This window comes from Sinobacterium norvegicum (assembly GCF_923077115.1).
GTDB lineage: Bacteria > Pseudomonadota > Gammaproteobacteria > Pseudomonadales > Sinobacteriaceae > Sinobacterium > Sinobacterium norvegicum.
In genome coordinates, this window is sequence record NZ_CAKLPX010000001.1 from 806,783 (window position 1) to 922,125 (window position 115,343).

Consider the following 115,343-nt stretch of genomic DNA (forward strand, 5'->3'; position numbering starts at 1 on the left):
CCGTCGGCTTAGTGACGGCAATTATTGGTGCGCCATTCTTTACTTTTTTATTGATCAAACAACGGAAGAACTTTCTCTAACATGCTTAATATTTCTGATTTAACCGTCACCGTTGATGATAAAACCTTACTCTCTGTCGATCAGTTATCGCTGATTGAAGGAGAGATGTTTGGTGTACTGGGTAAAAACGGTGCCGGTAAATCTACCTTTTTTAAGGCTATTAGCAACGACATGCCTAGCCGAGGTCGTCGACTTTTCCATCAGCAGGACATGAGCCAGTGGCCGAAACAGGCACTGGCCAAACACCTGGCGGTACTGCCTCAAAGCAGTCAGCTGAACTTTCCCTTCAGTGCCGAAGAGGTGGTCAGCCTGGGTTTGATACCCCTGTCGATCAGCCAGCGCGGTGGCCGCGCCCTGGTCAAAAAAATGATGGGGGCCACCGATACCGCCGCCTTTGCCGGCCGCCTTTATACCAGTCTCTCCGGCGGCGAACGCCAGCGAATTCATTTGGCGCGGGTGCTGGTACAACTGTCACAGGCCGAACAGGCACCGCTGCTATTACTCGACGAGCCAACCTCAGCGCAAGATTTGGCACAACAACACCATATTCTTCAATTGGCCCAGCAGTTTTGTCGCCAACAAAAATACACCGCCCTGGTCATTCTCCACGATATTAACCTCAGCCTACGCTATTGCGACCGTGTTGCCATGCTGGAACAGGGTAAACTGACCCAATGTGGCCCTCCGAAGCAGATACTCAACTGCGAGGAAATTGAAAAACAATGGGGATACCAAGCCCAACAACTGACTAGCGATTCAGGCCAAATTGTTTTTATATAGTTTATGTCATTGTTTTTTAATGGTTAATTAATCATCGTATCATTATGACAAAAAATACTTATATCACCGAAGGGAGACAGGCTACGATATACATATCGGATGATCGATAGACGGGGATAATAATAATGACTACCGCAAAGATCGTAGAGAATGACAGCTATTTAACCGCTCCGGACAATACCCAGCTCGACCATATCCCCGGAGACTATGGCATGCCCATATTCGGCAAGGCCTTCAATTTCATCAAGGATCCACAGGCCGTTGCCCTTGATCACTACCGCCGTTTTGGCTCTGTTTCCAGTATTCGGCTGGGCAATGAATATTCTGTTTTAGCACTGGGACCCGAGAATACCCAGGCTATTTATCTTGATGCCGATAAAAACTTTTCCTCCAAGAAAGGCTTTAGCCGATTCGACAGTTACTTAGGCAACAGCCTGATTATGCGAGACTTCGGCGACCATAAGATTCAGCGCCGTTTAATGCAGGGCGCCTTTAAAACGCCGGCAATTAAAGGGTATATTAATGGTATCAATCAGGTCTGCGCCAGCAATATACAACGCATGGCCGGCTATGACCGCTTTACCTTTTTCCCTGAAATCAAGGCCACGTTGCTGGAGATTGCCACCAAGGTTTTTACCGGTGTTGATCACCAGGTCGGCGGCGAGAATGACCTATTATCTAAGCGTTTTCTCGATTTCGTCGAAAGCTTTGTCTATCTCTTTCCGGTCAACCTACCCGGCTTTAATTATTACCGGGGACTGAGAGCCAAAGACGATATCGCCGCCTTTATTGGCCCGTTGATCGAGCAACGCCGACAGGGCAATGGCGTCGATATGTTGTCACATTTTTGTCGTGAGAAAGATGATGATGGCAACTATTTTAGCAATGACACAATTATCGATAACTTCATATTACTGCTTTTTGCCGCCCAAGATACCACCACGGCTTCGCTGACCAACACCTTGATGGAACTCGGCAAGCACCCCCAGTGGCAACAGCAACTCCGGGAAGAGTCCGCTGCCATTGGTAAGGATCAATTAGACTACGATGATTTCGAAAAACTGCCCAGTTATACCCTGGTGTTTAACGAGATACAGCGGCTGCACCCATCAGTGCCAATGATTCCCCGGCGGACTATCCGCGACTGCCAACTCTCAGGCATCGACATCCCAGCCAATACCGTGGTCAGCAACTATGCGGTTTTCAATCACCGCATGCCGCAATGGTGGAGCAATCCAAACGACTTTGACCCGCTGCGTTTCGAACGTGGTGAACATAAACAACACCCGTTTATGTTCCACCCTTTCGGTGGTGGAGCCCATAAATGCATCGGTATGCACTTTGCGCAGTATGTCTATAAAACATTCTTACACCAATTGCTCAGCCAATATGAAATAATATTGCCTGACAACTATCAGCCGAGTATGCAATGTGTACCGATGCCCAAACCCCGCGACAACCTACCACTGAGCTTTATTCCACTGGCCAGGTAGAACTATGAGCGGCCCAGACCTGTTCTCGGCCGCGGAACCGATTGTGGTCAATACCGTCGATGGCTTAATTTATTGCTGGCTTGATGTATTGCCCCTGGATCAGGCGGATGCATTATTCCACCAATTATCGCGGCAATCTGCTTGGCAGCAGGAATCCATTCGGCTGTATGGCAAGTCCTTAGCCCAGCCGCGTCTCTCATGCTGGTTTGGTAAGCACGGAGTCAGTGCTGCCAGCGGCTATAACAACTTCAGCCCAGCGCAACCTTACACCCAATCATTGACGGCATTAAAAACAACCATCGAACAGCTCACCGGCTACCACTACAACAGCACCTTGGCCAACCTCTATCGCGATGGTCAAGACAGTGTTGGCTACCATGCCGATGACGAGCCGGTTTTGGGAAAGCAACCCGTCATCGCCTCGTTCAGCCTAGGCAGTACGCGCCGTTTTTTGGTCAAACACAATGCCAAACAACAAAACACCATCAAAATGGATCTACCGCACAATTCACTGGTGTTAATGGCCGGTGACTTACAACAACACTGGCAGCATGCAATCGGGAAAACGACCAAGCCCGTCGGCCCCCGTATCAATCTCACCTTTCGCTATCTCAACAAAACTTAATTCACAGCGAGGGCATTCCGTAGCTCGGTAAGCATTTTTGCGAATAGTTTTATCATGATAGAAATCTATACTGACACCATATTTCAGTCAGCTAGAACCCCAGCCCATGACCAAGCCTATCAGCGAACAAGCGATACAAGCCCTCTTCAGCGACTTGACCACGATTGAAAAATACCTCTATTCTGGTGACTTAGAAGGTGCTTTAATTCATCTCAGCCACGCTAAAAAAGTGGCCGAGCAAAACATCAACCGCCTAGCGGTGGAAGAACGTTTTAACGCACTATTTGACAGTCACTCAACCTAGAGCTTGCCTATGGCCAATTTCGAGCAAATCACCCACATTATTCAGTTGGCCGTCGCCCCCGTTTTTTTACTCACCGGTGTCGCCGCCCTACTCGGTGTTCTTACCACTCGCTTCGGTCGTATTACCGACAGAGCTCGACTGCTAGAAAAGCACTACAACTTCATCAAAGACACTCCGGATGGCGAGCTGATTAAGGTCTCACTGCGCAGCATGTGGAAACGGGCGCGTTTGATTAACGGTGCCATAGGGCTCTGCGTCGGAGGTGCCTTGATGATTTGCCTGGTCGTCATCTGCCTGTTTCTCGGCGAGTTCCTCAAGGTGAATCTTGGTACCGTGATAGCGTGCCTGTTTATTTTTGCGATGGTACTGCTCAGCCTCGGCCTGATTTACCTGTTCCGTGAGATTCACATTACCACTGACAGCCTAAAACTCGGCCTAACCATTGCCGACGATGGTGTCAAACGTATCGACCGAGTGCTGAAAAACTAAAGTACTCTATGCTAGTCGGTTTCAAACGAATAAATAATGTCCAGCGCGCTGGTTGCCCCCTGCATCGCCTCAAGGAACAGCTTTGGCCTAAGGCGGTAGCGTAGCGTAATCGTGTTGACGTTCTCAAAAACACTGACGCCGTATTTCAAATACAAATCCGGTCGCAGATAACCGCTGATTTGCACCTCTGTTCCCGATTCACCACTGCCTGTGGTTAGCTGGAAGCCCTGAATCCCTAGGCGATCTGCCACGGTACCCACCCTGCCCTGGGTTCTCGACACCGCCATTGCTATTGCCGCATTACTCAAGGCGCCGCCGGAGCCTTCGCTCTCAGGGCCGTAGCCAGTCAATAGGTATTGCATGGCAGTATTCTCGTCCATACCCGGCTCAGAGAATACCGTCACTTCTGGCTCCTCGGCCCGGCCGCGCACACGCAGGCCGACAATAATATTCTCTGCAGTAATGTCCCTGATTGCCTCCAGGCGAATATCGGGGCTGGAAATAGGGCCGTTGAACACAAACCGCCCTTTGCGCACAGAAAGGTCTTGGCCATAGGCTTTATATTCACCCTCGGCAATGCGAATTTCCCCCAACCCCTGTAATATGCCCTCGCCATCGACGCTGGCCCGTAGGCCGCCAGTGAAACGTAAATCAGCACCAAAGCCACGGAATCTAACATCATCGCCAAGTCGTAGATCAACATCTATATCGTACTGCCACTTTGAGTCTGTCTTGCCCTCTTCATCGATATACACGGTATCACCACTTTCACTGATAGCCGACTGGGGTAATTCTTTTATCGCGATCAGCGCCTGTGGGATGTCAACTTCACCACTGAGCGAAATATAACGATCACGGGCCAACAGAGTCAGGTGCGGTGAAACCGTCATATCAACCTCCGGTGGCAGCTGGATACGAATGTTATCGCTGTCGAGCTGAAAGGCAACCTGCCATTGATTATTAGGCCAGGTCAGTTCACCGCTGTAATCGGTATAGCTACCACTGCTGACCTCCTTAAAACGACCACTCAAATTGGCATCATTATCATTGAACTCAGCCCTAAACTGCCAATCGCTGATCGATATTGGTAGATTTTTACCGGCCACTTTGCCATCGGTCAGAGTTAATTCGCCGTTGAGGCTGGGGTCATCAAGCTGCCCGGCCAGAGTAATATTGGCGTTAATATTGGCATCATATGTTTCGATGTCTGGCACCAGCCAAATCAATGGAGACAAATCCAACTGATGGATATTCAGCTGCCCTGTCAAATCCCGCGCAGCCTCTAGATCTAACACCTCCGCTTTTGCTTGCGCACGCCCAAACTCATCACTGACAAAATTGAAATCGAAGTAGGCATTATTTTCTTTCACTAGAAATGCCGCATCCAGCTGATCGGCAACAAAATCAACCACCGTTGAGCCATTGTCCCAGCGAGCGGCGCCACCGAGTACGGCAAGCTGTGCATCCACGGTTAAGCCCCGCTGCGGCAGTGCAATATCGGCAGAAAAATCCACCTTGCCATCAAGTACCACTGCATCATCGATAAATTGATTGAGCAGAGACAACTCAATACCCAGCACCTGTATGGTCATCGGTGCTAACTCCGCCTTGGCATACTGCACCGGGGTCAAGCAGATTTTTGCCTGCTGGTGGCGAAAACAAAAATCGCCAAGGCTGACCGATGGCTGCTTGTCGTCGTTGACAAAATCCACCGACAGTGGCGACTGTAGCGACCAGCGCTGAACCGTAGTCATTAAACCATGGCCAATATCAAGCTGCTGGCACTGCCCGCGCCAGTCAAAGCCCTCACTCAATGCGCCGCGACAGCGTATTTTCGCATCCGCCATCAAATTACCGCTATACCTTCCCTGCTCTTGTTCTACCGCCTGTCTGTCGGTAGATTTTAGCAGCTTACTGTATAACGCAATCTTATGTGCCGCCCAGTTTCCGTCGACGCTAAGCTGCACTGTCTCCAGCACCTGTTGGTCGAGGTTGAGCTGATCTATTGTCAATGAAAACTGACTGTCGCCCACTTTTGCCAATTGCTGAATGTCACTACTGACAATCGCCTTAGCAAACGAAAAATCTCTAAAAGCCACTGCCTCGGCGCTCACCTTCGTCACCAGACTCGGTTCAGTCACAGCACCGGAAAAATGAATATCTCCGCTCAAGCGCCCTGCAATATCGGGATATAACTGCGAGGCGTTAGAGATTAACAGGCCGATATCCAGCGCTGTATCCGTCGCCTCTAGGTCTAACACATTAACTTTACCTACTAGATCAATACGGTTTTCACCTTGCTCTATATAGCCCGGGGCAATGACCAAGGCTCCCTCTCTGCCCTGAGTTACAGCAAGCTGCCATTGGCTTGGCAGGCGATTAAAATAACTGTTGTTACTGCTCGACTCGACGCTGAAACGAAGCCCTTGCTCATATCTTCCGTGACTGTCGATATCAAAATTAAGCTTTCCCTGATAGGGCTGGGTATATCTAACAGGATTGATATCGTGCGCAACGGCCTGCAGCTGCCAACCGACGCCCTTCTGGTAATCGATCTCGCCTAAAATATCGGCAGTGCCATCCGCACTGCCGACACTGAGTTGCTCTATGACTATTTTTTCTTCGGCGAGTCGCCAGGCTGCGGCACCATCGATGTTGGCATCAGCCCAATACGGAGTGATTAAATGCCCGATAGTAGCCTTGGCAGCAACCTGTTGAAGATCCCCCGCAGCACTGATCTTACCCCCTTTTAGCGCAATGGCTGGCAGCGTTAGATTAAAATCCTCAGCCAATGTTGCCAGCTCAAACTCATCAATATCAGCATCGAATGCAAAGGGCACGTCGGTGGTCAGTGGCTGAAGATCGCCGCTGGCCGATAAGGCATATCGCCCTGTGGTATCGAGTACTAACTGTAGGTCATCAACACTGCCATGGGCCTGAAGCTCAGCCGCCGTCTTTATCGGGTTGTTGTCTGTAATTAACAACGTGGCATCGAGGGGGTAACCTGCTCGTAGACTTATATTACCGGCAACGGAAAACGGGTATTGCCAAGCCTCCACATCGAAATGATCGATGTTCACGGTATACCCGAACCACGTGGCTGCGCCGTCGATCCGATTAAACTGCAGGCCGAGATCATTGACGTTCAAGTCGAACTGGCCCACCGATAGCTGTGATAAATTAATTGGAATCGGCGTCAAAATCGCCGGCAGTGTCAGTGTTTCACCTACCAAACGAGCTTGCTCTGGCTCATCACTTGGCTCTGTTACCACCGCCACCAATAGGTAATCAGCGGTGAGTTGCTGCGCATGAAATTGGCCTTTAATCAGCGAGGGTAGGCTCCACTCGAAAAACACATCTTTTACCATCACCTGCACGCCACCGACCTGCAGATTAAAGTAGGCAATACTCAGCTTATTACTCAGCCGACCGCTGACACCGTTAATAGTCAAGCCATCCACGCTCTCTTCCGCCAGCCAAAAAGCAAACCGACTGCCCAGATCCGTCGTCACCAAACCGGTGACAAAAATCAACACGGCCAATAACGCATAAAGCAACCAACGGCCTGCGCTCTGGGTTAATTTTCTCAGCTTTGACAGCATTGTACGAACAGTCACAGGCATCATAATGGCGGCCCCATCGAGATGTGGATCATATAATTTTGATCCACCTCATCAGACAAGGGTATGGCTAAGTCGAACCGAATTTGACCAATTGGCGACAGCCAGCGAATACCACCACCGACGCCGGTACTAAAAGGCTCATCACTATCGTTATAGGCTCGACCGGTATCGGCAAAGGCGGCGACCCGCCAATTTTCAAACAGTAAATAAGATAATTCGATACTGAATGTATTTAAATAGGCGCCGCCGGTAAGAATACCATCACTGTCGGTACTCGATACTGATTCGAAATTATAACCCCGGATGCTGTTATCACCACCGGCGAAAAAGCGGCGCGACACCGGTACCTGTAATATATCGTCGGTCTCGATAGCACCTAGTTCACCGCGCAGCAAAAGCAAGGTCTTGCGACTAAAGATAGGCGTTAGGTAGCGATAGCTGACATAGCTCTTTAAAAAGGCCACATCGGCACCTAAAGACTCGGTACTACCCCTCACATATGTTTCAAAACGATGACCGCGAGAGGGGTCTCGCACCTCAGAAAGATAGCTTTTAGACACACCAAAACCAGGCAAAATATATTGTGCCGTCGTCGCGGGCCCGCCACCCTGGCTATAGGTTTCAATGTCGCCTGTTAACGAGTAATTGAGCACCCAATCACTATCGTAGTGCCGGATGTAGGCCACCGAAGAGGTGAAGAGGTCTGTGGCGCTATCCTCAACATCTTTTAACTGATAACCACTCGAAATGTTGACAAATTTACGCAACGGGTCATCCCATGGAATGCGGTAATTGGCCTCCATTTCCTGTTTCGGTTGCGACAGTTCGGTTGAGAAATCGGCGGAGTGTCCTTTACTATTAAACAGGCTCTTGTTCCAGCCAAAGCGCACTCGTGGGCCATAATCGGTACTGTAGCCAGCACCCACCTCAAAACGGTTTTTATCGGAGTCATCGAGCAGCACCAGTAGATCCAGCGTCTTGGTATCCTTATTTATCTGACGTTGAATGTTGACCTCGTTAAAGTACTCGGTATCGAGTAGGTTTCGGTTGAGGTCGAGGAAGGTGTCACGGTCGACCAACCCACCTTTTTCGAACGGAATCAAAAAACGCAGAATACTTTCTTCGACACTACTGCCCTCAAAGCTCACTTCGCCGAAATGATAACGCTCACCAGAGTGAAGAATCAAAACAGGTTGGCCGGTATTATTCTGTCGATCGATGCGCAATTCATTCTTAGTGAATTTTGCATCGTAAAAGCCATATTCATTGGTTAGGGTGCGCAGTGTTTGTTTAAAATCATCGTAGCGGCCATGATCGAGCGGTTGCCGATCGACGGTGAGCGCTGTTTGTTGTAGCGCTATAAACTCCGGAAGTAGCGCCGCTTCACCATAGACCTCGACTATTGGGTCAATAAACTGAGCGCGAGGCCCAGAATCAATAGTGATACGCAGCTTTTTTTTCATCACCCGATAACTGTAGCTGGCATGATAATAACCAAGGGCAAAAGCGCCTTTTTCTACCGCTTTTTTAAGCTGATTATCCAAGGTTTGTCGTTGATCCAGTGACTCTTGGCTGACACTACCGATATGGATTTCGATATTCTCTGCCAGCGCAGGATCAATCGCCAATACTTCAACTTTCACCCTGGCGCTGGCAGGCGAAGACAACAACAACAATATTATTGTCGTCAGAATCGCTGCATACCGCTGAAGCCGTGTGAATTTGATCAAAAAATCAACAACCTGAATAAAAGTCTCCGATCGACCAATTATACTCAAGTTTGCCCACGAGGTAATCAAAACAGCTGAATAGGGGCAGATTAAACAGACGCCCAAGTACGGCTGACTCGCTAGCGGCTGAGCGCCAGCAAGTAGTGTTCAGGGAACGGTCCGGTGTCAAAATCCGGCTGCTTCAGCGGCTCAATATGCCGCAATAGCAACAGCGGTTTTATCATTTCAACCAGCATAATGTCGGCAATCTTATCGCCCAAACACAGGTGACTGCCGCTACCATAGATAAAATAATGGCCATCGGGGCGATCCAATCGGAATTGATTGGGCTCAGCCACAACATCCTCGTCCTTCATGGCAGAGCCAGTGCACAATAGCACTCGGCTACCGGCAGGTATGGTCACGGTCTTATTATTAACACCGACCATCGCATAATCTTCAGCACACTGACGAATTAATAAGGCATTCATTGGCCTTAGACGCAATAACTCACGGCAGAGTTTATGTAACAATGCATCACGATTAGCAGCAGCCGCCTCTCGCGCCATCAGCATAACATCCGGTCTTGCCAGCAGTTCCTGGAGTATGTTCACCAGTGAAAAAGAAGTGGTCTCAATTGCCCCTACTAACAAACCGGCAAGATCTGTTACCACCGACTCATCATCAAAGCCATTACCCTCCTCATTTTGGCAGCGCAATAATCGTGCGAGAATATCGTCCGACGCCGCAGCCTCCTGCTTTTTTCGTCGAGCAATTTCAGTGCGAATAGAGACTCTTATCGCCTGCCCCGCAGTGACACTGCGCTGATGGATATGCGTTTCACTGTCGCGATTATGAAAAATATCATGCTGCATCGCACGCGACCAAGACAGTAACTCATCATTTGTTGCCTGAGTGAAACCAAAGTAGCGTTTCACCAGTTGCATGGGAATATAACGGCTGTAGTCACTCACCATATCGACAGCAGTACGATTGCCGATGCCCGATAATTTCTCAACCGAGGCGTCGGTGACAATATCACGAATGCGCTGACTGTCATGGCGGCTGAGCAACCTTAGCAGCGCCGCTTTATGCTGTGCGTTTTCTGCATTATCATTGCCCAGCATAAAACAGCCAACCGCGGCATCGATGCGGGGGCCATAGCCCACCTTAAAAACATCACTATTCGCCAGGCAGGCTTCGACATCGTGAAATCGGGTGACCAACACGAGATTCGCCTTGGCCATCACTAACACAGGATTGCGACGACGCAAGACACGAAAGAATGCATCGGTTTTTTTGTCCAACAAATAGACAAAAGCCCGCTTAAATATCCGGCGCCCCAACGGCATTTTTTCACCGTCGGCACCCTGTACCACACCCGCCATAAATACCTCTTATAACATTTTTACATAGGCAAGAAGATCATCACACTGCCGGTCATTTAACAGCGGTCCGATAATGCCTTTGGGCTGCTGATAATAGGGCTTTTGATCATCATATTGCGACGAGAAGTGATGACCGCTATTGCTGTTGCCCTCAATCGAGGTATCAAGCAAAAAATACCCCTTTTCGTCATAATTCGACGCCGCCGTTTGACCAAGACTCTCTGGCTGACTCAAACCTATGTTAGCAATATCGTAGCCAAGATTGCCTAAACGAATTAATTCAGGGCGCTGCCCATTAGTAGGGCAAATCAAATCCCGCAGGCTGGCCACGGAGCCATTATGAAGATACGGTGGTGTCGCCCAAATACCGTTTAATGGCCTAGCCTTGTAGTGCAGGCCTGCCTGCAAACAGTTTGGCCGATTACCCGACAGCTCTGCCTGCATGACAGCGTTCAAGCCCAAACTCTGATAGCCCGCCTCAATTGATGCCTCAACAATTGCGCCCAAAGCCAGTGCAAAACTGATGTTTGCACCATCTTGTAGCCTTAATTCAATATTCTTTGCCTGCGATTGCTGCCACCATGGCTGACTCAATTGCTCTGCCATTAACAGGCTGGGATCAGGCGTACACAGCTGTTGATCCAAGCCAACTCGGCTAATATTATCAGCGCTATCCGCCGCCGTATTAACCGTTCGATTAAGCAATATCGATGCCTGCGCTGCATCGGTACCAACCTGTTCAATCGCAATATGCTTTAACTGCAGCACCTGATCTGTAGTGTGCTTTTTTATACCATCACGCCAGTATTCAATCGGCCCAAAATACCGTGACTGCCAAATCTCTGCGCTATTAAGTGCCGGTAAATGACAGTGAGAACAGTGCTGGCGATAGAGCTCCTCCCCTCTGTTTAGGCTATCTTCCTCCGGTCTAGCAAAAGGCCAGGCCGGCGCTAACAGACCGCCGAAACCCGTCTGTTCTGTTGGCTGTTGACCCGCTAGAAATCGCTCTATTTTGGTCAAATTAGCCAAGGGTATAGACGATTGAAATCGCCCCAACGCCGGCTCAGCAGTGATATTTTGATAGGCGCTAACCCCCAACGCCTCACCGGCATTACGCACCAACGGTTGCATAATAGAGCCGTCATACTGCACCCAATTAAACCAGGAGGCTGTCCATATATGCGGAAAATTTACCGGCGCGTTAATAGGCTGATAATTGTCAGGACGTTGCAAATTTCGGGAAAAAACTTGATTGCCTATACGATTTAATGCGTCGAGACGACCAAAACCTTCCGTTACCTCAATCACATCGGCTTTATCTTTTAGCACAATAATCATTGCCGATAGCTCATCGGCCAAGGCTTGCTTTGTCGCAGCCGAATACTGTTGACCAAGCACCCGACGCGCAAACCGATCAAAGCGACTGTTGAAAATGGGCAATTTACTGGCAATGGCCGTCTGACCTAACGCTGCCCCCAAGGCTTTCGTCAACTGTCCTAGATCAGTAGTCGCTGGGCCGCCCTCAATAATATATTCCGCCAGCCCCTGTTCCGTCTCGGCGACAAAATGGCCTGTATGGCAGGCGGCACAGGTAAAGCCAATCGCATCCGCTCTGACATTGACACCGTTGAGCTTCTGAGCCGGTGTTTTGGCAAAGCCGATGGGAAGACCATCTGGGTTTAACTCATCGTGCTGCGTGCTGCGAATAAAACCAAAGCGCAACAGATAACGATTGTCTTTGAACAGCACTTGTTCATCGAACAACGAAGCGATGGGGGACGCTGCAGGCGCCTCAAGGCTGACCAACCACTGATAAGGAATTGGCAGCGTCCGCGTGCCCTGGCTGAGGTGGTGATACTCTCGCGTTTGATCGCTGGCCTGATACTGACGGTTATCCCAGTTTTGATCAAGCCAGCGCTGCGCCAGCCATTGGCCACTCTGATCCTGGACCATCAGCTCGGGCAAAACCGGTGGCGTCAGAGCCGTATAAATAATTTTTACGGGTTCGCTATTCATCAACCGCCAGGCCACGACAACCATCAATAAAATCGATATCAGCCACCAATAGCTGCGCCATACATTGCGTACAAATTTCATCCAATGAACCCTAAACTGTTAACCATTAAAAATATTATTATATGAATTACAGACTCTTACAGCGCGCTGATTGTGATTGGTCTGGCGTCACATATCAAGTATGTTAGAAACAAGTCACTCCCGCCAGCAACAGGATTAACATCGCACGACAATAGGAAATAAACATCAAATAGACTACTATCTATAAAATTATTAGCATAATACATCAATATATCGGGATATTATGAAACTAGACAGAACCGACAAACGCATTCTTAAATTAATGCAACTGGATGGCCGCATCAGCAACCTAGAGTTGGCGGAAAAAGTAGGCCTCTCCCCCTCCCCCTGCTCAAGACGGGTAAAGCAACTCGAAGATGCCGGCTATATTGACCGCCATGTCACTATCTTAAACAGCAAGAAACTAGCATTAAGACTGACAGCAATGGTCAGCATCAGCATGGACAAACATACACCAGAGCGCTTTGAAAACTTTGAACGCCATATTGAGCAGTATCCCGAGGTCATTGAATGTGCCTTGATTACTGGCCAAACCGCCGATTACTTATTGAAGGTCGTAGTGCCAGACATGGATTATTATCAACAATTCCTACTCGGCAAACTGACCCGTATTGAAGGCGTTACCGGCGTTCAATCGAGCTTTATGCTGCGCAGTATTAAATCAACCACCGCGCTTCCCCTCGACTATGTCGGCCAGTAATACACTACCCCTCGGATAACAGAAAATGTGTCCGTGCCGTCGCGATAGGTTTATCCTGCGTATCCTGCCATGCAGTAATGCTGACATTGACAACCTTTCGGCCTTGGCGAACCAATACACACTGCGCATAACTGGCGACATTTTTTCCAGGGCGCAGATAATCTAGCGATAAGTCGACAACTTTCGGCACAAAAGGCGTCTCTACACGGTGCATCACTGTTAGCTGGGCAGCGACTTCCATAAAGCCACCAATAACACCGCCGTGAATTGCCGGCAGCATAGGGTTGCCAATATTATCGTCATTAGCCGGCAGGTGAAAGAGCATCTCATCGCCCAAAACTATCGCCTCTACACCTAACAGCTTGGCATAGGGCGAGGCCTGGATGAGTTTATTAATATCGCCCTCTTGTATAGCTGTTAGTATGGCTGTGTTTGCCTTGCTTAGCGGCTTCATTGCTGGCTCTCCTCGCTTGGCATCAACGGTTTCATATCTTGATAATTAACTCGCATAAATGTCGCCGTGGTATGCGCTATTGGACGATCCTTTTGCCCTGGGTGGTAGGCAATACCACGACAAAACAATAACTCGGAAGTATCGCGATAGACCTCTGCGTCGCCGATAATATCCAGACCCGGTGTAGCTGGCCCCATATAGTCAATACGCAAGTCGAGCGTCGGGCATACCGCCTCACCTTCAACGCCTAACATTGCAGCAAAGCCGCAAGCGCTATCCATCAGTGTTGTCAATGCACCGCCGTGGATAACACCACCCTGTGGGTCACCTACCATTGTTTCCAGGTAGGGCATGCGTAAAAGCAGACGACCAAAATCTGCATCTTCAACAGTCATACCCAGCACCATACAGTGCCGGATATTCGGGAAAGCGGTTTCTATTAATTGGCGATATTTGTTCATTACAGCCCCGTTTTACGGCAAATTTCTTTACCAAGGATAATGTTACTTCAATCCGATGTATACAGCTACAACATCGATTGAGAATCGATGATTGAAATATTTCAATCATTTAACCTACAATAAGTGCTTAAGCTCTCAACAAAGAATAATAATTTATGCCTTCGATCCAACAGCTCAAACGCCTTGGCCTGACCGTTGTCGTTATCTCCTCAATGATCGGCTGTGCAGATTATAGCTTCAGTGTGAACGAAAATGTCGTTTATACCCCTCCTGCTCTGCTCCAAGACTTTCAGGTCGAGGATAAAATGCTCGAAAACTGTCTTCAGGAAAATATTATCGATCAAAATGTCAGCGCTGCCGAACAACTCACCACGCTACATTGCAGCAATAGTAATATTCAGTCGCTGGCCGGCATCGGCGTATTTAGCAACCTGCAGCAGATAAACTTCAGCCACAACATGATTGAGGACTTAGCGCCTTTGATAGAATTGCCGGAACTTACCACCTTATTATTCAATAGCAATGAGATAACCTCATTAGACGCGGTTGCGGGCTTGGGTTTGGTCGAACGCGCCGAGTTCCTCGACAACCCTGCCCTACAATGCCCCGAGCAAGATATTTTTAACAATCGGGTTTGGCAGCTGCCCAAACACTGTCAACGTTAGAATCAAAACGAGCACCCATGGCAGATCACAGCATAAAGAAAACTCTATACAGCGTCATCTTCGGTACCAATACACCGGCGGGGAAACGGTTTGATGTCTTACTGATAGTCGTTATTATCGCCAGTGTGCTGCTGATCATGCTGGACAGTATTCAGACGATAAGCATCCAATACCATCGGGCATTGTATGTTGGCGAGTGGGTATTCACCCTATTTTTTCTACTCGAGTACCTGACGCGGATTTATTGCAGTCCAAAGAAAACTTCTTACATCTTCAGTTTTTATGGTTTGATCGACCTGATCAGTATTCTTCCAGCCTTTATTGGTTTGATTTTTCCAACAGCAAATCATCTCACCATTTTCAGACTGATTAGAGTACTGAGAATATTCCGTGTTTTAAAGCTGGTTCGCCATGTCGATGAGGCTAACATTTTGCTGGTTGCGCTGCTGCGCTCTCGCCGTAAGGTCTTTGTATTTTTCAGCTCGGTGTTAGTGATTACCGTTATCTTTGGCTCGATATTGTTTGTCGTCGAAGGCGAGGAGAACGGCTTCTCTTCGATACCCCACTCCATTTATTTCGCCATTGTGACCATTACCACCGTTGGCTATGGTGATATTTCACCACAGACACCGCTGGGGCAATTCATCTCGTCGATAATGATGCTGACAGGCTATGCCATTATCGCCGTACCCACGGGCATTTTGACCGCCGAGCTGCACCATGAGATGGGTATCCAACGTAGCAGTAGTATGTGCCCAAACTGTAACCGTTCAGGCCATGAGAACGACGCCAACTTCTGCAAGCACTGTGGGGGCGAACTCAACACTATCAGCAGCAAAGAGCATGGCTAACGGGCTAGTCGTCGCTTTTACGAATATAGTAAAAATATTTGCCGTCTTCAGCCCTGCTCTCTAATAATTCATGGCCGAGGAAGTTACAGAATTTGGGGATATCTCTCTCCGTCGACGGGTCTGTTGCGATGACTTCAAGCACCGTACCAGCGACAATATCTCGCACCTTATTGTGCAACATCATCACGGGTTCGGGGCAATAGAGGCCACAGGCATCCAAGGTTAAATCAACTTTCATAATCACTGTCTACACTCTGATCAAAATCTATTTCTGGCGCGTAAAAACTAGGCTCTTGTACCGCATTATCAGCCTGGGCTTGCTGGCGCTTCATTTCCTCAATCTCCCGCGGCGACAAGATGTTAACCGTCTCCGTTTCAGTATCGAAATAAACAGCCACTTTCTCACTCGTCAATGCCGACAGCAGCTGCTGTTTGCGCTGTTCTATTGAGGTTTCAATCGAACCATAGTCGGTACCATTTCGGCTGACGACCTCCTCAAGCAAGGCGTCTAGCGTGTCCGATGATAATTGCTGATACGGTATTTTCACCACCACCTCTAATTCATGGGTTCATCAGAAACGATTATAAGTGATATCAGTCGCCGATACGAACAGCAACAGCACGACTGTTAGGCCAGCGCCGCTGCATGGAAACGTAAATGTTGCTCGATAAAGGTGGCGACAAAGTTATAGCTATGGTCATAGCCAAATTGGCTTCGGTATTGGACATCAACAGATGACCGCTCACAGGCGGCCAAAAACTCGCTGGGGTCAAGTTCATCAATGAGAAATTGATCAGAGGCTCCCTGATCAATAAGCATAGGGATTTTCATCGAGCAGATCTCAAGCAGCGCCGTGGCATCATAACTCTTCCAGGCCTGCTGGTTGGCACCAAGATAGGCGGTAAATACATTCTGCCCCCAGCGGCTATTACTGGCCGACAATAATGGCGAGAAGGCAGAGACACTCTTAAAGCGTCCGGGGTTACGAAGGGCCACGACGATGGCGCCATGACCACCATCTGAATGCCCGGCTATCGACGCCTTGGCCGGATTAACAGCAAAATGCATATTAATTAACTGCGGCAGCTCAGCGGTAATATAGTCATACATATTAAAATGCCTAGACCAAGGCGCCTGAGTGGCGTTAATAAACATCCCTACCCCCTGGCCAATTTTCTGACTGCCGCAGTCATCTACGCCGCTGCCACGGGGACTGGTATCGCAGGCAACCAAGGCAATGCCCAGCTCACTCGCCACGCGCTGAGCCCCCGCCTGTTGACTGAACTCCAGATCAGAGCAACCAGAGCCTGACAGCCAGTAAAGCACCGGTACTTTTTTCAGTTTCGCCTGCGGTGGTAAATAGATTGAGAATGTCATCGCACAGTCACAAACCAGCGAATTATGTTGATAGCGACGCTGCCAGCCACCGAAGAGCAGGCTCTCTGATTGCATCTGTAAAAATGGGCCTGAACTCGCTGCGACCATGAAAACCACCTTGGCAATAAATGCTTTATTTTTCAGAATGCTATTATAGATTCAAAAACTAAAAAGGTCGACAGATCTGGGCTCTGACCTGCCAATACAGTGGTAAAAAATTCCTTTAAAACAAGCGTTAAGCTCGCCTCAAGCCGTGACCGGCCATCGATATAAGTCTATACTGAACCCTCAATTACATTCAGAGTGTTAGCAGATGATAGAGCAACTTGTATTTACCTTTGTCGGCAATGATAAACCCGGACTAGTCGAGCAACTCTCTACCACCGTTGTTGAGGGTGGCGGCAACTGGGAAGCCAGTCACCTGGCGCATATGGCGGGAAAATTCGCCGGTATTGTGAAGGTAAGCGCCAAAAAAGACACCATCGACGAACTCTGCAGCAAGCTGAAGACTCTCGAGCAACAGGGCTTTAATCTTACTATTGAACGTACCGTGCAAGCCGCCGAAGAGAGCGACAGTTACCGTAAAGACTTAAGCATTCTGGGCAACGACAGACCGGGCATCGTGTTGGAGATCTCGAAGGCCTTGGCTACACGGCACATTAATATCAGCGAATTCTCCAGCCACGTGACCAGTGCCCCTATGGCCGGCATCCCCTTGTTTGAGGCCATGCTCGATATCGAAATACCCAGCACCATTGCCATCGATGACCTCAACGACTGTCTCGATGAGATTGCCAATAATCTTGACTTAGAAATCACGTTAGAAAATCAGTAATATTGCGTGAGGAGGAGCCAAAAAGGCCTCCTCCTCTCCATCACCGATCGAACAATTTGCCCAACAACCGCTTAAGCACGGCCAAAACACCGGCCAGCACCACCACCACGGCGACCAGCGCGACACTCATCAGAAAAAACGACAACATCTCGTCCGCACTGACTTCCCACACACTGATCGATGCCCAGACAAAGGTTATCGCCGCCGTTATGGCCAATATCACTGTGCGCAAATTCCCTCTGCGTCGTTTTTTTCGTTTTTTACTCACCACATTAGCCACATTTTTCTGTGGCGCGGACTCGTTACGCTTCATGACACTTTAACTCAAAAAAATCATAGCAAAACAGCAAAAAGCCAATCAAAAGATTGGCTTTTACAAAGAATGAGAACACGGCCAGTTTACCCCGAACAGTAATAAACGGCACGGTCTAAATAGACTAACAGGCGAGAGTCTCCTGTGACCACTCGCAGCGCACCGCCATGTCGCCAGAGAACGGCTCGTGATACATTCGCTGCGACTCCCAAGTAAAGGTGTGCGTGCCAGAGAGTTCAGTCTCGAGGTGAACGGTTGCAGAGACCCAGTACATCTGACGCAACAGACTCTCAAACTCGGCTAACCATCGCTCCCACTCATACTCGATTGACTTATAACACGCACCGAAGTGCATTACTTCGGTGGAACCTGTGGTCTCGTCATTGTCGGTCACGGCAAACATATCGCGGGATATAATCGGAAAATCATCCTTGGTCGGCAGGGTTTTCATAGCAGAAAAATTAGTCCGCTGACGGGTCTGCCCCTCCTGGCTAACAGGGTCGACATTGATATCTTTAATACAGCCGTAAACAACCGATTCCTGATCCATAACACTCTCTGCTCTTATTTGATTTTTAGCAAAATTATGTATTTAACGACTTGCTGATCAAATCTTACATCAACTATAGGACTGTTGGTAAGAACAAAAAAAATAACCTCTTATTTTGTGACCGTTACGCTACACAGAATAAGAGGTTATTAACAAAACAGCCAGTTTTAACCACAGCTTAATCTGTGACAATCGGTGTGGAACAGTTTACCCCCCCGTTTTGACCACGCTGCCTTAGCATATGATCCATAATCACAATAGCTAGCATTGCCTCAGCTATCGGTGTCGCGCGAATACCGACACAGGGGTCGTGACGACCGGTGGTTATCACCTCTGCCTCATTGCCCTCCACATCGATCGAGCGGCCAGGAATCAAAATACTTGAGGTTGGCTTAAGTGCGATATGGCTGACAATGTCCTGACCAGAGGAGATACCGCCGAGAATGCCACCGGCATTGTTCGACAGAAAGCCAGCCGGAGTGATTTCATCCCGGTGCTCACTACCACGCTGCTCGACAACATCGAAACCACTGCCGATCTCCACCCCCTTAACCGCATTAATACCCATCATCGCATGGGCAATCTCAGCATCGAGGCGATCGAAAACAGGCTCGCCCAAACCCGGTGGTACGTTAGTCGCTACCACCGTTAACTTGGCACCTATCGAATCGCCGGTTTTACGCAGCTTATTCATAAACTCTTCCATTTCCGGCACCTTGCTGGCATCGGGACAGAAAAACGGGTTGTCATTGACAATAGACCAGTCGACAGTCTCTATTTTGATCGGGCCGAGCTGAGATAAGTAGCCTTTAATTTCGATACCGTGCTGCTGTTGCAGATACTTCTTAGCAATGGCACCGGCGGCAACGCGCATGGCGGTTTCACGGGCCGAGGAGCGGCCACCGCCGCGATAGTCACGGGTGCCATATTTTTGCTGGTAAGTGTAATCGGCGTGGGCAGGTCGGAACTGATCCTTTATTTTGCCGTAATCCTTTGATCGTTGATCGGTATTTTCGATCACCAGGCCAATCGAGGTGCCGGTGGTCTTGCCCTCAAAAACGCCGGACAGTATTTTCACCTGATCCGCTTCGCGTCGCTGAGTTGTAAACTTCGACGTCCCAGGCTTGCGTCGATCGAGATCAATCTGTAAATCTTGCTCATTGATTTCCAGACCCGGCGGACAGCCATCGACAATAGCGCCCAGGGCTAAACCGTGGCTTTCGCCAAAGGTGGTGACAGTAAACAGCTTACCTATGGTATTACCCGACATACTCTTTTTCCCAACTACGTATCAGCACAAGCCGACAATAATATATAATTTTATTGACTCTGACGACTATTATACACGTCTTCAAACATCGGTTTATAGGCCTCTAATTCGGCCGAATTCATCACAAACACACCAAAGCCACCACGCTCAAACTCTACCCAGTCAAAACTGATCGCGGGGAATAGCTCTTCTAGTTGCTCACCGCTGTTCCCTACCTCGACAACCAATATGCCATCGGCGGTTAAATAATCACTGGCTTGCGCCAAGATTTGCACCGTGATATCGAGACCATCGTCACCACTGCCTAGGGCCATTGCTGGCTCATGGTGATACTCCGCCGGCATCGAGGCAATGTCGGCCATGTCGACATAGGGCGGATTGGTAACAATGATATCGAAGCGGTCAATATCTGGCTGTAATGCTGAAAAGACATTTGACGAGTGAATAATGACCTGCTGCTGAAGATGGTGATGGGCAATATTTTTCTCAGCAATCTCAATCGCCTCATCGGACAACTCTAATAAATCGACCTGCGCCTCGGGAAAATGTGCGGCGCAAACCATACCGATACAGCCACTACCGGCACATAAATCGAGGATTCGCTCAACCTCAACCTCACCCAACCAGGGCTGGAACTGAGCCTCAATCATCTCGGCTATCGGCGAGCGGGGGACGATCACCCGAGCATCGACCAGAAATTCAATGCCAGCATAAACCGCCTTGCCGACCAAATAAGCGACGGGGATTCGCTCCTCAACTCGACGCTGATAGAGCGACAAAATCTGCTGACGCTCGACCATGGTCAGGGTGCAATCAAGAAACTCGACTGGCGCATGGGCCGGCAGATGCAAGGCATGGTAGGCCAGAATAGTCGCCTCTTCCCAGGGTGTTGGTATGCCTTGACCATAAAAAATACCGGCGGCCTCGAACTGGCTAGTGCCCCAGCGAATATAATCTTTTAACTGGCTTAATTGCTCTGCCACCTGTTGCAATTGCTGCACGAAATTGCCCTGCCTTATTTTACTGTGATTAACAAAAGACGATTGTAACATAGCCCATCGTGTCTCACCGATGAAATCAGTCTGACAAACACCGCAATCAGGCTTAAAACAAGACCGACTGGCACTGTCGTGTTCGCCGTTCATCCCCTATGGTTAGACAACAAAAGCCTAGGAAAGCATGCCATGGAAAAATCATTTGCTGACATTATCACCGCCATCGGTGAAGATTTAAGCCGTCCCGGCCTAAAAGACACACCCAAACGCGCCGCCAAGGCCTTTGAATTCCTCAACAAGGGCTATCATCAAGCGTTGGACGAGGTGATCAACAACGCGCTCTTTCCCTCCGATGCCAGTGAGATGGTCGTGGTCACCGATATTGAGCTGTACTCGATGTGCGAACACCACCTGCTACCCTTTATCGGTAAGGCCCATGTCGCCTATATACCTAATGGCAAGGTGCTGGGCTTATCAAAAATTGCCCGTATCGTCGACATGTTTGGCCGTCGACTACAAATTCAGGAGAATCTCACCACCGAGATCGCACAAACTATTGAGCAGGTTACCGGCGCCTCGGGGGTCGGCGTGGTTATTGAAGCACAACACTTGTGCATGATGATGCGTGGCGTCGAAAAACAAAACTCGTTCATGCGGACCTCATCGATGCAGGGATGCTTCCGTGATAATCAGGCCACCCGCAGCGAATTCTTATCCCTGATCAAAAAATGACGACAACAAAATGCAAGCAAAAAAAAAGCCACAACAACCGTGGCTTTTTTTTTGGCTTGAGCAGAATGCTAAGGCTTCTGCTGCATCTTCTTCTGCTGTTGCTGCTTCAATAACAGCTTATCCTCGCGACGCTTGGCGGTTGCTGCCTTGGCATCGGAACCAATATGTTCCTCACCGCGCTCCTTGGCCAGGCGTACCTGACGCTCACGTTCTTCAAACCGGCTACGCTGCTTGTCAGTCAGTGTATCGAAGCAATTAGGGCAGCTGATACCATGCTGGTATTTCTCGCTCAGCTTGTCCGCCTCGGTAATCGGCAATCGGCAACCACTACAGGCTTCGTACTGCCCCTTTTCTAAGTCATGATTCACCGAGACGCGATTATCGAAGACGAAGCACTCGCCCTGCCATAAGCTCTCTTGTGCCGGTACTTCCTCTAAGTATTTTAAGATGCCGCCCTCGAGGTGATAGACCTCATCAAAGCCCTGCTCCTTCAAATAGGCTGTCGATTTCTCACAGCGAATGCCACCGGTGCAAAACATCGCCACTTTTTTGTTCTTTGCCGGGTCGAGGTTTTTACTGACGTAGTCGGGGAACTGCCTAAATGATTCAGTTTCAGGGTCGAGGGCATGTTTAAAGGTACCGATACCGATTTCGTAGCTGTTGCGGGTGTCGACGACTGTCACCTCTGGATCGGCAATCAACGCATTCCAATCAGCGGGTTTAACATAGCTGCCAACTACCCGCTGCGGGTCGATACCCTCGACGCCCATGGTGACAATCTCTTTCTTCAGCTTTACCTTGGTGCGGTAAAACGGCATGTCGTCATCGAAGGATTCTTTCGATACGATATTTTCCAACCCCGGCGTGGCCTCAAACCAGTTCAGCAGCGCATCGATAGCAGTACGGCTTCCGGCGACAGTACCATTAATGCCCTCGTTAGCCAGCAATAGAGTACCGCGGATCTCATGCTTGGTGAGGACATCTAACAGCGGCTGCTGCAGGGCTTGGTAATTCTCTAAGCGCACAAACTTGTACAGTGCGCAGACGACGATCTGACTCATAATTCCTCGCTGGCCGGAACGTAAATCCGGGGCAATAAATAGTTGAAAAATGTTTAAGCGGCGGCTTTCTCGCCGAAGCGGCTGTCTAGGTAAGCGATAATTTCACTCGACTCATACATCCACTCACTGCCCTGCTCTGTTTGAATACGAAGACAGGGAACCTTGATGGCACCACCCCCTTCCAGCAGCGCTTCCCGGTGCTGCGCATCTGCCTTGGCGTCGCGCAACTCCAGCGGTAAATTCAATCGACGGGTCGCACGACGGGTCTTAACGCAAAATGGGCAGGCCTTGAATTGATACAGGGCCAAGTCTTGCACCTGTTGATCAACCTGACGCTGGGCGTGGGCTTCACGTTTCATCGGGCGTGGGCGACTAACAAAATCTCCGGCCAAAATAACCGTGCCAAGTACTTTTCGGATAATTGTAAAAAACATAGGTAACCTTGCTTCGCTATAGCTTAAGCAGTGCACGACGGGTGCCTGGGCCTGCTTGGGCGGCGATTCTAACCATTTATCACCATTGACGCTAGCTAACGACGTCGATTAACGCCCATTCCATTGAATTTCGTCAGCCTCGACCTGGCCTTCAATAAATTCGCTATGGAGATAAACCTTGCTGTTGCCACGGGTTATGGCATAGAGAACAATAAAGCGGCTGCGCTCCGAATCAACCGATGGCAGCTGGTACACGCCGTAGTGCTGGCCGCGATCAGGACCATAAAGGGTCGAAACACCAAAGACTTTGTTGGCCCAGTTGTTAGAGGCACCACAGCCTCTGGCGTGACACTGAAACAGCGGCGTGGCACCGAGCAACATCACCGCCGCATGCTGAGAGTCAAACCCCTCCTGCGCCGTATGCGTCACTGGCAATTGATAGCTGATACGTTCAACATCACCGATAATCAATCGCGCCTTTCGGGCACGCAAGGCGCCGTTGACTTGCTGTATGGCGCTCTCCAACAGCCAAATTTCGGCATTGGTCGCAGTACTATAATTGACAATCTGCGAACGAGGATAGCGATCCAGCAATGGATTATCACGGCTACCCTCAACATCACCAGCCTGGCCCAGGGCCGGCAGTAACATCAGGCATAGCCCGAGGCTAAACCACATTTTTTTGAATAAGTGCTGCAACTTCACTCGCCTGCTCCTCCATATGGCAGTGGTGGCCGCCATCAATAACAACATGATCAACATGTTCAATATGACTGAATACTGCCAAATAATCATCGACAGAGCCCATGCCCTGCTTGGCAATAATGACAAAAACCGGGCAACGAATCGCCTCCGAGATTGACTCTATATGCTGCGCAGTCAGTTTAAACGCTGAGGCCATCATAAGGCGAGGATCATTTCGCCATCTGTACAGACCGTCATCGTCACGCTTGTGCCCCCGCTTGACGATACGCACCGAGGCCGCGGCACTAAAGCCCGTCGCCTTGCAGCGAGCGGCAATCATATCGGCTAAGTTGTTGTAGCTTGGAATACGCTTTGTCGCAATACCGCGACTATCGTTGAGGTGATTTGCCAACTGCTGGGCGGCATCCTCAGGCTTGGCTGCCAACGGGATCAAACCATCAATGGCAATAAGTTGTTCTATACGCTCCGGCTGCGTGGCCGCCAACAGCCAACTAATCATCGCACCGCGGGAATGACCCAGCAGACTAAAGCCCTGCCATTCGAGGTGATCGGCCAGCGCCAGCACATCGAGCAAATCATCCCAGATATTGTAGGCCGCCGGGGCTGTTCGATGATCCGAATAGCCGTGTCCGATCTGATCCAATACCACTAAATCGATATCGTGTAACATCGGCGCAATGATTTCAAAACTGGCGGCGTTATCCAGCCAGCCGTGCAGAGCAATCACACGTCGACCCGTTCCATCACCCCAGCGCTGATAAACGATATTCTGACCACAGTGCTCAAACTCCCCCTCTTCGACGAGATTGGCAATGGTACTAAAACTGTCTATATCGTTGTTTGGCATGGCTGGTGTCTGCAAATTTACGCGTTGTTAAATGGATGATTAGAACTGACTTTGTGGGTTGGGATAATAGGCATCGAGCTCAAAGCAACCCGCTGCCAACACCTCCCCCGATAATGCCACCAACGTCGAAGGCATCATCACCGGCAACGGGCTGTCACCGGTTCGCGGGCCGCCCATGACTAACAGGCTGATCAATTCACTGATAAAAGGATTGTGGCTGACCAATAGCAGCGTCTTTAATTCGGGCTGCTGCTGGCAGTACTGATAGAGCCAATCGACGACCTGACGCGCATTACCCTCAGGTGTGATTAAATCGCTGCTGATGCGACGACAGCGGCCAACCACCGATTCTACAATATCACTGGTTTGCTGTGTCCGACGATAGGGACTGGCAATCAACTGCTGAGGCTTTTGATCGGTGAGACCAGCCTTGGCGACCTGCTCAGATAACCATTGACCTCGTTCGGTCAGTCGTCGCTCAGCATCGCTGGCGGCATCCCACGATGCCTCGCCATGTCGCATCAGGTAAAGCCTCATAGGCCAGCGTCACTCTCGTTGTTAGCGATAGCAAAGGCGACGTCGCCTTTTTGCTCCGCCGACATCATCGAGTCGATGACCGCCGCCACCGATTGGCCGCCGTGAATAACCGCATACAAGCCCTGAACCAACGGCATGTAAATGTCGAGTTCATCGGCTTTATACTTAACAATCTTCAGCGTATTCACTCCCTCGGCCACCTGGCCAAGTTCATCGACTATTTGCTGCAGGTTTTTACCCTCGCCCAAGGCATGACCAACACGATAGTTACGACTCAGCGGCGACATGCAGGTCACAATTAAATCGCCGACGCCGGCAAGGCCAATAAACGTCATCGGGTTGGCCCCCATGTTGACCGCAAAGCGGCTCATTTCTGCCAGCGCTCTTGTCAGCAATAAGCCAATGGTGTTTTGTCCCAAATTCATCGCCGCCGCCATACCCGACATAATGGCGTAAATATTCTTCAACGCACCGGCTAATTCGACACCGTATAAATCATCACCGCCGTAAACCCGGAAATAACCTGTGTGCAGCGCTTTTTGCACAATCTCCACCAGTTCGTTATCCTCGCTGGCAATCACCGTACCGGCAAGCTGGCGGTCGGCGATCTCCTTGGCCAGGTTGGGGCCACTCATGACACCGAGGCGCACATTGGGGATTTCCTGCTGCAGCACCTGACTCATCAAGACAAAACCATCAGCCTCGATACCTTTGGTGGTTGAAATCAACAGCGCGTTATCTTCGATCACCGGCGCCAACTGCTTGGCAACTTCTCGGCTAGAGCTACTGGGCACGGCCATAAAAATCAAATCGCAGTCCTTGACCGCCTCGGCGAGATCGGTACTGGCTCGGACGCGCTCAGACAGCTGACAATCGGGCAGATAGGCACTGTTAAAATGCTGTTCGTTGATTTCTTGCGCCCGCTCTTCGCTGCGTAGCCAGATAGTGGCTAAATGGCCATTCTCCGCCACCATATTGGCAATGGCAGTGCCGAAGCTACCGCCACCGATGACGGCGATATTATGTTTTTGCGCAAATGTTTTACTCATGGTACGTCTCTTCAATTTACTGCCTGGGCAGCGGTGCAGCATTATCACTGGCTATCGTTACCTATCATCATAGCTCAGGGAAACAACGAATTGATTATGCAGAAAAAAGGGGAGCCAAGCTCCCCTTTTTCCGCTCACCAATATTATCGGTGATTACTTACTTAACTCAAGCAATAGTTTGTTCAGACGACGGACATAAGCGGCCGGATCTTCCAAGCTACCGCCCTCAGCCAGCTGCGCCTGATCAAACAGGATAGCTGTCAGCTCAGCAAAACGGTCCTCATCTTGCTCAACATCCAACTTAGCCACCAGCGGGTGCTCTGGGTTAACCTCGAAGATTGGCTTGCTTTCGGGTACTGCTTGGCCGGCCTGCTCTAACAAGCGACGCATTTGCGCGCCCATATCACCCTGACCAACCACCAAACACGCCGGAGAGTCAGTCAGACGATTGGTGACACGAACTTCCTCAACCTGCTCAGCCATCACAGCCTTAATACGCTCAACCAGGCCTTCGTTGGCGGTGGCTAATTCGTCGGCAGCTTTCTTCTCTTCTTCGGTATCGAGTTCGCCGAGGTCAAGAGAGCCCTTACCCACATCTTCAAATTGCTTGGAGTCAAACTCCATCAGGTGACCCATCAGCCACTCATCGACACGGTCGGTCAGCAGTAGCACTTCGATACCCTTCTTGCGGAAAACTTCTAGGTGCGGGCTGTTCTTGGCTGTGACGAGGTTTTCGGCGGCGACATAATACACCTTGTTCTGGCCTTCTTTCATGCGCTCAACATAGCCTTCTAAGCTTTGATCTTGCGCAGTGCCTTCGCTGGCAGTAGTTGAAAAACGGAACAACTTAGCGATTTTATCGCGATTGTTAAAGTCTTCTGCCGGGCCTTCTTTCAGTACCTGACCAAATTCAAGCCAGAATTTCGCATAAGCTTCCTCGTCATTCTTAGCCATCTTGGCCAGCATATCCAAGACACGCTTGGTCAGTGCTGACTTCATGCTGTCGACAGCCGGGTCTTGCTGCAGGATTTCACGGGAAACGTTCAGCGACAAATCGTTTGAATCGACCACACCCTTAATGAAACGCAGGTACATCGGCAGGAACTGCTCGGCCTCATCCATAATAAAGGTGCGCTGAACATACAGCTTTAAACCGCGATCGGCATCTCTGTTATACATGTCGAATGGCGCCTTCGCTGGCACGTACAGCAGGCTGTTATATTCCAACTTACCTTCGACACGGTTGTGGCTCCACTTCAGTGGCTCCTGGAAGTCATGGCTGATCAGCTTATAGAATTCGTTATATTCCTCATCGCTGATGTCGCTGCGTGAACGAGTCCATAGAGCCGTGGCGTTGTTAACCACCTCATCGACTGGCTCAGCAGTCACTTCCTTGGCGTTACCTTCCTCGTCATACTCCGGCATCGGTTGACTTTTCATCACCACGGGAATGGCGATGTGGTCGGAATACTTTTTGATGATATTACGAATTCGCGCGTCTTCAGAGAACTCTTTGGCATCGTCTTTGAGGTGAAGCACAATCTGGGTACCGCGACCAGCCTTCTCAACAGTTTCGATACTGAAATCCGCCTCGCCAGTTGATTCCCAGTGCACGCCTTCGCTGACATCACTACCGGCACGACGACTATAAACATCGACCTTGTCGGCTACGATAAAGGCTGAGTAGAAGCCAACACCGAACTGGCCGATTAATTGTGAGTCCTTGCTCTCGTCACCACTGAGTTTGCTGATAAAATCGGCGGTGCCTGACTTGGCGATAGTACCGAGGTTGGTAATCACCTCGTCCTTGGTCATACCAATGCCATTATCACTGATAGTAATAGTATTGGCTTCGCTATCGTGATCGATACGAATTTGAATCTCGCCTTCGCCATCGAGTAGAGCGCTATTTTTTAACGACTCAAAACGCAGCTTATCGGCGGCGTCAGAGGCGTTAGAAATAAGCTCACGTAAAAAGATCTCTCGATTTGAATAAAGAGAGTGAATCATTAGCTGAAGCAGTTGTTTTGCCTCGGTTTGAAAGCCTAACGTCTCTTTAGTGGCTTCTGTCATTGGGTGACTCCGTAATCTAAATAAAAAATAATGTTGGCTGTCAGCTTAAGCAAAGCCGCACTACAGCATGGGTTAGAAGTTATATGGGGGAGTGTTGCAACAATTCAACCGCTAGATTGAAAGTATTCACCCAGATTAGGCACAGGTATCTGTGCATACTTTGCTAATATAGCCGTCATAGTTAAGAAGCAGCACCTGTTGCACACCACAACAAGCAGGTTGGTCATAATAATTAAACAGCGGTTATAAGCCTTTGACGTCAATTGAACACAGCAATATCAGCAAGGCCGTTATCGTCTGCCTAGGCACCGTACTGCTCGGCTCTCTCGGTGCTGCAGCCTCTAAATATATTGCCCCCACCACCGGCGCCGCGGCAATTGCCACCGTACAGTATGTTTGCTGCCTGGTGCTCACCCTGCCCTCAATTCTCCGCCATGGTAAAGCCTCGCTTCGCACCCAGCGGCCAGCACTACACCTGTTCCGGGGGCTCAGTGGCGCACTGTGCTTCTACACCTACTTTGTCGCCCTCGAGCACATTCCCTTGGTCGATGCGACATTGCTACGAAATTCCGCCCCCTTGGTCGTGCCGATTCTGATGCTTTTACTGATGGGGCAACCTATTAATAATGGCCGCTGGCTGCCTTTAATCATCGGCTTTATTGGTATTGCCATCGTGCTACGCCCCAGTGAGGGCGAACTCAATATCTATCACTTTCTGGGTTTTTTATCCGCCGTTGGCTTAGCTGTCTCCATGGTAACCACCCAGATGTTATCGTCGACCGAACCCAGCCATCGCATCTTATTTTATTATTTTACCATCTCTCTGGTCACCATCTTGCCTCTCAGCTTGGGGCAGTGGCAGAACATCCCGCTATCCGCCTGGCCCTGGCTGATATTCATCGGGCTCTCAATGTATTTTGCCTTCCGCCTCTACACCTATGCCTATAGCATTGCCGACGCCACTATTATCTCCCCTATCAACTACTTCGCCGTTGTGTTCTCCGGTATTATCGGCTGGCTGGTCTGGGATCATCAACCTGACATCTGGACCTACGTCGGTACCGCGTTGATTTGTGCCGGCGGTATTAGCATTGTCATAATGGGCAAGAAAAAACCAGCCGATCTCAGTGATGCCGAGGCGAATTAAGACGTCCTATGTTTAGCGTTTGAGCACTGTTTTGTAGTAGTCTGGAATAATAAATAGAATAATGCGGCCGGGCGCCTCTGCCCTGTCGCCGACAACATGACGGTCTCGGTATGAAAACACTGCTTCCTTTTTTTGCCCTGCCCTTTATTCTGGCAGCCAGCTATGGCGTCCATACGTTTTACTACCATAGCAATGGCAATAGTTTGGCGCTGGAGAAATCATTGCAACGTGCCGACCTACTGGTGATACAGCAAGATTTTAGCGGCGCAGTACAACAGCTCAGCGTGATCGCCAGCCAACAATCCAGCACCGCTATAACAGCACAGCAACGTATTATTTCGCTCTGCCAAGACGACCGCCTCGCAGCGCTGGAGATACGCTCTTTTCAACAGTTTATTCAAACATTGCTACGTCAAAAAGGCGACATCAGACCGTTGATTCAGCAGCAACTATGGCAGCAAGGCAACAGTGACGAGCTCTCGCTACAACAGCGCTTTATTATCACCCAAAGTATGGCCAACGAGGCCGATGGGTTAACCACAATAGCGCTGGATGAACACGATGTAACCCTGCGTCTGATTTCTTTATACCAGCAATGGCTGGCACTGCACCCTGCTGACCATCAGGCCGCACAAGAACTGGCCGTACTGTATTTTAAACAGCGCCGAATCAACGAAATGGTGGCCTTGTTACAGCCTCATCAACAACATCTCGGCAGCAGCGAGGCCGCCTCTATTCTCGGACAACTGTATTATTCAGCCAAGAACTATAACGCCGCTGAAAAGTTTTTAATCGACTACAGCCTGCCGAGACTGCAAGCTATAGAACAGCTCAAACAGCACATCACCCATACTGAGGACACGGTCACCTCGGTAGGGGCTGCAGGCCAGTCGACAAAAAAGCCTCAGCCGAGAGAGCAAACACAACGAATCGCTACGCTGCAGCAACAATTGACAGCCATCAGCCCAGTAGCCGAACAACTGGCTTCGCTATTAGTTTTTCTTGCCAACAGCAACAAACAACCCCAACATCGACAGCAGCGCCTCGACAGAGCTGATTGGATATTGACGACGCTGCAGCCTCTGGAGATTGCCAACGAATAGCCCGCTGGCCTTTGGCGACAGCAATAAAAAAGCCACATCAACCGAGGTTGATGTGGCTTTTTAAATCGCGCTAACGATTACAGAATGTCGAGTAGCTCAACATCAAAGACCAGTGCCGCACCGGGTGGAATTGACGCACCGGCACCACGCTCACCATAGGCAAGCTCAGTCGGAATGTGCAGACGCCACTTTGAACCCACAGGCATCATCTGTAGCGCTTCAGTCCAGCCTGCGATTACGCCGTTAACAGGAAATTCAGCGGGCTCGCCACGATCAACAGAGCTGTCAAAAACAGTGCCGTCAATCAGCATGCCGTGGTAGTGAGTACGAACTGTAGACTCAGCCTTTGGCTTGTCGCCCTCACCTTCGACTAAGATTTCATATTGAAGACCGCTGGCAGTAACCTTGATTTCGTTACGTTTGGCATTTTTTTCTAGGTACTCGATGCCGGCACCGGCAGCCTGCTCGGCTTTCTCGCGGGCAACAACCTGAAGCTTGGCTTGAATTGCTTCAAATGCGGCATTTAAATCAGTATCAGCAAGAACACTGCCTTCGCCGTGAAAAGCCTGTTCCAGACCCGCAATCGCAGCTTCTAAATCAAGACCTTCAATTTGGGTTTTAATCAAATGGTCGCCAAACTGTCGGCCTAGACCGTAACTTACTTTTTGCTCATCGGTTGCCAATGAAAGCTGGTTCTCTGTCGCCATTACAGGTGATCCCTTCTATTAATCAATTGATGCTTATCGTCGTAAAACCATTAAAGAAACGATAATTTGCGCGAACAATACCAGAATGTGAGTTTCGGCGCTACGGCTAAGCTCTTCAATTTAGCGCCTGAAATGGATATACATATGTTTCATACAGTTAGCGCTGGTTATATGTCGTATTGTTAACAATAATCAGCGACAAACACCGGCATTTACAGAATGGCATACCTAAATCAATGCTCACCGTCACAACGATTGTGGTCGAAAATCCACTCTATCGCTGCACAGGCCTCATCACCTTCTGACGCACACACTGCCGCCATCGCAGTTAATTGCCGCTTTAGATTCTCTAACCGCCGCAGCTTTTGCTCAATATTAGCCAGCTGCTGATCGATGAGATCGCCGGCACAGTGCGGTTCAGAGGGCTCGGCTGCCGCTAAAGCCACCAGAGTGCGTATCGATGCCTGTGAAAAGCCCAGTTCTCGGCAGTGCACAATAAAGCGCAGCTGCTTCAGTTGCTGACGATTATAGCGCCGTTGATTACCCTCGGTGCGCAGCGGTGGCGGCAACAGATCAATCGACTCGTAATAGCGGATGGTTGTCACCTTGCAGTTGGCCAAGCGGCTCAACTGACCAATCGAATAAAATTCACTCATCCCACTTGAACCTATAGTCACTGGAGGTTTTATAGTACTCGCCAGAGCTACCCAATAACAACAGTACGGCGCCAACCAGACGCTACACTTATCGACGAAGGAGGCATCATGTCCAACTGCTGCCAGCAACAACCGGTATTCGACGGCGCTTCCAGCGCCTACAAAAAAGCACTGTGGTGGGTGATTGTCATCAACGCCAGCTTATTTATTATCGAGGTTATTGCCGGCATAGCCGCCAGCAGCCAGGCACTGCAAGCCGACGCACTCGACTTTTTAGCCGATTCAGTGACCTATGCTATCAGCCTGTGGGCCATCGGCAAGGCCATCCATGTTCGCTCCAATGCCGCCTTATTTAAGGGCTACAGCCTGTTGATTCTTGGTCTCTGGGTCTTTGGCTCTACTCTTTATCGCGTCTTCGTCGGTGCCACTCCCGAGCCCGTGACCATGGGCAGTATCGGCTTCCTCGCCCTGGCCGCCAATGTGGTGTCGGTGCTGATTCTGCTGCGCTTTAAAGACGGTGACGCCAATGTCCGCTCGGTGTGGCTGTGCAGCCGCAACGATGCCATCGGTAATATTGCCGTAATCATCGCCGCCATGGCGGTACGGGGCAGCCAATCCCGCTGGCCCGACTTATTGGTCGCCGGCATTATGGCCGGCTTATTTCTCAGTTCTGCCTGGCAGATCATTGGTCAGGCCAATAACGAGAAAAAAGCTGCCCAGGTTCACCAGCACACATAGAGTCACCGGCTGTATTGCGCAAAACAATGGATCTAGCGGCTGATCGGCTCTCGCCACATCAAGTACATGGTGGGTGAGCCCTTCAGCGGTTGAAACTCCCGGATCACCTTAAAGCCATGGCCTTGATAAAAAGCCAAATTCTTGCTTTTTGAATTCTCTAGATAACAGCCTATACCGGCCTCATCCGCCTGCCTTAATGTTTTTTGCATCAACGCCGAGCCAATACCAGAGCCTCGCGCATCAACAGCGGTGGCAATGGCAAATAAATAATAGTGTGGTTTATTCGGATGTTGCTTCGACAACACCGCATCCACTCGTAATAATTTGATTAAGGTACCGAGTCCAAAACGCTTCAAGCCTCGCCATATCGCCTTAAACTCAACCGCCTCTTTGACATGCTGCCCCGGCCCCTGCCATAGGGTTGCACCGCCGCCAGCACGATCAACACAACTGCATTGCAAGTCGATGTAATTTTGCGTCGTCATCTCAAACACGAAGCGGGCAAAATCTGGCTTAGGGCTTAAAAACTGAAACATTGGGTCATCGGCAAAGCCGCGGCCAAAGATATCAACCATGGTTTCAGTGTTCGCTGTCTCCGCCTGAATAATGTCTCTTGTCACCACAAACTCACTTTTAAATTATTGTTAATACCGCCACAATATCACAGCTAATCCGTTTTATTGCATTTCTTTGTGACACAAAAAAACCCGCTAAAGAGCGGGTTTTTTTATCGCTAAAGACTAGAAATTAAATTTCGAAGTTATAGGCGAATGATAGACCGATGGTACGCTCTGGAATCATAACAGCCTTGCGATAGTCTGTCTCGACATTACCAACAGCTCCAGCAGTAAATTCAGGCGCTGATGAACGAGCCAACTGCGCTTCATCGGTCAGATTTTTGGCCCAAACAGACACATCCCACTGGCCGTCGGCGGCACGAATACCTGTATAAAGGTTAAAAATACCGTAGGCACCGATATCGCCATCTTCTAGCAATTCATACTTACGCTCACCCTGGTATTTATACAGACCACGAACATACATATCACCGAAGTCACCGACGGCGAAGCTGTACTCAGAGTTCAAGCTAACAGACCATAACGGTTCCGGCGCCAGTTTATTACCACTGACATCACACTGAGCTACAGAGCCGGTAACAGCCCCTACTGCAAAGCCCGTATCATCAGAACAAGGCCCTTCGGCCCCCTCATCGAATGTTGCTTCGACTATCGACATATTACCACCGATAAACCAGCCCTCAGTGGCGACAAAGTTGAAGTCACCCTCAAAGCCAATCACCGTCGCATCGCCGTTAAAGGTCACGCCGCCCTTCACATTGTCAGGGTCACCGTTTTCATTAATCCAGCGGACACTATCATTATAGGCTTGGAAACCATCGAACATTTGATAGAAGGCTGAACCGTTTAACTGCATACGACCATCCATCAGCGTTGTCTTGGCACCAATTTCGAAGGTATCTGACAGTTCTTCATCAAACAATAAGTCATCGGTATTTAACGCATCGGGGGTTACCGTAATGCCGCCTGGGCGGTATGCACGGTTATAGGCACCGTACAACATCACATCTTCTGTCAGGTGATGAGATAAACGTAATGTTCCTGTAAGCGCATCATAATCCTTGACTTCGAACTCCTCGGGAACCAAGACAATAGTACCACCCTGGGCTTCAGTCGATGCTTTTTGATCACGCGTACCGTCCTGATAACGCAGACCAATCTCTAAATCGGTGCTATCGGTAAAGTGAAGAGTGTTATGGGTAAATATCGCATAGGTCTCGGAGATAATTGGAATCTGAGTATCTGCAACCAAACCATTAACAAATGGCTCGTATTTTAAATATTTCTTGGAAAATGTTTGTGCGTCATTCTTGTCGTAGTATGCGCCAACAATATAATCCCAGAACTCACCGTTGGTATTAGAGAAACGCAATTCCTGCGTCATAGTGTCGTAGTCACTATTTACATTATTATAAAAATAGTTGTTGTCTACGCCGCCGGTACCGGCCGGGTTGTCGTCGCGCCAGTCATTCTGTTTATTGTTTTGCACACCGGTAACTGAGGTTAACAGGTGGTTTTCAAATTCGTAGTTCATCTCTAACGAGGCGATACGGTTCAGCGTGGTAGTGGTCACATCGGTGTTACCAATGGCAAGACGGTCTTCCTTATCGATCGCTGGGAAACCGCCAGAAGTCATACCGTCACCATTCAGACTGCCAAAGACCGCTTCAGGCTGCTGGTGCTTGGTATCGACATAGTCATAGCTTAGTGTCGCATCGAAGTTGTCGGTAGGCTGTAGCTTGATACCGATACGGCCACCGGAACTGCGGTGCATTTCGTCCTGACCGGTATAGATATTCTTAATACCCTGACCTTCGTTTTCGTCGTAAATACCGGCCACACGTATCGCCAATACATCGCTCTCGATCGGTAGATTCATGGCGAACTGGGTATTGCTGCCGCCGTTGTCGCTGAAGGTCTGCTGGAAGCGGCCGTCAGTGACGCCAAATTCTGGTTTCTTAGAATAAATATGGATGGCACCGCCGGGAGATGTACGACCCTGTAGCGTACCCTGTGGGCCGCGTAGGATTTCCATCCGTTCGATATCGTAGACCGACTGGAAGGCGACGTTGGTACGTACCGAGGTATCATTCCAGTAAACGTCGATCGGCGCCGCTGAGGTGGAGTTAGAGTCAACGGTGATACCACGAAGCGCAATAGACTGCTTGCGTGAATCCGCTTTATCGAGTGTTAGGCCCGTGGTGAGTTCTTGAATTTGCGAGAAATCAGTAATGATCTGATCTTCAAGGGCTGATGAAGATATAGCGCTGACGCTACCGGCAGTGTCTTGTATGCTCTGGGCACGCTTTTGGCCCGTTACGATGACCTCCTCCAAAACTAAGTCCTGCGCCATCGCCTGCTGGCTGCCAGCAAAGATGACACAACCCATGCTAACGGACATCGCCAATAGCGTTTTTTGGAACTGCTTCTTATTGCTTTTTATCATTATTATCCCAACTTATAACAGTAGTTATCTACTAACACCCAGAGTTACTGCCTAAATCGATTGTCGTTACTTTTTTAGTGTTTTATTACTGCTAACCACTAAACAATGCTTGAACAAAATCGTTTCATCTCAGCACAGCGGGTAATTCTTATTATGTAAGTTATACGCCTATCTATTTTTTGTTCTAGTTAATACACGCCACTTAAACGTAACAATCCCCCTGATAGATTGCAACGCTTTAATGGAAGTTTTTTCGACTACCCAAACGTACAAAAGGCTCGTACACCAGACGGTGCCGAGCCTTCAGCAAATTCAATTTTTTATGTCAAAGATTATGACAAAACAAGCGCTTATGACGCTAACCCAGCACCTCCTCCATAAAATCCATACTGGCCTGATGCACGATGGTTCGGCGATGATGAGCCCACAACTCGCCAATTTTCTCGACATTCAACCGCTGTCTATCGACAAACACCTGTGTTTGTAATTCACCGGATAAATTTGCCACCGGACACTTGGCAAAGACAAACTGGTTGCTCAGAATATTCATATAAGCACCGGCCTTGCTCGACGGCATAACGAAAATTAACTGCAGCCCTAGCTGTTCTGTCAAATAGTTTATCACCTCACGCGAACGGGTCTCATCCATCCGCGAAAAAGCCTCGTCGACCAGCACCATGCGAAGATGATTGCTGCCTTCGCGGAAGCGAAAGGCTGAGGTCACCGCCGCCGAACGGATAATATAGAATGGCGTCTCAGACTGGCCACCAGAGCCAGTACCATATTGACTCAAGGCAATCGGCTCCTTGCCCTCGGGGTTCTTATAAATCTCGTATTGACGGTAATTACGATAGTCTGAGATGCGAGCCAGCTCATTCATCGCCTTCTGCTCGTCCTCGGCCAACAACATGTCAACCAAGCGCTGCAACACTGTGCGACTCTTGTCGCTGAGCTGCAGCTGATCCAGATCAACACCATCGCCAAGCTGAGGCTGCTCGATAATCTCACGGAAAAAACGATAATACTCTTCAAACTCTGGCAGCCATTTCCAGTCGAATTGATAATACTCTCGGTCGGCACCAAAACGATGCCCCAACAACTCACTATTGAGCCGCTCTAATACCTGCTCACCGTCGCGTACCGCCTGATAGATAGCATGACAGAGATTGGTGACAAAGGTGGTATTAAAGCTGGCCTTTATACCGGTTAACTGATCGAACTTTTCAACCAGCACATTGTTTTTCAAACGGTTTTTTTGTTCATCGAGGGTCTTGCTCATCGCGACCACACGACCAAACAGCTGAATACCATGGCTCTGGCTGTGATCAGTCTCAAACAGTACCGCCTCACTCGGCGGTGCAGCACTGTTCTGCTCACCGATACTGCGTTCAATATTAGCCAGACTTTGATTCAGTGAAATCGTATCCTGCTCAAGCTTTTGTTCAATAATAGCCAGATCGATATCCTTGGCCTGCTGTTCAGCATCATCCAATACGGCATTAAAATCAAAGTCGGGCCAGATCGAAGTGATCGATTCCAACGCCTGCTCGCACTGATCAGCCAACAGCTCAGCACTCTCTTGATTTTTATCGTATTGCAGTAAGGTTTTATCAAGCTTGCTTAGGCGCTCCTCCAAGCCGCCAGCCTGCTGCAACAAGGTATCCGCCTGTCGACGGATTTCCACGCGCTGCTCTTCTACCCTGCTCAGCTGCTCCTCTAAATCATTGCACTGAGACAGGTCAAGATTGGCGAGTTCAACTTCAACGTGATTAAGCTGACGCTGACAATCAAGCAACTCTGCCACCACCTCTCCATAACGATGGGTTTTAATGCTATCTAGCATCACCAACAAGTCCTTGGCTTGGCGATAATCGGCATCGAGACCAGAGAGTTCGGTCAACATTGTGGCCGACTCATTTTTCAACGCTAAAACCGCACGCTCTCGCGCACCGAGACCAAAGACCAGATCAGCATCATTGATATCACAGCGGAACATCGCGTAATTACCACTGGCCATTCCATCCTGAGTAATACCTCGGCGAGTTTTCTTCAGTGCAGATTCGTCACTGACCCGCTCCACCGTAGAATAACTGGCAGTGATGTAATACTCGGCAATTTTATGCTGAAAACGCATATTGTGAACAATTGAATTTTTATTGAGCTTACCCAGGCGCTGGAAATCAGCCTGGACCCGCTCACCTTGAATCACCTTGGCGTTATTGCGACGCCCCGGCAGCGAGCGAATAATACGAATCGCCTCAGCCTCATAGCCAAGTTCGACGATAATGCCAAAACGGTTGCCGCCAATATAGCCTTCAATTGCCGACTGCCAGCGTTCATCCGTCACCTCAATATAATCGCACAATACTCTGGCATCAGCGTCTGGGCAGTATTTCTGAATGGCCGCCAAGGCTTGCACCACATATTCCGGGTAGCTCACCTGCGCCGCCAACAAGCGATCAACCTGCTGCACCTTGCGCTGATACTGCTGGTTTTTTGATTCGACAGCCTGTTGACGACGAATCATTAACTGCTGACCTTGATCGCGAATAGTGTGACCGACCTTGCTGTCGGCACCGTCGCGATGCAAGGCCTTAATCAGGGCAAAATGACTGCCATCGGCCTCTAATGCTAGATCTAAATGCTGTTCAAGACTGTCGAGACCCACCCAATCACGAGCCACCAAACCGTGAATATCTATGTCGAGCAGCGATTTGCTTTGACCCACAGCCAACAAGTTTTCGGTCACTGCACCGCCCGTCATCGCCGGTATCGACAGCGCCAACGATGACTGCTGCATCAACTTGCTGAGTTGATCACAGGCCGTGATATTGGCGCGCAGCTGATGATCTTGCTGGATTAGCTCCGAAGCCAAGCGGCCCAGGTCATCGACTATATCTTTTTGTTTCAGTTCGCACTGATCTTTGTCGCGCAGTACATCGACACCCATTCGTCGGGCATTTAGCTCATCAATCTGTTGCTGAATATCACGCTGGCGGCTGTCAAACACCTGCTGTTGCTTTTGATTGCCAGCAATCTCAGACCGCAGCTTGGACTGATTATCCTTGGCCGCCACATAAACAGATTGCTCTTGGTTATATTTACTTTTTGCCTGAATGTAGCCGTGGGTTTTCTCGTCAACCCAATGGCCAATATAAGCCTTACCAAACTGGTCCGCACGATCTAACAGATCAACACGGTGATTGAGCTTAGCCGCCTCAGCCTCCATCGCATGAATATTTTTCATCAGGCTGGATACCGAGCGCAGTGCCTCACCCTGATCCTTAGGTTCTAATATCTCATTAGCCACAAACTGATGAATACCACGACGCTCAGGCTTGTAAGCCATGAAACCGGAAAAAGCCTTGGCGGCGGCAAAAGCTTCATCTTTGGTGACGGCATCCGCTCTACCACGCAGCGCGCCATAAAGCCGGCAAAGATACGCACGTTTAGAATCATATTTCTCAATAACATCGCCGCCATAGGCATTCGCCAGCTTCTTATTGAGGTTGGTGAGCTGAATAATATGCTCGCCATCAGTGTGGTTTTCATAAAAATCACTAAGCTGTAACTCTGTTTGCGTGGCAATATAAAAATTACTGTCTATCAACCGCGCTTGGCGAGCAACACCGGCACCATCAACAGTGGCACGGACACCGATAATCGCGGTAAATGGCGAGGCCGACTCCCCCTTGGTCGGATGAAAAACAGCAGCAATATAGCCATCGCAGCTCCATGGGCGAGCATAACTGCCATCATCACACCCAAGCACGTACGAGGCCAACGTCCGCATCTGTTTACCACCGCGACCGCGCTGGCTGGTCTCTTCCTGACCGGGGTTGTAGGAATACAGATTGTCATAGGCCGCCGTCATAATGGTTTGCAAGGCATCGGCAGCGGTGGTTTTGCCAGAGCCATTGCCGCCGGTCAGCAAATTGACCGGCCCCATATCAAACTGTTGATTGGGAATACCGCCCCAGTTTACAAAAATAAAACGCTTTAAAAACACGGCTATTCTCCCTCGTTAGGTTCGGCATTAAATAATGAGGATGCCGTTTCAAATTGTTCGAAACCACTGCTTAATGTCGACTTTTCAATGGCGACACCGTCATCTTCTGACTGCTCTTCGCCATCAGCCACATCATCGTTTTTAGCCTTTAAAGCAACACGGTCCTGCTGCTGCAACTGTTCAATCTGCTGATCTCCAACGTGCTGTAAATCATCGACAATGCTATCCAGTACCGCCTCACTGACAAAGCTAACAATCAAAGGCCTTATTTTGATCCAACTATCAGCTTGCTCGCCCTCATCTAACAATTTAATCAAGCGCATATTGCGCAGGCGATTAAATAGCTTCTTTCGCTCGAGGATGTTCTCGGGCAGACTGCGATTAAGCAAATTTTTCATGGTAATGCTGACAGCCTCCATCGGAACAGATACCTGGCCAGTCTCATCGATTTGACCCTCGCGCAACGACTTGTCGTACTCAGCACGTAGCACTAAAACCAATGCGACCTCGGCCTGGTTTAATCGCACTTTCAGCCCCTGTAGCGGCCGGTCACTGTCATCGGCGAGACCCGGCACTTCCGAACCCGGCGGAAAAGCCAGCAAATAATGGAACTGGTCATCGTGCAACAGGCGAACCCCCAATACTGACAAATACTCTTCCAGCAATAGTTTGACTCGAAGGTAGCGGTCATAGAGTTCTCGTTCAACCTGACTATCATCACGGTAGATAACACCTCGGTCCAATATCCGAACGACCAGTTCAGAAAAATCACGTTGACTCAGGTTCACAGTTTCAAGCTGATTATTAATCGCGTCTAACACGGCTTATCCCTTGTTGATTAACTCTAAATAAAAACGTCCCTGACGGCCTATATAGCCTTGTAACGCATTAAAATCTTGTGCTTGGTCATCATCATCTTGATAGCCAATAGAAAACTGAAAATCGCTGCTCAGATCATTCACCCCAGCCACCTCAATGGCCCGCATTGCATTGAGTAAGCTACGGGCATCCTCTGTCACGGGAAGCTCTGATAAATCGACCCGGTTACCACTCGACAAGGCATCGACAACATAACGCCGTATATCCTTATTATCGACGGCAAAAGCCTGATCTAACATCTGTGTTATATACAGTTCACGCATATCATCAACACTGGCCTCGACACTATCACTCACCTCGGTATGTAATGCTTGCCGCTGAGCAACTTGGCGCAATTTTACATCGGCGGGGTCGACCATGGCGCAATCTAATGGCGCAAATTTATCACTCAAGCCGTTAAAAATCTTATATTGGTAATGTTGATCCAATGCACCTAACTCTTGGCATAAGGCGGCACAATCATTACCACTTTGTTGATTCATATAGCTTAGCTGGCGAATGATAATATCCGCTCGACGAGTAAAGCTTTGCAACGCCTGACGCAGCGCAGGTAGCATGACGGCGCAGGCTCGATCCAACCGGCCGCTGATAGTCTCGAGCAGGTAAAATAACCACGAGGTATTTTCATCAGTGGTATCTGGCGGCAGCAATTGGCGTAGCCGTTTTTCAGCCGCAGCCTTAAAACTGTTATCCCGCTGTTTAATCGACTCAATCAGTCCGGCTATTTCCTCTCGGTATTTCTCCACATTATCGGCCGATAAACGTACAGCGATATCAGGCTGAAAGCGACTCTCCATAAAATCAAAGAACTCCCCGGCGGCACTATCAAGCATCGACTGTGCCTCAACGTCACGCACCAGCTGCCGCTTTCTATCGTCGAGTTCGGCAATAATGTCGGTAAAATCACTGATAATACGCTCTGAATACTGCAGAGCATCTAACAGGTCGTGTATGTCTCCAGCGTCGGAAAATGCTTTCAAGGTATTACGGGTGTTTCGCGTATTGCGGTGATGTGTACGTAATCGCTCGCTGTCAGAGTCGACAAAGGGCTGGGTAAACTGTCGCCCCTCACGAGTAAAAGCATAACTTGACTGCATCGTCGCCTCATCGAGCTGCTTTTGTAACCAGCCGCAATCGAGTAGTTGATTCACCACCCAATTAGCTTGCTCTCGTGCAGTCTTGAAACGACCACCCTGATCGTCACCGGTGTCTAACAGCGGTGCCCGTGCGGCGGCCTCCTGAAAAACATCAACCAGTAATTCCCGGTTTATCACCTGTCCGTAGTCGGCCAAACTGCCGTAAAGCCTTTGATAGAGGAGTTTGACACACTCGACAACCACCTCACGGTACTTACTGGTTAGGGGGCGAAAAAAATCCAACCGTTGCTGATCAAAAAACATACATACCTATTATTACTAGGGCAAAGTCTATTGATGCTATCGCCGCTTCAATCGCTTGTCTAGCGGTGTTGTATAAGAAGCTAACAGTCAGGTTGGGGGAAACATAGGAATGACAGAAATACAGCGGAGAAAAACTGAACACAAGGAGTAAGATAGAGCCAGCAGTGGCCGCCGGCTAGCCCGGCGGCGACCATTATTTCAGGCATCAAATAATTTACAGACGCTCTAGGATCAACGGTAAATCATCGGCAGGCTTGGGCAGTGGAATGCTCTGCAGCGCCGGATTGAAGTTTTCGGTAAACTTAAAGCGATAACTCTTTAAGAAATGGAACAAAAACACCTTGGTTTGCATCAGAGCAAAGTGCATACCGATACACTTGTGGCCGCCACCACCAAAGCCCATGTAGTTAAAGCTATGACGCTTATGTTCTTTGCGCTCATCACCGAATCGGTCTGGATCGAATGTCTCAGGCTCATCCCACCACTCTGGCATCATATGGCTATACATAGGCGCTATCATTAAAACGGTATTAGCCGGCACACGGTAACCACCGATATCTGTCTCGCGAATCGTTCGGCGCTGCATCATCATTACCGATGGATGCATGCGCAAGGCTTCCTTTACTGCCTGGTCAACCAACGGCAGTTTGTCGAGATCATCGTATTCAATATCATCCTTATCCAGTGACAATATTTCATCCCGCAGGCGCTGCTGCCATTGGGGTGACTTGCCAATTTCATATAATACATGGCTGAGAGCACTGGTGGTGGTATCGTGGGCAGCAAATAACAGGAAGCTAATGTGGCGACGAACCTCATCATTAGAAAACAAGTTGCCGTCAGCATCCGGTTCCTGACAGAAATAGGTCAGCATATCGTTGCCTTCCGCCGTTCTGCGATCGGGGATTAGGCTGTCAAAGAAATCTGACAAATAACGCTCCCCCGCCTTACCACGAGCAAATTTTGTGCCGGGAATCTCTCTTTTGATCAAGCCCATCAAGCCGTCACCAACATCAAGAAAGGCCTTATTAACTTTCTCTGCCACCGGCCCCTGCCCTTCAATCCCAATAAAGGTACGGCAGGCGACATCCAACAACAGACTCTTTACCTCTGGAAAGAAGTGAAAGTTATTTATTCCTCCCCATTGATCCGTAGTGCTCTTAATCAAGGGACTCATCACCTTTAAGTAACCCTTCATCGCCGGTGTCTTAAAAGCTGTTTGCATAATTCGACGCTGGAAACGGTGCTCATCACCGTCCTGCAGCAACAATGAGCCACCATAGAAATGTGCCAGCGAATTGTTATAACCCATTCTAGATGAGAAATTTTTCTCGGTGTCGATATAAATCTGCTTATAGTACTCCGGACCCACAACCAACAGACCTCGCGTGCCCCCGAAACCGATACGGGAAATGGGGCCAAACTTCTTATAATGCTGATCAATCGTGCCGTAAAAATCTTTGACGATCGACAGTGTTTTACCGACGATTGGTAAGCCAAATTCACCGGGGATATGGCCAAGATCGGTATTATCTGGCTCTAACTGGTAGGCATTTTTATCGGCTGTCTGTTCCACGTTGATCACCTTGTTATTATCGACGATTGCATTCGTCCAATGAGTTTTCCACGCAGCAAATACCATGACACATGCCGCGTATTATTTGACCACAATCTAAACATATCATACGTTCGAAATGCAATACATATCGAACGCATGATATGTTTAAATAGACGCAACCGCCCTGCTGTGACAAAATAACATCCACTCAACCCACTATCTTGCTTGGCCTGTCACAACCAAGCATGGAGCTCACGCGTGAAAAAAGTCGACCACGACGCCAGAAGACAAGAAGTTGCTATAGCCGCCGCACATATCATTGCCGAACAAGGGCTTGAGGCCTTAACCACCCGCAACCTTGCCAAAACAATGAACTGCTCAATCGGCGTCCTGTCACACTACTTCGCCAACAAGAATGACATCGTAATGGCGGCACTGTGCTGGGCTGATATCCGCATTGACGAACGACTCAACTACGCTATTGCCGACAACGCCACCCTCGACCAATACGCCAACGTCATTCTCAGCTCGCTGCCGCTGACCAAAGAAAGTGACCTGGAGTGGCGGGTCCGCCTCAATCTGGCGGCCTACTCACTGACCCACCCTGAATTAAAAGAGTCGCAACGATTACTATTGGAGCAGCGCGAGCAAAAAATCCTGTCACTGATCACCGCGCTACAACAGAACGAGCTGGTCCGCAGCGACTTATCCGCCCACATGATTACTCGCAACGCCATCGATTTCGTCACCGGTATTGCCTACAACTTACTGCAACAACCGCTTGCCGAACGGCACTCTCGCGTCGACTTTGTAGTCGAATATATTAATGCTTTACAGGGCTAACCGTTGCTCGTATGGTCACTGCTAAATGTGATCAATTAGGGGCAGTCTGTGAAATTACAATTACTGTTAACCGGCGATGAATTACTTACCGGTGACGTCGTCGACACCAACTCTTGCTGGCTGGCAGACCGGCTCAAAGAGCAGGGCATCAACATTAACCGTAAAACCACTGTTGGCGATGACCTGACAACCCTGGTGAATGAACTCACCAACCTCAGCCAACAATGCGATGTATTAATCGTCAATGGCGGCCTCGGACCTACCATTGATGACTTAACCGCCGAGGCACTGTCCCTGGCCAGTGGCCAACCACTGAAACAGCATCCACAAGCCGTCGCGCATCTTGAGCAGTGGTTTCAAAAGCGCACCATCGAACTCAACAGCGCTAATTTAAAACAAGCACTGCTGCCCGCCGATGTTAACTTGATTCATAACCCCACTGGCACCGCCCCCGGCTTTAGCAGCATCATCAATGACTGCTTGATTATCTGTACTCCTGGCGTGCCCAGTGAACTTAAACGAATGTATGACGATTCGATTGCCGACACACTGAATATACTGCAGCAGGGCGACTGTTACAGTACTGAGCGGATGCTGGTATTCGGTATCGGCGAGGCCGAGCTGCAACAGCTGATCAGCGACAACCTACCCGATTGGCCACCGGCATTAAACCTTGGCTTTCGCGCCCAAATGCCGACACTCGAACTTAAAGTCAGTGGCAGTGACCCAGCGCTGAAGCAAGTCTGGCTCGACAAACTCAAACAATTACTCGGTGATAATATCGTCGGTCCCGGCGACAGTAATCTTGCCTTGGAAGTGATTAAGCAGCTCAGTCAGCAGGGCAAAACTGTCGCCACCGCAGAATCCTGTACCGGCGGCATGATCGGCGCCCAAATCACCAGTAATGCCGGTTCTTCAGCAGCCTATAGTCACGGTTTCATCACCTATAGCAACCAAGCCAAACAGGATATGTTGGCTGTCAGTGCCGACACTCTCGAACAATATGGCGCCGTCAGCGAACAGGTCGTTCAGGAAATGGCCAGAGGTGCTCTGTCCGTGAGCGGCAGCGACTTAGCCGTTGCCGTATCCGGTGTTGCCGGCCCCGACGGCGGCAGTGATGACAAGCCTGTCGGCACCGTCTGGATTGCCTGGGGGAACAGCGAAAAAATTAAAACAAAAAAACTATTTTTACCCGCATCACGATATTATTTTCAAAATATTATCTGCAGTGTCTGCCTTGATTTGATCAGACGAGAGCTGATTGGCAGCGAGCAGAGGCCAAATTATTTTAATCGTTATCAAGCAAAATAAAATCGGCCTTATTCACTGAAAAAAGCAAACCATACTGAGCGCTACGCCTTATTGGCAATACCAAACGGCACGTGAACCATTGCGGTCTCCACCACCTCAGACTGCAGGTGACCGCTTTGATCATCGAAGAATATATCGGGCTTTAGCACCGACAAAATTCTCCCCTTATCCATACCGCCGAGGAAAAACGTGGTATTGGCCTCCACCCCCCAGCTTTCTAACGTGGTAATCACTCGTTCATGGGTGGGCGCGCTGCGGGCGGTAATGATAGCCGTCGTCAAACAGCGTTGGTAGTCGGGGTCTTGGGCGATAACATCGTTTTCTAACTGCTGCAACAAGGCCAACTTGGTAAACAGCGACGACAGTGGCCCGGGCTGATGAGGTATATGCTGTTTCTCAACCTCGTGTTCAACAAAACCGCTCAGCGCCTCCTGCTTATAAACAGTTTCAGACTCATCGCTGGCAATAACCCCATCAAAGTCAAAAGCAATGGTTAATGGTTTGTTATCACTACGATTATTATCACTGCCAGAGACAACAAAACCGGCCGGGTATCCCGCATCGATGGCGCGCTCGACGTCGCCGCGATTGGCGGATAAAAACAGCGCCACATTGAAGGCAGGCAGATATTCGAAGGCCGACTGCCCTTCCATAAACGCCGCGCGCACAATATCCAGTCCATAGTGTTTTATCGAGCGGAAAACCCGTTTACCCGTGGCCGCTGAATTGCGTGATAACAACACCACCTCAATGGGGCGCTCATCAGGATAGCGTTTATTGAGCGTCAGCAAACGCTCGATAAAGGTAAAGGCGCTCCCCTTCGGCAGAATGTCATCGACATGTTGCTGTTGATATTGTTTGTATTTCTTTGCCCCCTGTTCGACATAGACCTGATCACCGGCGGTCAAATCAAACAAGGCGCTGGAGGCGATCGCAACCACCAGTTTTTGCTCTATCGGAAAACGGATAACAGACTCCTTGGGCATTCATCGGCAGCACGTTATAAGGCAACAACTTAGCTGAAAAGACAACACATAATGTCGCTGCTACTACACAGATTGTTTGACAATAGTACTGAGTAATTTTCTTATCCAGGCATTGGCCTGATCCTGGTCGGCGGATTTAGACCAGTACAGACTCCAATTAAGTGCCTCACTGGCAAAGGGCAATTCGAAAATCTTTAGCGGGTATCGCCTGGCCATATTGTAGGGAATGGTCAGTAACATATCGGTCTGTTCGACCAGGCTGGCCGCTACTTGATAATGCGGCATTCTCACCTTAACCTGTCGTTTTAAACCCAGTCGATTTAATGCCACATCCTCAAAACTCGGCCCCTGACGCCGGCTCGACACCTGAATATGATCCAACGACAGATACTCATCGAGACTAATTTCGCTGCCTAAGGTTGAGTGTTGCTGTCGTGCGACACAGACAAAACGGTGACGATTTAACGGCTCGATACAAATCTGCGGCCCTGCCACCATCGGCACATCCAACGCCAGGTCAATTGTGCCTGCGGCCAGTTCACGCTCTATTTCATTGCGTCCGACATAGTATGCCTCAAGCCCAATATGCGGCGCCTGTTCGGCTAACACGGTTAACAGCGGAGGCAACAACGTCGCCTCAGCCAGCTGATTCATACTCAGACGAAAAACCTTATCACTCTTGGCCGGATCAAAAACAGCAGTCTCGTTAATACTGGCATTCAATAATTGCAGTGCCTCCTGCACCCGAGCGACAATAGATTCCGCCATCGGTGTCGGCTTAACCCCACCCACACAGCGAACAAATAGCTGGTCATCCAGCGAGCGACGCAGTCGACTCAGGGCGTTACTCACCGCAGGCTGTGACATACACAACACCTCTGAGGCGCGGGTCAAATTCCGCTGCTGATAAATCGCATCAAAGACAACAAACAAATTAAGATCGACAGTATTGAGAGACACGTTATTCACCAACCAAATAATATTATATCACTATAATAAATTACTAATATATTAGCAAAAATCGTATTCTGCTATCTCTCTCTACTATCTAACAAAGCACGACTATGGCTGAAATCTACTTAGTACGACACGGACAAGCCTCTCTTGGCAGCCACAATTACGATCAACTGTCCGCCAATGGCATCCAGCAGGCCCAGTGGCTCGGTCAATACTTTCGCCAACAACAACTCAGCTTCGACCACGTCATCTCCGGCACACTCAGTCGACATCGCCAAACTGTGCAAGGTATTGCTCAGGGACTGCAGCAACCCATAGAGTGTGTAGAAGAGCTTATTGGAATCAATGAGTTTGACTTCCAGCAAATCAGTCACCGGTTTGTAGAGCATCACCCCGAGCAAGCACTGAATAAAGAGGCGTCGCCTCGTGACTTTTTTAGATTATTAAAAAAAGCGCTCTATGCTTGGTCTGAGAATGACTTCGATCATGGCGACCTCGAAAGCTGGCAGCAATTTAATCAGCGCGTCAGCGACGCATTAACGCATGTTAAGCGCCAGCATCACGGCAAGAAAGTATTGATGGTTAGCTCCGGCGGCGTCATTGCCAGCATGGTTGCGCAAACCCTAAACGCCGGTGCTGCCAGCGTGATCGAACTCAACTTGCAAACCAAGAATACCGGTTTGAGCCAGTTTATTTTCAATCGAAAACACCTTCGGTTGAGTAGTTTTAATAACACCCCCCACCTGGATGCTCCAGAGCGCAAACAACAACGTACTTTTGCCTAGGATAATACAATGAACTTTGAATACAGTGAAAAAGTCAGCCAACTTCTCGAGCAAGTTAAATCCTTTATGGAAGAGCATGTCTACCCTAATGAGGAGACTTACCATCAGCAAATAGCTGAGCAGCAGTGGCAAACACCGCCAGTTCTTGAAGAGCTCAAGGCCAAGGCTAAAGCACTGGGCCTGTGGAATTTCTTCCTACCACTGAGTTATGGCCAATACAGCGGTGGCCTCACCAACCTCGAGTACGCACCTTTAGCGGAAGAAATGGGCAAGGTTTACTGGGCGCCGGAGATTTTTAACTGCGCCGCCCCAGACACCGGTAATATGGAAGTGTTGGCAAAGTACGGCAATGATGAGCAAAAAAAGCAGTGGCTTGAACCATTGCTGGCCGGCAAGATTCGCTCTGCCTTTGCCATGACCGAACCTGAGGTCGCCTCCAGTGATGCCACTAATATTGCGACCTCAATCGTCCGTGATGGCGACGAGTACGTGATTAACGGTCGTAAGTTTTATATTAGCGGTGCCTGTCGTGAAAGCTGTGAAATAATGATCGTCATGGGCAAGACCGACCCCGATAATCCCAGCCGCCACCTACAGCAATCCCAGGTGTTAGTGCCAATGAAGACACCCGGGGTCACCGTGGTTCGTCCGATGACCGTGTTTGGTTATAACGATGCACCCGAGGGCCATGCCGAAGTAACCTTCGAGAATGTTCGTGTACCGGTCGGCAATATTATTCTGGGTGAGGGCCGTGGCTTTGAAGTTGCTCAGGGCCGCTTAGGCCCAGGCCGCATCCATCACTGCATGCGCTCTGTTGGTGCCGCTCAACGCGCACTAGAGATGATGTGCAAACGCGCTAACGAGCGTGTCGTCTTCGGTCAACCACTAAGCAAAAATCAGTCGGTACGTGAAGACATTGCAAAGTCCGCCTGTCAAATTGAGCAATCACGTTTGATGACGCTCAAGGCCGCGCAAAAGATGGATACCCACGGCAACAAGGTGGCGCAGGATTTAATCGCGATGATTAAAATCACCGCCCCTAACATGGCCCTCGATGTGATCGACCGCGCCATTCAACTTCACGGCGCCGCTGGCGTAGGACAAGACACCCCATTAGCCCATATGTTTGCCGGCCAACGCTCTCTTCGCCTCGCCGATGGGCCCGATCAAGTGCATATGATGCAGCTGGGACGTAACCTCGCTAAAACATACGGCTAACAATTCATCAGAGCGATACAACAATAATTATTGGAAATCACTTATGTCACAAATTGATACCCTTGATATCGACACGCTAACCGGCTACTTGGAGGCTCATGTCGAGGGCTTTAAAGGCCCGCTGACTGCCAGTAAATTCTCTGGTGGCCAGTCTAACCCGACATTTAAGATTGAAGCAGCCTCCGGCGACTATGTTCTGCGTCGTCAACCACCGGGCAAGTTGCTCAAGTCGGCCCACGCCGTCGACCGTGAATACCGCGTACTCAACGCCTTGGCCGACACCGATGTTCCCGTGGCCAAGGTCTTTCATCTGTGCGAAGACAGCAGCGTCATTGGCTCGATGTTTTATCTGATGGAATTCTGCGATGGCAACGTTCACTGGGCAGCGCGCCTCAAGGAAATCGATAGCCCGGAACAACGCGCCGCCATGTACGATGAAATGGCTGGCACTCTGGCCGCTATTCACCGTGTCGATATCGACAAGGTAGGCCTGGGTGATTACGGCAAGCCTGGCAATTACTTTCAGCGCCAACTAGACCGCTGGACGACGCAATATCGCGCATCAGAGCTAAAAACCATTGCTGCGATGGACCAGCTGATCGATTGGGTGGCCGACAACCTGCCCGCCGATGACGGCAAGGTGTCTCTCGCCCACGGTGACTATCGCCTCGACAACCTGATGTTCGACCCACACAACAACAAGGTTATTGCTGTGCTGGACTGGGAGCTTTCAACACTGGGTCACCCCTATGCCGACCTCGCTTATCAATGTATGGGCCTGCGACTACCCGTTAACGAAAAGCCGAACAGCCTATCCGGTCTGATGGGGGTCGACCGTGAGGCCCTGGGTATTCCAAGCGAGCAAGCCTATGTCGCCCGATACTGTCAGCACATGGGTATCGATAAAATAGACAATTGGACGTTTTATCTCGCCTTCAGCTTCTTTCGACTCGCCGCCATCGCTCAAGGTGTGGCCAAGCGAGCAGCCGACGGCAATGCATCGAGCAAATCCGCAATAGAGGCGGGGTCAATGGTAGAGGCGCTGGCTAAGATGGCGCTACAAATCATCACCGAACAAGGCGCCGAGTAATCAGCTGCACCGGCAATCGGGCAGTATTAAGCCGTTTTAAACGCGGCTAATGCAGCCTGATTAATAAGCTCAATAATCAATGCCGGCGCCAGCTTTTGATGGCTGTATAAACGATCAAAAAATTCAAAAGAAATGACAGCATCGACAGTTTCTAATCGTTGAGGTGTTGTTTTCAGCTCCGGTAACCATTGCAACAAATCTTTGCGTAACGCCAGCTGATTAGCGGCATAGCCTTTTCTGAAATACTCAGAACGCCATAGAATAGCCGCCGTGGCTTTTTGTAATGGTAACAAATCGACATAGGCGCCAACGCGTGTTTCAACCAAGGTTAATATGCGCTCTTTCAAGCTACCAGTCTTCTCAGCGGAGACAAAGCACTCGGTATATGCTGGCCGCAGCACCTCATCAATCTCGGCATAAAGCTTTTCCATCTCGGAAAAATGACGGAAAACGGTTCTAATTGAGATACCCGCTTGATCCGCGACCTGCTGGGCAGTGGGGATATAAACACCCTCTTCGATCAACGCTATCATGGCATCAATAATCACTTTTCGGCTACGCTCACTGCGCTGCACACGACCATCGGTTTTAACTTGACTCACACTACGTCCTTTTCAACGATAAAACTCTATTCAATATCTAATGCAACCAATCCACCTACTTCTGTGGCGCAATAATAACGCCTTTTGCTGCTGCTACCAACTCCATATAGGTGACAGAAAAACACAAAAGCCAATTCATAATAGCCAACTGAATTGATGACTTATCACTGCTTTGAAGTTCAGTCAAAATATGAGTGATCGAGTTTGCCGGTGACAGCCTGAAACAACATCACATAATCAGCAACAAAGCTGTAAAGAGGGTAAGTAAATGTCGCTGGCCTATTTTTCTCAACAAAGAAATGCCCTACCCAGGCAAAGCCATAACCCAACACTGGTAGCATCAAAAAAATCCCAAATGATGCCGTGATCAGTGCCGAAAACAGGCAGACAAGCACCAAGGTTGAGCCTATATAATGCAGTTTCCTCGTCATCAACTGCGAATGTTGATTAAGATAGAAGGGGTAAAATTGCGCAAAGGATTGATACTCTTTTGTCATTGTTAAACCCTCTAAAGAGGAGCAAAACGCCCCTCTTATCATCGAACTATATTAAATCGTTAAGCCGCCATCAACCACAATACACTCACCGGTGGTATAACTCGAGGCATCGGAGACCAAATACAATACCGTCGCCGCCATCTCTTCCGGATTGGCGTGGCGTTGCATCGGGATATTCTCAATTGCCTTTTGATAAATCTCATCCTGGCTAAACAGAGCGCCGGCAAACTTGGTCTTGGTCAAGCCTGGTAATAGCGCGTTGACCCGAATATTGTGCGGCGCACACTCCTTGGCAAAGGCCTGCGTCATATTCACCACCGCCGCCTTAGAGATTGAATAAATGCCCTGCATCACACCGGGCTGTAAGGCATTGACCGACGCGGTATTGACAATGGCACCACCGCCATTCTCTCGCATCAAACGCCCACCCTCGACCGACATAAAGAAGTAGCCCCGAATATTGACATCAACCGTCTTATTATAAGCAGCTAAATCCGTGTCGAGAATATGGCCAAAGTACGGGTTAGTAGCAGCATTATTAACCAGTATATCCAACTTACCGTGGTTCGCTTTAATATGACTAAAGACTGCCGAAATCTGTTCCAAATCACCCACATGGCAGGCAAACGCCTCGGCGCTGCCGCCGGCGGCAGTAATCTTATCCGCCACCTCTTGGCAGCCATCGAGCTTGCGGCTTGATACGATCACATGGGCGCCCTGCTCCGCCAGTAACTTGGCTATCTCTTCACCAATACCTCGGCTTGCACCGGTCACTAGAGCGACCTTGCCGGTTAAATCAAAAAGTTGTGTTGCCATTTTCATCTCCTGAATCTATGTATTATTCTTCGCCGCGCCCAGTGTAATTAAAGCTGAAAGCGAGACAATTTAAAAAAATTAAAAAGCTGAGACACCACCATCAACGGCAATACACTGACCATGCAGGTAACTATTATCTGGAGAGATAATACCCAGCATAGCATTGACGATTTCTGCCGGCTCAGCCAGACGTTTCATTGGGCAGGCACCGGATAGAAACGGCTCCAGATTCGCCTCAACCAGGGTTTCGATCATCGGTGTGTGAGTAAAGAAAGGGCAGATGGCATTGATACGAATATTCTTGGCGCCAAACTCTACCGCCGCCGTTTTTGTCAATCCGATAACCGCGTGTTTGGCAGCAGAGTATGGCGCTAATTTTGGCGCCCCACCCAGGCCAGCCATGGAGGCAACATTCAAAATACAGCCCCCCTCTGCCAACATATGTGGAATCTGATGTTTCATACCAAAAAGTACACTCTTCGCATTGACGGCAAAGTTAATATCCATCTCTTTTTCTGTCACCTCGAGCAGACTTTTCATCTCGGTCGAAATACCGGCATTATTCACCGCGATATCTAATCGACCAAAACGTTCAACACAGCCATCGGCCAATGCTTTCATCTGATCTTCATTGGCCACATTGCAGGTCATGGCCCAGGCATTTTCGCCCAATTCATCAGCCAGCGCCGATACGCCCTGCGCGTTCAAATCCGCCAGAGCCAGCTTTGCCCCCATCTCAGACAAACGCTCTGCCAACAATTTGCCAAAACCACTGGCGGCACCGGTTATCAATACTACTTTATCTGTAAACACGTTATAAACTCTCTTTTTTATTAGTTAAATAGGTTGCACTAAGCGGGCAATATCACCTGTCTGCACCGCCGCCAAAAACTCTTCGCCTAACACTAGGCTCTGGTCTCTCACCTGCGTCCAACGACGGACTCGCTCATTGTCGTCGTGTCGAAAACGGTAAAAATCTTGTCGCTCTGGTATCCGCCCACCGGGCAGCGAGGCGACAAAGGACTCACTCGGGGCAATCAACACCGTATTGTCTAACTGCGCAGCACTGACGCGACGCCAGGGCCAAAACTTATCGAACCAGCCCTCTTTCAAATAACTATAAAAATGTGGATACAACACCAGCCCGTGATCAATTTTGCTGACGTTGCTGGGCACAGCGTGATAATCGAGCAGGCCACCATCACGGTACATGCCGGCAGGCGCATCGGTAATCGCATCGACCCCGGGCATCACGACAGGAATAGAGCCTGACGATAAAATTGCCTGGCGAAAATTAGTGGTCGACAAGGGTAGTCTCTGGGTCGGATAACCATCGTAGCCATCGAATGAGTGGGCCGCCTGCGGCGCGTGAAAAATCACCCGTTCAAATAAATTCTGTTGCCATTGTTTACCTAATAACGACTGACCAAAGCCCTTTACCATGGCAAGCTTTTGTCGCGTTAAGCTTGGACTGGCGAGATTAGCCTGGGTCAGCACCGCACCACATTGATAGTTAAAGCGAGAGCTGGTGAGTATTTCAGACACGGCTTGAGGCGACAAAAAGGCATCGAGTATCTTCTTTGTTTCGATCACCACCTGCTCACTGGTTTCCTTGCCGACATAATCCTGGCCAATATAGGCATTGGCCAACGCCAGCAGTGCATCGCCGGGGTTATCCTGCGCACAGGCCGCCAATTTAAAGGCGCCGACGGAGGTGCCAAAGAGGTCGATAGGATGGCTGGCAGTGGCTAGAAACCGATCAAAAACAGCCCGATCTAGCCCGTAGATAGTCAGCCATTTAGCGGCACCAGAGGCACCAAATACTGCCGCAATATCATTCGCGGACAGGCCGTTTTGTTGAATATGCCGATAAGCCTTGTGACCCGCTAAGATTTTTATGGCGGACATTGTTACTCTCTCTTCATCGATTAGGCGAGGTGCAGCTAAACTGCTTCGTCAGCCTGACAGTAGTCATAAAGATCACCCTTCATGAACAGTCATAGATCATGACAATATATCGCTCGTAATACAAGCCGATAACAATGACAGCCTAATGGACAATTTCACACCCACAATTATTTCTATCTCACCCAATAGCTTTCAATATCTGGCATCTGGCTGACTCTCTGTCTATTGCTCAACAGTAAGGGGTTTCCCAATATATTGGTAATTTATTATAGTGATATAATATTATTCGCTTGATGAATAAGCCCAGCTATCTACCCATCGATTGCCACGTGGCAGCTTACAGTTGTCTTTGCATGTATCGTCACATATAGTGACAACATATCCACACAATAATAATCGGGCCACCCTATGACACAACTCATCGAACTCAACGTTCATCGAAATAACATTCGAGACAGTAAAATTGTGCAAAGTCCCTTGCCCAGCCTCAACCAAGACGAGGTGCTGGTGGCCATCGATAAGTTCGGCCTGACCGCCAACAACGTCAGTTACGCGATCTCCGGTGGTAGTCTGGGCTATTGGGATTACTACCCTGGCGAGGGTGACTGGGGTAACGTCCCGGTCTGGGGCTGCGCTAATGTGATTGCCTCTAATAATGACGATATTGTCGTCGGTGAGCGCCTGTGGGGTTTTTTCCCGATGGCAAGCCATACTGTCCTGACCCCAGGCAGAATCTCTGCCGAGCAATTTACCGATCAAACCGATTACCGCCAAGCATTACCCAGACTTTACAACACCTATCGTCGTACCCAGGCAGAGCCGGCCATTGTCCAGCAATATGAAAATGAACGCTGCTTGTTGGTGCCGTTATTCACCACTTCTTATGTGATTTATGACTACTTACTGTTTAATGACCTGTTTGGTGCTGAACAAGTTGTCATTGGTTCGGTGTCGTCAAAAACCGGTTTCGGCCTGGCTAAAATGCTGCACGATGACCCTCAGGTTAACGCTAAGATAGTGGGCATTACCTCGACGGCTAACCAGGCCTTTGTCGACAGCCTCGACTGCTGTGACGAGGTTGTTCTGTACGGCGACGAACACCAGATCGATAACACATTGGCTACCGCCTATATTGATATGTCGGGCAACATCGGACTCACCACCACACTGCATCAACACATCGGTGAGAATATCGTCGACAGCGCCATGGTCGGCGCCAGTCACTGGGAAGCTGGCGGCAAAGCGCCACAACTGCCCGGCGCCAAACCCACGTTCTTCTTCGCCCCAACGCATATCGGCAAACGCGATGCCGAGTGGGGCGCAGGGGCGACGATGAAGAAAGGCATGGAGCACAGTATAAAACTCACGATAGAGCTCAACAAGCTGATGAATATTGAATGGATACAGGGGGCCGATAATTTACAGAAAATATGGCTTGAGCTACTCGACAATCAGGTTGCCGCTAACCGAGGTTTGATGGTTGCCCTGCACAATAACCATGGCTAACGTTATCAACACGGTTTACAAATAGCTCAATTGGATACCTCGAATGAAACCACTGCAACAACTGATTGAACGCCTACAAGTAACTCACGATGTAGGCCAGCAATTTATCGGACAAGCCAGCGCCAGTGACGTGCATGTATACGGCGGACTGATTCTCACACAAGCCATTGATGCCGCCAAACACTGCTGCCCAGACAATTACTCACTGCAATCACTACACGGGCAATTTCTTCGGCCCGGCATTGTTAAGGAGGCAATTAATATTCGTGTTGAAGACCTGAAAGATGGCCGGCGCTTTAAGGTCTACAATGTGTATTGCCAGCAACAGGGCAAGACCATCTTCTTTGCCACCGTCACCTTCCACCTGCCCGAAGACAGTTTTCAACACACTCAACCAGCACCGCCACTGACCTTACCCGCAGACGATAAGGCACACTTGTTTATCGATCGAACCACGCCGCTAACGGCAGAACAAAGTCGCAAAGATGCGGCATTAGAAGTGCGCATCGATAGTCCCAACCAACTCGACCAACCGTTAGAGCCCGAACAAGTTACCTGGTTTAAAACCAGCCACGATAGCACCGAAGCCGCTTCTTTAACCGACTGGCAGCAAACCTTATTATTGGCCTATTGCAGTGATTGGAACATGCCGACCGTGGCTATCAGACCCCATCTTATCAAGCCTCAACAGCGCCTTAAGATTGCCAGTTTGGATCACAGCATCTGGTTTTATCAACAGGCAAGCCTCGACAACTGGGCCGCCTGCATCCAACAAAGCCCCGCAGCATCCGGTGGCCGAGGCCACACCCGCGGCCTGTTTTACTCAGAGAACGGAGAGCTACTGGCCAGTGTTAATCAGGAATCATTTATGGTGACTGAGGATAAACCCTTAACAACGGCCATCATCGACCGCTAACCGCCCCTCAGAGAGAATGTTGTGCTAACAATAATAATCAATATTACCGCTAAAATTTTGCGCATTACCCTAACAGCTTTGTCATTGTGGTTACCCACGGTGTTGCAAGCAGAAGAGCCGGTTACCATCGCCAGCAGCGAACGCCCTAATATTTTGCTGATCCTCGCCGACGACTTAGGTTATTCCGATATTGCCTCATACGGCAGCGAAATCAGTACACCGAACCTCGATGAGTTGGCCCAGCAGGGCCTTCGCTTTAGCCGCTATTACACTACCGCCAGTTGCGCCCCCACCCGCGCCATGCTGCTAACCGGTGTCGATAGCCACCGCGCAGGGGTTGCCAATATCGCCGAGGCGCTAACCCCCGAACAATCACAATCACCGTTTTATCGCGGCACTCTCAACCATAATGTGGTCACCATTGCGACGCTACTGAAAGAGGCGGGTTATCACACCAACCTAGCGGGCAAGTGGCATTTGGGCTATGAGGATAAATCCTTAATGCCCAGCCGTCGTGGTTTTGAGCAAACCGTGATGATGCCTTTTTCCGGCGGCGACAACTGGACCGATCAATCCTATCTGCCGCTCTACCGAAAAACACTGTGGTTCGAAAATGGCGAAGAAATCACCCTGCCGAAGGACTTTTATTCGTCTCAATTTATCGTCGACAAGGCCATCGCTCAAATCGAAAAAAATCGCGGCGATGATCAACCCTTTTTTTCCTATATAGCCTTTCAAGCCGTCCATATACCGGTACAGGCACCTCGAGAATATACTGAAAAATACCTCGAGACTTACCAGGCGGGGTGGAGCGTGTTGCGCCAACGGCGTCAGCAGGCGGTGAAAGACCTCGGCCTGATAGCCGCCGATGCGCCGGTAAAGACCATGAATAGCACACAGGATTGGGATGGCTTATCAGCTCAGGAGCAACGCTTCAATAGCAAGCGTATGGCTGTTTATGCTGGCATGGTCGACGCGATGGATTTTAATATTGGCCGCCTACTCGACTATTTAAAATCGATCGATGAATACGATAACACCATGATTATCTTCACCTCGGATAACGGCCCGGAGCCCTCCGACCCCTATGCGATGAACCCGGCATTCCCTCTTCTGATGGGTGCTCTTCTAGGCCACAACAATGATTACGACACCCTGGGGGAACGCTATAGTTACAACAGTATTGGCGTCAGTTTTGCCAGTGCAGCAGCAGCCCCCTTTGGCCACTATAAGTTTCATGCTGGCGAAGGCGGCATGCGCGTACCAATGATCATCAGCGGCCCGTCAGTGGCGGCCTCGCATCGAGGATCGATCAGTGACAGCAAAGCCTTCGTTAAAGACCTGGCCTCGACCATTCTGGCAATGACCGATACCGAGCATCCTGGCACACGCTACGAGGGTAAGACTATTGAGCCGGCTACTGGTAAAAACCTGCTGCCGCTGATCACTGGCGTTAGTAAAGAAATTTACGGTGAGGACGATATTATTGCCTATGAGATTGGCGGCAATGCCGCGTTAATCAAAGGCGATTATAAAATAGTACTCAACCGCGGTGAATTTAATGACAGCCAATGGCACCTATACAACATCGCCAAAGACCCCGGTGAAACGGACGCGATTGAAGCCAGCGAAGCACTGATTTTTGCCGACCTAGTCGATGAATACGCGCGTTATGCGCAAGAAAACGGCGTTATTGCCGTGCCTGAAAATTATCGCCAGGTTAGACAGGTTAGCCTCAACGGTATGAAAATACGACTGGGGTTTATCTGGCAAGACCATGGTGGCAGCATTATCGCCAGCCTACTGCTCATTGTCACCGCCGTCATCTTATTATTACGCAGACGAAAAATAACTGCGTAGAAATTCAATGCTATCCCTCTAGTAATAAAGACGCGGTCACATCGTCGATGGATCGGTTTTAGCAAATAAAAGGCTTTACCCATGAAAAATCAATACCGGCTATATGCCTGGCAAAAATCTTTCTTTGCCGGCAAGCTACGTGCCTATCTAAATTACAAAGGCGTGGACTACCAGGGAAAAACGATCAACGCCTATGATATGAAGGTGACATTGCCGAAGAAAATTGGCGCCTCAGCCATGCCAGCTCTCGAAACCCGCGAGGGCGAGTGGCTGTCCGATACCCCGGAGATTATCGCTGAACTGGAAAAGCGCCACCCCACCCGCCCGATTATGCCGCCATCCCCACGGCAAGCCATTGCCGCACTGCTGTTTGAAAATTGGGTAGACGATTCGTGGTTGGTCATCGCCATTCATACACGCTGGTCCTACGCTGAAAACTATGACTCTTTACTGCGCGAGGAAGGCGGCAAAAATTTACTGCCCTTTGCACCGCGATTCATTCGCAATCGCGTGGTTGATAAGGCCTTTGCAGGCAGGATTCGCTCGTATATGCCAAGCCAGGGAATCACCGGCCAGCAGATTCCACTGATCGAGCGCTGGTCCGTCGGCTTGCTGGATTTACTCGAAACACACTTCGCCCAACAGCCCTACTTATTCGGTAACAAGCCCTGCATTGCAGATTACGGTTTAGTGGGGGCTTTTTATGGCCACCTGAATCGCGATCCGTGGCCAAAACGTGAATGGCTGGACCCTCGCCCCCACTGTCAAAGCTGGACAGAGCGGACCCATCGCGGCGACCGGGCTACTGGTGAATGGCTAGGGGACGATAAAATCCCCAGCACACTGCAACCGCTGCTTGAGATCATCTTTAAAGAGTTTTTTCCGATGTTAGAGAAAACCACTCGAGCACTGCGCGATTATATCGATCAGCGCCAGCTAAAGCCCGGTGACTCGTTGCCGCGTACGATGGGCGGCATCAGCTTCCCCATGGCCGACGATGAATTTACCCGCAGCACCTTTACCTACACGCTGTGGCGAATGCAACGGATACAAGCCTTTTATCGGTCGCTGCCCAGCGACGACCAAGACAGTGCTGCCCGTTGGTTTACCGAGATGGGCCAGCCTGATTTTTTATCCATGGATTTCGGACCCGCGCTCGAAAGAAATAGCTTAAGTACCCGCTTGGCTAGTTAACACAGCGCTCTAGTACGATAATAATCGCTTTATTTCACGGGCAAATAACCACAGGCGGTCCTGCCCCCAGAGCGCCAACACCTGATCGCCATTGCTATCTAAAAGACGGTAGCTTGGCACCCCCCATAAACCCATCTCGTACATTGCCTGACGGTTGCTCTCCAGCAAGGCTTGCCACGCCGTATCGCCCACTAACGGTTGTGCTTGGCTCCAGGATAAGCCGGCCCGCTCGACAACATAGCGCAGGCCTTTATCGCTGTTGGTATTCACCCCTTCGGTAAAAGCGGCAGCGAGGAAGGAGGAGAGCAATTCATTGCCCTTACCCTGTTCGCAGGCCCAGGGATATAGCGAATAGCATCGCCGCACCGGCTCTCCGATGGGGTCGGCAATATTGCCAAACGGTACCTTGGCCGCACGGGCCTCACGGCCAGTATCAAATAGGATATAGAGACCTTTTTCCCGCGATACCGGGACACCGCGCATCACCATGGGAATGACTGGCTTTACCACCAGTTTAACCCCGCTGTCTTTGGCTAACTGCACCGTGCGATCAAAGGCAATCGCGGTATAAGGACTACGAAGCGACGGGTATATCTCCAACGTCAGGCTACCGTTATCTTTGACATCACCCACATCGATCTGCGGGCGTGGCACCAGCAGCGGTTGACCAGGGGTTTTATCGCCCCCTAAGCCTGCCAATCGTTGCTCCAGATGGTACAGCCTATCAACCCCCCAATACCATTCACCGGCGTAGTAAAACATCGCGCCGGAGTAATGTTTTAACTGTTGCTGACGTTGATCGCCGGCCTCCATTTTTTTCGCCGTTTCAGTCGTCGATACAGTGCCTAGGGTCGCGGCCAAATCGTCCAGTGCCGATGTGTTACTCGACCACAAAGCCGAGCCAACCTCTACCAGGCAAGCCGGTAAGGCCTCCGGCGGCTGAGCGGCCAATACCGAGCAAGCCAAACTCACCTGAGCCGCCGTCGGCGGTACACGCTCAACGGGGAAATTCAACTGATAATGGGGGGCGACGATAGCCGCATCGTATTGCGCCAGCTGTAACAGTAAATCCTGGTCGGGCGAATTATCACCCGACGGACCCGAGACTAAATGACACACCAACTCAATGTCATAGCGTGCCAACAATGGTTGCAGTACTTGGGCGGCAAGATGACTATAACCATCATCGACCTGATGGAAATATTCCACCACATGGGGGCGATTGTGTTTCAGCCGGAGCTGCTCGGCCTTGGAGCGCTGTTTTGCCAACCGTTTGGGGCTGGACATCACTGACATCACCTTCGAGGTCAGCCAACGACGAAGTCTACCAGGGTCCATAGTGGCTGTCCCACCCTGCTCTTTAAACGTTGACTGATCCGGCAATGGCATAATCATACCTGTCATTTTTGCAGTAAATTCTCTGCTTGTGAGTAAACTCTTTCTCATTTATCCCGTTTTATAATCTACCAAGGCATAGAATGGCACTTCTATGCCTTTATTCACCGTATTCAAAAATGGGGAAATCACCGGCATCACGATCGACAATCGCTGGCATAAGAACGCTGAGTGTCGATGCCTTGTGCAGATTGATCGTATTGTTATCCCCTAACGATTAAAGTAGTCATCAATGGCCACAATGAATAAATCGGCAAAATCTAGTGGGCACAGAAAACAACCCGCTTGGACTCACGCAGCTTATTGTGACATAATTTATGACAAAGAGTAAATATGCGGACAACTCACAAATAGAACACATTAAAATCATGCCTTAACAAAGAAAACAACATGAAGGAAAGTTTTTATGATAACACTCTATGGCGCATCCCTATCGCCCTATGTCCGCAAAACACTGGTCGCGCTAGCGATTAAAAATCTGCCCTTCGAGCAGATTCAGCAAATGCCTTTTGCCAAGGATGCAGAGTACCAAAAGATCAGCCCTCTCGGTAAGATTCCAGCACTCAAAGACGGCGATTTCACCATCAGCGACTCCGCCGTCATCTGTCAGTACTTAGACGATAGCTACCCAGAACTTGCACTCTACCCCAGCGACCCGCAGGATAAAGCCAGGGCGCGTTGGTATGAAGAATTAGGCGATAGCCAGATTGGCGAGTACGCTTCGGGTATTTTCTTTCAGCGCTTTATGCGCCCCTTTGCCTTCAAACAGGACCCCGACGAAGAGCTGGTCGAGAAACTGATCAATAAAAAGCTGCCCCCCATTTTGGATTATTTAGAAACCGAAGTGCCGGCACAGGGATTTATGTTTGGCGAGCAACTGATGATTGCCGATATCGCCCTGTGTTCCTCCTTTTTTAACGCCGGTTATGCAGGTTATGAAGTAGACAGCACACTCTGGCCCGGCGTATCGGCCTTTATTGCCCGGGTTAAATCACACCCTGCGGTGGCACCCTTGCTCGCCGCTGAAGCTAAAACGCTAGGTCTATAAAACGTGAAGCCACACCGACGCAACAACATCTAGCCAGTGTTACGTCGGTGCGCTAATCTTAACAAAATAAAATGTCATAGATAGTGACTATTTAATTTCGGTGGGCTAGTCTACTCAACATAATAATAAAAAAAGAGAGGACCTAACAATGACCCTCAAGAGATATAACATGGAAAAAATATTAAAAATAATAACCGGCCTGGCTGGCGCACTGTTTGCCTTGATCGGCCTTGGCTGGGTTATTAAGCCCGCCGCCATCGCCGCAGAAATGGGCCTGCCTTTATTAGAAGGTACGGCACTCAATACCCAAATTGGCGATATGGGTGCGTTCTTCTTTGCTGGCGGCGTCATCACCCTACTCGGCGTACTGACCGGTAAACGTCAATGGTATTATGCCGCGGCACTGTTAATCGGCACTGCCGGCGTGTTTCGTGTCTTGGCTTTTACCGTACAGGGCGCCACTCTGCCTATCGATAAATTAATCGTCGAGATCGTCGTGCTCGGGATATTACTCGCCAGCGCAAAACTCACGTCGGTGCCACAGTAAGGCATCGCTATTGTTGATCAGCTCACTACCATCAGCCTTGCCATTGTCGGGTCTGTAATACCATGCCAACACAGAGTTAACTATCGATGAAAAAATTATTCACCCTCTTGCTCGCCATCACCATCGCTGCCTTTATTGGCTGGCAAAACCGTATCGAACTGGTGGTCTGGGGTGCCCCTATAGCGGCCAAGATACTCCGCCCCGTTGGCCCTAACGTTCCGACCCAGTGGCAACAGGGCCCGGCCACCGCCAGTGTTGAGCCCAACCAGCGACCTCCCAATATCATTGTTATTCTCACCGACGACATGGGCTTTAATGACATCTCGCTGTACAACGGCGGCGCCGCTGATGGCAGCGTGATGACACCCAATATCGATGCCATTGCCCAACAGGGTGTGCGCTTTGATAAGGGCTATGCGGCCAATGCTATTTGCGCCCCCTCACGCGCGACATTACTCACCGGCCGCTATTCCACCCGCTTTGGTTTTGAGTACACCCCTATCTTCAAATTGGGGCCCAGAATATTTAGCTGGATGGATGAACTCGAGCCCCGGTCGCTGCCCTTAATTATTGATACCGACACGGCAGCGACCCTGCCACCGGTGGAAGACCTTGGTATGCCGGCCAGTGAAATCACCATCGCAGAAGTTCTACAACAACAGGACTATTACACCGCCCACATCGGTAAATGGCATGTCGGCTCGCTCAAGGGCATGCGCCCAGAAGATCAGGGCTTCGATGACAGCCTCTATATGAAGGGCACGCTGTATTTACCAGAAAACCACCCCGATGTGGTTAACGCAAAAATAGAGGGCGACGCGATTGACCGTATGATTTGGGCAGCTGGCGGCTATGCCGCCCAATTTAATGGTGGCGAACCCTTTGAGCCGCAGGGCTATTTAACCGACTATTACACCGACGAAGCGGTTAAGGTCATTGAGGCCAATCGTAATCGGCCGTTTTTCTTGTACTTGGCGCACTGGGGGCTGCACAACCCTATTCAGGCGACCCGTGCAGACTATGATGCCTTCCCCTTGATAGAAGACCATACCTTGAGAGTCTATGCCGGCATGATGAGAGCACTCGATCGCAGCATCGAAAAAATAACCTCGACACTTGAGGCTAATGGCTTGGCCGATAATACCCTGGTGATCTTTACCAGCGATAACGGCGGTGCCGGCTATATTGGTCTGCCCGATATCAACAAGCCCTATCGTGGCTGGAAGCTGACCCACTTTGAAGGCGGCACCCATGTGCCGTTCATGGCCAAATGGCCGAATACTATTCCAGCAGGCACACAATACACTGAGGCGATTCACCAAATCGACCTATTTAGTACTATCGCCGCAGCGGCGGGAGCTGAAGTGCCCACAGACCGCATCATCGATGGCGTCAATCTGATGCCTTATATCCTAGGAGAAAGTACCGGGGTCCCACACAAGACATTGTTTTGGCGCCAGGGTCATCAGCAAACCGTGCTGCATGAAGGCTGGAAATTAATACGCGCTGACCAACCTGAGCAAGCCGAACCGTCGCAGAAGAAGTTTTTATTCCACCTAGCGGCAGACCCCACGGAGCAGGTTAACCTACTGCAACAGCGGCCAGATAAAGTCGCCCAACTTGAAGCCCTGTTAGCGACACATAATGCCGAGCAGGCAGCACCGGCGTGGCCCAGCGTGTTACAGGCGCCGCAGTTGATCGACAAAACCACCAATGCAGACATCGAGCCCGATGACGTTTATCTGTACTGGCCTAATTAACCTGCTGCGTTAGCCGAGCACTGCCCATTCAGGCCTAAAACAAGGGCCTATTTGGGGCAGGCCAAATTGATCCTGCGTTGAGACGCCCCACTGAACTGGTATTTGATATGATCCGCAAAAGCATTGTTATCCCCCTACTATTTATCCTGCTCTTTATCCTCCTTTACAGTCAGCGGGGGCCGCTGGTGATGGCGCTGATGGAGAAAAACCTGCCCTCAGTCCTGGCCAGCAATACCATTGATGAACTTGACGAGGGCCTGCATATTGCCGTCTGTGGTGCCGGTGGCCCAATGCCCGACCCGAAACGCTCCGGCGCTTGTCTGTTAGTCATTGCCGGCGACAACCTATTAATGATCGACGCCGGTTCCGGTGGCGCCCGCAATATTAACCGCATGGGCATGAATATCGGCGATGTCGATGCGGTACTGCTGACCCACTTTCACTCCGACCATATCGATGGCCTCGGAGAAGTTGCTACCCTGCGCTGGGCAAGCAATGCCAATACCTCACCACTGCCGGTAATCGCGCCGACCGGTGTCGCGCGCATCGTCGATGGTTTTAACCTCGCCTATAGCTTTGACCACCGATACCGTCATGAACATCATGGCGATACCGTCGCGCCACTCTCCGGCCGCGGTATGATCGCCAACCCCTTTACGCCCCCCCCTGAAGGTGACGGCATGATGGTCTGGAATCAACACGGCCTGACCGTGACCGCCTTTAAAGTCAGTCACAATCCGGTGGAGCCGGCGGTCGGTTATCGCTTCGACTATCTTGGCCGCAGCATTGTGATCAGCGGTGACACTAAGCGATCAGCTAATCTCGAGGCTTTCGCTCAGGGTGCCGATCTATTGCTGCACGAAGCCTTGAACAAAGAAATGGTCGCGATGATGCATCGCGCGGCGCAACAGATCGACAACCCAGTCATTGCCAAGGTTATGGATGATATCCACGACTACCACACCAGCCCAACAGAGGCTGCAGCCTCGGCACAGGCGGCCGGCGTCGGTCATCTCGCGTTGTATCATATTGTTCCGCCGGTTATATTCCCCGGTCAAGATAAGGCCTTCCTCGCCGGCGTCGACGACCACTTCGATGGCCCCACCACACTGACTGAAAATGGCGTTTTGTTTTCTCTTCCCACTAACAGCACAGCAGTGCTGGTCAAACGCAGCTTATAACGAGGGGGCTCAACCCCCTAGAGCGCCACGCTGTACTGACTTCACCAGTCCGGTGCTGCCTCGCTTCGTTATATTAATTGGTGGCAGCGATGATAACCCTGCCATTAAGCCAGCCTTCCCCCTCGCGACAATTTTCAATCCAAACTTCGACGAATGCTGAAATTGAGCCCGATGATGTGTATATGTACTGGCCTAATTAAAACATCGACCTAACCGCCACCCTATAGAGGTCTTCGCCATAACCTCTATGGGCTACCCTCCTTTTAAAGCACCCCATGCTATACCGTTGTCGTCAAGTAAAGCTGGCCACGGCTTAGTCGCTAATCCAGTACTGTTTAACAGTGGTCATTTTAAAAAAGATACTGCTTTTGCCATGGCAGATAAAGCGGTAGAATAATTTTCTATAAGAAGGTTTACCCCCAAAAAAATGGCAACGACAACACCCTGCACTTGCCTTGGCACCAACTCAAATTTGACTCTCTATTAAAATTAGAAAAAGTTTGATTAGCACTCTTTGCTTGCGAGTGTGTTATCGTCAGTTTAACAATAATAAAAAAGGCACGTTGAAGTTTAATGAACCTTATTGATATCATTATCGGCATCGGCGTTGTACAGGGAACTGTCATTGCAGGTGTATTGCTATATGTTCGCTCCGGTCATCGGCTGGCCAATAGATTTATTGCTGCACTGGTGCTAGCTACGGCAGCCCTGCTATTACAGAGATTACTTATTCGATGGGGTGTGTTTAACGATTACCCTCAGTTTTCACTCCTGCTCCAGCCGCTGCGTTTTACCTGGGCTCCCTTGCTCTATCTTTATGCGTTAAGCATTACCGGGGTAAAACTGAATGGTCGTCAGGCTTGGCATTTTCTACCGGCGGTTTTATTTTTTGCCTTAGCCAACCTTAAATTTTGGCAGTTGGATGCTGATCAGCAACGTCTTTTTACCACACATTTATGGAGTTTTTTGGGGAGCAGCCCCTCAAGTGAAAATATAATCTGGGGCTTTATGGGTAGCTTTTGGCGCCTATTGATAGAGTTCCACGTTCATATGACATTTTTTACCATTCAGTCGGTTACTTATTGCTTTCTGGTACTCAAATTAATTAAGAGTCATAACCGGCGGTTAGAGCAACATTTTTCTTCGATGGAGAAAATGAATCTGCGTTGGTTACGGTTGCTGACCATTTCCTTTCTTGTATTTCTTGTTCTTCTGCTAGTGTTTAACCGTATTCCTCTGTTGTTAAATCTTTATGATACGACAGCTCCCCTCGCGAATGCCTATGCGGTACTGCTCGTTATTCTATTCTATGGTATCGCGATAAGCGCCCTGCTTCAGCCCAGCTTGATTAGCGGTGTGGTTCAGGCCAGGGAAAGTGAACCTTCATGGGCAAAAAAATCAAAGAACCACTCACCTGCGTCGAATACTGAGCCCACTAAATCAAACGATGATCTACCCGCCGCTGCCCATGCCACTCCGGAAATGGTTGAGAACGATAGGAGGGAGTCTAACAGCAAGGCAGAGCCCCTTAAATCAAACGATGACCTACCCGCCGCCGCCCATACCATTGCTGAGATTGTTGAAGAGGATGTTGTTGAGCCTAACAGTAAGTATAAGCGATCCAGAATGAGTAGCGAGGACGGCCAGCGCTACAGGCTTAAACTGATGAAGGTTATTCAAGAGCAGGAGCTGTATCTTAACCCTGAGTTAACCTTGCCTGAACTGGCGGAAGCGGCAGGCTTGACGGCACCACAGGCATCGCAAGTGCTAAATGGCCAGATGAACCAGAATTTCTTCAGCTTCGTCAATAGCTACCGTATTGACTTGGCTAGGAACATGCTAATTGACCCTGATACCGCGGACATCCCCATCGTTGAGCTGGCAGTTGAAGTTGGCTTCAAATCGAAATCATCCTTCTATGATGCATTCAAGCGTGTCACGGGCATGACGCCAACCCAATTTAAGCGGGCAGTGGAAGTATAGTCAGGTACCGTCGCCGGCAAGCCATCCTCGGAATCCGACCATACATTTAACCAGCCTGGTTGGTCTGTGTGCTCTCATTGCTCCAGCTTTCGCTGGGTCTGGCCAATACCAAAATTCAGCCAACCCGTCTCATTCAAGTTACCTGATTCTTTTCTCAGCTGCTGCAGTGCCGCTAGGCGCAACTCCAGAGCGGAGCGGTTGTGTGGCTCCGACGACAATGCAGCCTCCGCTAGAAGCAGTGCCTTGACCGGTTTGCCCTGTTCGAGCAGGGGCAGGGCTTTTTCTATTACTTTATCGCCCCCCCCAGCCATGGCTACCAGATCGGGATATACCGATTCGGGAGACTCAGCGTACATGCTCACCGGATTGGCATCGAACCAGCCCACGTAGCCTTCATAGATACCGCGTACCGACCAAGATATCCAACCATATCCTTCGCCCACATCGAGCTTTTTCGGTAACTTGATTTCCCGCATCAGAGAATAAACATCCTTGCCCTGATTCATCCCGATGACGGTCTGATCGTGAACATACTGGATGGCATCGCGATACTGGGTAAGGGTGGCACTAATATTATCCCAGCCCTTGATGGGCTCACCGTGGCTCGGCAGTAACAACTCCGGTTTCAATGCCAGAACGCGGTTTAGTGAGTCAACGTAGTCCAGCGCCCAGCGAGGCTTGGTGCCCCGCAGGGTGTACATATTGGGGAATGAGCGATAGTAAAGATCACCGACGAAAGCGGCCTTGTGTTGGGGCATCCATACCGTCAGGGCATCGTAGGTTTCCGCAGGTGTGTGCAGTATCTGGAATTGCTGCTCCCCGAGAGAGAAAGTGTAATCCTTATCGAACAGGGTGTTGGGTAGAATATTTGCGCCAAAATTGTCCACGGTGGAAGGGTGCGCTTGCTTAGCGTTTAGCTCGAATCCGAACTGGGCTTGATTGCGCTGATCGAACATCGCTGACAGGCGGTGCTGGTAATGTAAGAACTCCACCATGTTTTCCTGGGCAATGACTTGGGTTTTTGGTTCACGCCACAGCTCTACACCACCGATATGATCCCCATGACCGTGGGTAATAATGATCGAGTGGATCGGGCCATCACTGACCGTGGTAAGCAGCTTTTTATGATGAGGTGCCATGCTCTCTAGTGAGGTATCGATAATGACATTGCCCTGCTCTGTGACCACCATAAAGGTATTGCCGAAGCCGGTGGCCTTGTAGATCACCTCGTTGACCTTTTGTGCCTCAGTCTGGGTGCTGCCCTGTCGCAAGTGCAGGCTAGGGTCGGCACGTCCGCTCTTTTCGACAGCATGCTCGCCGGCCATGGCAACGCTGACTGTTGCCATAAGTGCGGCTGCCAGCCATGCTTTTGTAAAAACCACTTTTACTCCCGAGTATAATAAATCGCTGATTTCTCTTGGCCCTGTAACATGGCTTATATGTTTAGATAATGGTGTCTTACTGAATTGTATATCTGCTTTCATCGTCTTTCTCCAGTTTGGCTATGTTATAAAATTGTTACTTCCCTGTGCTTTAGGCTTTTAATTCACGGCGCAGAATTTTACCCACTGCGGACTTGGGCAGCTCATCAAGAAACTCCACATATCTTGGCACCTTATAAGCCGTTAACTGTTCGCGGCAAAAACCTTTAATGTCATCTTCTGCCAACGTCTTGTTGAGGGTGGTTAAGAACAGCTTCACCGCCTCACCGGATTTTTCATCGGGCACCCCCACAACCGCACATTCAACCACGTCCGGATGCCTGCAAACCGCATCCTCAATTTCATTGGGGTAGACATTGAAGCCCGAGACCAGAATCATATCTTTAAGGCGATCCACAATACGGACAAAGTCATCCTCTTCGATAACGCCAACATCACCGGTACGGAACCAGCCATCTTTATCAATGGATTCTGCCGTGGCTTCAGGGCGCTGCCAGTAGCCCTGCATCACCTGTGCGCCCCGGATTAGGAGTTCCCCCTCCTGCCCTTTTCCCAGGTCATTGCCCTCTTTGTCCACCACTTTTATTTCCATGCCGATCAAGGGTTTGCCGGCTGTGCCCAACTGACGATACGTCTTGGTATTAAGGGTGCCCATGGAGGCCGTTTCAGAAAGACCCCAGCCTTCATAGATATCACTCCCCGTGCGCTGCTGCCACCGCTCTGCAACAGACTTCACCATGGCGGCGCCACCGGCTATAGAGTATTGCAGGTGGGAAAAGTCCACCTCATCAAAGTCAGGGTGCATCATCAACGCGGTATAGAGAGTGTTGACGCCCGCCATAGCGGTAAAGGAATATTGCTTCATAGTCTGCACAAAACTGTTGATATCCCGTGGATCTGGGATCAATACCGACAGCCCACCCTGGACCGCAAACAGCACAATATTGGTGGTAAAACCATAGATATGATAAAGCGGCATAGGCGCAAGCATCACTTCCAGCTTATCCGGCTCTGGAGGCATTGCTGTAACAGATTGATGCATAGCGGCAAACAGGTTGCCATGGCTAAGCATACTGCCCTTGGCAACGCCGGTGGTCCCACCGGTGTACTGCAATAGCGCCAAATCATCCATGTCGATATCCACAGCTGGCAGGGTTAGATCTTCACCTCGACACAGAGCCTCCGGTAGGGAAACCGGCTTTAATATTTCACTTTCTATACAGGGCTGCTGCTCCAGCATATCAAAGACATTGGTGGAGACGACAAATTCAATAGCTGTCTGTGGCACCACCTTTTCCATCACCGCCTGGTTGTCCGATAGCATGATCAAGGCACGGGCACCTGAGTCCTTAAGCTGGTGTAATAACTCATACTCGGTATACAGAGGATTGGTGTTTACAACAATTAAACCCGCCCGCAGCGCCCCCCATGCCACTACCGGGTATTGGATCAGGTTGGGCAACTGTATGGCTATGCGATCCCCCTTCTGCAGCCCCAAGCCATTGACGAGGAAGGCTGCAAATTGACGGCTCATGTGACCAAGATCAGCAAAGCTGATGCTCTGTCCCATGCAGGCGTAAACCGGTTTTTCAGCGTTCAGCCGACAAGACTGCTCAAACAGAGGGATAAGACTGCTGTGTCCCTCAGGGTTGGTTTTAGCTAACTGTTGTTTTGCATATTCAGTAGACATAAGGCTTTCTTTCTCTTGATATAGTGATGTTAAAGCAACTCTTCACTATCGGTAGTAATGACTCCAAAGCTAGCAAGCCTTTGGGTTTTGAATAAAAAAGGGCCTGAGTCCCCAAGCACTGACATAAAATAGATGGCAACATTTTATCGACGGCGCACACTCAGCTCCGGTATTTCCCTTGGCATAACCTCGTGCAAAAAACGATCGAAATAGCTGCGCTTTTCGCTATCCAAATTGAAGTGAGACTCGAAAAAGCTGTAGATAGTCAACACCGTCGACATTTGTTGCCGCAGCGGGTTCATACCCATGGGTAACGGTGTACTTTGGCAGGGTAAGGGAACCTTCTGATAGAGTATTCCCTGCTCCCGCGTGCCCACCAATTCATGCCAGGGCTCTTCCTCTGTATCGATATTCTTCATGATTGAATCACACGCGATCGAATCAGCATTATTTAGCCAGCGAAAAATACCAGCATACGAAGCGAAGCCTAAGTGAGTGCCTCCTGTTATAGTGACCAAGCTGGATCGAGGCACCCTATCCAGCACTGGTAATGCATGTACGTCATAGGGGACTAGCGCGTCGATATCCGCGGCCAGCATCAAAAAAGGGATGTCGGCATTGTCGTAAAACGACGTCGAAAACGAACTGCTCGGTCCTGCGATGGAGGCAGCGGCTTTAATTCTCGGGTCGCGACGCGTCGGGTGATAACTGACTAGGGTTGTTGTCAGCCCGCCGAGAGAAATGCCTGTCACACCAATGCGGTTCGCATCGATATGACCGTATAAAACATGAGACCCATCTAGCGACCAAGTAATAGCACTATTAATTAAGAACGTTACATCGCCAGGTTGGTTGACGACATCTTTCAACTCAGGCCCCCCTAGTGCACGCCTGTTAGTCAAGGGGAAGTCTGTTGCAATGACGATATAGCCATTACTGGCAAGGTATTCGCCTAAATGCTCACCGCTATCTCGGCTGGAATTAAAACCATGGGAATAAACCACTAGGGGATGCTTTCCCTCTGGGACTTCACCACGAATATTGACGGGATACCAATAAGACGTCTCAAGCGTGCGATTGTCTGTACCCTCAAAATCATTGTTGGTTTGCGTCGGTCGGCCGCCATCCACTAAACGTACATCTTGTCGGACAAAACCATAGCGGTGACTGGCCAAAAGACTCTCACTTTCACTCCCCTCAATCAGAGGCTCAGGCTGTTTTCCGAGGGAAAGAATGCCAACGCCGACAACTAACACGAGAACTATTACAGCAATAATTTTTTTTATCATTAGCACATTTTCTTTCTTAACATAACTGACGACAGCATATCTGCCACATAGATAAAACAGGGAACAGGCATCGACCGGGCGAAGCACTTTTTCATAGCGGCACACGGCCGGTCGATTAACGAGACTCTAGCGCTCTAGTGCTCGTAACTCAGGGTTTTCACCCGTGACTTCTTGACCTCAAGCTTCGACACGGAGCCGTTCTTGAGGTAGGCATCAAAAAACGAAACATGGTAGTAGTTCATCTCGCTATGGAATCGGCTTGACAGCCTTCCATCGGTCCACGCCGAATGACCTGCGCGATCAAATACCTGGCCGTACTTTGAAGGCCAGGTCTGCTGGTAGGTGCCGCCGGGCTGGTTCAGCTCAGATGTGATCGGGTTATCCAAGGTACCGCCCTGATAAAGGGTTTTGACATTAGTCATATTGCTGACCTGGTTTTGTACCATCAATGGCCTGTGCCACGGTGACAGCGCCGCCACCGCGACGATCTCGTTGCGCTTCCAACTACTCCAGGCGCCTGCAACACCCATGCAGGTGTAGCCACCCATGGAATGTCCCATGCAACCAATGCTGGCAAAGTCTTCAACGTACTGGGCATAAGTACTTGATGGCAAGGCGTCGAGAACAGCATGGATGTCATCTGAGCGATCAACATTACTTTGGTCGTTCCAGTTCTCTGGTTCAGCCCACGGGACATCAGGTGTTGTACTGCCCGTTAGGCAGTCATTGTGTTTCGGAGCGACCACAATATAGCCTGCGTCGGCGAGACGGCTTTGAATACCATCGGTACTACCGGGGCAGCTCCCCATCCCGTGGGAGAACATGACCAGCGGATAAACCCCGTTGCCCGCCCGGCGAATCTCAACGTCCACTCCACCAATATTCGCGGTGGTCATAATATCTGCGACCGCCGATGCCACTGGAAATAACGCCAGCGCCAGGAGCATACAGGTTTGTTTTAAGCCTTTACCGCAAAAAGCAGTAGTAAAGGCCACAAAGCGAAAAACATCTTTAGCATGGATTAGCATCTTCATTATTATTTTTCCTGATATTTTATTGTTTGATGGCCGCAGTGCCGACAAGGCATAGACAAGCCATCGCTAAGATCAAAAAAACCGGCACGCCTTACTCGAACGACTGATAATTGCGAAAACACCATGTAGTGGGCTTCATAATTGTCCGCGAGCTAATCATTCTGGTCTCTCTACAACTAACCCCGCCCCAAAACTTTTTTGTTATAGCCATACAACTACAATAAGCTTCGACTCGGGGGGTGATCTATTGGGTTAACCAGCTGTTCACGAACTTGAGACTTGGCAATAAAGGAAGAACCCCAGATGAAGCAAGGGATCGTCAATAAAGACAAAAGGTCAGTCACTAGTAAGGACCAGGTGAGTGAGTTTTCTATCCCTACGCCCTGGAGAAAATCACTAACTACCCCCGTTATAACCGCCCCCATCCCCAGGCCAATCAGGTTACAGGCAATCAACAAAATGGCTGTCATACGCGCTCTCATTTTTGCGGGCGATAAATCCTGTATCGTTGAGAATGCCGGGCCATAGAATGCCGACATTAAGAAAAAACCCGCACACATACCGATATAAAAAAAGGAAGATGACGGATCAGCCAGGCGATAGCCCAGCAATAGTGGCGTCAATACCAGCATAAGAAAAACCAGGAAGCGAATCCTGCCACCCTTGTAGCGTGCGTGGTACCAATCCCCGAGCACGCCACCTAACAAGGTGCCAAGTGTTCCAAATAGTAGAAACAAAATGCCATAGAGAGTTGCGATCTCCGACGCTTCAAAGCCCCGCTCCCTAACCAGCCAAAGCTGTGCAAAGTTAGCGGCGCCAACCGGAATATGTAAAAAAATGGCGCCAAGCATAGTGAGCATTAATGCTGGACGATGCTTTAGTGTGGTCAATAAATGTCGCCAACTTTCGTTATTGATATCATTATCAACAATCGTATCTTTTGCTCCGCGCTGAGGGTCTTTTATAAGCAACAGGGGGAGCACTAGCACCAAACCAATAAACCCCATAATCAGGAAACAATTTCGCCAACCTAATTGCGGCCCCAGCACACCGGCAACAATAAAACTCGCACCGGCACCAAGGGGCACACCAAGATAAAAAATGGCGGAGATCAAACCTCGTTTTTGGGGTGGGTACAGATCCGATAATAACGACATCGATGTCGGAGAAAGGCAGGATTCACCCACACCAATAAATACACGTGCGGTCGCCATTTGTAGAAAATTTTTGGCCATACCTGAGTAAGCGGTTAGTACACTCCACATCACAAGACCGACAGCAATCAACCGTGGACGATGATAACGATCGGCAAAAAATCCCATCACAAGCCCCATAATGGAATAGAAAAAAACAAAAATAACACCCGTCAGTAGACCAAACTCACTATCACTCAAGTTAAGGTCTGCAACCACTTGCGGCCCAAAACTAGCGAGTAAGTTTCTATCTACCATGTTGAGTGTATTCAGTAGCAGCAAAAAACCTAGAATAAGTCCCGGATTGCTTACAATGACTGATTTACTGGAAACTGTGCTCATAAACATATTCTCTATCAATCCCTGAAAACCGCTTATACGAAAAATGTATACGCGGTTTCAGTTAACGCATGGTAAGTCCCTTAGAATCTGTATCGACCTTGAAGAGAAACAGTCCGCGGTGATTCCGGCACACCGTAGTAACTGTTGGAATTAGTTACCGGTAGGTCGCCTTTCCAAAGATACGTCTTTTCATCAGTCAGGTTTTTTCCTACCAAAGCCAGTGTCCAGCTATCCTCAGTACTGGCCAACGCTATACGCGCATTGATGATGGTGGTAGCGTCGTGTTTGGTATTCGGGTCAAGATCCAGCGATGAGAAATACTCATCGCTATAGTTGATATCTAGACCGTTGATCAACTCCATGCTACTACCCACGGGAACAACATACTGAGCAAAAAAGCTGGCACTCCACTCCGGCGCAAATACCAGGGTTTCGTCACTCAGATTCTGGCCCCCTTGCTGGCCCGCTGAGACGATATTGCTGCCATCTTCGAGTAGGCAGCCGGGATTATTCGCCGGGTCCATGGCTTGCGGGGTGGTACAGGTGGCACCTTCAAAGTCTTCATAGTAGGCATCGAGGTAAGCCATTGCACCGCCAACAGTCAGGCGCTCAGACAGCATTATGCGACCACCCAGCTCCACACCCTGACTAACCGCCTCACCGGCATTACCCACACGAAATACATCCCCGACCAGGGAGCTGGTCTGCAGGTTCTCGTACTCCATCCGAAACATAGCGAGGTTCAATTCTGCAGTCCCATCGAGCAGACTCATTTTCGCACCCAGTTCATAAGCGAGAACTTCTTCGTCTTCAACCTCGAGTATCGAGGAATCGTTACCCGCTATAGGGTCACCGACCGGTGCATTTGTAATGGGATTCACCAGACGAATTTCGTATCCGGCGCCGCTGTAGGCCTCATCGAAACCACCCCCCTTGAAACCGGTGCTAACACTGGCGTAGAGCATGGTGTTGTCACTAACATCCCACTGGACGTTACTGGAGAAAGTTACTTTCTCTTCCTCGCGACTCAAGCCAGTAAAGTTGTGCTGGCGGAGATCGGCAATTGAGTAAAAGTTGGCAGGGTTGGAATAAACAAGGAGATCGGGGTTACTGCCGGCCCTGACCTGCAGCCCTTCGGAGTCTGTGCTTTTGTCCAGGCGCTTGCTCTCCTGGTTATAGCGCAGACCCAGCGTCAAGCGCAGGGCATCAGTGGCATTCCAAGTGCCTTGGGCGAACACTGCCCAGCTTTCACCTTCCTGATCAAAGACACTGGGCACACCAGCATCTGGTTGATATAACGCGCTGGTGCTCAAGGGGCCCGACTGTAGGAAATCCACGGTTTCGAGACGGCGGCTAATATCCAGCTCGCTCTGCTGATAATAGGCGCCAGCAATCCAGTCGATCGCTTCTCCACCAGGTGATACCAAACGCAGCTCCTGGCTGTACTGTTCGTAGTCTTCCCATCGTGTCCGGTGGAGAGAGGGTGTGGCGACGAGATCGGTATTGCCCGTAGACTCGAGTTCGTAGGCCGAATAGGCTGAAATTGACGTTAAGGTAGCAAAATCCAGGTTCCAATCGACCGTTAGCGCAAACACGTCTGTGCCGGTCGATTTGCGAGTTCCCACATCCCCAGCGCCCTTGTCTCGATCCGAGATGACTGGGATTGGCACTGCGCCGTCAAAGTTCTGCTGGCCGGCGAAGTCCGACTGGTAAACTACCGACGGGGTATTTTCACTTTGGAAATCTCCGTATTCGTACTTGGCATTGATCTCCAGGTTATCGCTTGCTTCCCAACGCAGACTGCCGCGTGCATACCAGGTGTCAAACCCGGGACCCTTGTCTCCGGTAGCAACATTTTCCCACCAGCCATCTCCCGGCTCATTATGGCGCACCGCTAGGCGACCAGACAGACCGTCGGTCAGGGGCCCGGAGAGCATAAGGTCGTATTGCTGTGCACCGCGCTCAAGTTCGTACATGGTCTCAACCATTCCCTCGAACTCATCGGTGGGCTTGGCGGTAGTCGTATTGATCGCACCGGCAATAGTATTCTTACCAAACAAAATACCTTGGGGGCCTTTGAGAACCTCAACCCGCTCAAGATCCATGGTGGTTGGAACCGCCGCCAACGGTCCACGCCCAGCGTATACACCATCTATATACATACCCACAGACTGCTCAAAGCCCTGGTTAGTGCCAGAACCAATGCCGCGAATAAAAAGGTTCGGTGTACCCGAGCCGGCATTAACGGTGACATTAGGCATATATTGGGTTAACTCCTGCAGCGAAGTGATACCCCTATCATCGATTTTTCCACCACTCATGGTCGCTATTGAGATGGGGACATCCATCAAGCTCTCGGTGCGCTTTTGCGCTGTAACGACAACCTCTTCGAGTTTAAGACTCTCCGCATTTACGCCGACAGCACCAGCAAGGCTAAGACCGGCAATAACGCCCGCCAGCACTGTTTTTTTATAAACAGTTTTCTTATCATTCATGATCAAGTTCCATATTATTATTTATCTTAAGGTTTATTTTTGATTATTATTTAAGCTTTTCGTGCCGCGTCGTTGTTATCTTTACTGTGAATGACAACGACTATCTTCAAGCGCTGCCTGCGCCGGTGAATCATCGCCTATACCCGAGGCGCGCAGCAGCATGATCCCGCGCGCCGTTGGGGATTGAATAACTTCTCCGTGATAGTCTTCCGGGTCGGCATCAGGGCCAATCAGGGTCACCTCAACCTGGGTTCCAACACGAAATTGTTCATCGCGCTGGTTAGTGATACCGGCGAAGTTATCGGTATTCATCTGGTAAAACTGCATGGACCAGTAACGCTCGGGCACCGAGGCGCTAACCTTTACTGGCTCCTGCTCCAGGTTGTACGCACAAAGTGCGTAGAACAGATCCGGGCTTGGACGCACCACATCTCGCGAGGTCTCATCGGGCCGAGACCCCACCGCTATCTGGTTGTAGCCCACACGCTCTCCGCCCTTACTGTATAGGCGCTCCATAATCAGGTTCGGCACCAGCATGGCCAAGGGGTACTGCCCCAGCCAGCCACACACTAAAATTGCGGCTGTCCAACGTAACCAACTCATGAGCATCCCTCCAAAGCAACTACCGGTAGCGATGCTGTTGCTGGTTGTTGCAGATAAGCATCACCTGGGGTGTAAAGACGTAACAACAGATCAAAGTCGTTCTTGCTAGATTTACTCGCGACAGGCGCTCCAGACGGACCAACCGGCAGCCAGTTGCCATCGGCTTGTTCGGCGCTTAAATGAATCACCCAACTACCGTCATCACCGCGAATAATGTTCTCGTTATTGAACGAGTAGCGTTTTTCCTGATTGGGGATCAGATAGTAATCCCAGCCATAGGCAGTAATGCTCCACCAGTCAGCATCGTAGTCGTCGCCCTCAATGCGGTAGCGACAGTTCAAGCTCAAAGGCTGCCCCCCCACCGATTTCAGGTGGTAGTACATCGAGTCCTCACGGGTAGAAGCCAGCAATCCGCTTATGGCAATAACCGCCCTGACCATTACATCAGCATCGGCTGAACCAATACTCTCACTGGTATACCAGTCACCATTTTTCAGGGAGCTTTTTCCCAGCCCGTGTTTGATGGTAAGGAACAAAAAAAGAACCGAGACGGCTAGGACAAGTAGCACTGCCAGCGGCCAGCGAAATGCGCGCAGTTTGTTCATGATCGTAATTTCCCTGAATTCATATTTACGTTACTCCTGATGTCGATGGCTATCTGTTGACCAATCTAGCGATATTTTCGGCTCCGTGCGTCCGAGCAAATGTGTCCGGACGTCGAATTTCAAAAAAATTTTCTAATCTCGCTCGATTTGAAGGCTAGCGAGGGTCGGAACACAATAACTTTTACTCTCCCTGTTCTTCAGTGAGCGCTTGCGTCTCAATGGCCAATTAAAGTGATAAGCAGAAGCAAACAGAAAGTACCGTCAAGCTGGCTTTTCGACAGTAGAAAAAAAGCGCGACCGCCGATACAGACGTTTCATGATGAAGCTTCCTCATTATAATTGTTGTTGTTTTTTTTCTTATCTATGCGATTAACTTGTTGCCGATTGCCCGTGTGCTGTACCTCCTGCTCTTGTGCTCTACAGCGACTGTTTTCAAGAGACGCCTGCGCCTGGGAGTCATCGCCAATAGCCGAGGCGCGCAGCAGCATGACACCACGCGTCGTGGGTGATTGAATCACTTCGCCCTGACCTTCACTCAAGAATTCAGCCGGGTTGGCATCGGGGCCAACCAGAGTCACTTCAACATTTTTACCAGCTCGAAAACTTTGCTCACGCTGATTACTGATACCGGCGAAGTTATCGGTATTCATCTGGTAAAGCTGCATGGACCAGTAACGCTCGGGCACCGAGGCGCTAATTGTCACCGGCCCTTGTTCTAGGTTGTAGATGCAACTGGCGTACAACAGATCCGGGCTTGGACGCACCACATCTCGCGAGGTCTCATCGGGCCGAGAACGCATCGCTATCTGGTTGTAGCCCACTCTCTCTACGCCCTTACTGTATAAGCGCTCCATAATCATGTTCGGCACCAGCATGGCCAAGGGGTACTGCCCCAGCCAGCCACACACTAAAATTGCGGCGGTCCAACGTAACCAACTCATGAACAGCTCTCCACAGTAACAACAGGTAGCGGTGCCGATTCAGGGTTCTTTAGGTAGGCATCGCCAGGGGTATAAAGGCGTAACGAAAGATCAAAGTCGTAATCGCTAGACTGATCCGCGGCGGCCGCTCCGGACGGCCCAACAGGCAACCAGTTACCATCGGCTTGTTCGACGCTTAAATGAATCACCCAACTACCGTCATCACCGCGAATAATGTTCTCGCTATTGAACGAGTAGCGTTTTTCCTGATTGGGGATCAGAAAGTAATCCCAACCATAGGCGGTGATGCTCCACCAGTTGGCGTCGTAGTTATTGCCTTCTATTCGATAGCGGCAGTTCAAGCGCAAAGGTTCGCCGTCGACGGCGTTAAGCTTGTAATACATGGAGTTTTCGCGGGTGGAGGCCAGCAATCCGCTTATGGCAACAGTCGCCCTGACCATTACATCAGCATCGGCTGAACCACTACTCTCACGGGTGTACCAGTCACCATTTGTCAGGGAGCCGTTCCCTAGGCCCTGTTTGATGCTCAGAACCAAAAAAAGAACCGAGACGGCTAGGACAAGTAGCACGGCCACGGGCCAGCGAAATGCGCGCAGTTTGTTCATGTTCGTAATTTCCCTGAATATCATGCGTGCCACACTGGCGAGGCATCGCAAAAAGCCGCCCATACCCGTGTCGATTTGAGACTTGATGAGTCCATGGTTTTTTGGGATTCATATTTACGTTAGCTCCAGTGTCGGTGGCTAACTGTTGACCAATCTAGCGATGTTTTCGGCTCCGTGCGTCCGAGCAAATGTGTTCGGACGTCGAATTTCAAAAATATTTCTAATCTCGCGAGTACCGGCGGCCCACCGAAAGTCTGGGCATAGACGGTCTGGCACGGAGTACCGCGCGGTCATTTACGATCGAGTAGGAATCTGGTATCGACTGGGGTTCACTGCTGATATTGAGGGTATTTGTGTAATTCTAGCAGGCCATCAACGGACATAAACCCCGATACTAGGCGATAACTAGGGGCCGCTTTGTGGTTTGCCCCCTATTTTACGGACCACCTAATTAGCGCGATACTATGCGTGGAGGTGTGTAGAGGTACAACGAAGGTTTAAGCTACAGGCACTGAGGCTGGTTTTTCGGTTAGTTGGCCTGTGTTAGATAGACCTCTGCAAACTTCCTCCCCACCATTCGTATGCCCTCAGGTGTATGATGGGTTTCGTCTGCGCCTTTAGGAATATCGCGGTCAATCACTGGATAGATGAAAGGCCGCTCGAACTGCACCATCCACTGCTGGTGGATCACATGCAAGAGGAATGGTCTGCTAGGGTCCGGTGGCGAGACACTGTCGGGGTCTAAGTCAGTGATATCATCCGGGAAGGCATCGATATCGGCAGTGCCCCGGGTTGTGCCTACTAAAAACGGGAGAGTATTGGGGGTAATCCCGTTGTTGCGAAAGGCGTCCACAATCGATAGGAAATTCTCGCCCCAAACCTCCGCCGTGACACGCCGCCTACCATCAGCGGCGCCCTGCTTGTAGAGAAAGCCTTCGAAGGTGATGTCAGGATGCGCCTGGATGGCTGCCGTAATATTGGAGACCAGAACTGCAGCGTTTTCTCCTCCGGGAACCCAGGTACTGATCAGGCTTCCGCCCACCGCATACTTGACGATGCCGATCGTGGAGTCCGGGCACGCGGCGTGCAGTGTCCAGGCAAAGGCGAGCTCCGGCCCGTACCGGGGCCCATGATCAGCGTTTTCGGTGCTCAAACCCAGACGCTTCCAACTCCCCTCGTCCCACATCTGGAGCTGATCAGTACCCGTTTCGTAAGCTGTGGGCAGTGTGCCGGGGCGGCCATAGGCAGACACCATATTTGACTGACCTGCAGCGAGAAATACGTGCATGGTGGGGTCGCTCTCGTCCCAAGGGCACTCCAGTGTGGCACCGAGAAACGCTTCTTGTAGTACCACATTCACAGTCCGTGTAACGGTTGTAGCAGCATTACCAGCTGCATCGGACACGTTATAACTTAGTGTGTAGGTATCAGTTGTTGCAGTGTCGACCGCTCCAGTAACAATCGTAGTTAATCCTGTATCGACATCATCAGACACCGACGAACCCGGGTCAGTAAAGGTTGAGCCTGCCTCTATTGTCATCGGGTTATCACCCATTAAGGTAATAACCGGTGGCGTGGTATCAGATTTACCGCCACCGCTACCGCCACAGGCTGATAGTAATGAGAACGCTAATACGACTAACAAATAACAGATTTTCATTTTTCTGTACCCTATAAACAGCGTCTTTAATTATTAATGGCCGCTCTATCCCATAACTCTCGAACGGGGAAAGTGTTCTTATCTGACAGGTATTTTCCAGCTTTTTGACGGCCAATGTATCCGGGCAAACTTGCCCGTACCTTATTTATCAATATTTTCTCTATATCTGGACTCCGTCCGGAAAACAAACCGCAGAATAGAGCAGCCACCATTAAAAGGTGAGCCTAGTCATCGCTGACTTGGCACGACCGCTTAAAAAACGTACAGAAAACTCGGGTTATTTTACGCCGTCATCCGCGGCAGAGGATTGTTCCATCCCTCGCTTGAACTGGGTGGGCGTCATATTGGTGGCACGTTTGAAAGCGTCATAGAAGCTGGATTTCGACTTGAAACCCACTTCAATGGCCAGTTCTACGATGGGCATATTCGAAGTGTCGGGATCCAGCAATATACGGCGAGCCGCCTCTATCCGATAGTTATTGACGAAACTGAGCCTTTGGGCATACACCAGATTTTCGCAGAATTTTTAACTCTTCAAGTTTTACCCGAGCTTCAGCCAAACTGAAGCTGGAGATAGTTCCCTATTTTCAACTGAGTCAGCTTTTCAGTCTCAGGGCTTCTGTAACGATAGAAAAATGTCTTAGTACACCCGTTCGCACATTTCACCCACAATCCAGTATTTTCTCAAGAATCCAACATGACCGGACTGCCAGGTTTCATGGTCTCAATCGCTCTTGCTGATAGTGGTTTAATCATTGGTCTGATATTCTTAAAGGTTATCGAATCAACAGTGTCTGAGTGGCCATCCTTACGACACATCTACACTCTATACGCAGCAAGGATTTCAGCAAAAAAGTGTAACTTTTTAGCCCCCCCATTGGACCACTTTGAGTTCAGCCGGACTCACAAAAAACCTAACCAACTGTTTTTAAATACTTATATGGAAAAAATGAAAAGAACGCCAACAAAAACAAAGGCATCAGAAAGCACTCACACCCCCATGATGCAACAGTATTTACGCATCAAGGCACAGCACCCTGACGATCTGGTGTTTTATCGCATGGGGGATTTCTATGAGCTTTTTCACGATGACGCGAAAAAAGCGGCGGAATTACTCGATATCACGTTGACCGCACGCGGCAAGGCCAATGGCGAGCCAATCCCCATGTGCGGCATCCCATTCCACAGTGCCGACGGCTATCTTGCCAAGCTGGTTAAAGTCGGGGTCTCGGTCGCTCTGTGCGAACAGATTGGCGACCCCGCCACCAGCAAAGGCCCTGTTGAACGCCAGGTCGTGCGCGTCATTACCCCTGGTACTATCAGCGACGAGGCGTTATTGGAAGAGCGCCGTGAAAGCTTATTGGCGGCGATCGATTTCGCCAACGATAAATACGGTATCGCCGTGCTCGACATAGGCAGCGGCCGTTTCCAATTGACCGAGGTCTCTAGCGAGGAAACCCTCAAAAGCGAGCTACAGCGTTTAGCACCGGCGGAGACACTCTATAACGAGGCCAACGTCAACGCTGAGTTACTCGCTGGCTGCGGTGGCCTGCGGCGGCGTGCCCCGTGGGAGTTCGAACCCGAAACCTGCTTTGAAACCCTGATCAAACAATTTAAAACCAAGGACTTAAATGGCTTTGGCTGCCAACATCTAACCACGGCGATCAGTGCCGCCGGCTGTTTGTTTGACTACGCCAAAGACACTCAACGCTCTGCCCTACCTCATATTCAATCGCTGACCGTCGAGCAACCGGAAGACAGTGTCAGCCTCGATGCTGCCACCCGCCGCAACCTAGAGATCGACACCAATCTTAGCGGTGGCCGCGACAATACCTTAATGGCCGTTATGGACAGCTGTAAAACAGCCATGGGCAGTCGACTGCTGCAGCGCTGGCTCAATCGGCCGCTGACCAGTATTGAGCAACTCGAAAATCGCCAAGATGCGATTACTGCGCTGCTGACTGATTACCACTTTGAGCCACTGCAGCAGGAACTCAAGTGTATCGGCGATATGGAGCGGATTCTTGCCCGTGTCGCCCTGCGGTCAGCCCGCCCACGTGATTTATCACGGCTGAAAATGTCGTTACAAACCCTGCCAGCCATCGAACAACAACTCAGCCAGCTGAACAGCTCGCTGATCAGTGAGCTAGCCAAGCAAGCACAGCCGCTGCCGGAGATCAGCACGCTATTAAGTGAAGCGATTATCGACAACCCGCCCTCGGTGATTCGCGACGGTGGCGTCATTGCCCCCGGTTACGACGCAGAACTCGACGAATTGCGCGATATCAGTACCAACGCCGGCGACTACCTGGTTCAGCTGGAGACTCGGGAGCGTGAAAAGACAGGGATCAGCACTCTTAAAGTGGGTTTTAATCGAGTACACGGTTACTACATAGAGATAAGCCGTAGTCAGTCTGACAAGGCACCGGTTGAATACCTTCGCCGACAGACACTGAAAAATGCCGAACGCTTTATCACCCCTGAGTTAAAAGAGTTTGAGGACAAGGCCCTCAGTGCCAAGAGCCGTGCCCTGGCGCGAGAAAAGTCGCTCTATGACGACATCATCGAGACATTGAATCAACAGCTGATTACCCTGCAGCAGTGCTCACAGGCGATTTCTCAGCTCGATGTGCTCACCAACTTTGCCGAGCGCAGCGAAACCCTGCGCTTGATTAAACCGGCGCTGAGCCCAGAGCCCGGCATCGATATCGAACAGGGGCGGCACTTAGTGGTCGAACAGGTGCTCACAGAGCCCTTTATCGCCAACGACTTAAGTTTCAACGACGACCGTCGGATGCTGATTATTACCGGCCCGAATATGGGCGGTAAATCGACCTATATGCGCCAGGCGGCACTGATTACCCTGCTTGCCCATGTCGGCAGCTTTGTACCCGCGGCCTCAGCCACCATTGGTATTGTCGACCAAATATTTACTCGTATTGGCTCGGCCGATGATTTGGCCGGCGGCCGCTCGACGTTTATGGTCGAGATGACAGAAACCGCCAATATATTGAACAACGCCACAGCAAAAAGCCTGGTCTTGATGGATGAGGTGGGACGTGGCACCAGCACCTTCGATGGTTTATCGCTGGCCTGGGCCTGCGCCAACTATCTCGCCAGTCGTAGCAGCGCTTTTACTCTGTTTGCCACTCACTATTTCGAACTGACGGTACTTGACGAGCAAATCCCCAGCGTCCACAACATTCACCTCGACGCCACCGAATTTAACGATCACATTGTCTTCCTGCACAGCATTCAAGAGGGCCCCGCCAGTAAAAGCTATGGCCTGCAGGTGGCAAAACTTGCCGGCATCCCCCAGGATGTTATCGCCCAAGCGGGGGAAAAACTTCAACAGCTTGAAAACGGTGAGGCGACAAAGCCAAGTTCTCATGTTATAAATGAGCCTGTTATTGTAATACCGCCGATAAAGAGCAGTACACCAATACAAAACGATCTTTTTAATAGCTACGAACCCCATCCAGCTGTTGATCAGATCGCCGACCTTGATATTGACGGGCTTTCGCCTCGAGAAGCTTTGTCGTTGTTATATCAACTTCAAGATCAGGTCAAACAATCGTAAACAGGAATAATAATTCCTGACGGTATTTTTTACGACCAAGAAATGGCGCTGCTTGTCAAAACTGTGTAACATAGCGCGCAAAATTAGCTCAGCTAAGTTGGAGAGAGGCTAACAAATGACATTCATTGTCGGCGAGAACTGTATTAAGTGTAAGCATACTGATTGCGTAGAAGTATGCCCTGTAGATTGTTTTTATGAAGGCCCGAACTTTTTGGTCATTCATCCAGACGAATGTATCGATTGTGCATTGTGTGAACCAGAATGCCCGGTAGATGCTATTTATTCTGAGGATGAATTACCCGAAGATCAGCAAGTCTTCTTGGAACTCAATGCTGAATTAGCAGACGTGTGGCCTAACATCACTGAGATGAAGGAAGCCCCTGCAGATGCCGAAGAATGGGCTGGAGTGGCTGATAAGCTGCAACACCTAGAACGATAAAATCGACGCCATCCCTATATCATTGGTTGGCGGCGTTTATCAGGCATAAAAAAACCGAGTTATACTCGGTTTTTTTGTGCCCAAACGCTTTCTATTCAACTAAAGATCGAATGCCCCGATAAGCCCTGTGTTTCGAGGATATCGCGCAATCGTTTCAAGGCTTCAACTTGAATTTGACGCACTCGCTCACGGGTTAAACCAATTTCACGCCCCACCTCTTCAAGAGTACTGCACTCATACCCCCGCAGGCCAAAGCGGCGAGCTAAAACCTCACGCTGCTTCTCACTCAACTCATCCAACCAATCACCAATACTATTCTTAATATCAGTGTCTTGCAGCAACTCGGCAGGATCAGAAACGTGAGCATCGGGAATCGTATCCAACAATGAGGTATCCGAATCCTGGCTCAGCGGCGTGTCGATAGAGGCCACACGCTCATTCAATCCCAGCATTCGCTTAACATCGGCAACCGGCTTATCAAGTAGATCTGCAATCTCATCGGCAGAAGGCTCATGGTCAAGCTTCTGGGTCAGCTCGCGAGCTGCACGCAAATAGACATTCAACTCCTTCACAACATGTATCGGCAGGCGAATCGTTCGGGTTTGATTCATAATGGCCCGCTCAATAGTCTGTCTAATCCACCAAGTCGCATACGTCGAGAAACGGAAACCGCGCTCAGGATCAAACTTTTCTACTGCTCGAATTAAACCAAGATTACCCTCTTCGATTAAATCTAATAGGGTTAGACCTCTATTGACATAGCGACGCGATATTTTAACAACCAAACGCAAATTACTCTCAATCATACGCTTTCGACCAGCCTCTTCGCCTCGCAGCGCCATACGCGCATACTTAACCTCTTCTTCCGGGGTTAGCAGGGGGGAGAAACCAATTTCATTAAGGTATAACTGAGTAGCATCGAGTGACTTATCAGCGCGAGCCTTCGGTGTGGTCGGCTTGGCCGCCGCCGGCTTGATGGCCGCTGTCTTTTTCTTGGCCGCGGTCGTTGCCTTCTTGGCTGCTTTCTTCACGACTTTCTTGACGGCCTTAGGCTTAGTCGCGACAGCTGTTTTTTTGGCGACCTTAGCAGTACCGGTTGTTTTCTTCGCTTTTACCTTACGCTTGGTCGTTTCAGCAACTGCCAGCATGGCATCGAATTGCTTATCATCTACAGTGTTAGTTCCTTGTAATTCCATAGCCCTAATCCTTAATAAATTTAATTTTTGGATTTTCCACTTCCTGTGGCGCTTGAAAAACATACTGCTTTTTATAATGCTTTTTTTATTCTTCTTTCTTATTGTTGTCCAAGCCTAATTAACGCTTTGGTAGTTTATAGAGCGGGTTTACCGGTTTCCCGTTGCTTCTTATTTCAAAATGCAACCGCACTGCACCACCTGCACTCGCACCTGCCTCTGCTATTTTCTGCCCTTTTTTAACCGACTGCCCCTCTTTGACAAGAAGTCGACTATTATAGCCATAAGCACTGAGGTAAATATCATCATGCTTAACAATGATTAGATTGCCATATCCTCTAAGGCTATTACCTGCATAAACAACAGTTCCTGATCGAGCTGCAGTTACAGAATCCCCCATTGCCGCCTTAATATCAACACCCTTGTGTGGAGGGTTTTTTGTCGAGTAGCTTTTTAAGATACCTCCTTTAATTGGCCAACCCCAGTGATCTTCAACTTTCACAACGGAATATTTTTTCGCCGCTCCGGCCTTAGTCGTTTTTTTACTGGCAACAGAGGCTGATTTTTTAACCGCGGTAGGTGACTTATTGACCGTCGACTTTGACGCTGTATTTACGTTTCTTATACGGAGTTTTTGACCGGGATAAATAACGTAATCGGTGTCGATATTATTAGCAGTTGCCAGTTGTTTAAAGCTTAAATTATAGCGAAAAGCGATGGCATACAAGGTCTCACCGCGGTGCACAACATGGTAGCTTGACGAGGGTTGTTTTGAAAAAGATTTGTTATAAACAGGGACGATTGCTGAGTTGCCCAGGCAGCCACTCAGTAGGAAAATCAACCCTGTGACACCGATCAATCGTAACGCCATCACAGTGTTATATTTAACTCGACAGATGATAAATAGATCACAATTTTTCGCCAATCGCCTCCGATTAAATACCCAACTGCAATATGAAACTCAGAAAAATAGATGAAATCGTTCTAGCGCGTGAGACTTATCCTACGCTAAAGTTCTACTTTTACCCAACTTGAGAATCGGTACTCTGCTCATCACTCTCATTATATTGATCACCAAGCTTTTCAAGCACCACCACAAAAACTACAGCAACCACAATAAGGGCAATACAACCAACGAGTTGCGACGACTGCCCTGTGGCTAGCTCATACTCAAAGGGGGTGACGAGTTGCTGCACCAATGGTTTCTCGCTACCACTACTACTGGTGTAAGTACTGACCACCTGTTTCCAAGGCCACACCATTACCAACGAACCAGTGACAAAACCCATCAACACAGAGAGCACTGGCTGATAAAAACGATCAAGCAACCAATTGAGAAGTTTCACAAAACTTAACAGTCCGATAATACAACCAGACATAAAGTACAGTAATAACGTCAGATCGAAGGTCTTTACCGCCCCCAGCACTTGGCCGTATACACCAAGCAATAGCAGAATAAAACTGCCCGATATGCCGGGTAGTATCATCGCAGTGATTGCGATGGCCCCGGCAATAAAAATAAACCCCATACACGCCTGCACTTCAACTGGGCGCAGTTGAGAAATGACAATCGCAACAACAATACCTGTAAAGGCCAATATAATATTCGCAGCACTCCAGCGTGTTATTTGCCGGGCGATAAATAGGCTGGAGGCCAGTATCAAACCAAAGAAGAAAGACCAGAGCAACAGCGGCTGATGCTCCATCATATAGCTGATGAATCGGGCGAGAGATAATATGCTGATACCAATGCCGGAGAACAACGCCAACAGAAAACCACCGTTAATATACTGCCAAGCTGCCTTGATACCTTGCAGGCGGACAATAGACACTAACTGTAGATCGAACCGACTCAGACTCTGCAGTAGCTTTGGGTAAATTCCAGTAATGAAAGCGATTGTGCCGCCAGAAACGCCTGGCACGACATCAGCAGCACCCATTGCCATGCCTCGTAAAAGCGTCAACAAAGTGTCTCTCATACTTCCCATTCCTCGACGCTAGCTCAGCACACCGGCTAATAACGGTACAAAACGCACGGCCTCAACAACCTGCTGTTCCAGGCCATCCTCTGTACGTTCAATCATAATTAATTGCTGTGTTTGCTGGTCACCCACCGGCATTAACAACCGCCCACCAACAGCCAGTTGGTTGGTTAACTCTTCCGGCACAGCCTCTGGTGCCGCTGCCGACAAGATAGCATCGTAGGGGCCGTTTTCCTGCCAACCAAAGCCCCCATCAGCGTGCTTAAAACGAACATTGTGCAACTTCAATAAATTGAGCCTCTGCCTCGCCTTCTGTTGTAATGGTCTTATACGCTCAACACTGAAGACTTGGTCGGCAAGCTGCGCCAATACAGCACACTGATAACCCGAGCCTGTGCCAATCTCCAACACTTTTTTCGGCCGACCTCGCTCAAGCAGTAATTCGGTCATTCTCGCGACAATATAAGGCTGGGATAAGGTCTGACTAAAACCGATAGGCAATGCCGTATCCTCATAGGCCCTGTGAGCCAGCGCCTCATCGAGAAAAATATGTCGTGGCGTGTTCCGTATCACATCGAGCACAGCCTCATCGCTAATTCCCCGCTCCATCAAACGGCCTATCAGCCGCTCACGTGTACGCTGCGATGTCATACCAATACCGGTTAAATCCAACAGAGCTATACTCCCTAAACTATTATTTTTATCTACAGTGGTTTAGCTGAAACCAACAGCTCTCGTATCAAGGCGGTCGCGAAGCAGCCCGATTCAAGACTAAACGATAAAGTTAGATCCTGCCCCTCTATCGACCATGTGAGCTGTTGAGCAACCATAGTCATTGCGCGACGCTGCTGTTCAAGGCCTATTTTTTCTAACCCCGCTGTCAACAAACCATAAGGAGCCACAACCGCTTGCTCCCACTCTGCCACCTTACCACTGGCGGGGTTGCTACCGCGCCCCCACAGCGGTGCAGACAACTCAACATCATGGCTGTCAAGCCGCGCTAAAAGAGTATCATCTAGCCGCTCGGGAACAAAGAAACTGTTAGAACCTGCCAGCGATGCTACATCCCCATCCTGCCACTGACGCCAATTATTCAAACGAACTCGCTCACTGAGCACCAAATTAAAGAGATACGAACGGGCCGATGAAATAGCCAACGAGCGCAATCTACGCTTAAGTTTCTTGCCGGCAAATAAGTCCACCGCCAAAGGCAAATTACCACGATCGCGACCAAAACGCTGGGCACCAAAATAATTCGGAACACCGCAATTAGCAATGGTCGATAACTGTTGCTCCAGCCGCACCAAATCACCACTGATGTTGCGAAGGCGAATAATGAAACGATTACACTGATGGGCGCCTATTCGAAGTTTTTTATTGTGCCGCCTCGCCTTTAGTATCGCAGTATCATCGTCTGCGAAATGGCTTAAATCAACATCATATTTACCCGGCAGATGAATACCAAACCACTGCCTAGTCACCGCATGACGGTCTTTTAAGCCACAATAACTCACCTGTTTCTCAGGCACCGAGAAGTATTCCGCTAAACGTTGCTGTAAGAAGCCAGTGTTTTGATTGCGCTTTTGAATATATAAATATAAATGCTCTCCCTCGCCACTGAGTTCATAACCGAGCTCCTCTTCGACGATAAAATCTTCAAACGTCGATTTGAAATCACCGTTTATCGAGGGCCCACCATAGGCAAATTCAAATGCTTGGCTAAAATCAATGAGCGGATTATCCATGCCTCGAAACCTTGTTAATCAACACCACGCTGTGAGCTGCTATACCCTCTTTACGCCCCGCAAAACCGAGCTTCTCTGTGGTGGTTGCCTTTACATTAATATTTTCGATTTCGGTATTGAGGTCTTCCGCCAAACAACGGCGCATCATCTCAATATGAGGCGACATCTTGGGCGTCTGCGCCACAATTGTCATATCAGCATTGCCTAGTACAAACCCTTTATTTGCTAATAGCTGACAGACGTGGCGTAGCAGCTCGCGGCTATCCACCCCGCTGTAGTTTGGATCGGTATCGGGGAAATGCTTACCAATATCACCCATTGCTGCAGCACCCAGCAGGGCGTCACACAGAGCGTGTATCAATACATCGCCATCCGAGTGCGCCTCCAATGATTGATTATGGGGAATAGCAACGCCGCCAATAATTACCTGATCGCCATGACAAAAGCGATGGACATCGTAGCCATGGCCAATTCTCATTGTCATTCAGCCTCTCCCCGGTTTAAATAGTATGCCGCCAACGATAGATCCGCCGGACGAGTAATCTTAATATTGCAGCCATCACCCTCAACCAATATGGATTTTTCACCACTGTATTCTATCGCTGATGCCTCATCGGTAATAACCTCACCTGCACTGACAGCCTGTTCCATAGCCTGCTTTAACAGCCCATAACGGAACATCTGAGGGGTCTGAGCCGCCCATAAACCACGTCGATCAACCGTATTTTCAACGGTCTGATTATCCCCTGCTTTCTTCAAGGTATCAGCAACAGGAACAGCCAAAAGACCACCGACTTTGTTCCCCGCCAGCTGATTCGCTAGCCTGCCTAGCGACAGCTGTGAAATACAGGGCCTGGCAGCATCATGCACCAAGACCCAATCGTTATAGCTGGCACGATATTGCAGGGCAATCAGTGCGTTTAAAACAGAATCGGCACGTTCGTCCCCGCCTTCGACGGTAATAACCCTTGGGTCACTGGCAATGGCTAAACTTGGCCACCAGTGATCGCCCTTAGCCACTGCAACCAGCACCGATGCCTCCGGCTGAAAAGTTAACAGCGCCGATATGCTGTGTTCAATAACTGTTTGGCCGTTTATCTTACAATATTGCTTAGGTATTTCTGCACCAAAGCGACTGCCTACTCCAGCAGCGGGTATGACAAACCAAAAACCTTGCATTGTCGAAGAGTGTTCATCAGATAAGGTGTGAGACATGTTTAATTACTTCTTGCTGTCGACGAACCAATAAAACGTTTCGCCTTGTTTGATCATCCCCAGTTCCATTCGCGCTTTTTCTTCCACTGTATTAAGCCCTGTCTTCAGCCCCTTGATCTGCGCAGACATCAACCTATTACGCTCTTGATGACGTAGATTAACCACTGACATTTGACCTATTTGCTCTTCTAAAACAGACACCTGGGCAAGACTACCCGGACCGACCCAAAGTCGATACTGGAGCATCACAGCAATAACGAATAAAACGAGCAATAAGAAACGCATGAGAAATGCAAAAAGTTCCTACAAAAAGAATGAAAAGAAGAGTATTTCTAATGTAGCAAACTAGGAGGGAAAAACATACCGACACACAGCGGTGTGTCGGTAAAACAAGCCTAAATTACGACTTGAATTCAGCGCGACCACGATAGCTAACCTTGTCACCAAGCTCAGCTTCAATACGCAGCAAACGATTATACTTAGCAACGCGGTCTGAGCGGCACAGTGAACCGGTCTTGATTTGACCTGCACTGGTGGCCACAGCCAAATCAGCAATAGTCGTATCTTCCGTCTCTCCCGAGCGATGTGAAATCACAGCGGTATAGCCAGCAGCCTGAGCAAGGCTGATTGCATCCAAGGTTTCAGACAGCGAACCAATCTGATTAAACTTAATCAAGATTGAGTTGGCAATATTCTGATCAATGCCTCGCTGCAAAATCTTGGTATTGGTCACGAACAAGTCATCACCCACCAACTGCGTCTTATGGCCGGATAAGCGGGTGTGCTCAGCCCAGCCTTCCCAGTCACTCTCATCCATACCATCTTCAACCGATAGAATGGGGTATTTATCGACCAACTGATCTAGGTAAACGGCAAACTCAGCTGGCGTGAATTTCTTGCCTTCACCGGCCAAATCATAATTTCCATCTTTATAGAACTCAGATGAAGCACAGTCCAGCGCCAACGTGATGTCGGTGCCCAACTTATAACCCGCGTTAGCAACGGCTTCGGCAATAGCCTCAAGCGCCGCTTCGTTTGAAGGCAGGTTCGGTGCGAAACCACCCTCATCACCAACAGCGGTATTTAAACCACGAGCTGACAAGACCTTTTTCAAGGCGTGGAATATTTCAGCACCCTGACGCAGTGCTTCGGCAAAGCTACCGGCAGACACGGGCTGAATCATAAACTCTTGGATATCGACGTTGTTATCGGCGTGCTCACCGCCGTTGATGATATTCATCATCGGCACCGGCATGGTGTAGCTGCCTTCGCTGCCATTAACCTGAGCAATATACTGATAGAGAGGAATGCCCTTATCAGCGGCAACCGCCTTGGCTAAGGCCAAGGAAACGGCCAGAATAGCGTTGGCGCCTAATACTTCTTTGTTTTCGGTGCCATCGGCATCGATCATCAACTGATCCAGCTCGCGCTGATTTTCAGCCTCTTTGCCAACCAACAGTGATTTGATGGTGGTATTAATGTTGGCAACGGCCTTTAAAACACCCTTACCCAAATAGCGAGACTTGTCGCCATCACGCAATTCTAACGCTTCACGCGAACCGGTCGATGCACCGGAGGGAGCGCAGGCGCTACCAATAGCACCACTAGAAAGAATAACATCCGCTTCAACAGTCGGGTTACCGCGAGAATCCAAAACCTCAAAGGCCTTGATATCGGCAATTGTGCTCATCAAAGTACTCCACTTAAGTGAGTTTTTATAATAAACGCGCCTGATGGCGCGCCCTATTTGTTAATTTATTACTCGATAATCAGCGGCTCAAAGCCCTTAACTAATTCATCGACAGCCTTCATCTGGGCCAGGAATGGCTCCAACTTATCCAGCGGCAGGGCACAGGGGCCATCGCACTTGGCAACACTGGGGTCAGGGTGAGCCTCAAGGAAGAGACCGGCCAAGCCTTGGCTCATACCCGCCTTACCCAACTCAACAACCTGCTGGCGACGACCGCCGGCACTGTCTGCTCGCCCACCGGGGGTCTGCAAGGCATGGGTGACATCGAAAAATACCGGGAAGCCCGTCGCCTTCATCTGGCTAAAGCCCAACATATCGACAATCAAATTGTTGTAACCAAAGCAGCTGCCACGCTCGCAGATAATAAGATCATCATTACCCGCCTCAACACACTTAGTTACAATGTGCTGCATTTCATGGGGCGCCAAAAACTGCGCCTTCTTAATATTAATAACCGCATTGGTATTGGCCATCGCCTGCACTAAATCAGTCTGGCGGGACAAGAAAGCAGGTAATTGGATAATATCGCAGACCTCGGCAACAGGGGCTGCCTGATGAGGCTCATGAACATCGGTGATAATGGGGACATTGAAGGTTTTTTTTATCTCTTCAAATATCTTTAAACCCTCTTCCATACCCGGGCCGCGATAAGAATTAATCGATGACCGGTTAGCCTTATCAAACGAGGCCTTAAAAACATAGGGAATATTGAGTTTTGCACAGACCTCAACATAGTGTTCAGCAATCTGCATTGCCAAATCACGAGACTCTAATACATTCATGCCGCCAAAAAGAACAAAAGGCAGTTCGTTGGATATCTTAATATCACCAACTTCAATCACACGCTGTTGCTGTAACATATTTGAACTCCCCACCGTTATTTAGCCTGCTTTACTGCGGCACCGATAAAGCCCTCAAACAACGGATGGCCGTCGCGGGGTGTCGATGTAAACTCAGGGTGAAATTGACAGGCAACAAACCATGGATGATCGGGTACTTCAACAATTTCAACCAAGCTATCATCGGCAGACCAACCGCCGATACGTAAACCTGCCTTCTGCAGACGATCGACAAAGTTATTGTTCACCTCATAGCGGTGACGGTGACGTTCAAGAATAAGGTCTTTGCCATAGGTCTCTTGTGACAGTGAGCCATTGGCCAAACGGCATTCCTGCCCACCTAGACGCATCGTGCCGCCAAGGTCAGAGTTTTCATCGCGGGTTTCGGTGGCGCCATCGTTATTCACCCACTCGGTAATCATGGCGACAACAGGATGCGGCGTCTTAACATCAAATTCTGTACTGTGAGCGCCGTCAAGTCCCACCACATTTCGGGCAAACTCAATAACCGCCGACTGCATGCCAAGGCAAATGCCGAGGTAGGGAATTTTGTTTTCGCGGGCAAACTGCACGGTGCGGATCTTACCTTCGACACCACGGTCACCAAAGCCACCGGGGACCAGAATCGCATCCTTACCCTCTAATGCAGCGGTACCGTCACGTTCAATAGATTCTGAGTCAATATAGTCTATGTTAACCTTCACTCGGTGCTTAATACCCGCATGCTTAATCGCCTCAATCAGCGACTTATATGCATCGAGTAATTCCATATACTTGCCGACCATGGCAATAGTCACCTCACCCTCAGGGTTCAGTTCAGCCTCGACAACCGCATCCCACTCAGAGAAATCAGGGATGCCACACTCGAGTCCAAATTTCTCGACAACAATCGCATCCAAGCCTGATTCAGAAAGCGTACGAGGAATGCTGTGAATGGTTTTGGCGTCGGCCATTGAGATAACAGCACGCTCTTCGACGTTGGTAAACAAAGCGATCTTACGACGGGAAGCCTCATCGATCTCCACCTCAGAGCGACAGACAAGAATGTCGGGCTGAATACCGATAGAGCGCATCTCTTTGACAGAGTGCTGCGTTGGTTTGGTCTTGGTTTCACCGGCGGTCTTAATATAGGGCACCAGCGTCAGGTGCATAAACAGAGCACGGTTAGAGCCGAGCTCAACCTTTAGTTGACGAATGGCCTCAAGAAATGGCTGTGATTCAATATCACCGACAGTACCACCAATTTCGACCAGAGCAACATCAGCCCCAGCAGCGCCTTCAATAACACGACGCTTGATTTCATCGGTGATGTGAGGAATAACCTGTACCGTCCCACCCAAATAATCACCACGACGCTCTTTACGCAACACGGTCTCGTAGACGCGGCCGGTGGTAAAGTTATTACGACGGGTCATGGTGGTGCGAATAAAACGTTCGTAGTGCCCCAGATCGAGGTCGGTTTCAGCGCCATCATCGGTGACAAAAACCTCACCGTGCTGGATAGGGCTCATCGTACCGGGGTCTACGTTGATATAAGGGTCTAACTTTAGCATCGTTACATTGAGGCCACGGGCCTCAAGTACGGCAGCAAGAGAGGCGGAAGCCACACCCTTACCCAGAGAAGAAACAACACCGCCAGTAACAAAAATATAATGGGTCATGCAAAGCCTTTTCAGCGAAAAAAAACCGAGGAAAGAGGCCAAATATGGCCCAGTAAATATGGGCGTGCAGTCTACCAGAAAGCAATCCCATGCTCAAATAGGTAATACCGTCTATTACGACTCGTAAAACGGCGAGAAACTCGCCGGTTGCCAGCGAACAACAAAGGCTGAATCGGCTGGCAAGTCATGTTCACACGCAACACAGTCGGCAACAGCAACCACCTGATTGGCAGCATAGATCATCGGAAGGGTTTGTCGATACCAATTGGGTACTTTATGCTCCTGCAACACCTTTTTGACACTGCGACTGCCGCCACGCCCTATCGGCCTGACAGACTGACCGAGGTCGCGCCCCGCCACCCGCAACGGCAACGGTGCCGCAACAAGCAAGCCCTCCTCAACATCATCACTGGGTTCGGTAAATACCAGCCGACCACCAGGCGTTTCCAACGTCATCGGCAAGCAGTCGACGCCGTAGCTATAATCAACGCACTCACTATCATTTCGATCAACAAGATACAGCTTATCGGCAAACGCCATCAACCTATAGTCACCACGATAAAGCTCTGCTCCACTCTTTACCCTTGCAAGCTGAGCTACGATAGCGTCGAATTCCACCGCCGAGGATAATCGACAATTATGGCCTGCCAACCAGTAGCGCAATACCGTTTTTTGCCTGACCTGCGACATCTCGATCAGTGGCGACAACAGAAGATACCCCCCCCAGCGATCCTTACCGGCCAGCACCTGCAAGTCTTGCTGGCTATATTCCTGAAGCGCATGGTCTGCCTCAGACAACCACTGAACAGCCCTATCAACAGCAGCACGATATCTCGGCCATCTATTACTCAGCAATGGCAACACTTGGTGACGAAGAAAATTACGGTCAAAACGCGGGTCGTTATTGCTCTCATCGTCCACCCACTCAAGCTGATGATGGCAGGCATAGTCTTCGATATCCGCCCTCGGCACCGACAACAACAACCGTACCACCCTGCAACCAAATACAACACCATCACGCTTTACACCCTGCAAGCCTAATAGACCTGCGCCCCGCATCAACCTTAGAAACAAGGTTTCAACCTGATCATCCAAGTGGTGACCGGTAAACACAACGTCCTCAGCGGCCAAATGTTGCGCTATCGCCCGATAGCGCTGCGCCCTTGCCTCGGCCTCAACACCCTTGCCTTGATTAATGACATCGACTCTTTCTATCACCAGATCGCAGCCCAGCTGGCGACAAAAATCGGCGCACTCTTGCTGCCACTGACTGGCGTTAGCACTTAAACCGTGATTGATATGGATGGCGACTAAGCGGGGTTTTGTTTGCTGAGGGCTCAGCTGTAGAAATAGAGCGAGAGAGTGAAGCAAGGCGACGGAATCGACTCCGCCGCTGAGCGCTACCCACCAGGTGGGCGCGTCAATCAACTGCTGACATTGTTGTTCAATATCATCCGTCAGCAGTTGATTCATCGAAGTACCGTTACTAATCGTTGCCGTAGGACATCAGACGGGTATAGCGATCTTCAAGCAATTGCTCGAGTGGCTTTTGTTGCAACAGTGCCAACTGATCAACCAGATACTGCTTAATATTGCCGGCCATCTGCTCCAGGTCACGGTGAGCGCCACCTAATGGCTCCGGGATGGTTGCATCGACAATACCCAGCTCTTCTAGAATACTGGAGGTTAAACCCATTGCCTCGGCAGCCAATGGCGCCTTCTCTGAGGTTTTCCAGATGATGTTAGCGCAACCTTCAGGCGAGATAACAAAATAGGTGGCGTATTGCAGCATAACTAAATGATCACCAACGCCGATACCCAAAGCGCCACCTGAACTGCCTTCACCGATGACCACGTTAATAATTGGCGTACCCAAATCGGACATCATTTCCAAGTTTTTGGCAATGGCCTCACTGATACCACGTTCTTCAGAATCGATACCGGGATAGGCGCCCGGGGTATCGATAAAGGTAATCACCGGCAATTTGAAACGCTCGGCCATTTCCATCAAACGCAGCGCCTTGCGATAACCTTCAGGCTTGGGCATGCCGAAATTACGGGCAACCTTATCCTTAACACTACGGCCTTTCTCCTGACCAATAACAACAACAGGGAGGCCATCGATACGGGCTAAACCACCAATAATAGACTTGTCGTCACCGAAGTGTCGATCGCCATGAAGCTCGTCAAAATCTTCGAAAATCAACGGGATATAATCATTGGTATAAGGGCGCTGCGGATGACGCGCGACCTTGACGATATCCCAGGGGGTCAACTTAGAATAAATGTCTTTGGTGAGCTTATCGCTCTCAGCCTTCAGCGCATTGATCTGTTCGCTGATATTGATATCGTGATCGGCACCGACGAGACTGAGCTCGTCAATTTTCACTTCTAGCTCAGCAATCGGCTGCTCAAAATCTAAATAATTTGGATTCATCGTATTTCTTTCTACTGTCTAACGTTGGTCACAGAGGTGAAAACACTCTATGACAGCCAAAATTTGTGATGCTAACCATACGGCAATAACCCTGCCTAGTCGATAGTAAAACACCGCCGGCACAGGGATTTTTTGTCGTTTTTGTGCTCGCTCACATGTGTTCATAGAACACAAACAACACTCCCAAGACTAGCTTACATTTCACCTAGAGTTAACTTTTATCGAGCAGGATTAGCCATAGTAAAGACTGACATTATCCATACCAAAGCGCTCGCCAAGCCGCAACATCGTGGCATCGTCCGGGATGACTTTCCACGTATCAGCCAAGGACAAACGTGCCTGAGCACCGCTCTGATGATAATCAATAAACACCGGGCTGCCATCTGTCGAGGACTGACCATCCTCACGATGACTCAGAATACCCTCTAGCTCACTGCTAAAGCCTGGGTGGAAGTCTTGTCCGTCACATTGAATCAGTACGCCTTTAGCGTATTGCTGTCGTGCCTCGAAAAAGGTTGTCACCGATTTAGCCTGGACTTTTTGCGACTCAGAATAGTCGTCATACTTAACATTACCCTCAATCACGACAATGCTGTCCTTGACCAACTTTTCGCGATAATCGGCAAAGCACTCGGCGAATACCGCCACCTCGATTCGGGCGCTGCGATCATCGAGCACAACAAAGGCAATATTGTCGCCTCTCTTACTCCGCATTGTTCGCACGTCGACGATCAAGCCAGCAATAAACTGCGGGTGTTTTTCAGGCCTTAAATCGACGATTCGCTGACGTACAAACTGACGAATTTCTTTTTCATAATCGTCAATTGGGTGACCGGTAACATACAGGCCCAAGGTATCCCGCTCACCATCCAAGCGCTCACGGCCAGTCCAACGGCGGACATTACGGAAATCGCCATAGGGATCATCGGTGGTCGAGCTGCTGACAACATCACCAAACAAGTCCATCATGCCGGCATCGCTATTGTTTCTGCTCTGCTCAGCCGCTTTGACCGCCTCGGGTAACGCAGCCATCAATACTGGACGATCGACACCCAGCTGATCGAAAGCACCGGAGCGCACCAATGCTTCCAGTGCCCGCTTATTTACTTTACGCAAATCAACTCGCGAGCAAAAATCGAACAAGTCCTTAAACGGCCCGTCTTTTCTCGCCTCCAGCAGGCTCTCGACAGGCCCCTCGCCCAGACCTTTAATAGCGCCAAGGCCATAGACGATTCGTCCCTCTAAATCGACGGTAAACATATAATCGCCGAGGTTGACGTCAGGCAAAATCAACGCCTGATTCATCCGCCGACACTCTTCGACGAAGATAACGATTTTATCGGTGTTCTGTAATTCCGAACTCATCGTAGCCGCCATAAACTCTGACGGGTGATGTGTTTTCAACCAGCAGGTTTGATATGACACCAGAGCATAAGCGGCAGAGTGCGATTTGTTGAAACCGTAGCCGGCAAATTTTTCTACCAGATCAAATATCTTCATCGCCAGGTGGCCATCGATCTCTTTCTTTACAGCGCCCTCCTCAAAAATTGCGCGCTGCTTTGCCATCTCCTCTGGCTTTTTCTTACCCATGGCTCGACGCAACATATCGGCGCCACCAAGGCTGTAACCAGCCAGTTCCTGAGCGATCTGCATAACCTGCTCTTGATACAGGATAATGCCATAGGTCGGTCGTAGTATTGGCTCCAGACACTCGTGCTGATACTGCACATCAGGAAAGGATATCTCCTCCCGCCCATGCTTACGGTTGATGAAGTTATCCACCATTCCTGACTGCAATGGACCGGGGCGAAACAGCGCCACCAAGGCGATAATATCCTCGAAGCAATCGGGTAACAAACGCTTAATCAAATCTTTCATACCGCGGGATTCTAGCTGGAATACCGCCGTCGTCTCAGCTCGCATCAACAACTCAAACGTGTCTTTATCCTCGAGCGGTATCGCCATGATATCGAGGGGGTCTTTGCCCTCTCTCGCCAATTTTGGGTCGATCATCTTCACCGCCCAATCGACTATCGTCAGCGTCCGCAAACCGAGGAAGTCAAACTTGACCAGACCGGCGTCTTCTACATCACCCTTGTCATATTGCGTGACCAGGCCATTGCCATCTTCATCACAGTAAAGTGGCGAAAAATCAGTCAATTTCGTCGGCGCAATAACCACGCCACCAGCGTGTTTACCGACACCGCGTATGGTTCCCTCAAGCTGCTTAGCCATCGACCATATTTCGCCAGCTGAGCTATCGGTATCGACAAAATCCCGCAGCGATTCCTCTTGCTCAAATGCCTTGCTTAGCGTCATCCCCACTTCAAAGGGAATAAGCTTTGATAGCTTATCCGCCAAGCCATAGGGCTTGCCCTGAATTCGCGCCACATCTCGCACCACGGCCTTAGCCGCCATCGTGCCAAAGGTAATAATCTGGCTGACCGCGTTACGGCCATAGTTATCGGCCACGTATGAGATAACCTTGTCGCGGTTATCCATACAAAAATCGACATCGAAATCGGGCATCGATACCCGTTCAGGGTTCAAGAATCGCTCAAACAGCAATTCATATTCCAGGGGGTCCAAATCGGTAATCTTTAACGCGTAAGCCACTAATGAACCGGCACCAGAACCCCGCCCAGGGCCAACCGGAATACCATGGTCTTTACCCCATTGAATGAAGTCCATAACAATTAAGAAATAACCGGGAAAGCCCATCTGCAGAATAATATCGAGCTCGAAACGCAGCCGCTCTTCATACTTAAGCCGGGTTTTGTCAAAGCCCTCAACCGAGGTATCAAATAGAAACTCTAAACGCTCCTCCAAACCCTCGTAACAAATTTTGCGGAAGAAGGTATCGGTGGCATCCCCTCTTGGAATCGGATACTCCGGCAAAAAGTAGGTGCCGAGCGCCGCCTCGGCCGTACAGCGCTTGGCAATCTCGACAGAGTTAGTAATAGCGCTGGGAATATCGGCAAACAAAGCCTGCATCTCTTCAGCGCTACGTAAATACTGTTCGGCACTATACAGACGCTCACGCTTCGGATCTTCTATTTGCACCTGGTCATAAATACAGACTCTGGACTCGTGTGCCTCAAAGTCATCCGCATCAATAAAGCGCACATCGTTGGTAGCCACCACAGGAATACCGTTAGCACGAGCAAGCTCAACCGCACCATGAACATGCTCCTCGTCACCGGCGCGCCCGGTGCGATGGAGTTCTAGGTAATAGCTATCCGGGTATAAGTTTTGCCAGTAGCGAGCCTGCTGTGCTGCCAACTCAAGATCGCCGGCCAGGATCGAGCGACCGACATCGCCGAAACGACTACCACTCAAGGCAATAATCCCCTCGTGATAAAACTCCAGCCATTCACGCTCAATAACGGCAATATCACGGTCCTGACCCTGCTGATAGGCCAGCGAGATAAGTTCGGTGATGTTACGATAACCCGTGTTATTACGAGCAAACAGTGTGAGCAAACTCGGTTCGCTGCCATCCGGCGAGCGAACATAAAAATCACAGCCATAAATCGGCTTAACGCCGCTTGCTTGAGCCGCCTTTTGAAACTTTACCAGGCAGTAAAAATTACAATGATCAGTAACGGCAACCGCCGGCATGCCCATTTGCGCCACCTTGGCGACCAGGGGTTTTAAGCGGACTAATCCGTCGATCAGAGAGTATTCTGTATGTAGTCGAAGATGAACAAACTGGGTCATTAACCGTTCCGGTGTTAACTGTTTTGAAGAGCCCGTTGAACAGGGCCAAATGAGCGACGATGCTCTACCAATACACCATGATCGGCAATCGCTTGCAAATGCTGTTTTGTCGGATACCCCTTGTGGCCGGCAAAACCGTACTCAGGGTGGCGACGATCAAGCGCGACCATCTCTCGGTCTCGCGTCACCTTGGCTATAATAGAAGCAGCGCTGATTTCAGCCACTTTGCCATCGCCTTTTACAATCGCCTCGCTATCATAACGCCATACTGGCGTACGATTACCGTCGACCAGCACCTTGCCTGGTTCAATGGCCAAACCCTCTACCGCTCTGGTCATCGCCAGCATTGTTGCCTGCAAAATATTCAGTTGATCAATCTCGGCAACCGAGGCTCGACCTACCGACCAGCATAAAGCCTTTTGCTGAATCTCATCGAACAGCGATTCGCGCTTTTTTTCAGTGAGCTTCTTGGAGTCATTAAGACCGACTATTGGCTTGGCAGGGTCAAGAATAACCGCTGCGGTGACCACATCACCTGCCAGTGGTCCTCGCCCTACCTCATCAACACCGGCGATCAACACACCGCCACCTTGAGCGACAACAGATTCAAACAAGTCAGATTGCATTTTCTAGCCTTCAATAAGGGCCAGAAGAGCGGTTGCTGCTTTTTCACTGGCCTGTTGTTTTAGCTGCTGATGGTAGTCAGTAAACTCTGCCGCCAAAATATCAACATCCATTGAACCATCCAATCGTTGCAGGGTTAGCTGGGTAAGGTTTTCGACATTGGCATCATCTTGGATGGCCTCAGGGACTAACATTTTATTAGCCAGCAAATTAGGCAGCGAGAAATAATCCAATTTAATCATACGACTGAACAGAGCGTATGAATATTTCCCCAGACGGTAGCTTACCACCATCGGCTTCTTCAGTAGCATCGCTTCCAGAGCGGTAGTACCAGAGGCCAGCAAGACGGCATCCGATGCCTCCATAGCGGTATGAGAGTCTCCGTCTAATAACAGTAACATCTCGTTGATTCGCTGTTTCTCAGCCTCGTCAAGACCATCAATGATTGCTATCAACTGTTCTTTTCGTGCCGCATTTGCCGTCGGCAAGACCAATTTCAATGCCGGTATTTGCTGCTGAATACGCAGCGCAACCTGCAAAAACAGCGGCCCCAAATGCTTAATTTCAGAACCGCGACTGCCTGGCATTAGGCATAACACTCGGGCACTGTCGTCGAGCGACAACCGTGCCCTGGCGCCGCTGGTGTCTGGCTGCATAGGCAGCTGATCCGCCAAAGGGTGGCCAACAAAAGTCACCGGTATTTCAAAGCGCCGGTAAAAATCTGCCTCGAAAGGTAGCAGTGTTAGCATCATATCGACTGCTTTCTTGACCTTAAAGACGCGTTTCTGGCGCCACGCCCAAATAGAGGGGCTGACATAGTGAGCCGTTTTAATACCGGCCTCACGCAGTTTCAATTCGATGGTAAGATTAAAATCCGGCGCATCGATGCCAAGAAACAAATCTGGGGGCGTGTTTTTAAAGTGTCTGATAATACCTGAGCGCATCGATATTAACTCAGGTAATCGCTTGAGAGGCTCGACTATTCCCATCACCGACAAACGGTCCATTTGATAGTGTGAGTTAAAGCCCTCTGCAATCATCAGAGGGCCACCGATGCCCTCAAACTCAATGTTGCCATATTGCTTTTTCAATTGTTTGATCAGGCTGGCACCAAGAATATCTCCAGATGCCTCGCCAACCACCATACCAATTCGCAATGGCGCAAGCTGCTGTTCCATTAGCGAACAATACCGCGGGTAGAACTCTCTAACGACTCGATGTAGACATTCACCTCGGGGGCGTCCTCGGCTAAAATACGTAGCTGCACCAACGCCTCTTCCACTGTCAGCCCTTGGCGATAGATAATCTTATAGGCCTTCTTAATGGCCGAGATTGATTCTTTGCTATAACCACGGCGACGCAAACCTTCCGAGTTTATCCCCTTGGCATCGGCAGGCGTTCCCTGCACCGTGGTATACGCTGGCACATCCTTGGCAATACCACTGCCCATACCGACAAAGCTGTGGGCGCCGATACGACAGAATTGATGAATCAACGAATAGCCAGAAATAATCGCCCAGTCATCGACGATGACATGGCCGGCTAAAGAGGCATTATTAATTAATATAGTGTTATTACCCACGACACTGTCGTGGCCGATATGAACATAGGCCATCAACAGGTTATCGTTACCAATAGTGGTCTCAGAACGGTCTTGGATGGTTCCCCGGTGAATCGTCACACCCTCACGAATCACGTTATTATCGCCAATGACCAAGCGCGTCGGCTCGCCGTTATACTTCAAATCGGGGGTTTCATCACCGATGGTGGAAAACTGGAAAATTCGGTTGTTACGACCGATTTTAGTGGGGCCTTTAATCACCACATGCGACGAAATAACACAGCCTTCGTCAATTTCAACATCCGGGCCTACCAGTGTCCAGGGGCCTATTTCTACGTTTTCGGCAATTTTAGCCGAAGGGTCAATTATTGCTGTTGGATCAATCACTGCTACTTCTTCCGGTCCGCACAAATAATAGAGGCTGAACAAGCCAACTCATCGCCAACATAGGCCTGGCAATCAAACTTCCAGATACCTCTCTTCTGAGAGACAATTTGCGCCTTTAGCGTCAGACAATCACCGGGCACCACTTGACGCTTAAAACGTACTTTGTCGGCACCGGCAAATAAATAAAGCGAGCCATCAGCGGAGGTTTTATTCATGGTTTTAAAACCTAAAATACCCGCAGCCTGTCCCATGGCTTCGATAATCATCACACCCGGCATGATCGGGGTGTCAGGGAAATGGCCATTAAAATAGGGTTCATTGACCGTGACGTTTTTATAGGCAGTAATGCACTTACCTTCTTCGACCTCAACCACGCGATCTACCATTAAAAAGGGGTAGCGCTGAGGCAGGTGCTCACGTATTTCTGCAATCGTCATCATAGCGATATCTAACTCAAATAATAAAGCTTAGTATTTATAGGGGGAATGGCAATTTTCGTAGCTGACTAGTATACAGCTATTTTTTCAATAGTTTTTCGATCTTCTTCACTCGCTCGAATAATTTATCGAGCTGACTCACTCGCACAGCGCTGCGACGCCAAGCAGAGGTCTCAAGCATTGGCGAACCGGAGGAGAAAGAACCCGATTGCTTAATCGATTTTGACACCACGGTACGACCACTGACCTGAACGCCGTCAGCAATCGTCAGATGACCCGAAATTCCAACGCCACCGGCGATAATACATCGCCTACCGATGGTTACACTGCCTGCAATACCTGCACAACCAGCAATGGCAGTACCTTCGCCAATGCTGCAATTATGACCTATATGAACCAGGTTATCGATAATCACATGATCGTGTATTTCGGTACTCCCTAAGGCACCCCGATCAATGGTTGAGTTACAACCGATAGAAACATGATTGCCAATAACCACACCACCCAGCTGGGCAATGCGATGCCAGCCCTCAGCTGTTGGCGCAAAACCGAAGCCGTCGGCTCCAATGACAGAGCCACTGTGAAGCGTACAATGCTGACCTACAACCACTTTATGATATAGCGTCACATTAGCATGCAACAGGGTATTAGCCCCTATTTCACAGCCTTCAGACACCACACAACCCGCGCCTACGACAACATTATCAGCCAGCACGACACCGGCCTCAATGACTGCATTAGCACCGATCGACACATTGTCACCCAGACTGGCGGTGGCATCGACGATTGATGACGCAGCAACGCCAGGCTGGCGAACAGGCGCATCATCAAACAGCACCGAAGCCTTGGCAAAGGCAAGATAAGGGTTTTTCACCAACAGCCGAGCACCGGCATAATAATCAGTGTGCTCAGCCTTCATAATAACTGCCGCAGCCTGACTTTGAGACAGGTCAGCCAGATACTTTTCATCCGAGATAAAGGTTATCTGACAAGCCTGCGCCTGCCCAGGATTGGCTAAACCGGTAGCAACAATGGCGCCATCACCGATTAATTCAGCCTCTAGTAAGCCAGCTAACTCTGCCAGCGTGTAGTGCCTGACAGACATTAATTAGCTTCGTTCAAACGCTGAGTGACCAACGTAGTAATGTCGAAGGCTGGGTCGACATGAATGGCCGCTTGACGATCCAATAACAAGCCAATTTTTTGCTCTTTTACAACCACAGCCATCACTTCACGTACCTTTGGCTCCATTGCGCGCAGTACTTTGCCGTAGATTTCCTGACCCATCTTTTTCAGCTTATTTTCTTCATACTGGATATCGGCCAACTTACCTTTGAATTCGTTCTGCAGCGATTCCTTCTCAGCAGTACTCATGGTAGCACCGTCTTTCTTGAACTTTTCTTCTAACGCTGTTGCTTCGCCAGAAAGCTTTTTCAGCGCGTCGGTACCGCTTTTATATTCAGGGATGGACTGCATTTTTTTCATCTGACTCTTAGCCGTCTCAGTTTCGAAAATAGCTTTTTCAATATTAACAACGGCAATCTTACCCTCGGCCGCAGCAACAGTAGAGAAGCTGAGCAAACTAAACATTGCGGCAAACACTGCCAAACTTACTTTCATCGATTTCAACATGGGTATTACTCCAATTTTAATAATGGGTTTTTTGTTTATTTAAAATGCCTGACCAAGAGAGAACTGGAATACCTCGGTATCATCGTTCTCGCCTTCATTAAATGGCTTGGCCAAACTGAAGGTTAACGGGCCGAAACCAGTAATCCAGGTTAAGCCAACACCAACGGAATAACGCAATTCAGCGGCATCCGGCTTATAGCAATCTTGCTGGTCTTCATAACAGTCGGTGCTGAATACATTACCCGCATCCAAGAAAAAGGCGGTACGCAGTGAGCGCTTATCTTTGACAAACGGCGCCGGGAAGATCAATTCGATACTACCCTCGACCAAGACGTTACCACCGAACGGGTCTGAGCTATCCAGCGGATTTGATACATAGGTGCCGGTTTCGGGGTCATAGACATAGCCACAGGTGCTCGAATCACTCTGGTCGACACAATTGACCTGATAAGATTGCGCAGGCGTCGACTGCGGTCCAAGGGTATTACTCTTAAACCCCCTGACCGAGCCATAGCCGCCGGCATAGAAGTTTTCGAAGAATGGCAGATGCTCGATATCGCCATAACCATCGCCATAGCCCAGCTCGCCACGGAAACGCAACGTCAGCGACTTGGTGAGTGGCATAAAGTACTGACCATTATAAGTTAGCTTGTAATAGGTTAAGTCTGAACCCGGCACCGCCATATCGATGGCAACAGACTGGGAATAACCCCGAGTGGCCAATTGGCCGCGGTTCAGCGTCGACTGGGTCCAGCTGGCAGACATCTTAAACAGGTTGTAGCGATCACCGTAGACATCAATAAAGCCACCCTGATCGAAGGTCTGAAAATAATCATCGTTAACCGGGTCGAGGCTGCCGCTGGTATCGATGGTGCCATCGGGGTTCAGCGTCCAAGAGCCATCAATCCAGCCTTGCTCAAGCGGTGAGCGGGTAATCTCCTGCACGGCATATTCACCGGTGGTAATGTGGGTGTTCTGGTAGCCGAGGCTGAAGCCGAGACGCTCGGTTTCCTTGATCGGATAACCAAAGTTCATCGCCGCACCGTAGCTGTTGGTGCTGTAACTGGCAACGTTGACCTCTTCCAAATTAGTTTCACGATAATAGACGCTGAAACCACGGCTGACGCCATCCTCGGTATAGTAAGGGTTAACATAGCTGTAACTGGCTGTGCGCTGATAACTACTGAAGTTAACACCGACACCGACACGGTTACCGGTGCCCATAAAGTTATTCTGTTGTATATTGGCACCCAAAATCATACCGGTACCCTGTGCATAACCAACACTGGCGCCGATACTGCCCGAGGGTTGCTCTTCAACCGTATACTCGACGTCAACCAGGTCATCGGTACCGGCTACCTCACGGGTATCAACACTGACGCCCTTGAAGAAACCTAGCCTCTCGAGACGGACTCGGCCCTGTTCGATACTGGATGTCGAGGCGGTAGCCGCCTCCATCTGACGCATCTCTCGGCGCAGGACATCATCGCGGGTCTTGGTATTACCTCTGAAAGCAATACGGCGGACATAAGCACGTTTGCCCGGGTCGACAAAGAACTTCAACGAAACTGTATTGTCCTCTTCATTGATTTCAGGACGCCCCACCACCTTGGCAAAGGTATAGCCGGCGTTACCCAACCGCTGCGTAACATACTCCTCAGAGCGGGTGACAAACGTCTGCGAAAAAGTTTGCCCTGTTTGCACGATCAAAAACTTACTCAATTCTTCCTCTGGCACGACCAAATCACCGGATAGTTCGACATCAGAGACGATAAATTCTTCACCCTCGTTGACGTTAATGGTGATATAGACCGACTCACGGTCAGGAGTAATAGAGACCTGCGACGATTCTAAGCGATAATTGATATAACCGCGGTCGAGGTAATAGGATTGAAGCTTTTCAATATCACCCTGCAGCTTTTCTTTAGAGTATTTATCGTCACCACTGATCCAAGAAAACATGCCGGTGCTACGCAACTCGAAGTTATCGAGCAACTCTTTATTATCGTAAACAGAGTTACCCACAATATTGACGTTGCGAATGCGCGCCACATTACCTTCGTTAACATTAATATTAACAGCGACACGGTTACGTGGTTCCTGTTGCACCTCGGTATCGATAGACGCGTCATAACGCCCCTGAGAAACGTACTGACGCTGAAGCTCTAAACGCATGCCCTCAAGGGTCGAACGTTTAAGTACCTTGCCTTCAGCGAGGCCGGCCCCCTTCAAACCCTCTAACAGGGCATCGGTTTCAATCGCCTTATTACCCTCAATATTAATCTCACTGATAGAGGGCCGCTCCAGCACCTGAATCACAAGCACATCGCCATCGCGGCCAATTTGAATATCATCAAAATTACCAGTACTGAATAACGTCTTAGCCGAGTGGCGTAACATTGATGCATCAACGTTGTCATTGACACTCAGGGGGAGAGCCGAAAAGACGCTACCAGCAGAGATACGCTGCAAGCCCTCTACTCGAATGTCAGAAACCACAAACTGCTCTGCCCAAGCAGGCAGCGAAAATGCCGCAGCTAAAAGCCCGGCTATGTAAAACTTCTTTTTAATGTATAACATGTTACAAAAAATCAACCCAACATCTATGCATGCGAACAGGCAAAAAAAGCCTATAAGCGCATAATATCATTATAGAAAGCCAAAATCATGACCCCGAGTACTACGGCCAAACCAAGCTGCGTGCCTACTAATTGCACTTTCTCTGGTACCGGTTTACCAGTGACAGCTTCAATACTGTAATAGAGCAAATGACCACCATCCAAAACGGGTATCGGCAGTAAATTCAAAACGCCCAAACTAATACTTAATAATGCCAAAACCCCAATATATTGCTCGAAGCCGGACTGTACAGAAGTAGACGCCACTTTAGCAATGGTAATAGGTCCACTCAAGTTTTTTGATGAAATCCGACCCGTTATCAACTTACCCATAGCCGAAAGCGTGAAAACAGACATATCCCATGTCTTTTCTGACGCCTTCACCAAGGCGCCAAAGATAGAGTAATGATATCGTCTTAAGTAGTCCTCTGGAATTTTAGGTGAAACACCAACCTGACCAACAACGCCCCCTTCTTTTAAGCTTATCGGCTTGGGCACTATCACCAAAATATTCTCAACACCATTACGTTCGACCGTTAGATCGAGCTTTTTATCCGCACTGGCCCTAATTAATTCCACCCAAGCAACCCAACTCTCTACAGTCTCTCCATCGACAGCAAGCACTTTATCGCCAGTAATCAGCCCGGCCTCGACCGCAGCCGAACCCTCAACCACCCGGTCAATCACCACAGGGAAATCCGGCCCACCCAGCTGCAAACCAATATTGGCCAATAGATCGGGCTCCTCATTACCGCTCAACCAGCGCTCGATAGGTAATTGCAGCTGATCGACCAAATCAGAGCCCGGTACGGTGACCGACAACGCTATAGTACCCGTGTCACCTATTCTAAAGAGCAATTGCTGCATCACAGCCTGCCAGGTCGCGGTTGACTCCCCATCAATCGCGACAATCTCCTGCCCCGGCTTAAGGCCAGCCTCTGCTGCCAACGACATCGGCTCCACCGCCTTAACCATCGGCGCAACACCCGTCACCCCCATACCGAAAACAAACCAGTAAGCCGCGATCGCCAAGATAAAATTAGCTAACGGCCCCGCTGCAACAATAGCGATACGAGACCAGACAGACTGACGATTAAAGGCATAGGGTAGATCGGCCTCCGCCACACCCCCCTCACGCTCGTCGATCATGCGAACGTAGCCGCCAAGCGGAATAGCCGCAATAGTGTATTCAGTCCCCTGCTTATCCTTCCAGCTGATTAAACTCTTACCAAAACCTATCGAAAAGCAGACCACCTTGACACCACAGCGCCTAGCCACCCAAAAGTGGCCAAACTCATGAATAGTCACCAAAATACCAAAGGTGATTACTCCCATTAGAATTATTTGCAAGGTCTCAAACACGAATCATTCTCTGTTTCATTAAACTCAAGACACCAAGGGTAACATGCTAAGCGCCAAGTCTCGCGCTCTGACATCGGCGGCCAATAAAACCTGTAAACTTTCCGCCCCAGTATCGGGCAATTGGTTGAGCACCCGCTCGATCACCTCTGGAATTTGATCGAAGCCTAAATCGCCCTCTAAAAAGGCAGCCACTGCAACCTCATTGGCCGCATTGAGCACGCAGGGCGATGAACCGCCACGCGAATATGCCTCCGCAGCTAAACGCAGACAGGGAAAACGCTCGATATCTGGCGATTCAAAATCCAACCGGGCTGTGGCAACAAGATCCAGCGGGGAGACTCCTGAGCTGATACGCTCTGGCCAGGCCAGACCATAGGCTATCGGCGTCCGCATATCCGGATTACCCATCTGAGCAATCACTGAGCCATCAACATACTGCACCATCGAATGAATAACGCTCTGCGGATGAACCACGACATCGACCTGTTCGGGCTCAACGCCAAACAACCAACAGGCTTCGATCAGCTCCAACCCCTTGTTCATTAACGTCGCTGAGTCGACTGAAATTTTACGGCCCATTGACCAATTGGGGTGCGCACAGGCCTGCTCTACCGTCACCGCAGCTAAACGAGATTTATCCCAGGTCCGAAATGGCCCTCCTGATGCGGTCAACAGAATTTTATCAACACCACTATTCTGCAATGCACCCCGGCGAAAGCCGGCAGGCAGCGACTGAAAAATAGCGTTATGTTCACTATCAATCGGCAGCAAAACACAGCTGTTTTGCGCCACAGCATCCATAAACAATTGACCGGCAACCACCAGCGACTCTTTATTGGCCAGTAACAGGCGCTTACCCGCCTCTGCCGCAGCCAATGCCGGAGCAAGACCGGCAGCCCCCACAATGGCTGCCATCACCACATCCACATCGCCGTGGGACGCAACCATTGCCAATGCCTCCACACCGACCAAGACCTCTGTGCGCAGCCCCTTGCCCTGCAACAGCGCTGCTAGCTTTGCCGCTGCAGACTCGCCCGTCATGACGGCGTAACGCGGATTGAATTGCACGCACTGAGCCGCTAGCACCGCCGACTGCGTGTGACCGGTCAAGGCAAAAACTTGATATTGATCAGGATGCTGGGCAACAACATCCAGTGTACTCACACCGATCGAGCCGGTGGCACCCAAGATAGTCAACTGCTGCATTTTTTCACCCGCTGTCATAGCGACACCTTTTTAAACTGCAAGCTGCTGCAAAACCAACATCAAACCGAGCACAAACACTGGCGCTCCTGCACTGATACCGTCCATCCTATCCGCAATACCACCATGACCGGGTAAAATATTACCGCTGTCTTTAATGCCGCGGTGTCGCTTAACCATACTCTCCAGCAAATCCCCCAGAGCCGATGCCAGCGCCGATACCAATGCCAAAATAAGCCAGACAGCGAGAGACATGCCTGCAACCACATCGAATCCATAGGCAATGGCAGCAATTGCCACACTCGACAGCATACCACCAACAAAGCCCTCCAGGGTCTTACCTGGACTCACAGCAGGCGCCAATTTGTGGCGACCAAACTTCTTACCCGTGAAATAAGCCCCGGTGTCCGCCGCCGCAATCATCGCGATCAAATACAGCGTCAGCGCTACGGAATGCGTTTCATAGGTTAAAATCGCCAGCGATAACCAGCCACCGACCACAACGACCAACCCCATCAAGCCACGAGTAATCTTCGCCCCCCAGATTACCTTACTGGCCGGATAACCCAGCACCCATAGTAGCGCCAAGGCCCAGAAAACAACCACCCAAGATAGCACCTGTAGGCCGCGCTCTGAGGCCAAGCCCAGCTGCGGCTCGGCATATTGCGCGCAGACAAAAATAAGCATCGCAGCAATAGCAACATAGAGGCCACGCAACAACTGCGAAGAGAAGCCAGATAAATCACTCCACTCCCAGGCCGCTATCAACACCACCCCCGCAAACACCAGCGCCAGATAATCCGAGGGCAGAAACAACGCCCCCACAAACAATATCGCCATCACTACAGCACTAATTATACGTTGCTTAAGCACGCATCCTCCTGCTCAATTTGTTCACTAGTCTTACCAAAACGACGCTGCCTGCCCGCAAACTCTGCAATTGCTTGACGCAGTGCTTGCTCACCAAAATCAGGCCAATAGGTTTCAGTAAAATAAAATTCCGAATAGGCGCACTGCCACAACAAATAATTACTAATGCGCATTTCACCGCCAGTACGAATCAACAAGTCCGGGGCTATCAAATCCGATAGACTCATTCGCTGCGCCAGCATCGATTCATCGATACTGTCAGCGGACAGCAGACCGGCCTCGACATCTTTTGCCAAACTCTTGGCCGCCGACGCCACATCCCACTTACCACCATAATCAGCGGCAATGACCAGGGTTCTACCACTGTTATCGACGGTCAACTGCTCCGCCTGGACAATCTGTTGGCACAACTTTGATGAAAAACGATCCCGGCGACCAACCACCCGTAGACGTACGTTATTTTTATGTAATTCAGGTACTTCTTTTTTCAAATAGGACGAAAAAAGGCTCATCAGAGCTGACACTTCGTGCTTGGGTCGCAGCCAGTTCTCACTGCTAAAAGCAAACAAGGTCAGTACATCAACATCAAACTTATCACAGGCATTTAGTACACCGCGTATAGCCTCAACTCCGGCCTTATGACCCGCTGCCGCCTTTAATATGCCCTGCTTCTTCGCCCAGCGATTATTGCCATCCATAATGATAGCGATGTGCTTCGGCACATTTTTCACCTGCTCAGGCGATAATATCTCGACAGTGCCCGCCATAATTAAACTTCCAACTCAGATACAAAAACCGCCATTAACCTATCGATTAATGGCGGCAACACTCTACAGCCAACGCGTCTTAACGATTCGTTGGTTAGATCTGCATTAAAGCAGTTTCTTTCTCAGCCAATGCCTTGTCAACACGACCAACAAAACCGTCGGTAATTTTCTGAACATCGTCTTGAATCTTACGATCCTGATCCTCGGTGATTTCTTTCTCTTTGAGCAATTCTTTAACATCATTGAGAACATCACGACGAATACTGCGCACAGAGACACGTGCGTTTTCAGCTTCTGCACGAGCCTGACGGATATAAGTCTTACGCGTCTCCTCTGTCAAAGCTGGCATTGGAATGCGAATAAGATCACCATTTGTCGCCGGATTAACACCCAGATCAGACTTCATGATAGCCTTTTCAACCTCAACTACCATGGGCTTTTCCCAGGGTGATACCGTCAGCGTACGTGCATCTTCGACGGAAATATTAGCCACCTGCGACAACGGCGTCGGCACACCGTAATAGTTCACAGTAATACCATCGAGAATACTCGGGTGTGCACGACCAGTGCGAATCTTATTGAATGCCGATGCCAGCGCCGTGACGCTTTTTTCCATCCGCTCTTGAGCATCCTGTTTGAGATCATCGATCACAAAATTTCCCCTTTAAAACAGCTTGTAACAAATTAATGGCATCAATAATAACGAGGCGAGGGCGAATACACCACCCCCTATAGCCCAATAACGACTATTTTTCCTCGCTGATCAACGTACCCTCTTCACCACCAACAACAATATTTAGCAGCGCACCGGATTTATCCATTTTAAAGACTCGAATTGGCATTTTATGATCGGAACACAACACGATGGCCGTTAGATCCATTACCTCAAGTTTGTTCTCAATAACTTCGTCATAACTCAGCCAGTCATACTTGGTTGCCGAGGGATCCTTAACAGGATCGGCAGAATAAACCCCGTCCACCTTGGTCGCCTTCAGCACCAACTCAGCATTCACCTCGATGCCACGCAAACAAGCAGCTGAATCCGTTGTAAAAAATGGGTTACCGGTACCGGCAGAGAAAATGACAACATCACCCTGCTCCATATAGCGCATCGCTGTACGGCGGTCGTAATGCTCAACAACACCACTCATCGGAATCGCAGACATGACACGGCTAGAAATATTCGAACGCTCAAGCGCATCGCGAAGCGCCAAAGCATTCATCACCGTCGCCAACATGCCCATATGATCGCCGGTAACACGATCCAAACCAGCCTTACTCAGCGCCGCACCACGGAACAAATTACCGCCGCCGACCACC

The 115,343-nt window shown here is 49.7% G+C and carries 105 protein-coding genes (2 of these 105 running past the window's edge); 30 read left to right on the top strand and 75 right to left on the bottom strand.

Annotation, left to right across the window (positions count from 1 at the left end; translation table 11 throughout):
* The 6 genes from L9P87_RS03490 to L9P87_RS03515 all read left to right on the top strand — a co-directional run.
* A protein-coding gene (locus L9P87_RS03490) for a FecCD family ABC transporter permease (protein ID WP_237443288.1) crosses the window boundary here: on the top strand, window positions 1–80 show its 3' portion. Its footprint begins 946 nt before the window's first position; the window shows 80 of its 1,026 coding nt (coding positions 947–1,026); its start codon lies beyond the left edge, outside the window; the stop codon is at window positions 78–80.
* 1 nt (window position 81) lies between these two features.
* On the top strand, window positions 82–840 hold the full coding sequence (locus tag L9P87_RS03495) for a heme ABC transporter ATP-binding protein (protein ID WP_237443289.1): 759 nt from the start codon (window positions 82–84) through the stop codon (window positions 838–840).
* Between the two features lie 125 nt (window positions 841–965).
* Window positions 966–2,333 carry a cytochrome P450 gene (locus L9P87_RS03500; protein ID WP_237443290.1) on the top strand — a complete coding sequence of 456 codons (1,368 nt, stop codon included), beginning with the start codon at window positions 966–968 and terminating at the stop codon, window positions 2,331–2,333.
* Between the two features lie 4 nt (window positions 2,334–2,337).
* Window positions 2,338–2,958, top strand: coding sequence for an alpha-ketoglutarate-dependent dioxygenase AlkB family protein (locus tag L9P87_RS03505; RefSeq protein ID WP_237443291.1), 621 nt, complete (start codon window positions 2,338–2,340; stop codon window positions 2,956–2,958).
* Window positions 2,959–3,064: 106 nt separating this feature from the next.
* Window positions 3,065–3,262, top strand: a complete 198-nt coding sequence (locus tag L9P87_RS03510) for a hypothetical protein (RefSeq protein WP_237443292.1) — start codon at window positions 3,065–3,067, stop codon at window positions 3,260–3,262.
* 9 nt (window positions 3,263–3,271) lie between these two features.
* Window positions 3,272–3,751 (top strand): DUF2721 domain-containing protein, encoded by a 480-nt coding sequence (locus tag L9P87_RS03515; RefSeq protein ID WP_237443293.1) that lies wholly within the window; start codon window positions 3,272–3,274, stop codon window positions 3,749–3,751.
* An 11-nt stretch (window positions 3,752–3,762) separates the two neighbouring features.
* Here L9P87_RS03515 and L9P87_RS03520 read toward each other — a convergent pair whose 3' ends face one another.
* The 4 genes from L9P87_RS03520 to L9P87_RS03535 all read right to left on the bottom strand — a co-directional run bounded on the left by L9P87_RS03520 (window position 3,763) and on the right by L9P87_RS03535 (window position 12,568).
* Window positions 3,763–7,377, bottom strand: coding sequence for a translocation/assembly module TamB domain-containing protein (locus L9P87_RS03520; RefSeq protein ID WP_237443294.1), 3,615 nt, complete (start codon window positions 7,375–7,377; stop codon window positions 3,763–3,765).
* Window positions 7,374–9,104 (bottom strand): autotransporter assembly complex protein TamA, encoded by a 1,731-nt coding sequence (locus L9P87_RS03525; protein WP_237443295.1) that lies wholly within the window; start codon window positions 9,102–9,104, stop codon window positions 7,374–7,376. Before L9P87_RS03525 ends, L9P87_RS03520 begins: the two co-directional genes overlap by 4 nt.
* Before the next feature lie 119 nt (window positions 9,105–9,223).
* Complete coding sequence (locus L9P87_RS03530; protein ID WP_237443296.1) at window positions 9,224–10,471, bottom strand: cytochrome P450; 1,248 nt, start codon at window positions 10,469–10,471, stop codon at window positions 9,224–9,226.
* Between the two features lie 9 nt (window positions 10,472–10,480).
* A complete protein-coding gene (locus L9P87_RS03535; RefSeq protein ID WP_237443297.1) occupies window positions 10,481–12,568 on the bottom strand; it encodes a di-heme-cytochrome C peroxidase in 2,088 nt (695 codons plus the stop codon).
* Window positions 12,569–12,791: 223 nt separating this feature from the next.
* Here L9P87_RS03535 and L9P87_RS03540 point away from each other — a divergent pair, with 223 nt between their 5' ends.
* Window positions 12,792–13,268, top strand: a complete 477-nt coding sequence (locus tag L9P87_RS03540) for an Lrp/AsnC family transcriptional regulator (RefSeq protein WP_435531783.1) — start codon at window positions 12,792–12,794, stop codon at window positions 13,266–13,268.
* A 4-nt stretch (window positions 13,269–13,272) separates the two neighbouring features.
* Here the strand turns inward: L9P87_RS03540 and L9P87_RS03545 are convergent, their stop codons facing one another.
* Both L9P87_RS03545 and L9P87_RS03550 read right to left on the bottom strand, forming a co-directional pair.
* On the bottom strand, window positions 13,273–13,722 hold the full coding sequence (locus L9P87_RS03545) for a PaaI family thioesterase (RefSeq protein WP_237443298.1): 450 nt from the start codon (window positions 13,720–13,722) through the stop codon (window positions 13,273–13,275).
* Window positions 13,719–14,183 (bottom strand): PaaI family thioesterase, encoded by a 465-nt coding sequence (locus tag L9P87_RS03550; protein WP_237443299.1) that lies wholly within the window; start codon window positions 14,181–14,183, stop codon window positions 13,719–13,721. The genes L9P87_RS03545 and L9P87_RS03550 overlap by 4 nt, the downstream gene beginning before the upstream one ends.
* Before the next feature lie 155 nt (window positions 14,184–14,338).
* Between L9P87_RS03550 and L9P87_RS03555 the strand changes: the two genes are divergently transcribed.
* Together L9P87_RS03555 and L9P87_RS03560 are read left to right on the top strand one after the other, a co-directional pair.
* The gene (locus tag L9P87_RS03555) at window positions 14,339–14,848 is read left to right on the top strand and encodes a leucine-rich repeat domain-containing protein (RefSeq protein WP_237443300.1); all 510 of its coding nucleotides are present in this window, start codon (window positions 14,339–14,341) and stop codon (window positions 14,846–14,848) included.
* A 17-nt stretch (window positions 14,849–14,865) separates the two neighbouring features.
* Window positions 14,866–15,699, top strand: a complete 834-nt coding sequence (locus L9P87_RS03560) for an ion transporter (RefSeq protein ID WP_237443301.1) — start codon at window positions 14,866–14,868, stop codon at window positions 15,697–15,699.
* A gap of 4 nt (window positions 15,700–15,703) precedes the next feature.
* Here the strand turns inward: L9P87_RS03560 and tusA are convergent, their stop codons facing one another.
* The 3 genes from tusA to fghA all read right to left on the bottom strand — a co-directional run bounded on the left by tusA (window position 15,704) and on the right by fghA (window position 17,185).
* Window positions 15,704–15,937: a sulfurtransferase TusA gene (tusA, locus tag L9P87_RS03565; RefSeq protein ID WP_237443302.1), complete on the bottom strand. Its 234-nt coding sequence runs from the start codon at window positions 15,935–15,937 to the stop codon at window positions 15,704–15,706.
* Window positions 15,927–16,247: a YheU family protein gene (locus tag L9P87_RS03570; protein ID WP_237443303.1), complete on the bottom strand. Its 321-nt coding sequence runs from the start codon at window positions 16,245–16,247 to the stop codon at window positions 15,927–15,929. The genes tusA and L9P87_RS03570 overlap by 11 nt, the downstream gene beginning before the upstream one ends.
* 80 nt (window positions 16,248–16,327) lie before the next feature.
* Window positions 16,328–17,185 carry an S-formylglutathione hydrolase gene (gene fghA / locus L9P87_RS03575; RefSeq protein ID WP_237443304.1) on the bottom strand — a complete coding sequence of 286 codons (858 nt, stop codon included), beginning with the start codon at window positions 17,183–17,185 and terminating at the stop codon, window positions 16,328–16,330.
* A 205-nt stretch (window positions 17,186–17,390) separates the two neighbouring features.
* Here fghA and L9P87_RS03580 point away from each other — a divergent pair, with 205 nt between their 5' ends.
* Window positions 17,391–17,912 (top strand): glycine cleavage system transcriptional repressor, encoded by a 522-nt coding sequence (locus tag L9P87_RS03580; RefSeq protein WP_237443305.1) that lies wholly within the window; start codon window positions 17,391–17,393, stop codon window positions 17,910–17,912.
* Between the two features lie 40 nt (window positions 17,913–17,952).
* On the opposite strand, the gene L9P87_RS03585 is transcribed toward L9P87_RS03580, so the two are convergent.
* The 4 genes from L9P87_RS03585 to prmB form a co-directional block, all read right to left on the bottom strand.
* The gene (locus tag L9P87_RS03585) at window positions 17,953–18,225 is read right to left on the bottom strand and encodes a hypothetical protein (RefSeq protein WP_237443306.1); all 273 of its coding nucleotides are present in this window, start codon (window positions 18,223–18,225) and stop codon (window positions 17,953–17,955) included.
* A gap of 124 nt (window positions 18,226–18,349) precedes the next feature.
* Window positions 18,350–18,775, bottom strand: coding sequence for a hypothetical protein (locus L9P87_RS03590; protein ID WP_237443307.1), 426 nt, complete (start codon window positions 18,773–18,775; stop codon window positions 18,350–18,352).
* Between the two features lie 178 nt (window positions 18,776–18,953).
* Entirely contained in the window at window positions 18,954–20,045 is a 1,092-nt protein-coding gene (aroC, locus tag L9P87_RS03595) for a chorismate synthase (protein ID WP_237443308.1), read from the bottom strand.
* 50 nt (window positions 20,046–20,095) lie between these two features.
* Complete coding sequence (gene prmB / locus L9P87_RS03600) at window positions 20,096–21,046, bottom strand: 50S ribosomal protein L3 N(5)-glutamine methyltransferase (RefSeq protein ID WP_237443309.1); 951 nt, start codon at window positions 21,044–21,046, stop codon at window positions 20,096–20,098.
* A gap of 183 nt (window positions 21,047–21,229) precedes the next feature.
* Here prmB and folE point away from each other — a divergent pair, with 183 nt between their 5' ends.
* The gene (gene folE / locus L9P87_RS03605; protein WP_237443310.1) at window positions 21,230–21,772 is read left to right on the top strand and encodes a GTP cyclohydrolase I FolE; all 543 of its coding nucleotides are present in this window, start codon (window positions 21,230–21,232) and stop codon (window positions 21,770–21,772) included.
* A gap of 68 nt (window positions 21,773–21,840) precedes the next feature.
* Here the strand turns inward: folE and trhO are convergent, their stop codons facing one another.
* The 7 genes from trhO to htpG all read right to left on the bottom strand — a co-directional run bounded on the left by trhO (window position 21,841) and on the right by htpG (window position 28,478).
* Window positions 21,841–22,833: an oxygen-dependent tRNA uridine(34) hydroxylase TrhO gene (gene trhO / locus L9P87_RS03610; protein WP_237443311.1), complete on the bottom strand. Its 993-nt coding sequence runs from the start codon at window positions 22,831–22,833 to the stop codon at window positions 21,841–21,843.
* A gap of 53 nt (window positions 22,834–22,886) precedes the next feature.
* Window positions 22,887–23,267, bottom strand: a complete 381-nt coding sequence (locus L9P87_RS03615; protein ID WP_237443312.1) for a glutaredoxin family protein — start codon at window positions 23,265–23,267, stop codon at window positions 22,887–22,889.
* A gap of 108 nt (window positions 23,268–23,375) precedes the next feature.
* Window positions 23,376–23,972 (bottom strand): DUF4892 domain-containing protein, encoded by a 597-nt coding sequence (locus L9P87_RS03620; RefSeq protein WP_237443313.1) that lies wholly within the window; start codon window positions 23,970–23,972, stop codon window positions 23,376–23,378.
* Window positions 23,935–24,819, bottom strand: coding sequence for an alpha/beta fold hydrolase (locus L9P87_RS03625; RefSeq protein WP_237443314.1), 885 nt, complete (start codon window positions 24,817–24,819; stop codon window positions 23,935–23,937). Before L9P87_RS03625 ends, L9P87_RS03620 begins: the two co-directional genes overlap by 38 nt.
* A 39-nt stretch (window positions 24,820–24,858) precedes the next feature.
* Window positions 24,859–25,356 (bottom strand): phosphohistidine phosphatase SixA, encoded by a 498-nt coding sequence (gene sixA, locus L9P87_RS03630; protein WP_237443315.1) that lies wholly within the window; start codon window positions 25,354–25,356, stop codon window positions 24,859–24,861.
* A complete protein-coding gene (locus tag L9P87_RS03635; protein ID WP_237443316.1) occupies window positions 25,353–26,405 on the bottom strand; it encodes an NAD(P)H-dependent glycerol-3-phosphate dehydrogenase in 1,053 nt (350 codons plus the stop codon). The genes sixA and L9P87_RS03635 overlap by 4 nt, the downstream gene beginning before the upstream one ends.
* Before the next feature lie 153 nt (window positions 26,406–26,558).
* Window positions 26,559–28,478 (bottom strand): molecular chaperone HtpG, encoded by a 1,920-nt coding sequence (gene htpG, locus L9P87_RS03640; protein WP_237443317.1) that lies wholly within the window; start codon window positions 28,476–28,478, stop codon window positions 26,559–26,561.
* A 253-nt stretch (window positions 28,479–28,731) separates the two neighbouring features.
* On the opposite strand from htpG, the gene L9P87_RS03645 reads away from it, so the two are divergent.
* Together L9P87_RS03645 and L9P87_RS03650 are read left to right on the top strand one after the other, a co-directional pair.
* Complete coding sequence (locus tag L9P87_RS03645) at window positions 28,732–29,625, top strand: DMT family transporter (RefSeq protein WP_237443318.1); 894 nt, start codon at window positions 28,732–28,734, stop codon at window positions 29,623–29,625.
* Window positions 29,626–29,735: 110 nt separating this feature from the next.
* Window positions 29,736–30,728: a tetratricopeptide repeat protein gene (locus L9P87_RS03650; protein ID WP_237443319.1), complete on the top strand. Its 993-nt coding sequence runs from the start codon at window positions 29,736–29,738 to the stop codon at window positions 30,726–30,728.
* Between the two features lie 77 nt (window positions 30,729–30,805).
* On the opposite strand, the gene bamJ is transcribed toward L9P87_RS03650, so the two are convergent.
* Window positions 30,806–31,435, bottom strand: a complete 630-nt coding sequence (gene bamJ, locus L9P87_RS03655; protein ID WP_237443320.1) for a BamJ family beta-barrel-assembly machinery protein — start codon at window positions 31,433–31,435, stop codon at window positions 30,806–30,808.
* 233 nt (window positions 31,436–31,668) lie between these two features.
* Window positions 31,669–32,091, bottom strand: a complete 423-nt coding sequence (locus L9P87_RS03660) for a MerR family transcriptional regulator (RefSeq protein WP_237443321.1) — start codon at window positions 32,089–32,091, stop codon at window positions 31,669–31,671.
* 108 nt (window positions 32,092–32,199) lie between these two features.
* Here L9P87_RS03660 and L9P87_RS03665 point away from each other — a divergent pair, with 108 nt between their 5' ends.
* Complete coding sequence (locus tag L9P87_RS03665; protein WP_237443322.1) at window positions 32,200–32,829, top strand: cation efflux transmembrane domain-containing protein; 630 nt, start codon at window positions 32,200–32,202, stop codon at window positions 32,827–32,829.
* A 32-nt stretch (window positions 32,830–32,861) separates the two neighbouring features.
* Here the strand turns inward: L9P87_RS03665 and L9P87_RS03670 are convergent, their stop codons facing one another.
* The 6 genes from L9P87_RS03670 to L9P87_RS03695 all read right to left on the bottom strand — a co-directional run bounded on the left by L9P87_RS03670 (window position 32,862) and on the right by L9P87_RS03695 (window position 43,717).
* Window positions 32,862–33,449 (bottom strand): GNAT family N-acetyltransferase, encoded by a 588-nt coding sequence (locus tag L9P87_RS03670; protein WP_237443323.1) that lies wholly within the window; start codon window positions 33,447–33,449, stop codon window positions 32,862–32,864.
* A gap of 127 nt (window positions 33,450–33,576) precedes the next feature.
* On the bottom strand, window positions 33,577–35,853 hold the full coding sequence (locus L9P87_RS03675) for a TonB-dependent receptor (RefSeq protein ID WP_237443324.1): 2,277 nt from the start codon (window positions 35,851–35,853) through the stop codon (window positions 33,577–33,579).
* A 358-nt stretch (window positions 35,854–36,211) separates the two neighbouring features.
* Complete coding sequence (locus L9P87_RS03680) at window positions 36,212–39,862, bottom strand: ATP-binding protein (protein ID WP_237443325.1); 3,651 nt, start codon at window positions 39,860–39,862, stop codon at window positions 36,212–36,214.
* A 2-nt stretch (window positions 39,863–39,864) separates the two neighbouring features.
* Window positions 39,865–40,683 (bottom strand): DUF4194 domain-containing protein, encoded by an 819-nt coding sequence (locus L9P87_RS03685; RefSeq protein WP_237443326.1) that lies wholly within the window; start codon window positions 40,681–40,683, stop codon window positions 39,865–39,867.
* A gap of 3 nt (window positions 40,684–40,686) precedes the next feature.
* Window positions 40,687–42,141 (bottom strand): Wadjet anti-phage system protein JetA family protein, encoded by a 1,455-nt coding sequence (locus L9P87_RS03690; protein WP_237443327.1) that lies wholly within the window; start codon window positions 42,139–42,141, stop codon window positions 40,687–40,689.
* Between the two features lie 214 nt (window positions 42,142–42,355).
* A complete protein-coding gene (locus tag L9P87_RS03695; RefSeq protein ID WP_237443328.1) occupies window positions 42,356–43,717 on the bottom strand; it encodes a cytochrome P450 in 1,362 nt (453 codons plus the stop codon).
* 240 nt (window positions 43,718–43,957) lie between these two features.
* On the opposite strand from L9P87_RS03695, the gene L9P87_RS03700 reads away from it, so the two are divergent.
* Together L9P87_RS03700 and L9P87_RS03705 are read left to right on the top strand one after the other, a co-directional pair.
* Window positions 43,958–44,542, top strand: a complete 585-nt coding sequence (locus tag L9P87_RS03700; protein ID WP_237443329.1) for a TetR/AcrR family transcriptional regulator — start codon at window positions 43,958–43,960, stop codon at window positions 44,540–44,542.
* Between the two features lie 48 nt (window positions 44,543–44,590).
* A complete protein-coding gene (locus tag L9P87_RS03705; RefSeq protein ID WP_237443330.1) occupies window positions 44,591–45,853 on the top strand; it encodes a CinA family nicotinamide mononucleotide deamidase-related protein in 1,263 nt (420 codons plus the stop codon).
* A gap of 41 nt (window positions 45,854–45,894) precedes the next feature.
* On the opposite strand, the gene L9P87_RS03710 is transcribed toward L9P87_RS03705, so the two are convergent.
* A complete protein-coding gene (locus tag L9P87_RS03710) occupies window positions 45,895–46,839 on the bottom strand; it encodes a 5'-nucleotidase (protein ID WP_237443331.1) in 945 nt (314 codons plus the stop codon).
* A 63-nt stretch (window positions 46,840–46,902) separates the two neighbouring features.
* Window positions 46,903–47,799, bottom strand: coding sequence for a LysR family transcriptional regulator (locus L9P87_RS03715; RefSeq protein WP_237443332.1), 897 nt, complete (start codon window positions 47,797–47,799; stop codon window positions 46,903–46,905).
* Window positions 47,800–47,903: 104 nt separating this feature from the next.
* Here L9P87_RS03715 and L9P87_RS03720 point away from each other — a divergent pair, with 104 nt between their 5' ends.
* Genes L9P87_RS03720 through L9P87_RS03730 form a run of 3 tightly spaced genes read left to right on the top strand, consistent with a single transcriptional unit; the run spans window position 47,904 to window position 50,889 of the window.
* A complete protein-coding gene (locus tag L9P87_RS03720) occupies window positions 47,904–48,581 on the top strand; it encodes a histidine phosphatase family protein (protein WP_237443333.1) in 678 nt (225 codons plus the stop codon).
* Between the two features lie 9 nt (window positions 48,582–48,590).
* Window positions 48,591–49,799: an acyl-CoA dehydrogenase family protein gene (locus tag L9P87_RS03725; protein ID WP_237443334.1), complete on the top strand. Its 1,209-nt coding sequence runs from the start codon at window positions 48,591–48,593 to the stop codon at window positions 49,797–49,799.
* A gap of 43 nt (window positions 49,800–49,842) precedes the next feature.
* The gene (locus L9P87_RS03730) at window positions 49,843–50,889 is read left to right on the top strand and encodes a phosphotransferase (RefSeq protein ID WP_237443335.1); all 1,047 of its coding nucleotides are present in this window, start codon (window positions 49,843–49,845) and stop codon (window positions 50,887–50,889) included.
* A gap of 26 nt (window positions 50,890–50,915) precedes the next feature.
* Here L9P87_RS03730 and L9P87_RS03735 read toward each other — a convergent pair whose 3' ends face one another.
* From L9P87_RS03735 to L9P87_RS03755, 5 genes are all read right to left on the bottom strand, one after another.
* A complete protein-coding gene (locus tag L9P87_RS03735) occupies window positions 50,916–51,491 on the bottom strand; it encodes a TetR/AcrR family transcriptional regulator (RefSeq protein ID WP_237443336.1) in 576 nt (191 codons plus the stop codon).
* 179 nt (window positions 51,492–51,670) lie between these two features.
* Window positions 51,671–51,988, bottom strand: coding sequence for an Mpo1-like protein (locus tag L9P87_RS03740; protein WP_237443337.1), 318 nt, complete (start codon window positions 51,986–51,988; stop codon window positions 51,671–51,673).
* A gap of 51 nt (window positions 51,989–52,039) precedes the next feature.
* Window positions 52,040–52,804, bottom strand: a complete 765-nt coding sequence (locus L9P87_RS03745) for an SDR family oxidoreductase (RefSeq protein ID WP_237443338.1) — start codon at window positions 52,802–52,804, stop codon at window positions 52,040–52,042.
* A gap of 78 nt (window positions 52,805–52,882) precedes the next feature.
* Window positions 52,883–53,617: an SDR family NAD(P)-dependent oxidoreductase gene (locus L9P87_RS03750; protein WP_237443339.1), complete on the bottom strand. Its 735-nt coding sequence runs from the start codon at window positions 53,615–53,617 to the stop codon at window positions 52,883–52,885.
* A gap of 24 nt (window positions 53,618–53,641) precedes the next feature.
* Window positions 53,642–54,712: a hypothetical protein gene (locus tag L9P87_RS03755; protein ID WP_237443340.1), complete on the bottom strand. Its 1,071-nt coding sequence runs from the start codon at window positions 54,710–54,712 to the stop codon at window positions 53,642–53,644.
* A gap of 408 nt (window positions 54,713–55,120) precedes the next feature.
* Here L9P87_RS03755 and L9P87_RS03760 point away from each other — a divergent pair, with 408 nt between their 5' ends.
* The 4 genes from L9P87_RS03760 (at window position 55,121) to L9P87_RS03775 (ending at window position 60,188) form a co-directional block, all read left to right on the top strand.
* Window positions 55,121–56,218: a DUF2855 family protein gene (locus tag L9P87_RS03760; RefSeq protein WP_237443341.1), complete on the top strand. Its 1,098-nt coding sequence runs from the start codon at window positions 55,121–55,123 to the stop codon at window positions 56,216–56,218.
* A gap of 43 nt (window positions 56,219–56,261) precedes the next feature.
* Entirely contained in the window at window positions 56,262–57,134 is an 873-nt protein-coding gene (locus L9P87_RS03765) for an acyl-CoA thioesterase (RefSeq protein WP_237443342.1), read from the top strand.
* A gap of 21 nt (window positions 57,135–57,155) precedes the next feature.
* On the top strand, window positions 57,156–58,994 hold the full coding sequence (locus L9P87_RS03770) for an arylsulfatase (RefSeq protein ID WP_237443343.1): 1,839 nt from the start codon (window positions 57,156–57,158) through the stop codon (window positions 58,992–58,994).
* An 81-nt stretch (window positions 58,995–59,075) separates the two neighbouring features.
* Complete coding sequence (locus tag L9P87_RS03775; RefSeq protein ID WP_237443344.1) at window positions 59,076–60,188, top strand: glutathione S-transferase family protein; 1,113 nt, start codon at window positions 59,076–59,078, stop codon at window positions 60,186–60,188.
* Window positions 60,189–60,197: 9 nt separating this feature from the next.
* Here L9P87_RS03775 and L9P87_RS03780 read toward each other — a convergent pair whose 3' ends face one another.
* Entirely contained in the window at window positions 60,198–61,577 is a 1,380-nt protein-coding gene (locus L9P87_RS03780) for a DsbA family protein (protein ID WP_237443345.1), read from the bottom strand.
* A gap of 412 nt (window positions 61,578–61,989) precedes the next feature.
* On the opposite strand from L9P87_RS03780, the gene L9P87_RS03785 reads away from it, so the two are divergent.
* The 5 genes from L9P87_RS03785 (at window position 61,990) to L9P87_RS03805 (ending at window position 68,102) form a co-directional block, all read left to right on the top strand.
* Window positions 61,990–62,631: a glutathione S-transferase family protein gene (locus L9P87_RS03785; protein ID WP_237443346.1), complete on the top strand. Its 642-nt coding sequence runs from the start codon at window positions 61,990–61,992 to the stop codon at window positions 62,629–62,631.
* Between the two features lie 169 nt (window positions 62,632–62,800).
* The gene (locus L9P87_RS03790; RefSeq protein WP_237443347.1) at window positions 62,801–63,178 is read left to right on the top strand and encodes a hypothetical protein; all 378 of its coding nucleotides are present in this window, start codon (window positions 62,801–62,803) and stop codon (window positions 63,176–63,178) included.
* An 86-nt stretch (window positions 63,179–63,264) separates the two neighbouring features.
* Window positions 63,265–64,938, top strand: coding sequence for a sulfatase-like hydrolase/transferase (locus L9P87_RS03795; protein WP_237443348.1), 1,674 nt, complete (start codon window positions 63,265–63,267; stop codon window positions 64,936–64,938).
* A 107-nt stretch (window positions 64,939–65,045) separates the two neighbouring features.
* Window positions 65,046–66,119 (top strand): MBL fold metallo-hydrolase, encoded by a 1,074-nt coding sequence (locus tag L9P87_RS03800; protein ID WP_237443349.1) that lies wholly within the window; start codon window positions 65,046–65,048, stop codon window positions 66,117–66,119.
* Between the two features lie 573 nt (window positions 66,120–66,692).
* The gene (locus L9P87_RS03805; protein ID WP_237443350.1) at window positions 66,693–68,102 is read left to right on the top strand and encodes a helix-turn-helix domain-containing protein; all 1,410 of its coding nucleotides are present in this window, start codon (window positions 66,693–66,695) and stop codon (window positions 68,100–68,102) included.
* Window positions 68,103–68,176: 74 nt separating this feature from the next.
* On the opposite strand, the gene L9P87_RS03810 is transcribed toward L9P87_RS03805, so the two are convergent.
* The 12 genes from L9P87_RS03810 to L9P87_RS03865 all read right to left on the bottom strand — a co-directional run bounded on the left by L9P87_RS03810 (window position 68,177) and on the right by L9P87_RS03865 (window position 82,509).
* Complete coding sequence (locus tag L9P87_RS03810) at window positions 68,177–69,448, bottom strand: MBL fold metallo-hydrolase (protein ID WP_237443351.1); 1,272 nt, start codon at window positions 69,446–69,448, stop codon at window positions 68,177–68,179.
* Window positions 69,449–69,635: 187 nt separating this feature from the next.
* Window positions 69,636–71,234, bottom strand: coding sequence for an AMP-binding protein (locus L9P87_RS03815; RefSeq protein WP_237443352.1), 1,599 nt, complete (start codon window positions 71,232–71,234; stop codon window positions 69,636–69,638).
* Between the two features lie 143 nt (window positions 71,235–71,377).
* Window positions 71,378–72,523 (bottom strand): alpha/beta hydrolase family protein, encoded by a 1,146-nt coding sequence (locus L9P87_RS03820; protein ID WP_237443353.1) that lies wholly within the window; start codon window positions 72,521–72,523, stop codon window positions 71,378–71,380.
* 134 nt (window positions 72,524–72,657) lie between these two features.
* A complete protein-coding gene (locus tag L9P87_RS03825) occupies window positions 72,658–73,557 on the bottom strand; it encodes an alpha/beta hydrolase family protein (protein ID WP_237443354.1) in 900 nt (299 codons plus the stop codon).
* Between the two features lie 215 nt (window positions 73,558–73,772).
* On the bottom strand, window positions 73,773–75,092 hold the full coding sequence (locus L9P87_RS03830; RefSeq protein WP_237443355.1) for an MFS transporter: 1,320 nt from the start codon (window positions 75,090–75,092) through the stop codon (window positions 73,773–73,775).
* 80 nt (window positions 75,093–75,172) lie between these two features.
* Window positions 75,173–77,587 carry a TonB-dependent receptor gene (locus tag L9P87_RS03835; protein WP_237443356.1) on the bottom strand — a complete coding sequence of 805 codons (2,415 nt, stop codon included), beginning with the start codon at window positions 77,585–77,587 and terminating at the stop codon, window positions 75,173–75,175.
* An 81-nt stretch (window positions 77,588–77,668) separates the two neighbouring features.
* Window positions 77,669–78,190, bottom strand: coding sequence for a DUF1254 domain-containing protein (locus L9P87_RS03840; protein ID WP_237443357.1), 522 nt, complete (start codon window positions 78,188–78,190; stop codon window positions 77,669–77,671).
* Entirely contained in the window at window positions 78,187–78,795 is a 609-nt protein-coding gene (locus L9P87_RS03845) for a DUF1214 domain-containing protein (protein WP_237443358.1), read from the bottom strand. The genes L9P87_RS03840 and L9P87_RS03845 overlap by 4 nt, the downstream gene beginning before the upstream one ends.
* Window positions 78,796–79,109: 314 nt before the next feature.
* Entirely contained in the window at window positions 79,110–79,736 is a 627-nt protein-coding gene (locus L9P87_RS03850) for a DUF1254 domain-containing protein (RefSeq protein WP_237443359.1), read from the bottom strand.
* Window positions 79,733–80,272, bottom strand: a complete 540-nt coding sequence (locus L9P87_RS03855) for a DUF1214 domain-containing protein (RefSeq protein WP_237443360.1) — start codon at window positions 80,270–80,272, stop codon at window positions 79,733–79,735. The genes L9P87_RS03850 and L9P87_RS03855 overlap by 4 nt, the downstream gene beginning before the upstream one ends.
* Before the next feature lie 598 nt (window positions 80,273–80,870).
* On the bottom strand, window positions 80,871–82,001 hold the full coding sequence (locus tag L9P87_RS03860; RefSeq protein WP_237443361.1) for a sialate O-acetylesterase: 1,131 nt from the start codon (window positions 81,999–82,001) through the stop codon (window positions 80,871–80,873).
* Window positions 82,002–82,278: 277 nt separating this feature from the next.
* A complete protein-coding gene (locus L9P87_RS03865) occupies window positions 82,279–82,509 on the bottom strand; it encodes a helix-turn-helix domain-containing protein (protein WP_237443362.1) in 231 nt (76 codons plus the stop codon).
* Window positions 82,510–82,950: 441 nt separating this feature from the next.
* Between L9P87_RS03865 and mutS the strand changes: the two genes are divergently transcribed.
* Both mutS and fdxA read left to right on the top strand, forming a co-directional pair.
* Window positions 82,951–85,581, top strand: a complete 2,631-nt coding sequence (gene mutS / locus L9P87_RS03870; RefSeq protein WP_435531794.1) for a DNA mismatch repair protein MutS — start codon at window positions 82,951–82,953, stop codon at window positions 85,579–85,581.
* A gap of 115 nt (window positions 85,582–85,696) precedes the next feature.
* Window positions 85,697–86,020 (top strand): ferredoxin FdxA, encoded by a 324-nt coding sequence (gene fdxA / locus L9P87_RS03875; protein ID WP_237443364.1) that lies wholly within the window; start codon window positions 85,697–85,699, stop codon window positions 86,018–86,020.
* A gap of 95 nt (window positions 86,021–86,115) precedes the next feature.
* Here the strand turns inward: fdxA and rpoS are convergent, their stop codons facing one another.
* The 27 genes from rpoS to pyrH form a co-directional block, all read right to left on the bottom strand.
* Complete coding sequence (gene rpoS / locus L9P87_RS03880) at window positions 86,116–87,216, bottom strand: RNA polymerase sigma factor RpoS (RefSeq protein ID WP_237443365.1); 1,101 nt, start codon at window positions 87,214–87,216, stop codon at window positions 86,116–86,118.
* 118 nt (window positions 87,217–87,334) lie between these two features.
* Window positions 87,335–88,072 (bottom strand): peptidoglycan DD-metalloendopeptidase family protein, encoded by a 738-nt coding sequence (locus L9P87_RS03885; RefSeq protein ID WP_237443366.1) that lies wholly within the window; start codon window positions 88,070–88,072, stop codon window positions 87,335–87,337.
* Between the two features lie 163 nt (window positions 88,073–88,235).
* A complete protein-coding gene (locus tag L9P87_RS03890; protein ID WP_237443367.1) occupies window positions 88,236–89,192 on the bottom strand; it encodes a DUF368 domain-containing protein in 957 nt (318 codons plus the stop codon).
* Window positions 89,193–89,210: 18 nt separating this feature from the next.
* Window positions 89,211–89,846: a protein-L-isoaspartate(D-aspartate) O-methyltransferase gene (locus L9P87_RS03895; protein ID WP_237443368.1), complete on the bottom strand. Its 636-nt coding sequence runs from the start codon at window positions 89,844–89,846 to the stop codon at window positions 89,211–89,213.
* Window positions 89,847–89,899: 53 nt separating this feature from the next.
* Window positions 89,900–90,940: a tRNA pseudouridine(13) synthase TruD gene (truD, locus tag L9P87_RS03900; protein ID WP_237443369.1), complete on the bottom strand. Its 1,041-nt coding sequence runs from the start codon at window positions 90,938–90,940 to the stop codon at window positions 89,900–89,902.
* Complete coding sequence (gene ispF / locus L9P87_RS03905) at window positions 90,933–91,418, bottom strand: 2-C-methyl-D-erythritol 2,4-cyclodiphosphate synthase (RefSeq protein ID WP_237444365.1); 486 nt, start codon at window positions 91,416–91,418, stop codon at window positions 90,933–90,935. Before ispF ends, truD begins: the two co-directional genes overlap by 8 nt.
* Window positions 91,419–91,420: 2 nt before the next feature.
* The gene (ispD, locus tag L9P87_RS03910) at window positions 91,421–92,155 is read right to left on the bottom strand and encodes a 2-C-methyl-D-erythritol 4-phosphate cytidylyltransferase (protein WP_237443370.1); all 735 of its coding nucleotides are present in this window, start codon (window positions 92,153–92,155) and stop codon (window positions 91,421–91,423) included.
* Between the two features lie 6 nt (window positions 92,156–92,161).
* A complete protein-coding gene (locus L9P87_RS03915; RefSeq protein WP_237444366.1) occupies window positions 92,162–92,401 on the bottom strand; it encodes a septum formation initiator family protein in 240 nt (79 codons plus the stop codon).
* Between the two features lie 154 nt (window positions 92,402–92,555).
* Entirely contained in the window at window positions 92,556–93,845 is a 1,290-nt protein-coding gene (gene eno / locus L9P87_RS03920) for a phosphopyruvate hydratase (protein WP_237443371.1), read from the bottom strand.
* A 68-nt stretch (window positions 93,846–93,913) separates the two neighbouring features.
* On the bottom strand, window positions 93,914–94,765 hold the full coding sequence (kdsA, locus tag L9P87_RS03925) for a 3-deoxy-8-phosphooctulonate synthase (RefSeq protein ID WP_237443372.1): 852 nt from the start codon (window positions 94,763–94,765) through the stop codon (window positions 93,914–93,916).
* A gap of 17 nt (window positions 94,766–94,782) precedes the next feature.
* Entirely contained in the window at window positions 94,783–96,405 is a 1,623-nt protein-coding gene (gene pyrG, locus L9P87_RS03930) for a CTP synthase (RefSeq protein ID WP_237443373.1), read from the bottom strand.
* Window positions 96,406–96,519: 114 nt separating this feature from the next.
* Window positions 96,520–97,878, bottom strand: coding sequence for a tRNA lysidine(34) synthetase TilS (gene tilS, locus L9P87_RS03935; protein ID WP_237443374.1), 1,359 nt, complete (start codon window positions 97,876–97,878; stop codon window positions 96,520–96,522).
* A gap of 13 nt (window positions 97,879–97,891) precedes the next feature.
* Window positions 97,892–98,842, bottom strand: a complete 951-nt coding sequence (gene accA, locus L9P87_RS03940) for an acetyl-CoA carboxylase carboxyl transferase subunit alpha (protein ID WP_237443375.1) — start codon at window positions 98,840–98,842, stop codon at window positions 97,892–97,894.
* A 231-nt stretch (window positions 98,843–99,073) separates the two neighbouring features.
* The gene (dnaE, locus tag L9P87_RS03945; RefSeq protein WP_237443376.1) at window positions 99,074–102,562 is read right to left on the bottom strand and encodes a DNA polymerase III subunit alpha; all 3,489 of its coding nucleotides are present in this window, start codon (window positions 102,560–102,562) and stop codon (window positions 99,074–99,076) included.
* 14 nt (window positions 102,563–102,576) lie between these two features.
* Window positions 102,577–103,188, bottom strand: a complete 612-nt coding sequence (rnhB, locus tag L9P87_RS03950) for a ribonuclease HII (protein ID WP_237443377.1) — start codon at window positions 103,186–103,188, stop codon at window positions 102,577–102,579.
* Between the two features lie 3 nt (window positions 103,189–103,191).
* Window positions 103,192–104,364 carry a lipid-A-disaccharide synthase gene (gene lpxB / locus L9P87_RS03955; protein WP_237443378.1) on the bottom strand — a complete coding sequence of 391 codons (1,173 nt, stop codon included), beginning with the start codon at window positions 104,362–104,364 and terminating at the stop codon, window positions 103,192–103,194.
* Window positions 104,364–105,134, bottom strand: coding sequence for an acyl-ACP--UDP-N-acetylglucosamine O-acyltransferase (lpxA, locus tag L9P87_RS03960; protein WP_237443379.1), 771 nt, complete (start codon window positions 105,132–105,134; stop codon window positions 104,364–104,366). Before lpxA ends, lpxB begins: the two co-directional genes overlap by 1 nt.
* Before the next feature lie 2 nt (window positions 105,135–105,136).
* Window positions 105,137–105,574 carry a 3-hydroxyacyl-ACP dehydratase FabZ gene (fabZ, locus tag L9P87_RS03965; protein WP_237443380.1) on the bottom strand — a complete coding sequence of 146 codons (438 nt, stop codon included), beginning with the start codon at window positions 105,572–105,574 and terminating at the stop codon, window positions 105,137–105,139.
* A 76-nt stretch (window positions 105,575–105,650) separates the two neighbouring features.
* On the bottom strand, window positions 105,651–106,676 hold the full coding sequence (lpxD, locus tag L9P87_RS03970) for a UDP-3-O-(3-hydroxymyristoyl)glucosamine N-acyltransferase (protein ID WP_237443381.1): 1,026 nt from the start codon (window positions 106,674–106,676) through the stop codon (window positions 105,651–105,653).
* Window positions 106,676–107,203: an OmpH/Skp family outer membrane protein gene (locus L9P87_RS03975; RefSeq protein ID WP_237443382.1), complete on the bottom strand. Its 528-nt coding sequence runs from the start codon at window positions 107,201–107,203 to the stop codon at window positions 106,676–106,678. Before L9P87_RS03975 ends, lpxD begins: the two co-directional genes overlap by 1 nt.
* Before the next feature lie 39 nt (window positions 107,204–107,242).
* Window positions 107,243–109,783 (bottom strand): outer membrane protein assembly factor BamA, encoded by a 2,541-nt coding sequence (gene bamA, locus L9P87_RS03980; RefSeq protein WP_237443383.1) that lies wholly within the window; start codon window positions 109,781–109,783, stop codon window positions 107,243–107,245.
* A gap of 50 nt (window positions 109,784–109,833) precedes the next feature.
* Entirely contained in the window at window positions 109,834–111,183 is a 1,350-nt protein-coding gene (gene rseP / locus L9P87_RS03985) for an RIP metalloprotease RseP (protein WP_237443384.1), read from the bottom strand.
* Window positions 111,184–111,207: 24 nt separating this feature from the next.
* The gene (gene ispC / locus L9P87_RS03990; RefSeq protein WP_237443385.1) at window positions 111,208–112,407 is read right to left on the bottom strand and encodes a 1-deoxy-D-xylulose-5-phosphate reductoisomerase; all 1,200 of its coding nucleotides are present in this window, start codon (window positions 112,405–112,407) and stop codon (window positions 111,208–111,210) included.
* Between the two features lie 12 nt (window positions 112,408–112,419).
* Window positions 112,420–113,259 (bottom strand): phosphatidate cytidylyltransferase, encoded by an 840-nt coding sequence (locus tag L9P87_RS03995; RefSeq protein WP_237443386.1) that lies wholly within the window; start codon window positions 113,257–113,259, stop codon window positions 112,420–112,422.
* Window positions 113,241–114,023 (bottom strand): undecaprenyl pyrophosphate synthase, encoded by a 783-nt coding sequence (gene uppS, locus L9P87_RS04000; RefSeq protein ID WP_237443387.1) that lies wholly within the window; start codon window positions 114,021–114,023, stop codon window positions 113,241–113,243. Before uppS ends, L9P87_RS03995 begins: the two co-directional genes overlap by 19 nt.
* Before the next feature lie 94 nt (window positions 114,024–114,117).
* Complete coding sequence (gene frr, locus L9P87_RS04005; RefSeq protein ID WP_237443388.1) at window positions 114,118–114,675, bottom strand: ribosome recycling factor; 558 nt, start codon at window positions 114,673–114,675, stop codon at window positions 114,118–114,120.
* A 94-nt stretch (window positions 114,676–114,769) separates the two neighbouring features.
* Window positions 114,770–115,343, bottom strand: partial view of a UMP kinase gene (gene pyrH / locus L9P87_RS04010; protein ID WP_237443389.1) — the 3' portion only. 164 nt of this gene lie beyond the right edge of the window; the window shows 574 of its 738 coding nt (coding positions 165–738); the start codon falls outside the window, past its right edge; it ends in the stop codon at window positions 114,770–114,772.

Bases quoted from the DNA above. Each gene is read 5' to 3' on its own strand.
- accA (WP_237443375.1), bottom strand. From the start codon at position 98,842: ATGAATCCAAATTATTTAGATTTTGAGCAGCCGATTGCTGAGCTAGAA.
- sixA (WP_237443315.1), bottom strand. From the start codon at position 25,356: ATGAGGCTTTACCTGATGCGACATGGCGAGGCATCGTGGGATGCCGCC.
- pyrG (WP_237443373.1), bottom strand. From the start codon at position 96,405: ATGACCCATTATATTTTTGTTACTGGCGGTGTTGTTTCTTCTCTGGGT.
- L9P87_RS03820 (WP_237443353.1), bottom strand. From the start codon at position 72,523: ATGATAAAAAAAATTATTGCTGTAATAGTTCTCGTGTTAGTTGTCGGC.
- L9P87_RS03535 (WP_237443297.1), bottom strand. From the start codon at position 12,568: ATGAAATTTGTACGCAATGTATGGCGCAGCTATTGGTGGCTGATATCG.
- L9P87_RS03860 (WP_237443361.1), bottom strand. From the start codon at position 82,001: ATGAAAATCTGTTATTTGTTAGTCGTATTAGCGTTCTCATTACTATCA.
- lpxD (WP_237443381.1), bottom strand. From the start codon at position 106,676: ATGTCTGTCAGGCACTACACGCTGGCAGAGTTAGCTGGCTTACTAGAG.
- L9P87_RS03515 (WP_237443293.1), top strand. From the start codon at position 3,272: ATGGCCAATTTCGAGCAAATCACCCACATTATTCAGTTGGCCGTCGCC.
- L9P87_RS03500 (WP_237443290.1), top strand. From the start codon at position 966: ATGACTACCGCAAAGATCGTAGAGAATGACAGCTATTTAACCGCTCCG.
- L9P87_RS03805 (WP_237443350.1), top strand. From the start codon at position 66,693: ATGAACCTTATTGATATCATTATCGGCATCGGCGTTGTACAGGGAACT.
- L9P87_RS03505 (WP_237443291.1), top strand. From the start codon at position 2,338: ATGAGCGGCCCAGACCTGTTCTCGGCCGCGGAACCGATTGTGGTCAAT.
- aroC (WP_237443308.1), bottom strand. From the start codon at position 20,045: ATGTCGGGTAATACCATAGGTAAGCTGTTTACTGTCACCACCTTTGGC.
- L9P87_RS03725 (WP_237443334.1), top strand. From the start codon at position 48,591: ATGAACTTTGAATACAGTGAAAAAGTCAGCCAACTTCTCGAGCAAGTT.
- L9P87_RS03580 (WP_237443305.1), top strand. From the start codon at position 17,391: ATGATAGAGCAACTTGTATTTACCTTTGTCGGCAATGATAAACCCGGA.
- L9P87_RS03825 (WP_237443354.1), bottom strand. From the start codon at position 73,557: ATGAAGATGCTAATCCATGCTAAAGATGTTTTTCGCTTTGTGGCCTTT.
- L9P87_RS03550 (WP_237443299.1), bottom strand. From the start codon at position 14,183: ATGAACAAATATCGCCAATTAATAGAAACCGCTTTCCCGAATATCCGG.
- L9P87_RS03530 (WP_237443296.1), bottom strand. From the start codon at position 10,471: ATGGCGGGTGTGGTACAGGGTGCCGACGGTGAAAAAATGCCGTTGGGG.
- L9P87_RS03815 (WP_237443352.1), bottom strand. From the start codon at position 71,234: ATGTCTACTGAATATGCAAAACAACAGTTAGCTAAAACCAACCCTGAG.
- fghA (WP_237443304.1), bottom strand. From the start codon at position 17,185: ATGGTCGCAGCGAGTTCAGGCCCATTTTTACAGATGCAATCAGAGAGC.
- L9P87_RS03540 (WP_435531783.1), top strand. From the start codon at position 12,792: ATGAAACTAGACAGAACCGACAAACGCATTCTTAAATTAATGCAACTG.
- L9P87_RS03760 (WP_237443341.1), top strand. From the start codon at position 55,121: ATGACACAACTCATCGAACTCAACGTTCATCGAAATAACATTCGAGAC.
- L9P87_RS03740 (WP_237443337.1), bottom strand. From the start codon at position 51,988: ATGACAAAAGAGTATCAATCCTTTGCGCAATTTTACCCCTTCTATCTT.
- L9P87_RS03690 (WP_237443327.1), bottom strand. From the start codon at position 42,141: ATGTTTTTTGATCAGCAACGGTTGGATTTTTTTCGCCCCCTAACCAGT.
- L9P87_RS03810 (WP_237443351.1), bottom strand. From the start codon at position 69,448: ATGGCAACAGTCAGCGTTGCCATGGCCGGCGAGCATGCTGTCGAAAAG.
- uppS (WP_237443387.1), bottom strand. From the start codon at position 114,023: ATGGCGGGCACTGTCGAGATATTATCGCCTGAGCAGGTGAAAAATGTG.
- L9P87_RS03755 (WP_237443340.1), bottom strand. From the start codon at position 54,712: ATGTCCGCCATAAAAATCTTAGCGGGTCACAAGGCTTATCGGCATATT.
- eno (WP_237443371.1), bottom strand. From the start codon at position 93,845: ATGAGCACAATTGCCGATATCAAGGCCTTTGAGGTTTTGGATTCTCGC.
- L9P87_RS03840 (WP_237443357.1), bottom strand. From the start codon at position 78,190: ATGAGTTGGTTACGTTGGACAGCCGCAATTTTAGTGTGTGGCTGGCTG.
- lpxB (WP_237443378.1), bottom strand. From the start codon at position 104,364: ATGGAACAGCAGCTTGCGCCATTGCGAATTGGTATGGTGGTTGGCGAG.
- dnaE (WP_237443376.1), bottom strand. From the start codon at position 102,562: ATGACCCAGTTTGTTCATCTTCGACTACATACAGAATACTCTCTGATC.
- rnhB (WP_237443377.1), bottom strand. From the start codon at position 103,188: ATGCAATCTGACTTGTTTGAATCTGTTGTCGCTCAAGGTGGCGGTGTG.
- L9P87_RS03560 (WP_237443301.1), top strand. From the start codon at position 14,866: ATGGCAGATCACAGCATAAAGAAAACTCTATACAGCGTCATCTTCGGT.
- L9P87_RS03675 (WP_237443324.1), bottom strand. From the start codon at position 35,853: ATGATAAAAAGCAATAAGAAGCAGTTCCAAAAAACGCTATTGGCGATG.
- L9P87_RS03660 (WP_237443321.1), bottom strand. From the start codon at position 32,091: ATGAGTGAATTTTATTCGATTGGTCAGTTGAGCCGCTTGGCCAACTGC.
- ispF (WP_237444365.1), bottom strand. From the start codon at position 91,418: ATGAGAATTGGCCATGGCTACGATGTCCATCGCTTTTGTCATGGCGAT.
- L9P87_RS03785 (WP_237443346.1), top strand. From the start codon at position 61,990: ATGATAACACTCTATGGCGCATCCCTATCGCCCTATGTCCGCAAAACA.
- L9P87_RS03895 (WP_237443368.1), bottom strand. From the start codon at position 89,846: ATGACATCGCAGCGTACACGTGAGCGGCTGATAGGCCGTTTGATGGAG.
- ispD (WP_237443370.1), bottom strand. From the start codon at position 92,155: ATGTCTCACACCTTATCTGATGAACACTCTTCGACAATGCAAGGTTTT.
- rpoS (WP_237443365.1), bottom strand. From the start codon at position 87,216: ATGGAATTACAAGGAACTAACACTGTAGATGATAAGCAATTCGATGCC.
- L9P87_RS03720 (WP_237443333.1), top strand. From the start codon at position 47,904: ATGGCTGAAATCTACTTAGTACGACACGGACAAGCCTCTCTTGGCAGC.
- L9P87_RS03975 (WP_237443382.1), bottom strand. From the start codon at position 107,203: ATGTTGAAATCGATGAAAGTAAGTTTGGCAGTGTTTGCCGCAATGTTT.
- mutS (WP_435531794.1), top strand. From the start codon at position 82,951: ATGAAAAGAACGCCAACAAAAACAAAGGCATCAGAAAGCACTCACACC.
- htpG (WP_237443317.1), bottom strand. From the start codon at position 28,478: ATGACAGAAGCCACTAAAGAGACGTTAGGCTTTCAAACCGAGGCAAAA.
- fdxA (WP_237443364.1), top strand. From the start codon at position 85,697: ATGACATTCATTGTCGGCGAGAACTGTATTAAGTGTAAGCATACTGAT.
- L9P87_RS03615 (WP_237443312.1), bottom strand. From the start codon at position 23,267: ATGTTTTTTACAATTATCCGAAAAGTACTTGGCACGGTTATTTTGGCC.
- tusA (WP_237443302.1), bottom strand. From the start codon at position 15,937: ATGAAAGTTGATTTAACCTTGGATGCCTGTGGCCTCTATTGCCCCGAA.
- L9P87_RS03590 (WP_237443307.1), bottom strand. From the start codon at position 18,775: ATGGATCAGGAATCGGTTGTTTACGGCTGTATTAAAGATATCAATGTC.
- kdsA (WP_237443372.1), bottom strand. From the start codon at position 94,765: ATGTTACAGCAACAGCGTGTGATTGAAGTTGGTGATATTAAGATATCC.
- L9P87_RS03625 (WP_237443314.1), bottom strand. From the start codon at position 24,819: ATGCCAAACAACGATATAGACAGTTTTAGTACCATTGCCAATCTCGTC.
- L9P87_RS03830 (WP_237443355.1), bottom strand. From the start codon at position 75,092: ATGAGCACAGTTTCCAGTAAATCAGTCATTGTAAGCAATCCGGGACTT.
- L9P87_RS03790 (WP_237443347.1), top strand. From the start codon at position 62,801: ATGGAAAAAATATTAAAAATAATAACCGGCCTGGCTGGCGCACTGTTT.
- L9P87_RS03765 (WP_237443342.1), top strand. From the start codon at position 56,262: ATGAAACCACTGCAACAACTGATTGAACGCCTACAAGTAACTCACGAT.
- L9P87_RS03775 (WP_237443344.1), top strand. From the start codon at position 59,076: ATGAAAAATCAATACCGGCTATATGCCTGGCAAAAATCTTTCTTTGCC.
- L9P87_RS03835 (WP_237443356.1), bottom strand. From the start codon at position 77,587: ATGAATGATAAGAAAACTGTTTATAAAAAAACAGTGCTGGCGGGCGTT.
- L9P87_RS03510 (WP_237443292.1), top strand. From the start codon at position 3,065: ATGACCAAGCCTATCAGCGAACAAGCGATACAAGCCCTCTTCAGCGAC.
- L9P87_RS03495 (WP_237443289.1), top strand. From the start codon at position 82: ATGCTTAATATTTCTGATTTAACCGTCACCGTTGATGATAAAACCTTA.
- bamJ (WP_237443320.1), bottom strand. From the start codon at position 31,435: ATGGCGACAGAGAACCAGCTTTCATTGGCAACCGATGAGCAAAAAGTA.
- L9P87_RS03650 (WP_237443319.1), top strand. From the start codon at position 29,736: ATGAAAACACTGCTTCCTTTTTTTGCCCTGCCCTTTATTCTGGCAGCC.
- fabZ (WP_237443380.1), bottom strand. From the start codon at position 105,574: ATGATGACGATTGCAGAAATACGTGAGCACCTGCCTCAGCGCTACCCC.
- bamA (WP_237443383.1), bottom strand. From the start codon at position 109,783: ATGTTATACATTAAAAAGAAGTTTTACATAGCCGGGCTTTTAGCTGCG.
- L9P87_RS03890 (WP_237443367.1), bottom strand. From the start codon at position 89,192: ATGAGAGACACTTTGTTGACGCTTTTACGAGGCATGGCAATGGGTGCT.
- L9P87_RS03555 (WP_237443300.1), top strand. From the start codon at position 14,339: ATGCCTTCGATCCAACAGCTCAAACGCCTTGGCCTGACCGTTGTCGTT.
- L9P87_RS03710 (WP_237443331.1), bottom strand. From the start codon at position 46,839: ATGCCCAAGGAGTCTGTTATCCGTTTTCCGATAGAGCAAAAACTGGTG.
- L9P87_RS03780 (WP_237443345.1), bottom strand. From the start codon at position 61,577: ATGCCATTGCCGGATCAGTCAACGTTTAAAGAGCAGGGTGGGACAGCC.
- trhO (WP_237443311.1), bottom strand. From the start codon at position 22,833: ATGAGTCAGATCGTCGTCTGCGCACTGTACAAGTTTGTGCGCTTAGAG.
- L9P87_RS03730 (WP_237443335.1), top strand. From the start codon at position 49,843: ATGTCACAAATTGATACCCTTGATATCGACACGCTAACCGGCTACTTG.
- L9P87_RS03845 (WP_237443358.1), bottom strand. From the start codon at position 78,795: ATGAACAAACTGCGCGCATTTCGCTGGCCGCTGGCAGTGCTACTTGTC.
- folE (WP_237443310.1), top strand. From the start codon at position 21,230: ATGGAAAAATCATTTGCTGACATTATCACCGCCATCGGTGAAGATTTA.
- L9P87_RS03585 (WP_237443306.1), bottom strand. From the start codon at position 18,225: ATGAAGCGTAACGAGTCCGCGCCACAGAAAAATGTGGCTAATGTGGTG.
- L9P87_RS03665 (WP_237443322.1), top strand. From the start codon at position 32,200: ATGTCCAACTGCTGCCAGCAACAACCGGTATTCGACGGCGCTTCCAGC.
- truD (WP_237443369.1), bottom strand. From the start codon at position 90,940: ATGGATAATCCGCTCATTGATTTTAGCCAAGCATTTGAATTTGCCTAT.
- L9P87_RS03520 (WP_237443294.1), bottom strand. From the start codon at position 7,377: ATGATGCCTGTGACTGTTCGTACAATGCTGTCAAAGCTGAGAAAATTA.
- L9P87_RS03915 (WP_237444366.1), bottom strand. From the start codon at position 92,401: ATGCTCCAGTATCGACTTTGGGTCGGTCCGGGTAGTCTTGCCCAGGTG.
- L9P87_RS03545 (WP_237443298.1), bottom strand. From the start codon at position 13,722: ATGAAGCCGCTAAGCAAGGCAAACACAGCCATACTAACAGCTATACAA.
- ispC (WP_237443385.1), bottom strand. From the start codon at position 112,407: ATGACAGCGGGTGAAAAAATGCAGCAGTTGACTATCTTGGGTGCCACC.
- tilS (WP_237443374.1), bottom strand. From the start codon at position 97,878: ATGAATCAACTGCTGACGGATGATATTGAACAACAATGTCAGCAGTTG.
- L9P87_RS03745 (WP_237443338.1), bottom strand. From the start codon at position 52,804: ATGGCAACACAACTTTTTGATTTAACCGGCAAGGTCGCTCTAGTGACC.
- L9P87_RS03800 (WP_237443349.1), top strand. From the start codon at position 65,046: ATGATCCGCAAAAGCATTGTTATCCCCCTACTATTTATCCTGCTCTTT.
- L9P87_RS03795 (WP_237443348.1), top strand. From the start codon at position 63,265: ATGAAAAAATTATTCACCCTCTTGCTCGCCATCACCATCGCTGCCTTT.
- L9P87_RS03635 (WP_237443316.1), bottom strand. From the start codon at position 26,405: ATGAGTAAAACATTTGCGCAAAAACATAATATCGCCGTCATCGGTGGC.
- L9P87_RS03850 (WP_237443359.1), bottom strand. From the start codon at position 79,736: ATGAGTTGGTTACGTTGGACCGCCGCAATTTTAGTGTGTGGCTGGCTG.